115 protein-coding genes, 1 tRNA gene and 1 pseudogene (1 of these 117 cut by a window edge) are annotated in these 111,233 nt (G+C 61.4%); 55 read left to right on the top strand and 62 right to left on the bottom strand.

The window, feature by feature from the left end; translation table 11 throughout:
- The 3 genes from KBY73_RS07135 to KBY73_RS07145 all read right to left on the bottom strand — a co-directional run.
- On the bottom strand, positions 1 to 940 hold the 5' portion of the coding sequence (locus KBY73_RS07135) for a DEAD/DEAH box helicase (RefSeq protein ID WP_254936396.1). The gene continues 362 nt to the left of window position 1, outside the view; 940 of the gene's 1,302 nt are visible here — the first part of the coding sequence; its start codon is at positions 938 to 940; the stop codon falls past the left edge of the window.
- 94 nt (positions 941 to 1,034) lie between these two features.
- A complete protein-coding gene (locus KBY73_RS07140) occupies positions 1,035 to 1,382 on the bottom strand; it encodes a DUF6464 family protein (RefSeq protein WP_254936397.1) in 348 nt (115 codons plus the stop codon).
- The gene (locus KBY73_RS07145; RefSeq protein WP_254936653.1) at positions 1,379 to 2,146 is read right to left on the bottom strand and encodes a TerC family protein; all 768 of its coding nucleotides are present in this window, start codon (positions 2,144 to 2,146) and stop codon (positions 1,379 to 1,381) included. Before KBY73_RS07145 ends, KBY73_RS07140 begins: the two co-directional genes overlap by 4 nt.
- 42 nt (positions 2,147 to 2,188) lie before the next feature.
- Between KBY73_RS07145 and KBY73_RS07150 the strand changes: the two genes are divergently transcribed.
- The gene (locus KBY73_RS07150; protein ID WP_254936398.1) at positions 2,189 to 2,917 is read left to right on the top strand and encodes a hypothetical protein; all 729 of its coding nucleotides are present in this window, start codon (positions 2,189 to 2,191) and stop codon (positions 2,915 to 2,917) included.
- Here the strand turns inward: KBY73_RS07150 and KBY73_RS07155 are convergent.
- Genes KBY73_RS07155 through KBY73_RS07165 form a run of 3 tightly spaced genes read right to left on the bottom strand, consistent with a single transcriptional unit; the run spans position 2,914 to position 5,853 of the window.
- A complete protein-coding gene (locus KBY73_RS07155) occupies positions 2,914 to 4,698 on the bottom strand; it encodes a bifunctional diguanylate cyclase/phosphodiesterase (protein WP_254936399.1) in 1,785 nt (594 codons plus the stop codon). The genes KBY73_RS07150 and KBY73_RS07155 overlap by 4 nt on opposite strands.
- Positions 4,691 to 5,191 (bottom strand): PAS domain S-box protein, encoded by a 501-nt coding sequence (locus KBY73_RS07160; RefSeq protein WP_254936400.1) that lies wholly within the window; start codon positions 5,189 to 5,191, stop codon positions 4,691 to 4,693. Before KBY73_RS07160 ends, KBY73_RS07155 begins: the two co-directional genes overlap by 8 nt.
- On the bottom strand, positions 5,179 to 5,853 hold the full coding sequence (locus KBY73_RS07165; protein WP_254936401.1) for a hypothetical protein: 675 nt from the start codon (positions 5,851 to 5,853) through the stop codon (positions 5,179 to 5,181). The genes KBY73_RS07160 and KBY73_RS07165 overlap by 13 nt, the downstream gene beginning before the upstream one ends.
- A gap of 125 nt (positions 5,854 to 5,978) precedes the next feature.
- On the opposite strand from KBY73_RS07165, the gene mfd reads away from it, so the two are divergent.
- A complete protein-coding gene (gene mfd / locus KBY73_RS07170) occupies positions 5,979 to 9,551 on the top strand; it encodes a transcription-repair coupling factor (RefSeq protein WP_254936402.1) in 3,573 nt (1,190 codons plus the stop codon).
- A 99-nt stretch (positions 9,552 to 9,650) separates the two neighbouring features.
- The gene (locus KBY73_RS07175) at positions 9,651 to 9,824 is read left to right on the top strand and encodes a hypothetical protein (RefSeq protein WP_254936403.1); all 174 of its coding nucleotides are present in this window, start codon (positions 9,651 to 9,653) and stop codon (positions 9,822 to 9,824) included.
- A 36-nt stretch (positions 9,825 to 9,860) separates the two neighbouring features.
- On the opposite strand, the gene KBY73_RS07180 is transcribed toward KBY73_RS07175, so the two are convergent.
- A complete protein-coding gene (locus KBY73_RS07180; protein WP_254936404.1) occupies positions 9,861 to 10,088 on the bottom strand; it encodes a DUF6737 family protein in 228 nt (75 codons plus the stop codon).
- A gap of 77 nt (positions 10,089 to 10,165) precedes the next feature.
- Here KBY73_RS07180 and KBY73_RS07185 point away from each other — a divergent pair, with 77 nt between their 5' ends.
- Entirely contained in the window at positions 10,166 to 10,765 is a 600-nt protein-coding gene (locus KBY73_RS07185; protein ID WP_254936405.1) for a DUF3598 family protein, read from the top strand.
- On the opposite strand, the gene KBY73_RS07190 is transcribed toward KBY73_RS07185, so the two are convergent.
- The 3 genes from KBY73_RS07190 to KBY73_RS07200 form a co-directional block, all read right to left on the bottom strand.
- Complete coding sequence (locus tag KBY73_RS07190; protein WP_254936406.1) at positions 10,744 to 12,090, bottom strand: S41 family peptidase; 1,347 nt, start codon at positions 12,088 to 12,090, stop codon at positions 10,744 to 10,746. The genes KBY73_RS07185 and KBY73_RS07190 overlap by 22 nt on opposite strands.
- Positions 12,091 to 12,183: 93 nt before the next feature.
- Positions 12,184 to 13,377: a (E)-4-hydroxy-3-methylbut-2-enyl-diphosphate synthase gene (ispG, locus tag KBY73_RS07195; RefSeq protein WP_254936407.1), complete on the bottom strand. Its 1,194-nt coding sequence runs from the start codon at positions 13,375 to 13,377 to the stop codon at positions 12,184 to 12,186.
- Between the two features lie 133 nt (positions 13,378 to 13,510).
- The gene (locus KBY73_RS07200; protein ID WP_396096761.1) at positions 13,511 to 14,119 is read right to left on the bottom strand and encodes a uracil-DNA glycosylase family protein; all 609 of its coding nucleotides are present in this window, start codon (positions 14,117 to 14,119) and stop codon (positions 13,511 to 13,513) included.
- Positions 14,120 to 14,241: 122 nt separating this feature from the next.
- Here KBY73_RS07200 and KBY73_RS07205 point away from each other — a divergent pair, with 122 nt between their 5' ends.
- The 3 genes from KBY73_RS07205 (at position 14,242) to KBY73_RS07215 (ending at position 16,660) form a co-directional block, all read left to right on the top strand.
- On the top strand, positions 14,242 to 15,432 hold the full coding sequence (locus tag KBY73_RS07205) for a pyridoxal phosphate-dependent aminotransferase (RefSeq protein ID WP_254936408.1): 1,191 nt from the start codon (positions 14,242 to 14,244) through the stop codon (positions 15,430 to 15,432).
- 15 nt (positions 15,433 to 15,447) lie between these two features.
- Complete coding sequence (locus tag KBY73_RS07210) at positions 15,448 to 16,374, top strand: putative selenate ABC transporter substrate-binding protein (protein WP_254936409.1); 927 nt, start codon at positions 15,448 to 15,450, stop codon at positions 16,372 to 16,374.
- 61 nt (positions 16,375 to 16,435) lie between these two features.
- Entirely contained in the window at positions 16,436 to 16,660 is a 225-nt protein-coding gene (locus KBY73_RS07215; protein WP_254936410.1) for a hypothetical protein, read from the top strand.
- Between the two features lie 121 nt (positions 16,661 to 16,781).
- Here KBY73_RS07215 and KBY73_RS07220 read toward each other — a convergent pair whose 3' ends face one another.
- The gene (locus KBY73_RS07220; protein ID WP_254936411.1) at positions 16,782 to 18,323 is read right to left on the bottom strand and encodes an urea transporter; all 1,542 of its coding nucleotides are present in this window, start codon (positions 18,321 to 18,323) and stop codon (positions 16,782 to 16,784) included.
- A gap of 100 nt (positions 18,324 to 18,423) precedes the next feature.
- Complete coding sequence (locus tag KBY73_RS07225) at positions 18,424 to 19,911, bottom strand: arginase family protein (RefSeq protein WP_254936412.1); 1,488 nt, start codon at positions 19,909 to 19,911, stop codon at positions 18,424 to 18,426.
- Between the two features lie 132 nt (positions 19,912 to 20,043).
- On the opposite strand from KBY73_RS07225, the gene KBY73_RS07230 reads away from it, so the two are divergent.
- From KBY73_RS07230 to KBY73_RS07250, 5 genes are all read left to right on the top strand, one after another.
- Entirely contained in the window at positions 20,044 to 20,316 is a 273-nt protein-coding gene (locus KBY73_RS07230; protein ID WP_254936413.1) for a hypothetical protein, read from the top strand.
- Between the two features lie 32 nt (positions 20,317 to 20,348).
- Positions 20,349 to 21,095, top strand: a complete 747-nt coding sequence (locus KBY73_RS07235; RefSeq protein ID WP_254936414.1) for an ATP-binding cassette domain-containing protein — start codon at positions 20,349 to 20,351, stop codon at positions 21,093 to 21,095.
- Complete coding sequence (locus KBY73_RS07240; protein WP_254936415.1) at positions 21,092 to 22,678, top strand: ABC transporter permease; 1,587 nt, start codon at positions 21,092 to 21,094, stop codon at positions 22,676 to 22,678. Before KBY73_RS07235 ends, KBY73_RS07240 begins: the two co-directional genes overlap by 4 nt.
- Positions 22,635 to 23,315, top strand: coding sequence for a GDSL-type esterase/lipase family protein (locus KBY73_RS07245; RefSeq protein WP_254936416.1), 681 nt, complete (start codon positions 22,635 to 22,637; stop codon positions 23,313 to 23,315). The genes KBY73_RS07240 and KBY73_RS07245 overlap by 44 nt, the downstream gene beginning before the upstream one ends.
- Before the next feature lie 115 nt (positions 23,316 to 23,430).
- Complete coding sequence (locus tag KBY73_RS07250) at positions 23,431 to 24,369, top strand: sigma-70 family RNA polymerase sigma factor (protein ID WP_254936417.1); 939 nt, start codon at positions 23,431 to 23,433, stop codon at positions 24,367 to 24,369.
- Here the strand turns inward: KBY73_RS07250 and KBY73_RS07255 are convergent.
- The gene (locus tag KBY73_RS07255) at positions 24,327 to 25,100 is read right to left on the bottom strand and encodes a DUF92 domain-containing protein (RefSeq protein WP_254936418.1); all 774 of its coding nucleotides are present in this window, start codon (positions 25,098 to 25,100) and stop codon (positions 24,327 to 24,329) included. The genes KBY73_RS07250 and KBY73_RS07255 overlap by 43 nt on opposite strands.
- 106 nt (positions 25,101 to 25,206) lie before the next feature.
- On the opposite strand from KBY73_RS07255, the gene KBY73_RS07260 reads away from it, so the two are divergent.
- The gene (locus KBY73_RS07260) at positions 25,207 to 25,599 is read left to right on the top strand and encodes a hypothetical protein (protein ID WP_254936655.1); all 393 of its coding nucleotides are present in this window, start codon (positions 25,207 to 25,209) and stop codon (positions 25,597 to 25,599) included.
- A 1-nt stretch (position 25,600) separates the two neighbouring features.
- Here KBY73_RS07260 and KBY73_RS07265 read toward each other — a convergent pair whose 3' ends face one another.
- Together KBY73_RS07265 and KBY73_RS07270 are read right to left on the bottom strand one after the other, a co-directional pair.
- Entirely contained in the window at positions 25,601 to 26,383 is a 783-nt protein-coding gene (locus KBY73_RS07265) for a 16S rRNA (uracil(1498)-N(3))-methyltransferase (protein WP_254936419.1), read from the bottom strand.
- Positions 26,384 to 26,502: 119 nt separating this feature from the next.
- Positions 26,503 to 26,943: pseudogene (locus KBY73_RS07270) on the bottom strand (DUF3531 family protein); the annotation flags it as partial.
- Between the two features lie 61 nt (positions 26,944 to 27,004).
- On the opposite strand from KBY73_RS07270, the gene KBY73_RS07275 reads away from it, so the two are divergent.
- Both KBY73_RS07275 and hslO read left to right on the top strand, forming a co-directional pair.
- Positions 27,005 to 27,685, top strand: a complete 681-nt coding sequence (locus KBY73_RS07275; RefSeq protein ID WP_254936420.1) for an ABC transporter ATP-binding protein — start codon at positions 27,005 to 27,007, stop codon at positions 27,683 to 27,685.
- Positions 27,682 to 28,599, top strand: coding sequence for an Hsp33 family molecular chaperone HslO (hslO, locus tag KBY73_RS07280; RefSeq protein ID WP_254936421.1), 918 nt, complete (start codon positions 27,682 to 27,684; stop codon positions 28,597 to 28,599). Before KBY73_RS07275 ends, hslO begins: the two co-directional genes overlap by 4 nt.
- Before the next feature lie 102 nt (positions 28,600 to 28,701).
- Here hslO and KBY73_RS07285 read toward each other — a convergent pair whose 3' ends face one another.
- The 4 genes from KBY73_RS07285 to KBY73_RS07300 all read right to left on the bottom strand — a co-directional run bounded on the left by KBY73_RS07285 (position 28,702) and on the right by KBY73_RS07300 (position 31,195).
- Entirely contained in the window at positions 28,702 to 29,379 is a 678-nt protein-coding gene (locus KBY73_RS07285; protein ID WP_254936422.1) for a CPP1-like family protein, read from the bottom strand.
- Positions 29,380 to 29,446: 67 nt separating this feature from the next.
- Positions 29,447 to 29,686 carry a hypothetical protein gene (locus tag KBY73_RS07290; RefSeq protein WP_254936423.1) on the bottom strand — a complete coding sequence of 80 codons (240 nt, stop codon included), beginning with the start codon at positions 29,684 to 29,686 and terminating at the stop codon, positions 29,447 to 29,449.
- A 118-nt stretch (positions 29,687 to 29,804) separates the two neighbouring features.
- On the bottom strand, positions 29,805 to 30,899 hold the full coding sequence (arsB, locus tag KBY73_RS07295) for an ACR3 family arsenite efflux transporter (protein WP_315858409.1): 1,095 nt from the start codon (positions 30,897 to 30,899) through the stop codon (positions 29,805 to 29,807).
- Entirely contained in the window at positions 30,869 to 31,195 is a 327-nt protein-coding gene (locus KBY73_RS07300) for a helix-turn-helix transcriptional regulator (RefSeq protein WP_254936425.1), read from the bottom strand. The genes arsB and KBY73_RS07300 overlap by 31 nt, the downstream gene beginning before the upstream one ends.
- A gap of 78 nt (positions 31,196 to 31,273) precedes the next feature.
- Between KBY73_RS07300 and KBY73_RS07305 the strand changes: the two genes are divergently transcribed.
- Together KBY73_RS07305 and arsJ are read left to right on the top strand one after the other, a co-directional pair.
- A complete protein-coding gene (locus KBY73_RS07305) occupies positions 31,274 to 32,299 on the top strand; it encodes an ArsJ-associated glyceraldehyde-3-phosphate dehydrogenase (RefSeq protein WP_254936426.1) in 1,026 nt (341 codons plus the stop codon).
- Between the two features lie 9 nt (positions 32,300 to 32,308).
- Positions 32,309 to 33,565: an organoarsenical effux MFS transporter ArsJ gene (gene arsJ, locus KBY73_RS07310; RefSeq protein WP_254936427.1), complete on the top strand. Its 1,257-nt coding sequence runs from the start codon at positions 32,309 to 32,311 to the stop codon at positions 33,563 to 33,565.
- On the opposite strand, the gene KBY73_RS07315 is transcribed toward arsJ, so the two are convergent.
- The 8 genes from KBY73_RS07315 to KBY73_RS07350 all read right to left on the bottom strand — a co-directional run bounded on the left by KBY73_RS07315 (position 33,562) and on the right by KBY73_RS07350 (position 42,982).
- Positions 33,562 to 34,479 carry a substrate-binding domain-containing protein gene (locus tag KBY73_RS07315; protein WP_254936428.1) on the bottom strand — a complete coding sequence of 306 codons (918 nt, stop codon included), beginning with the start codon at positions 34,477 to 34,479 and terminating at the stop codon, positions 33,562 to 33,564. The two genes, arsJ and KBY73_RS07315, sit on opposite strands and share 4 nt — an antisense overlap.
- Before the next feature lie 77 nt (positions 34,480 to 34,556).
- A complete protein-coding gene (locus KBY73_RS07320; protein WP_254936429.1) occupies positions 34,557 to 35,372 on the bottom strand; it encodes a DUF4239 domain-containing protein in 816 nt (271 codons plus the stop codon).
- Between the two features lie 5 nt (positions 35,373 to 35,377).
- Positions 35,378 to 36,496 carry an ABC transporter substrate-binding protein gene (locus KBY73_RS07325; RefSeq protein WP_254936430.1) on the bottom strand — a complete coding sequence of 373 codons (1,119 nt, stop codon included), beginning with the start codon at positions 36,494 to 36,496 and terminating at the stop codon, positions 35,378 to 35,380.
- A gap of 357 nt (positions 36,497 to 36,853) precedes the next feature.
- Positions 36,854 to 37,846 carry a phosphate ABC transporter substrate-binding protein PstS gene (pstS, locus tag KBY73_RS07330; protein ID WP_254936431.1) on the bottom strand — a complete coding sequence of 331 codons (993 nt, stop codon included), beginning with the start codon at positions 37,844 to 37,846 and terminating at the stop codon, positions 36,854 to 36,856.
- A 199-nt stretch (positions 37,847 to 38,045) separates the two neighbouring features.
- Positions 38,046 to 39,626, bottom strand: coding sequence for an iron uptake porin (locus KBY73_RS07335; RefSeq protein ID WP_254936432.1), 1,581 nt, complete (start codon positions 39,624 to 39,626; stop codon positions 38,046 to 38,048).
- Between the two features lie 169 nt (positions 39,627 to 39,795).
- Complete coding sequence (locus KBY73_RS07340) at positions 39,796 to 40,776, bottom strand: CHAD domain-containing protein (protein WP_254936433.1); 981 nt, start codon at positions 40,774 to 40,776, stop codon at positions 39,796 to 39,798.
- 7 nt (positions 40,777 to 40,783) lie between these two features.
- Positions 40,784 to 41,800: a PstS family phosphate ABC transporter substrate-binding protein gene (locus KBY73_RS07345; RefSeq protein WP_254936434.1), complete on the bottom strand. Its 1,017-nt coding sequence runs from the start codon at positions 41,798 to 41,800 to the stop codon at positions 40,784 to 40,786.
- A gap of 81 nt (positions 41,801 to 41,881) precedes the next feature.
- Positions 41,882 to 42,982: a CorA family divalent cation transporter gene (locus tag KBY73_RS07350; protein ID WP_254936435.1), complete on the bottom strand. Its 1,101-nt coding sequence runs from the start codon at positions 42,980 to 42,982 to the stop codon at positions 41,882 to 41,884.
- Between the two features lie 38 nt (positions 42,983 to 43,020).
- Between KBY73_RS07350 and KBY73_RS07355 the strand changes: the two genes are divergently transcribed.
- The 3 genes from KBY73_RS07355 to KBY73_RS07365 all read left to right on the top strand — a co-directional run bounded on the left by KBY73_RS07355 (position 43,021) and on the right by KBY73_RS07365 (position 44,641).
- Positions 43,021 to 43,215 (top strand): hypothetical protein, encoded by a 195-nt coding sequence (locus KBY73_RS07355; RefSeq protein ID WP_254936436.1) that lies wholly within the window; start codon positions 43,021 to 43,023, stop codon positions 43,213 to 43,215.
- A gap of 89 nt (positions 43,216 to 43,304) precedes the next feature.
- Entirely contained in the window at positions 43,305 to 43,523 is a 219-nt protein-coding gene (locus KBY73_RS07360) for a hypothetical protein (RefSeq protein ID WP_254936437.1), read from the top strand.
- 89 nt (positions 43,524 to 43,612) lie between these two features.
- Positions 43,613 to 44,641 carry an AraC family transcriptional regulator gene (locus KBY73_RS07365; RefSeq protein WP_254936438.1) on the top strand — a complete coding sequence of 343 codons (1,029 nt, stop codon included), beginning with the start codon at positions 43,613 to 43,615 and terminating at the stop codon, positions 44,639 to 44,641.
- Here the strand turns inward: KBY73_RS07365 and KBY73_RS07370 are convergent.
- Entirely contained in the window at positions 44,630 to 45,871 is a 1,242-nt protein-coding gene (locus KBY73_RS07370; RefSeq protein WP_254936439.1) for an FAD/NAD(P)-binding oxidoreductase, read from the bottom strand. The two genes, KBY73_RS07365 and KBY73_RS07370, sit on opposite strands and share 12 nt — an antisense overlap.
- A gap of 99 nt (positions 45,872 to 45,970) precedes the next feature.
- Complete coding sequence (locus tag KBY73_RS07375) at positions 45,971 to 46,195, bottom strand: DUF3136 domain-containing protein (protein WP_254936440.1); 225 nt, start codon at positions 46,193 to 46,195, stop codon at positions 45,971 to 45,973.
- Positions 46,196 to 46,324: 129 nt separating this feature from the next.
- On the opposite strand from KBY73_RS07375, the gene pyrC reads away from it, so the two are divergent.
- Complete coding sequence (pyrC, locus tag KBY73_RS07380; protein ID WP_254936441.1) at positions 46,325 to 47,383, top strand: dihydroorotase; 1,059 nt, start codon at positions 46,325 to 46,327, stop codon at positions 47,381 to 47,383.
- Here the strand turns inward: pyrC and KBY73_RS07385 are convergent.
- Positions 47,369 to 48,982, bottom strand: coding sequence for a Na/Pi cotransporter family protein (locus KBY73_RS07385; RefSeq protein ID WP_254936442.1), 1,614 nt, complete (start codon positions 48,980 to 48,982; stop codon positions 47,369 to 47,371). The genes pyrC and KBY73_RS07385 overlap by 15 nt on opposite strands.
- A gap of 107 nt (positions 48,983 to 49,089) precedes the next feature.
- Here KBY73_RS07385 and KBY73_RS07390 point away from each other — a divergent pair, with 107 nt between their 5' ends.
- From KBY73_RS07390 to KBY73_RS07410, 5 genes are read left to right on the top strand one after another with little or no spacing between them, the layout of a single operon-like run.
- Entirely contained in the window at positions 49,090 to 50,202 is a 1,113-nt protein-coding gene (locus KBY73_RS07390) for an acetate/propionate family kinase (protein ID WP_254936443.1), read from the top strand.
- Positions 50,203 to 50,228: 26 nt separating this feature from the next.
- Positions 50,229 to 51,722: a bifunctional orotidine-5'-phosphate decarboxylase/orotate phosphoribosyltransferase gene (locus tag KBY73_RS07395; RefSeq protein ID WP_254936444.1), complete on the top strand. Its 1,494-nt coding sequence runs from the start codon at positions 50,229 to 50,231 to the stop codon at positions 51,720 to 51,722.
- A complete protein-coding gene (locus tag KBY73_RS07400; RefSeq protein ID WP_254936445.1) occupies positions 51,719 to 53,080 on the top strand; it encodes a cation:proton antiporter in 1,362 nt (453 codons plus the stop codon). The genes KBY73_RS07395 and KBY73_RS07400 overlap by 4 nt, the downstream gene beginning before the upstream one ends.
- 39 nt (positions 53,081 to 53,119) lie before the next feature.
- The gene (locus KBY73_RS07405) at positions 53,120 to 53,335 is read left to right on the top strand and encodes a DUF3136 domain-containing protein (RefSeq protein ID WP_254936446.1); all 216 of its coding nucleotides are present in this window, start codon (positions 53,120 to 53,122) and stop codon (positions 53,333 to 53,335) included.
- Positions 53,336 to 53,375: 40 nt separating this feature from the next.
- Positions 53,376 to 56,510, top strand: coding sequence for an efflux RND transporter permease subunit (locus KBY73_RS07410; protein WP_254936447.1), 3,135 nt, complete (start codon positions 53,376 to 53,378; stop codon positions 56,508 to 56,510).
- Here KBY73_RS07410 and KBY73_RS07415 read toward each other — a convergent pair.
- A complete protein-coding gene (locus KBY73_RS07415) occupies positions 56,482 to 57,198 on the bottom strand; it encodes a potassium channel family protein (RefSeq protein ID WP_254936448.1) in 717 nt (238 codons plus the stop codon). The genes KBY73_RS07410 and KBY73_RS07415 overlap by 29 nt on opposite strands.
- A gap of 161 nt (positions 57,199 to 57,359) precedes the next feature.
- Between KBY73_RS07415 and KBY73_RS07420 the strand changes: the two genes are divergently transcribed.
- Together KBY73_RS07420 and KBY73_RS07425 are read left to right on the top strand one after the other, a co-directional pair.
- Complete coding sequence (locus KBY73_RS07420; RefSeq protein ID WP_254936449.1) at positions 57,360 to 57,923, top strand: heme NO-binding domain-containing protein; 564 nt, start codon at positions 57,360 to 57,362, stop codon at positions 57,921 to 57,923.
- Complete coding sequence (locus KBY73_RS07425) at positions 57,920 to 58,918, top strand: diguanylate cyclase domain-containing protein (RefSeq protein WP_254936450.1); 999 nt, start codon at positions 57,920 to 57,922, stop codon at positions 58,916 to 58,918. Before KBY73_RS07420 ends, KBY73_RS07425 begins: the two co-directional genes overlap by 4 nt.
- Positions 58,919 to 58,963: 45 nt before the next feature.
- Here the strand turns inward: KBY73_RS07425 and bchL are convergent, their stop codons facing one another.
- The 3 genes from bchL to KBY73_RS07440 form a co-directional block, all read right to left on the bottom strand.
- The gene (gene bchL / locus KBY73_RS07430) at positions 58,964 to 59,863 is read right to left on the bottom strand and encodes a ferredoxin:protochlorophyllide reductase (ATP-dependent) iron-sulfur ATP-binding protein (protein WP_106501518.1); all 900 of its coding nucleotides are present in this window, start codon (positions 59,861 to 59,863) and stop codon (positions 58,964 to 58,966) included.
- Positions 59,864 to 60,009: 146 nt separating this feature from the next.
- The gene (locus tag KBY73_RS07435) at positions 60,010 to 61,680 is read right to left on the bottom strand and encodes a ferredoxin:protochlorophyllide reductase (ATP-dependent) subunit B (protein ID WP_254936451.1); all 1,671 of its coding nucleotides are present in this window, start codon (positions 61,678 to 61,680) and stop codon (positions 60,010 to 60,012) included.
- A 22-nt stretch (positions 61,681 to 61,702) separates the two neighbouring features.
- Entirely contained in the window at positions 61,703 to 62,965 is a 1,263-nt protein-coding gene (locus tag KBY73_RS07440; protein ID WP_254936656.1) for a ferredoxin:protochlorophyllide reductase (ATP-dependent) subunit N, read from the bottom strand.
- 183 nt (positions 62,966 to 63,148) lie between these two features.
- Here KBY73_RS07440 and KBY73_RS07445 point away from each other — a divergent pair, with 183 nt between their 5' ends.
- Entirely contained in the window at positions 63,149 to 64,282 is a 1,134-nt protein-coding gene (locus KBY73_RS07445; protein ID WP_254936452.1) for a TrkA family potassium uptake protein, read from the top strand.
- A 36-nt stretch (positions 64,283 to 64,318) separates the two neighbouring features.
- Here KBY73_RS07445 and KBY73_RS07450 read toward each other — a convergent pair whose 3' ends face one another.
- Positions 64,319 to 64,537, bottom strand: coding sequence for a CP12 domain-containing protein (locus KBY73_RS07450; protein ID WP_254936453.1), 219 nt, complete (start codon positions 64,535 to 64,537; stop codon positions 64,319 to 64,321).
- Positions 64,538 to 64,595: 58 nt separating this feature from the next.
- Here KBY73_RS07450 and KBY73_RS07455 point away from each other — a divergent pair, with 58 nt between their 5' ends.
- Positions 64,596 to 65,090 (top strand): hypothetical protein, encoded by a 495-nt coding sequence (locus KBY73_RS07455; protein WP_315858411.1) that lies wholly within the window; start codon positions 64,596 to 64,598, stop codon positions 65,088 to 65,090.
- 16 nt (positions 65,091 to 65,106) lie between these two features.
- On the opposite strand, the gene KBY73_RS07460 is transcribed toward KBY73_RS07455, so the two are convergent.
- Entirely contained in the window at positions 65,107 to 65,271 is a 165-nt protein-coding gene (locus KBY73_RS07460) for a Nif11-like leader peptide family natural product precursor (RefSeq protein WP_254936454.1), read from the bottom strand.
- Positions 65,272 to 65,479: 208 nt separating this feature from the next.
- Between KBY73_RS07460 and KBY73_RS07465 the strand changes: the two genes are divergently transcribed.
- From KBY73_RS07465 to KBY73_RS07475, 3 genes are all read left to right on the top strand, one after another.
- Positions 65,480 to 65,824: an RNA-binding protein gene (locus KBY73_RS07465; RefSeq protein ID WP_254936455.1), complete on the top strand. Its 345-nt coding sequence runs from the start codon at positions 65,480 to 65,482 to the stop codon at positions 65,822 to 65,824.
- 104 nt (positions 65,825 to 65,928) lie between these two features.
- Positions 65,929 to 66,525: a triacylglycerol lipase gene (locus KBY73_RS07470; protein WP_254936456.1), complete on the top strand. Its 597-nt coding sequence runs from the start codon at positions 65,929 to 65,931 to the stop codon at positions 66,523 to 66,525.
- A gap of 85 nt (positions 66,526 to 66,610) precedes the next feature.
- Entirely contained in the window at positions 66,611 to 66,832 is a 222-nt protein-coding gene (locus KBY73_RS07475; protein WP_254936457.1) for a hypothetical protein, read from the top strand.
- Here the strand turns inward: KBY73_RS07475 and KBY73_RS07480 are convergent.
- The 5 genes from KBY73_RS07480 to KBY73_RS07500 form a co-directional block, all read right to left on the bottom strand.
- Positions 66,829 to 67,638 (bottom strand): acyl-CoA desaturase, encoded by an 810-nt coding sequence (locus KBY73_RS07480; RefSeq protein WP_254936458.1) that lies wholly within the window; start codon positions 67,636 to 67,638, stop codon positions 66,829 to 66,831. The genes KBY73_RS07475 and KBY73_RS07480 overlap by 4 nt on opposite strands.
- A 97-nt stretch (positions 67,639 to 67,735) precedes the next feature.
- On the bottom strand, positions 67,736 to 68,008 hold the full coding sequence (locus tag KBY73_RS07485) for a cell division protein SepF (RefSeq protein WP_106501508.1): 273 nt from the start codon (positions 68,006 to 68,008) through the stop codon (positions 67,736 to 67,738).
- Positions 68,009 to 68,057: 49 nt separating this feature from the next.
- Entirely contained in the window at positions 68,058 to 69,233 is a 1,176-nt protein-coding gene (locus KBY73_RS07490) for a glycosyltransferase family 2 protein (protein ID WP_254936459.1), read from the bottom strand.
- A 24-nt stretch (positions 69,234 to 69,257) separates the two neighbouring features.
- Positions 69,258 to 69,635: a hypothetical protein gene (locus tag KBY73_RS07495; RefSeq protein ID WP_254936460.1), complete on the bottom strand. Its 378-nt coding sequence runs from the start codon at positions 69,633 to 69,635 to the stop codon at positions 69,258 to 69,260.
- Positions 69,636 to 69,863: 228 nt separating this feature from the next.
- Entirely contained in the window at positions 69,864 to 71,063 is a 1,200-nt protein-coding gene (locus KBY73_RS07500; RefSeq protein WP_254936461.1) for an NAD(P)-binding protein, read from the bottom strand.
- 58 nt (positions 71,064 to 71,121) lie between these two features.
- Between KBY73_RS07500 and KBY73_RS07505 the strand changes: the two genes are divergently transcribed.
- From KBY73_RS07505 to KBY73_RS07515, 3 genes are all read left to right on the top strand, one after another.
- On the top strand, positions 71,122 to 71,550 hold the full coding sequence (locus tag KBY73_RS07505) for a DCC1-like thiol-disulfide oxidoreductase family protein (protein WP_254936462.1): 429 nt from the start codon (positions 71,122 to 71,124) through the stop codon (positions 71,548 to 71,550).
- Between the two features lie 13 nt (positions 71,551 to 71,563).
- Positions 71,564 to 71,929: a hypothetical protein gene (locus tag KBY73_RS07510; protein WP_254936463.1), complete on the top strand. Its 366-nt coding sequence runs from the start codon at positions 71,564 to 71,566 to the stop codon at positions 71,927 to 71,929.
- Between the two features lie 95 nt (positions 71,930 to 72,024).
- Positions 72,025 to 72,165: a hypothetical protein gene (locus tag KBY73_RS07515; RefSeq protein WP_254936464.1), complete on the top strand. Its 141-nt coding sequence runs from the start codon at positions 72,025 to 72,027 to the stop codon at positions 72,163 to 72,165.
- 6 nt (positions 72,166 to 72,171) lie between these two features.
- On the opposite strand, the gene KBY73_RS07520 is transcribed toward KBY73_RS07515, so the two are convergent.
- Complete coding sequence (locus tag KBY73_RS07520) at positions 72,172 to 73,512, bottom strand: cation:proton antiporter (RefSeq protein WP_254936465.1); 1,341 nt, start codon at positions 73,510 to 73,512, stop codon at positions 72,172 to 72,174.
- Positions 73,513 to 73,593: 81 nt separating this feature from the next.
- Positions 73,594 to 73,752 (bottom strand): hypothetical protein, encoded by a 159-nt coding sequence (locus KBY73_RS07525; protein WP_254936466.1) that lies wholly within the window; start codon positions 73,750 to 73,752, stop codon positions 73,594 to 73,596.
- A 119-nt stretch (positions 73,753 to 73,871) separates the two neighbouring features.
- Here KBY73_RS07525 and KBY73_RS07530 point away from each other — a divergent pair, with 119 nt between their 5' ends.
- From KBY73_RS07530 to bioA, 3 genes are all read left to right on the top strand, one after another.
- On the top strand, positions 73,872 to 75,557 hold the full coding sequence (locus tag KBY73_RS07530) for a SulP family inorganic anion transporter (RefSeq protein WP_254936467.1): 1,686 nt from the start codon (positions 73,872 to 73,874) through the stop codon (positions 75,555 to 75,557).
- Between the two features lie 457 nt (positions 75,558 to 76,014).
- Positions 76,015 to 76,986: a sigma-70 family RNA polymerase sigma factor gene (locus tag KBY73_RS07535; protein WP_254936468.1), complete on the top strand. Its 972-nt coding sequence runs from the start codon at positions 76,015 to 76,017 to the stop codon at positions 76,984 to 76,986.
- Positions 76,987 to 76,990: 4 nt separating this feature from the next.
- Positions 76,991 to 78,259: an adenosylmethionine--8-amino-7-oxononanoate transaminase gene (bioA, locus tag KBY73_RS07540; protein WP_254936469.1), complete on the top strand. Its 1,269-nt coding sequence runs from the start codon at positions 76,991 to 76,993 to the stop codon at positions 78,257 to 78,259.
- On the opposite strand, the gene KBY73_RS07545 is transcribed toward bioA, so the two are convergent.
- The 5 genes from KBY73_RS07545 to KBY73_RS07565 are packed head-to-tail and all read right to left on the bottom strand — an operon-like array spanning position 78,256 to position 84,604.
- A complete protein-coding gene (locus tag KBY73_RS07545) occupies positions 78,256 to 79,431 on the bottom strand; it encodes a cation:proton antiporter (protein ID WP_254936470.1) in 1,176 nt (391 codons plus the stop codon). The genes bioA and KBY73_RS07545 overlap by 4 nt on opposite strands.
- Before the next feature lie 21 nt (positions 79,432 to 79,452).
- A complete protein-coding gene (locus tag KBY73_RS07550; RefSeq protein ID WP_254936471.1) occupies positions 79,453 to 79,854 on the bottom strand; it encodes a fasciclin domain-containing protein in 402 nt (133 codons plus the stop codon).
- A gap of 10 nt (positions 79,855 to 79,864) precedes the next feature.
- Complete coding sequence (locus KBY73_RS07555; protein ID WP_254936472.1) at positions 79,865 to 81,169, bottom strand: CO2 hydration protein; 1,305 nt, start codon at positions 81,167 to 81,169, stop codon at positions 79,865 to 79,867.
- Positions 81,166 to 82,686, bottom strand: coding sequence for an NADH-quinone oxidoreductase subunit M (locus tag KBY73_RS07560; protein WP_254936473.1), 1,521 nt, complete (start codon positions 82,684 to 82,686; stop codon positions 81,166 to 81,168). The genes KBY73_RS07555 and KBY73_RS07560 overlap by 4 nt, the downstream gene beginning before the upstream one ends.
- Before the next feature lie 10 nt (positions 82,687 to 82,696).
- Complete coding sequence (locus tag KBY73_RS07565; protein ID WP_254936474.1) at positions 82,697 to 84,604, bottom strand: NAD(P)H-quinone oxidoreductase subunit F; 1,908 nt, start codon at positions 84,602 to 84,604, stop codon at positions 82,697 to 82,699.
- Between KBY73_RS07565 and KBY73_RS07570 the strand changes: the two genes are divergently transcribed.
- On the top strand, positions 84,584 to 85,084 hold the full coding sequence (locus KBY73_RS07570) for a hypothetical protein (protein ID WP_254936475.1): 501 nt from the start codon (positions 84,584 to 84,586) through the stop codon (positions 85,082 to 85,084). The genes KBY73_RS07565 and KBY73_RS07570 overlap by 21 nt on opposite strands.
- 14 nt (positions 85,085 to 85,098) lie before the next feature.
- Here the strand turns inward: KBY73_RS07570 and KBY73_RS07575 are convergent, their stop codons facing one another.
- Entirely contained in the window at positions 85,099 to 85,767 is a 669-nt protein-coding gene (locus tag KBY73_RS07575) for a DedA family protein (protein WP_254936476.1), read from the bottom strand.
- A gap of 58 nt (positions 85,768 to 85,825) precedes the next feature.
- On the opposite strand from KBY73_RS07575, the gene KBY73_RS07580 reads away from it, so the two are divergent.
- The 3 genes from KBY73_RS07580 to KBY73_RS07590 all read left to right on the top strand — a co-directional run bounded on the left by KBY73_RS07580 (position 85,826) and on the right by KBY73_RS07590 (position 89,850).
- On the top strand, positions 85,826 to 87,220 hold the full coding sequence (locus KBY73_RS07580) for a potassium transporter TrkG (RefSeq protein ID WP_261349673.1): 1,395 nt from the start codon (positions 85,826 to 85,828) through the stop codon (positions 87,218 to 87,220).
- Between the two features lie 22 nt (positions 87,221 to 87,242).
- Positions 87,243 to 87,947 (top strand): TrkA family potassium uptake protein, encoded by a 705-nt coding sequence (locus KBY73_RS07585; RefSeq protein ID WP_254936478.1) that lies wholly within the window; start codon positions 87,243 to 87,245, stop codon positions 87,945 to 87,947.
- A gap of 94 nt (positions 87,948 to 88,041) precedes the next feature.
- Positions 88,042 to 89,850 carry an SLC13 family permease gene (locus KBY73_RS07590; protein WP_254936479.1) on the top strand — a complete coding sequence of 603 codons (1,809 nt, stop codon included), beginning with the start codon at positions 88,042 to 88,044 and terminating at the stop codon, positions 89,848 to 89,850.
- Positions 89,851 to 89,884: 34 nt separating this feature from the next.
- On the opposite strand, the gene KBY73_RS07595 is transcribed toward KBY73_RS07590, so the two are convergent.
- Genes KBY73_RS07595 through KBY73_RS07620 form a run of 6 tightly spaced genes read right to left on the bottom strand, consistent with a single transcriptional unit; the run spans position 89,885 to position 97,424 of the window.
- Positions 89,885 to 90,547, bottom strand: coding sequence for a DedA family protein (locus KBY73_RS07595; RefSeq protein WP_254936480.1), 663 nt, complete (start codon positions 90,545 to 90,547; stop codon positions 89,885 to 89,887).
- Complete coding sequence (locus KBY73_RS07600; RefSeq protein ID WP_254936481.1) at positions 90,547 to 93,333, bottom strand: cation-transporting P-type ATPase; 2,787 nt, start codon at positions 93,331 to 93,333, stop codon at positions 90,547 to 90,549. Before KBY73_RS07600 ends, KBY73_RS07595 begins: the two co-directional genes overlap by 1 nt.
- Before the next feature lie 39 nt (positions 93,334 to 93,372).
- Positions 93,373 to 94,119 carry an amino acid ABC transporter ATP-binding protein gene (locus tag KBY73_RS07605; RefSeq protein WP_315858412.1) on the bottom strand — a complete coding sequence of 249 codons (747 nt, stop codon included), beginning with the start codon at positions 94,117 to 94,119 and terminating at the stop codon, positions 93,373 to 93,375.
- A complete protein-coding gene (locus KBY73_RS07610) occupies positions 94,116 to 95,357 on the bottom strand; it encodes an amino acid ABC transporter permease (protein WP_254936482.1) in 1,242 nt (413 codons plus the stop codon). The genes KBY73_RS07605 and KBY73_RS07610 overlap by 4 nt, the downstream gene beginning before the upstream one ends.
- Position 95,358: 1 nt before the next feature.
- Positions 95,359 to 96,342 carry an ABC transporter permease subunit gene (locus KBY73_RS07615; RefSeq protein WP_254936483.1) on the bottom strand — a complete coding sequence of 328 codons (984 nt, stop codon included), beginning with the start codon at positions 96,340 to 96,342 and terminating at the stop codon, positions 95,359 to 95,361.
- An 11-nt stretch (positions 96,343 to 96,353) separates the two neighbouring features.
- On the bottom strand, positions 96,354 to 97,424 hold the full coding sequence (locus KBY73_RS07620; RefSeq protein ID WP_254936484.1) for an amino acid ABC transporter substrate-binding protein: 1,071 nt from the start codon (positions 97,422 to 97,424) through the stop codon (positions 96,354 to 96,356).
- Between the two features lie 69 nt (positions 97,425 to 97,493).
- Between KBY73_RS07620 and KBY73_RS07625 the strand changes: the two genes are divergently transcribed.
- On the top strand, positions 97,494 to 98,030 hold the full coding sequence (locus KBY73_RS07625; protein WP_254936485.1) for a YqhA family protein: 537 nt from the start codon (positions 97,494 to 97,496) through the stop codon (positions 98,028 to 98,030).
- 52 nt (positions 98,031 to 98,082) lie between these two features.
- On the opposite strand, the gene KBY73_RS07630 is transcribed toward KBY73_RS07625, so the two are convergent.
- On the bottom strand, positions 98,083 to 99,150 hold the full coding sequence (locus KBY73_RS07630; protein WP_254936486.1) for a calcium/sodium antiporter: 1,068 nt from the start codon (positions 99,148 to 99,150) through the stop codon (positions 98,083 to 98,085).
- Positions 99,151 to 99,264: 114 nt separating this feature from the next.
- Between KBY73_RS07630 and KBY73_RS07635 the strand changes: the two genes are divergently transcribed.
- Both KBY73_RS07635 and KBY73_RS07640 read left to right on the top strand, forming a co-directional pair.
- The gene (locus KBY73_RS07635) at positions 99,265 to 99,564 is read left to right on the top strand and encodes a Nif11-like leader peptide family natural product precursor (protein WP_254936487.1); all 300 of its coding nucleotides are present in this window, start codon (positions 99,265 to 99,267) and stop codon (positions 99,562 to 99,564) included.
- Positions 99,561 to 99,983, top strand: coding sequence for a hypothetical protein (locus KBY73_RS07640; RefSeq protein WP_254936488.1), 423 nt, complete (start codon positions 99,561 to 99,563; stop codon positions 99,981 to 99,983). Before KBY73_RS07635 ends, KBY73_RS07640 begins: the two co-directional genes overlap by 4 nt.
- A gap of 367 nt (positions 99,984 to 100,350) precedes the next feature.
- Here the strand turns inward: KBY73_RS07640 and KBY73_RS07645 are convergent, their stop codons facing one another.
- Positions 100,351 to 101,466 (bottom strand): calcium:proton antiporter, encoded by a 1,116-nt coding sequence (locus tag KBY73_RS07645; RefSeq protein WP_254936489.1) that lies wholly within the window; start codon positions 101,464 to 101,466, stop codon positions 100,351 to 100,353.
- Positions 101,467 to 101,990: 524 nt separating this feature from the next.
- On the opposite strand from KBY73_RS07645, the gene KBY73_RS07650 reads away from it, so the two are divergent.
- The 4 genes from KBY73_RS07650 to KBY73_RS07665 all read left to right on the top strand — a co-directional run bounded on the left by KBY73_RS07650 (position 101,991) and on the right by KBY73_RS07665 (position 104,768).
- Positions 101,991 to 102,164: a DUF1651 domain-containing protein gene (locus KBY73_RS07650; RefSeq protein WP_254936659.1), complete on the top strand. Its 174-nt coding sequence runs from the start codon at positions 101,991 to 101,993 to the stop codon at positions 102,162 to 102,164.
- A 47-nt stretch (positions 102,165 to 102,211) separates the two neighbouring features.
- Positions 102,212 to 102,373, top strand: a complete 162-nt coding sequence (locus tag KBY73_RS07655) for a hypothetical protein (RefSeq protein WP_254936490.1) — start codon at positions 102,212 to 102,214, stop codon at positions 102,371 to 102,373.
- Between the two features lie 283 nt (positions 102,374 to 102,656).
- Entirely contained in the window at positions 102,657 to 103,421 is a 765-nt protein-coding gene (locus tag KBY73_RS07660; RefSeq protein WP_254936491.1) for a hypothetical protein, read from the top strand.
- Positions 103,422 to 103,832: 411 nt separating this feature from the next.
- The gene (locus tag KBY73_RS07665; RefSeq protein WP_254936492.1) at positions 103,833 to 104,768 is read left to right on the top strand and encodes a hypothetical protein; all 936 of its coding nucleotides are present in this window, start codon (positions 103,833 to 103,835) and stop codon (positions 104,766 to 104,768) included.
- Between the two features lie 315 nt (positions 104,769 to 105,083).
- Here the strand turns inward: KBY73_RS07665 and KBY73_RS07670 are convergent, their stop codons facing one another.
- From KBY73_RS07670 to KBY73_RS07680, 3 genes are all read right to left on the bottom strand, one after another.
- Positions 105,084 to 105,440: a hypothetical protein gene (locus tag KBY73_RS07670; protein ID WP_254936493.1), complete on the bottom strand. Its 357-nt coding sequence runs from the start codon at positions 105,438 to 105,440 to the stop codon at positions 105,084 to 105,086.
- A 231-nt stretch (positions 105,441 to 105,671) separates the two neighbouring features.
- Positions 105,672 to 106,838, bottom strand: a complete 1,167-nt coding sequence (locus KBY73_RS07675) for an integrase (protein WP_254936494.1) — start codon at positions 106,836 to 106,838, stop codon at positions 105,672 to 105,674.
- 136 nt (positions 106,839 to 106,974) lie between these two features.
- A tRNA-Leu gene (locus tag KBY73_RS07680) sits at positions 106,975 to 107,058 on the bottom strand.
- A 41-nt stretch (positions 107,059 to 107,099) separates the two neighbouring features.
- Between KBY73_RS07680 and KBY73_RS07685 the strand changes: the two genes are divergently transcribed.
- The 5 genes from KBY73_RS07685 to KBY73_RS07705 all read left to right on the top strand — a co-directional run bounded on the left by KBY73_RS07685 (position 107,100) and on the right by KBY73_RS07705 (position 109,789).
- On the top strand, positions 107,100 to 107,357 hold the full coding sequence (locus KBY73_RS07685; protein ID WP_254936495.1) for an NAD(P)H-quinone oxidoreductase subunit L: 258 nt from the start codon (positions 107,100 to 107,102) through the stop codon (positions 107,355 to 107,357).
- Positions 107,354 to 107,695, top strand: coding sequence for a DUF3007 family protein (locus tag KBY73_RS07690; RefSeq protein ID WP_254936496.1), 342 nt, complete (start codon positions 107,354 to 107,356; stop codon positions 107,693 to 107,695). Before KBY73_RS07685 ends, KBY73_RS07690 begins: the two co-directional genes overlap by 4 nt.
- 29 nt (positions 107,696 to 107,724) lie before the next feature.
- On the top strand, positions 107,725 to 108,540 hold the full coding sequence (gene trpA / locus KBY73_RS07695; protein ID WP_254936497.1) for a tryptophan synthase subunit alpha: 816 nt from the start codon (positions 107,725 to 107,727) through the stop codon (positions 108,538 to 108,540).
- Positions 108,541 to 108,570: 30 nt separating this feature from the next.
- Positions 108,571 to 109,158 (top strand): DUF938 domain-containing protein, encoded by a 588-nt coding sequence (locus tag KBY73_RS07700; RefSeq protein WP_254936498.1) that lies wholly within the window; start codon positions 108,571 to 108,573, stop codon positions 109,156 to 109,158.
- 127 nt (positions 109,159 to 109,285) lie between these two features.
- A complete protein-coding gene (locus KBY73_RS07705) occupies positions 109,286 to 109,789 on the top strand; it encodes a hypothetical protein (protein WP_254936499.1) in 504 nt (167 codons plus the stop codon).
- On the opposite strand, the gene KBY73_RS07710 is transcribed toward KBY73_RS07705, so the two are convergent.
- A complete protein-coding gene (locus KBY73_RS07710) occupies positions 109,764 to 110,966 on the bottom strand; it encodes an aminotransferase class I/II-fold pyridoxal phosphate-dependent enzyme (protein ID WP_254936500.1) in 1,203 nt (400 codons plus the stop codon). The genes KBY73_RS07705 and KBY73_RS07710 overlap by 26 nt on opposite strands.
- A 53-nt stretch (positions 110,967 to 111,019) precedes the next feature.
- A complete protein-coding gene (locus KBY73_RS07715; RefSeq protein WP_254936501.1) occupies positions 111,020 to 111,214 on the bottom strand; it encodes a hypothetical protein in 195 nt (64 codons plus the stop codon).
- Between the last annotated feature and the right edge of the window lie 19 nt (positions 111,215 to 111,233).

Below are 111,233 nucleotides of genomic sequence, written 5' to 3' on the forward strand. Positions count from 1 at the left end.
GGGCCGCCAGGTCTGTTGCCACCAGCACCCGCAAAGAACCAGCCTTGAAGTCGGCCAGGGCTCGGGTACGAGCTCCCTGGCTTTTGTTGCCATGGATAGCCGAAGCCGACATCCCCTCGCGGGTGAGTCGCTCGGCCATGCGGTTGGCACCGTGCTTGGTGCGGGAAAACACCAGCACCTGCTGCCAGTTATTGCTGCTGATCAGGTGGCTGAGCAGATCAGCCTTGCGGTCCATGTCGCAGGGATGCAACAGGTGCTCCACCGTGGGAGCGGTGCGGTTTTCGGGAGTGGCCTGGAGCTGCACGGGGTTGTGCAGCAGACCGGTGGCGAGGCGGCGAATATCCCCGGAGAAGGTGGCTGAGAAGAGCAGGTTTTGACGCTTGGGCGGCAGCAGGGCCAGGATTTTCTGGATATCGCGGATGAAGCCCATATCCAGCATCCGGTCGGCCTCATCGAGCACCAGGATCTCGACCCGGTCGAGCCGCAGGGCTTTCTGCTGGTAGAGGTCCATCAACCGGCCCGGTGTGGCCACCAGCACGTCAGTGCCGCGCTGCAACCTGGAAATCTGAGGATTCACCTTGACCCCGCCGAACACCACGTCGCTGCGCAGTTCGAGGTAGCGGCCATAAGCCCGCACGCTTTCGCCCACCTGCGCAGCCAGCTCGCGGGTGGGGGTGAGCACTAGGGAGCGCACAATGCCGGCGCGGGCGTGGGGGCCGTGGCGCAGCCGCTCCAGCATCGGCAGGGTGAAACCGGCGGTCTTGCCCGTGCCGGTCTGGGCCGCCGCCATCACGTCATGACCCGCCAGCACCGCCGGGATGCACTGGCCCTGGATCGGTGAGGGCTTGGTGTAACCCTTTTCGGTTACCGCCTTCAAGATCGGCTCACCCAGCCCAAACGATGCAAAGTCGACCAGCTCAGGAGCATCGCTGCTGAGCACGGCAGGGTCCACCGCCGCCGGACTGGAATCGGCAATCGCGGTGCCGGATCGTGGAGAGGGCTGACGGATTGCAGGTGTTGCGTGATCCCCCACCCTAGGGACAGGCGAAGTGGCTGCAGCGCTCGCATGGGCCATCAGGAAGCACGGCACAGCGCAGCAGCGGGCTGCGGGCGTTGAAACGGCAATCGGGGTTGCCGATCACCCACTGGTTTTGCCACCAGCGGGCATCGGTGGGCTGGCGCTGGGGCTTCACCTGCAGAGCGACGCTGGCAAGTTCGTAGCGGCCATTGCGCAATTGATAGCGGTGGCGCCGCTGCAGCACTAGAAAACTGCGGCCGCCAGCCTCAAGCCAGCGGCCCGGATGGGGCACCTCAGCCAGCTCAGGCACCTCTAGCCAATCGAGCAGGCGATCGCTGCCGATCAGGCGCAGCTCCACCCTCATGGCTCTAGAGGTTTCGGCGCCAAAGGCAGGCGCACCGAAAAGCCCCAAGCAAACAAGGCAGCCACAAGCAGCAGCAGCAGCCACTCCGGAGGCACAACCTGGGGCAAGCCCAGGCGCAGCAGCAGCCGAATGCCCACCAGACCCACCGCCAGATAACCGGCCGTTTCCAGGTGCTTGTAAACCTCAAGCCAACGAATAAACAGTTCAGCGGTGAGTCGCAGTGCAATAACCCCGATCACCCCACCGGCCATCACCAGCCACAGCCGGTCACTCACCGCCACTGCTGCAGCAACGCTGTCAAGCGAAAAAGCCAGATCGGTAAGGGCCAGGGTGGCCACAATTGAGGCCAGCCCGGCGTGGTGCAGGGAGCCGGGCTGGGCTCCAGCAGAGTCGGCGCCATCTGCTGCAGCGGCATCGCCTGCCGCCACTTCGGGCTCAGACCACACCAGCAGCAGGTGGCGCCCGCACAGCCACAACAAGTAGGCCGCCGCCGCCAGTTGCAGCGGCCAGAAATTGAGCACCCAGCGGGCAGCCACGATCAAACCAAGCCGAAACACCAGGGCAAGAGCAAGGCCGAGATTAAGGGCCTGGCGCTGCCGGGCCGGATCCTCCAGGCCCCGGGCGATCGCCGCCAGGGCAATGGCGTTGTCGGCGGAGAGCACCGCTTCTAGGGCCACCAACAGGGGCAGCAACAACAGCACCTCACGCCACTGGTCTGCTTGGTTGAGCAGGGGGGTGAGGGATTGGATCGACTCCGCTTCCACGGGCTGCAGCGGGTCAAGATGGTTCCACTCTAGAAAGCTGGGTTGGAGCATCCGTTAGGCGAGCTGCAGTTCAACGTCCAGCTGCTCCATGCCGAAGCAGGCAGCCGAGTGGTGCTGGTGCAAATAAGTCGTGCTGGCCAGGTAATCGACGCGGCATTAGGCGAAGCGTCGACGGCCGAGGCAGCAGAAGACCGTGCCCGCCAACGCCTGGGTGAACACCTTCCAGTGGCCGCACCCCCCACTTCGAGCGCCCCCACGCCCGACCGGGCTATTAGTACGCCCGCCCAGGTTCAGCCCAAACCCCAAGCCGAGCGCCCAGCCGCGCCCAGCCCCCCGCCTGCTCAGGCGATCGAAGAACCACCGGCCGACCCGGAGGATTGGAGCAGCGAGTTGGCCCGACTGGATTTACAGCTGCAGCGGCTCGGCTGGAATCGCGAGCAGGAGGCCATCTATCTGGAGCGGGTATTCGGCCACCCCAACCGCAACCGCCTCACCAGCTACGGGGACCTGCTGGCCTACTTACAAGCCCTAGAGGGCTTTGCCGAGAGCAGCGACCCCGCCAGCGCACCACCCCCCTTACGGCGCAAGGAGCTGCTCAGCCAGTGTGAGGAGCTGCTTAGCCAGTTGCAGTGGGATCAGGGCCAAGGTCGCGCCTTTCTCGAGCAGCACTTTGAATTAGCCAGTCGCCAACTACTGAGCGACAACCAACTACTGCAATTCAATATGTTGCTGGAAAGCGAATGGCTCGCCCAAGCTCGCCCGCAGGTTTAGGGAACTAAAACTTTAACTGGTTGGGGAAAGGGTGCTGGGTGACCAAATAGATAGCCCTGCCCTTTGCAGCAGCCCATTGCCAGTAGAGCATCTGCCTGGGCTTCAAGCTCAACCCCTTCGGCGATCACATCCAAACCAAGATCGTGAGACAGCCTGATCATCGAAGCCACCACAACGCTGCGACGGGGATCGTTCAGCAGACCAGCGGTAAAACTACGATCGATCTTGATTGCATCAATAGGCAGTTGGGCAAGCCAGGACATACTCGAGTAACCGGTACCAAAGTCATCCAGATATATGCGACAACCCACGGCGCGCAGGGAGTGCAGCTCGCGCATTGCTGAATGGGGGCGATCTATCAACACGGATTCGGTGACCTCCACAGCCAGGCGAGAGAGATCAATCTCATAACGCTCTGCTAGGGCAATCATTCTGCCTGCAAGGCCCTCCCGACAGATTTGAAGCGGACTAACATTGATCGAAAATACAAGGTCAGGGGTTATATCATTTGCCAATTTCAGCACCGCCAAGCACCGGCGCAACACCAAATCTCCCAACGGATCAATTAGGCCCACACTCTCTGCAACTGGGATGAAGTCGATTGGCGACATCCAGCCGCCCTCGAAATCACGAATGCGGGCTAGCGCCTCAAAACCAATAGAATCGCGGCTCTTTAGATCGACGATGGGCTGAAAATCAACCCGCAGCAGATCACTATCGATTGCATGTTGCAACTGACGCTTAATCAAAATACCCCGCTTAACCTGATCATCAATCACGTTGTCGTAGATAGTGATTGAGCGCTCATCGCTAGCCTTGGCCGCATACATCGCCAGATCAGCGCGGCGCAACAACTCATCTACCGTGACTTCCGAATCATCAGTAGAGGCAATGCCCACAGCCATGGTGGGTGAAATCGAATAATCCTGGGTAGTCCAGGTCCTGGAGACCAGTGACTGCAAGCGTTCCGCCAACTGAACCGCTGCCATTGGCGTGGGAATGTCAGGGCTCAAAATCACGAATTCGTCCCCGCCCAGCCTGGCAAGCATATCCTCAGGACGCAGGGTGGATTGGAGCCGTTTCCCCACCTCAATCAACAACTCATCGCCGACTTGATGTCCGTAAAAATCGTTTACCTCCTTAAAACGATTTAGATCACAAAACAGCAGGGTGACTGAGCCGGGCTGGCGACGAAGTTGGCGCAAGGCCGCAGCCATACGGGCCCGCAAGCCGCGACGATTGGGCAAGCCAGTTACCGGGCACTTCATCACCTTGGCCGCCAGGGCCAGCTGCTTGGACTGCAGATCTATGTACTTTTGATTAGCCGACAACCATCTCTCTTCGATCTGCTGGCTTTTCTGCTGCAGCTCATCATATGATATTCGGGCACTCACATCACGAAAGGAGAACATCAACGGATTAGGCACTTCCGTGACTACGGGCCGCCATTCGATTTCTAGAGCGTGAACTGGATCTTCACTGATAATTACAGTAACAAAACCGGTCTTTAGCAATCCCCCCCGCGTCTGATCAATAGTAAGAATAGGGTCGCCAACAATATTTAGTGGCAAGATCTTGTGCAAATCTGCTCCAAGAATCTCAAGTCGAGTCTTTCCTAAAAATTCATCAAAGGAGGCGTTAGTCCACAACACTTGGCCGATCGCATTGACCAGAACGAGTCCTTCACTGATCTGGCCAAGGGCAGAATCAAGCCGCCCCAAGGTACGGCGCAACTCCAGGACCAGTCCTGTTTCGGTATTTGGGCTGGAGGCTTCAGGCATCAGTCTCCGCGCAGCCTGGCAAGGGGGTGAGGGTGGCCCCAAAAACCCAGCCAGACTCGCGCTTTTCTCCCAAGATGAAATGTTCGGACACCACCTCACTACCGTCGGCGCAGACGGTTTTTAGGCGCAACGGGTGGGCAAGAATGGTGGATTGCTCCGTGGCTTGGAAGCGGGAAAATCCCAACTGGTGAGACATCTGAAAAGCACCCGGCAAGATCAAGCTCAGGGATTGACCGCGCAACTGATCTTCAGTCCAGCCGTAGGTCTGCTCGAATGCCTGGTTAATCGAAACCACTTGCCCTAGGGAATCAGCCAAGACAAAGGGGCTATCTCCGTTCTGCAGGGATTCAATAGTGGGTTGAACCGAAGCCGCAGTGCTCTCAGGCTGTGACTGTTCGGTAGCCAAAATTTGCTCAATCTCTAGTTTTGATCTTACGGCGCCCATAGGCAAATTTTGCGCAAACGGGCCGAGCCAACCGTTTAGGTGCCGCAATGGCGGCGCACCAACTGGGCCCCCAGGTTCAAGCGGGTTTGATTGGCATAGGCCTCCCGCTCCAGTTGCCGCTCCTGCTCCGATGCCTTGCTGTAGACGGTTTCATTGAGCACAGCAGCTAGGTGATCGGGCAAGGCCGAGGGCAGACCTAGGGGGCGGGGGCGGGAACGCAGTCCCCGGTTGCTGCAGCTCTGGGCGACGTGGATGGCCTCGTGGTTGAGCACCCGGGCAAACTCGACACTGCCCTTCGCCACCACCCGGGGCTGAATGCGCAGGGTGCGGGCTGCCGGGTCCCATTCTCCCGCCGCCCCCGGCTTGCGGGGCTGGCTCAGCTCCAGACGCACCCCGGCTTTGGCCAGCACCATGAGCAGCTCACCGATCGCCAGGCGCTCGGCCCCAAAGCTGGGCGGGTTGGCGATCAGGGCCCGAAGCTCCGCCACAGACAGCTTGGGTTCGTTGGCCCGGCGGCGGTAGTGATAACGCACCGCACCACTGGGCAGGGTTTCAGCCCGCGGCAGCCACTGACGATCAGCCGTAGCCAGTTGCTGCAGCAAGGCCGCCTCCTGTTCAGGCTGCAGACCTGCCGCTTGGGCCGTTGGTCGCGCAGGCACGCTTGCCAAGCAAGCCCCCAGCAGAGCCAGCAAGCCGCCCAGCACCAACACGGCTGGCGCCTTAGCCAAGCTCTTGGTGCTGAACGGGCGAAGAAAGAGGAGCAGAAGTTGGCGGCAACCAACACCACTCTGGTGCCAGTTGCGAAGATCGGAGCCTTCTGAGATTCCCTGACCCCATGCCCCTCACCGCCCTGGTGCGCCAGCTGCAGCAGGTGCCCCTCACCGGCGAGGTATTGCTGCGGCTGCAGCGGGCCGACCGCCTGCGGCTCAGTGGGGCAGGGCGCAGTGCGCGGGCCCTGGTGAGCAGCGCCCTGGCTGGTGCTGCCGAGGCGCCCTTGCTGGTGCTGGTTCCCACCTTGGAGGAAGCGGGCCGCTGGGCAGCGCTGCTGGAGCTAATGGGGTGGAACAGCTGCCAGCTCTACCCCACCAGCGAGGGCAGCCCTTACGAGCCCTTTGACCCCACCAGCGAAATCACCTGGGGCCAGTTGCAGGTGCTCAGCGAACTGCTGGATACCCCCCGCCGCCTGGCAATCGTGGCAACGGAAAGGGCCCTGCAGCCGCACCTGCCGCCCCCTGAAACCCTGCAGGCCCAGTGCCTGAGCCTGCGCAAGGGCGACACGATCGACCTTGAACAACTCGCCACCACCCTCAGCCGGCTGGGCTACGAACGGGTGCCCACCATCGAGCAGGAGGGCAGCTGGAGCCGACGCGGCGACATCGTTGATGTGTTTCCGGTGAGTGCGGAGCTGCCCGTGCGGCTGGAGCTGTTTGGCGAAGAACTGGAGAAACTGCGGGAATTCGATCCCGCCTCCCAGCGCTCCCTAGACGCCATCGAGGTGGTGCGGCTCACACCCACCGGCTACGGCCCCCTGATCGCCGATGCCCTGCGCGAGTCGATGCCGGATGGGCTCGAGCAAATGCTCAGCCCCGAGGCCCTCGAGCAGCTGCTGGAAGGAGGCACCCCGGAGGGGATGCGGAGGCTGATGGGCCTGGCTTGGCAGCAGCCGGCCTCCCTGCTGGATTATTTGCCGCCCCACACCCTGATTGCCATCGATGAGCGGCGCCACTGCCTCTCCCATGGCCAGCAGTGGTTTGACCATGCCTGCGACCACTACGCCGATGTGGTGCAGGAGCTGGAACTAGAAGCCAGCGCAGCGCCAACCATTTTGCCGCCGCTCCTGCATCGCCCCGCGGCAGACGCCCTGGAGCAGGCGGAGGTGTTTGCCGGTTTCGATCTGGCCGAGCTGCACGAAACCGACCAGCACCCCAACAGCTTTGACCTGGCCTCCCGCTCGGTGCCGGCATACCCCAATGCCTTCGGCAAGCTGGCCGGCCTGGTGAAGGGCTTTGTGGCCGAAAAAGCCACGGTCTGGCTGCTGTCGGCCCAGCCCTCGCGGGCGGTAGCCCTGCTGGAGGAACACGACTGCGTCACTCGCTTCGTGCCCAATCCCGCCGACTTTCCGGCCATCGACCGACTGGTGGAGCAGGCCACGCCGGTGGCCCTGAAAACCAAGGGCACCGCCGAGCTCGAAGGGCTGCAGCTACCGGCCTGGCGGCTGGTGCTGGTCACCGACCGAGAGTTCTTTGGCCAGCACGCCCTGGCCGCCAGCGGCTACGTGCGCCGGCGCCGCAAGGCCGCCAGCCGCACCGTGGATCCGGGCAAGATGCAGCCGGGCGATTTCGTGGTGCATCGCAACCACGGCGTCGGCAAGTTTCTGAAGCTGGAAAAGCTGGCGATCGGCGGCGAATCCCGCGATTACCTGGTGGTGCAGTACGCCGACGGTCTATTGCGGGTTGCGGCAGACCAGCTGGGCAGCCTCGGCCGGTACCGCGCCAGCACCGATGCGCCTCCAGACCTCAACCGCATGGGTGGCACGGCCTGGGCCAAGGCCAAGGAGCGCGCCAAAAAGGCCGTGCGCAAGGTGGCGGTGGATCTGGTCAAGCTCTACGCCGAGCGCCACCAGGCACCGGGCTTCGCCTTCCCCGCCGACGGCCCCTGGCAACACGAGCTCGAAGACTCCTTCCCCTACGAGCCCACCCCCGACCAGGTGAAGGCCATCGCCGATGTGAAGCGGGATATGGAGCAGCCCCAGCCGATGGACCGGCTGGTGTGCGGCGACGTGGGCTTTGGCAAAACCGAGGTGGCGATCCGGGCGATCTTCAAGGCGGTCACGGCGGGCAAGCAGGTGGCGATGCTGGCCCCCACCACGGTGCTGGCGCAGCAGCACTGGCGCTCCCTTTCGGAGCGCTTTGCGCCCTACCCGATGAAGGTGAGCCTGCTAAACCGCTTCCGCACCACCGCCGAACGCAAAACAATCCTGGAAGGATTGGGCGAGGGCACGGTTGATGTGGTGGTGGGCACCCACCAACTGCTCTCCAAAAGCACCGGCTTCAAGCAGCTGGGTCTGCTGGTGGTGGATGAGGAGCAGCGCTTTGGCGTCAACCAGAAAGAAAAGATCAAGGCGCTGAGAAAAGACGTAGACGTGCTGACCCTTTCAGCCACGCCGATCCCCCGCACCCTCTACATGAGCCTTTCCGGCGTGCGGGAGATGAGCCTGATCACCACACCACCACCGCTGCGCCGGCCAATCAAGACCCACCTGGCCGCCCTTGACGAGGAGGCGGTGCGCAGCGCCATCCGCCAGGAGCTCGACCGCGGCGGCCAGATCTTTTACGTGGTGCCGAGGGTGGAGGGTATCGAAGACGTGGCCTCTGGCCTGCGGCTAATGATCCCGGGCCTGCGACTGCTGGTCGCCCACGGCCAGATGGCAGAAGGCGAGCTGGAGAGCGCCATGGTGGCCTTCAACGCCGGCGAGGCCGACCTGATGCTCTGCACGACGATCGTGGAGAGCGGCCTCGACATCCCGCGGGTGAACACGATCCTGATCGAGGACGCCCACAAGTTCGGCCTGGCCCAGCTGTATCAGCTGCGGGGCCGGGTGGGTCGCAGCGGTATTCAGGCCCATGCCTGGCTCTTTTATCCAGGCAATGCCTCCCTCAGCGAAGCAGCACGGCAACGGCTGCGGGCGATTCAGGAATTCGCCCAGCTGGGTTCTGGCTACCAGCTGGCCATGCGCGATATGGAGATCCGTGGCGTCGGCAACCTGCTGGGAGTGGAGCAGAGCGGCCAAATGGAAACCATCGGCTTCGACCTTTATATGGAAATGCTGCAGGAGTCGCTGGCTGAAATCCAAGGCCAGGACATCCCAGTGGTGGAAGACACCCAGATCGACCTGCCTGTGACCGCCTTCATCCCAGGCGATTGGATCACGGAAAACGACGAGAAGATCGCCGCCTACCGGGCCGCCGCCGCGTGCGGCGGCAAGGAGGAGTTGCTGGAGCTGGCCACCGGCTGGGTGGATCGCTACGGCGCCATTCCGGCGCCGGTGATCTCGCTGTTGCAGCTGATGGAGCTGAAGTTGGTGGCCAAGCGCTGTGGCTTCTCGCGCATCAAGCCAGAAAAACCCAACATCGCCCTGGAAACCCCCATGGAGGAGCCCGCCTTCCGCCTACTGCGCCAGGGCCTGCCCCAACACCTCCATGGCCGCCTGGTGTTTCAGCCCGGATCGGGCGCCACCGCCAAGGTGCTGGCCCGGGGCCTGGGGGTGCTGCCTGCTGAGAAGCAGCTCGAGGAGCTGATGGGCTGGCTCAACCAAATGGCGGAGCAGATCCCAGGCAGCGATGGCCTCACCGAAGCCCAGCGGCGCGAGCAGCTCAAGGCCCGCAACGAAGAGGTGTTGGCGGTGTAGGCGCCGTAAGCGAGCCGGTCTTGGGCCCAAGGGCCCCTTAAGCCAACCAGCTCCCGCAAAAATCCGTTACATTCATGAGAAGTTGTGTAACGACGATCCATGGGCGAAGTGATCGGGGCAAGTTCAGGCTTAGGGGGCGGGTTCAGCCTCGTTTCTGGAGTGGTGAGCCTCCTGGCGATCGGCATGTATGCACTGCTTCAACCAGGACCCGGCAACAACAACGATGACGACGATTCCGGCCCCGGCGGTGGCCTGATGCAACCGGTGGCCTGATTTCTCCTGGCGAAGAGTTTTTAAATTAAGCGAAGTTCAAAGCTTTTCAGCTTCAGCGGCCCGTAGTTCGGACTGATAAGCAGCTGGCACCACAACCAAAAAAAGCAGCCACCAAGCCAGCACCCCTATGGCTGCAGGCGCGGTGATCCACCAGCGCTGAAGTAGCAACCAGCTCCCTGCCACCACAACTGCACCGGTGAGCAAGATGCTCCAAGGCTGGCACCACCAGGGTTTCATCTCCCAAATCGACGCAGGCTGGATCATTTGGGCTGGGGGCGAATCAAGCGGCACAGCCACAAATTTTCCATATGCATACGCCATCCTCGCCGCTTACTGCCCATATGCGGCGTGAAATCTTGCTCGCCCACAACTCGGGCGATTGGCATGGCTGCTTCATTCGCTGTAATGGACATGGCCTGGAGCAGGAGCGCTTCAAAAGCCAGCTCTCAGTGCAAGACCAGGGCGGCAAAGTAGTGGCTGCGTTGACCAACGTCAGCAGTGGCCAGATGCGCTCAATGGATTTTGATGAGCCTCCGGCAGAAATGCAAATCAGCCCAGAGGGGCACTGGAGCCTGGGCCCCGATCGCATCGGTGCCTGGCCCTGGGTGAGCGAGCTCTGCTTGGTGTGGGGCGAGCGCCGCCGCCGCGCCGTGATTCGCCATGGCAGCGAACGGCTCGAATCGCTGGTGGTTGTAAGCGAAGCGCGGCCAGGGATGGAGGAACCATTACCTCCAGCGCCGCTGCAGGCCTTAGCTAGGCCGGCCCTCCCTGGCCCAGGCTTGATCTGGAGCCTGCCGGCAGCTTTAGGGATAACGCTCCAAACGGCGGATCGCCGGCAGTCTGGGGTGCCAGAAGGAGTAGCCCTGTGCTGGCAGCCCGAACCGGGTATCCACCTGGAAATTCGCAGGCGCTACGGCGCCTATGGCGCGCTGGAGCCCTGAGGAGCCACGGCCGCCGGCACATTGGCGCTGCGTGGGTTGTAAGCCTTCTCAACGCTGTTGGCATTGCGAAGCCGTTTGACCAGCGTGGTTTCCGCCACCCGGTATTGGCTGTCCTTCTTGGTACCGAGATCCTCGAGCTTGAGGCGCTGGGCCTCGAGCTCGGTCATTTTCGCCGTCACATCAGGGTCGATGCCGTGCTTGTGGATGTCCCGGCCACTGGGGGTGAGGTATTTGGCGATGGTCACGGTCATGCCGGAACCATCGGATAGCCCCCGCACCGACTGCACCAAGCCCTTGCCGAAGGTTTTCTGGCCCACCAACACCGCCCGGTTGTTGTCCTGCAGGGCGCCGGAGAGAATTTCACTGGCGCTAGCTGAACCCTCATTGACCAGTACCACCATGGGCTTAGTGGTGAGGGCACGGCCGTTGGCGCGCTTGACATCCTGGATGCCATCACGGGTTTTGGTGGACACGATCGTGCCCTCGTTTAGCCACTGGCGAGCAATCTCCACGCTTGCCATCAGCAGGCCGCCTGGGTTGCTGCGCAGATCGAGCACATAACCCTGGGCTCCCTTTTCTTCTAGGTCCTTCACCGCCTGGCGCATGTCCTTGGTGGCGGTGGCATTGAATTGCTTGAGGCGGATATAACCCACCTTGACGCCATCGGCAGTGGTGTTGATCTGGTGGTCGACGGCATGGAGCTCGATGCGCTCCCGGGTAAGGGGCAACTCCAGGGTCTGAGCCTTGCGCTTGAGGGTGAGGGTCACCGTGGTGCCAGCCTGACCACGGATCAGCTTGACGGCATCCTCGGTGCTCATGCCCTTGGTCGACTTACCATCGATCGCCACAATCACATCCTTGGGCTGAACGCCAGCCCGCGATGCGGGCGAACCTTCAATCGGTGACACCACCACCAGATTTTTTGTTTCCTTATCCAAGCTCAGCTGGATTCCCACCCCGGAAAGTTCTCCAGAGGTGTCGATCTGCATCTCTTTGAATTCCCGTGGATCGAGAAAACGGGTGTAGGGATCATCGAGGCTGCCGAGCATGCCCCGGATCGCTTCATAGGCCTCCTTAGGGCTGCCGTAACTCTTGGCGAGCACATCACGCCGCAGGGTGCGCCACTGCTCTGGCTTGTACTTGCCGTTGATATCGAGGTAGTCGCGGAAGACGATCTGCCACGTCTGGTCGATCACCTCCTTGGGGCTGTCGCTGATGCGGGAAGAGCCACCGGGAGGGGTCACCACCTCCCTGGCCACAACCGCCGTGGCCGCACAAGCACCAATACCGACCAGCACGAGCAAGCTGGTGCGGGGGCTGGCCATCAGGAAAAGCCGTTGCGGCGCGGGAAACGTCCTTTCAAGCTAGCGCCGTTATCCGGCCCCAACCGGGGCGGGTTACCGGAAGTGAGCAGGCGCTCAGGGATCAACCCAGCGACCATCCTCCTGAATAAGGGCTATCAGGGCTGCCACTCCCTCTGCCTCCGGCACCCGCCGGATCTCGTCGCGGCCCCTGTACAGAGAGATGGTGCCGGGGGTTTTACCCACATAGCCGTAGTCGGCGTCGGCCATTTCGCCCGGCCCATTAACGATGCAACCCATCACAGCGATATCGAGGCCAGTGAGATGGGCCGTGGCGTTGCGCACCTGATGCAGCACCTCCTCCAGGTTGAACAGGGTGCGGCCGCAGCTGGGGCAGGCCACATATTCCACCATCGTCTTGCGCAGCCCCAAGGCTTGCAGGATCGAGTAGCAAACAGGAATTTCCTTCTCGGGCGCTTCGGTGAGCGAGACGCGGATCGTGTCGCCCAGCCCCTCGGCCAGCAAGGGCGCAATGCCGGCGGTACTTTTAATTCGCCCGTAGTCGCCATCGCCTGCCTCGGTGACTCCCAAATGCAGGGGGTAGGGGAAGCCCTCCGCATCCATGCGGTCGGCCATCATTCGATAGGCGGCCATCATCACCGGCGCCCGCGAGGCCTTCATTGACACCACGATGTTGTGGAAGTCGAGCCGGTCGCAGATGCGGATGAATTCCATGGCGCTCTCCACCATGCCCAGGGGCGTGTCGCCATAGCTGAACAACATCCGCTCAGCCAGGGATCCATGGTTGACACCGATGCGCAGGGCCTTGTCCTGCTGCTTGAGCAATTGCACCAACGGTTCAAATGTTTCGGCAATGCGCTCACCGATGGCAGACACCTCCTCGAGGCTGAATTCGGTGCGATTTGGGTCGGGCTTGTCGAACACAAATAGACCCGGGTTGATCCGCACCTTGTCGACGTGCTGGGCCACCTCCAGGGCAATCTTCATGCCGTTGTGGTGCACGTCGGCCACCAATGGCACTGGCTGATAGGTGTCTTCCAACCGCTGGCGAATTTCTTTTACCGCCTTGGCGTGGGCCAGGGAAGGCACCGTCAGTCGCACGATTTCGCAACCGACTTCATGCAGCCGCCGGATACCGGCCGTAGCCCCTTCGATATCGAGGGTGTCCTCGTTGATCATCGACTGCACCGCCACCGGGTGATCGCTGCCGATCCAGATATCTCCCACCCGCACGCTGCGGGTCTGGCGCCGGTGAATCAAGGTGTCGTAGCGAGCCGGGGTGCCGGTCATGGCTGGGTGAAGCGGGGGGCCGGGAAGGGCAAAGCCTGTCACAAAGACAGCTCAAGCGGCGAGGATGTCAAACGCAGTAAGCAGTTCAGCAAGGCGAGCGGGATTGGCCAGAAAAGGATCGGCACCGATCCCCTCAGAGGGCCCGCAAGGATCGGCGTACCTCCTGGAAGTCCGCTGCCGTGAGCGCACGGGGCGAGCCCTGGTCCTGCGAGTTAAAGCGCAGCAGATAGGAGGGATGCAGGACCGGCATCAGGCGCCGGCCCCGCAAAATTTCGATCTCGCTGGCGCGCCACTGGCCCCGCAGGCTGGTGATGCCGCCCTTAATACCCAACACCCCCTCCAGCGCCGTGGCCCCCACCAGCAGGATCACGGCCGGATTCACTAAAGCGATCTGGCGATTTAGCCAGGGGCGGCAGGCCGCCATCTCCGTCGCCGCGGGCTTGCGGTTGCCAGGGGGGCGGCACTTCACCACATTGCACACGTAGGCGTCTCGGTTGCTGTCGATGCCAGCGGCAGCCAGCAGCTGATCGAGCAGCTGGCCGGAGCGGCCCACAAAAGGCAGGCCAGCGCTGTCTTCCTGAGCGCCGGGTCCCTCGCCGATCAGCATCAGCCGGGCGGCGGGATTGCCCCGACTCACCACCACCTGCTGCCTCTCCGCGGCCAGATCACAGCGGCGACAGGCGGCGCAATCGAGCAGCAACTGCCCTAGGGAATCGGGCGGTGCAGGGGGAATTGTCGTCACGGCAAAACCATCAACGTGTAACTAGCTGGCCATTTAGTGCCCCTTTGAACCGTACGCGGCAAATCCGTAAGGCAGGATGCCAGCCAGTGCTGATGCCGCGCGTCCTGATGCCGGACACAGGGATGACCGCCGCGCCCACCACCACTCCGGCCCTCTCTGCCCGGGCCCGGGCCCTCCAGCCCTCCCTCACCCTGGCCATTGCCGCCCGAGCCAAGGCCCTCAAGGCTGATGGTCAGGACATCTGCAGCCTCAGCGCCGGCGAACCTGATTTCGACACCCCGGCCTTCATCCGCCAGGCCGCCACCGCTGCTCTGGAGGCAGGCCACACTCGCTACGGCCCAGCCGCCGGCGAGCCTGCCCTGCGCGATGCCATAGCCGCCAAGCTCAGCAGTGAAAACGGCATACCCACCACCGCCCAACAGGTGCTGGTCACCAACGGCGGCAAGCAGGCGCTCTACAACCTGTTTCAGGTGCTGCTGGAGCCAGGCGACGAGCTGCTGCTGCCGGCGCCCTACTGGCTCAGCTATCCAGAGATCGCCAAACTCGCCGGCGCCTCGGTGACCATGCTGCCCAGCTCGGCGGCCCAGGGCTTCCGCCTCGATCCGGCCCAGCTGGAGGCAGCCATCACTCCAGCCAGCAAATTGCTTGTGCTCAACAGCCCCGGCAATCCCACCGGCATGGTGCTGAGCCTGCCAGAGCTGGAGGCGATTGCGGACGTGCTGCGCCGCCATCCCCAGGTGGCCGTGGTGTGCGATGAGATCTACGAATTCCTGCTGGCCCCCGGCCACGCCCACCACAGCTTTGCCGCCATAGCTCCAGACCTGGCCGATCGCGTCTTTACGGTCAATGGCTTCGCCAAGGGCTGGGCCATGACCGGCTGGCGCCTTGGCTGGCTGGCTGGCCCCCAGCCGGTGGTGGCCGCCGCCAGTGCCCTGCAGAGCCAGAGCACGAGCAACGTTTGCAGTTTTGCCCAGTTCGGCGCCCTGGCCGCCATCGAAGCGCCCCGCGACTGTGTACACACCATGGCGGCCCAGTTCAACGAGCGCCGCGGCCTGCTCAGCGCGGGGCTGATGGCCATCGAAGGATTGCAACTGCTACCCCCCGAGGGGGCGTTCTATGCCTTCCCCGACGTAAGCGGCTTCGGCCTCGATTCAATGACCCTGTGCAACCGGCTGCTCGATGAAGTGGGCCTGGCGGTGGTGCCAGGGGTTGCCTTCGGCGACGACCGCTGCATTCGGCTTTCCTGCGCTGCCGGGCCTGCCACGATTGAGGATGGCCTCCAGCGCCTGCAGCGCTTTCTGGCCGCCCTCTGATTCCCACCCTGTCCCATGCCCACCCGAGAACGTTGGACCGCCGCAATGGCGGGGCTTTGCCTGGCCCTGCTACCGGCGGTCCTCCCCCCAGTGCCCGCCTCTGTGCTGCCGGCGGCCGTAGCCCAGCCGGTGCTGCGCATCGGTGCTATCCCCGACCAAAACCCTGAAAAGCTGAATCGCCTTTACGGCTTGGTGGCCGATGAGCTCAGCCAGCAACTAGGTGTGAAGGTCGCCTACGTGCCCGTCACCGATTACACGGCTGCTGTGAGCGCCTTCCGCACCGGCAGTCTTGATCTGGTGTGGTTTGGCGGTCTCACCGGCGTGCAGGCCAGCCTGCAGAAACCCGGCTCCCAGATGCTTGCCCAGCGAGACATCGATGCGCAGTTTTATACCGTATTTATCGCCAATGCCCGCAGTGGTATCAAGCCGATCCAGAACCAAAAGGGGCTAGTGGCCCTCAAAGGCAAGCGCTTCACCTTCGGCTCGGAAAGCTCCACCTCCGGCCGGCTTATGCCCCAGTACTTCCTCGGCCAGGCCGGCGTCAAGTTGGCTGATTTCGCTGGCGGAGCCCCCGGCTTCAGTGGCAGCCACGACGCCACCATCGCCCTGGTGCAGAGCGGCACCTACGACGCCGGCGCCGTCAATGAGCAGGTGTGGAAGAGCAGCCTGCGCAGCGGCAAGGCCAACCGCAGCAAGGTGGTGCAGATCTGGCGCACCCCCAGCTACCCCGACTACCTCTGGCTGGGCCAGCCCAACCTCGACCAGCGCTTCGGCAAGGGCTTCAGCGCCAAGCTGCGTCAATCGATCATCAGCTGGCGATCCACGGATCCGGAGCAGAAACAGATCCTCGGCCTGTTTGGTGCCCAGCAATTCACCACGGTGAAGCCGGGCGAATACAAGCAGATCGAGCAGGTGGGGCGGCAAATCGGCAAGATCCGCTGACACAGGCGGGCATTTGGGTCCAGCAGCATTCAGAATCAGTTTTCTCCAGAGCCTCAAATCCGTGGTCTGGTTGATTGATTTGGTCTTGCTGCTGGCCGGCTTTGTGCTTTGGAGCCGAGCCAACAATGAAGGCGATGAGGCTTGGTCCCTGTTTCTGCGCAGCATCGCCTTTCTTGATCTGGCCTTCATCACCTTCGGCAACGGCCAACTGCTGATCGAGATTCCCGCCTTGGCCCTGGCCCTGGCCCTGCCATCAGCGGCCAGCCTGGAGCGGCGGCGCAGCTAAAACGTCAATGAATCCCCGCGGCCCTGACCTGATTGAGGTGTCCTTAGTGGCGCTAATCCTGGCGCTGATCGTTTACCGCCTCACCCTGGCCTGAAGGAGCACTCAGGTTGGGATGGCAGGTTCATGTAAGTAGCAGGTGGTCTACAAACTGCTGCCAGCTGAGGCCATCGGCAGAGCGGCTGAAGAGAAAGGACTCCTCCTCAGCATTAAGAGGTCGTTCGCCCACACTGGCCAGCAGGCGCCTGAGCTCGGCCGGATCAAGCCGGTCATCGCCATTGGCATCGACTGGCAGCAAATAGTTGAGCAGCCGAGCCTCGCCAAGGCGCAAGCGCTGCAGGCGAAGCATCAGCTCACCAAACTCCTCGGCATCCACCCGGCCATCTCCATCCAGGTCCATGGCCTGCAGCACACTTGCCAGCTGGGCTGCCAGCACTCCAACATCTCCGCCTTGCTGGGGATCAATCCCCAGACCCCCGAGCAGCTCCGCCGCACTGATATCGCCATTGGCGTCTTGATCGAGTCGCTGAAACAAGGCCGACATTTGTTGCCGCATCTGCGCCGGAACCCGTCCAGCCAAAAAAACGCGGCGCTGGCCGGTGATTGCCAGGTGCAAGTTTTGACGAAAATCGGCAAGCAGGGTGCGGGCCAACACAAAGCGCTGGCGATGCTCCTCCGGGGTCAAGATGGCGTGCAGCGAAACCGGAATCAGGGCCGGCAAGGCACGACGCACCAGCAGCTGAATCACCCAGGTAGCAAGCACAAAAGCGAGGGTGAGCGAAGGCCAGCCCTGAGCTGGAGTGAAGCTCCAAGCAAACTGGATCAGGCTCGCCAGAGCCGCCCCTCCCAGACCCACCGCCAAGCTGGCCCAGCTGGGGGCGTAAAAAATCCCCCCCAAGGCAATCGCCACCAGCAAGCCGTTGTATCCCCAGAGGCCCTCGGCGATCGCGCCCAAAGGGACATCGAGCAGAAGGCCGGTTGCCATGCCATCCAGGGCACCAAGTAAACCCAGTCCCGCTGCAAGGGGGCTGGCGATGGCTGTGGCAATTAGCACCAGCAAGCCACTCCAGGGGTTTGAGCAGAGAAAAACCTGACCCGCGGATCGGAGCAGCCCATGGGTGAGAGCCTGGGATGTGCTGGCCAGCTCGGACATCGGGACCGGTTCGGCCAGGGCCAATGCTGCCCCCGACGCCAGGGAAGCCACCCCCAGCAAGCCCCAGGTAACAAGAATGAACGGGAGGGTGAGTGGTGGTAGCCCCACGGAACGGTTGATTCCCCTGCCCAGCCCCTCAAGCAGCAAGGTGGTCAGCGCCCCACCAAGCAGCACCAAAGCAACCCAAATCAGGCTGGAGAGGGGGCTATCGAACTGGGCGAAATTGGCGACGGCGCAGCCCACCAGGGCGCCGTTAAAACCGTAGATGCCCTCGCTCCGCAACCCCTTCGCCAAGCGGAGGAGCCGAGCTGTGCAGTGAGAAGCTGCGGTACCCAGCAGAGCCAACAGGGCAAACCAAGGCGACTGCACCAGAAAGGCGAGCAGCAACACCAGGCCACTGAGGGGATTGTTGATGAAGATCACCTGGGCCAAGCCACGCAAACCTGCCAGCAGCGAAACCAGGCCGGGGTTCAGTCGCGCGACAGGGCCGTGCAGCTGATGCAGGGTGCCCATGGTGGGCAGCAGCTGTTGAAGCCTGGAGGGCAGGTCAACAACAGGCTCGAGCAAATCTCTAAGCAGCTCCAAAGCCGATTTCACAGACCTATCCATCGGCCTAGAGGCGGGCGTCGAGCACCTCTAACACATCCTGATAAACGCTAAGTGACACTTCAGCCAAGGTATTAAGACTATCTAGATGGGGGTTGATTTCACAGATTTCCCAGCAGCAAACCCTGGGGTCTGCCAGCAGGAACCGGGTTAACTGGCGAGCTTCATCAGCCCAAAGGCCACCAGGCACTGGCGTGCCGGTGCCCTTGCAGATAGTGGAGTCCATGCAATCCACATCGAAGCTCACATAGATCAATTCGACTTGGCTGAGATGGTCTAGGCAGCGCTGAGCTGCCTGCTCTGGCCCCAATCGCCGAACATCTTCTGTAGTAACAACAGGTATAGAGAACTGCTCAAGCGTGACATTTTCAGCAGGCTCCGTATCACGAACTGCCACATAAATTAGATCTTCAAGCATGATCGACGGCGATCCTGTGCCATTGAGACATTGGAGCTCTTGCCAAAGCAACCTGGTCGTTGAATCGGGCTCGTTGATGGCCTCAATGGTGTTGTCGTGAGCCGAGGCAATGGCCAAAGGCATGCCGTGCATGTTGCCGGAGGGCGTGGTGTATGGGGAATGGATATCGGCATGGGCATCGATCCACACCACGCCTAGGCGCCGATCGGGATGGGCCTGGCGAATGCCAGCGATGGTTGAAGCAGCCGTGGAGTGATCGCCAGCGATCACGATTGGGAACAAGCCGCGATCCAGGGTGGAGGCCACCAATACGGCCGCGTCCCGCATAACGCCGGCAATCGTCTCGATATGGCGTGCGTGGGGGGTGGCGGTGGCGGTGGCGGAGCCCAGCTCCGAGGCTCGGGCTCCAGGCCTTGTCTGACCTTTTATTTCCTCAATCAAACGGTCGCTGATTTGGCGCAGCCCCTGCTGACGGGCAGCGGCCTGCTTGAGCAAATCAATGCCAGAACCAGCTCCCGGCGTGCCAGCACCAAGGTCGCAATCGACCTCCACCAAGGCAACCCGGGAGCGGCTGGAGGCGTTTACATACTGAGCCAGGGTCTTTTTCAGTCGCTTCAGATCTGCAAGCGATAGCTCGATCACAGCATCGGCTTCGAGTAGCCGCAGAAATTCTTCAACGCTGATGCAGTTATCGCCATCTTGATCGAGGGCTGCCAGCAACCGATCTGCCTCTGGTAGATCGGCGCAGGAGGGCGCTAGGGCAGCTAGCAGCACTTCCAGCTCCTGAAAATTGAGGCTGCCGCTGCCATCACTATCTACTAATTCAAAGATCTCGCGCAGGCAGGAGGCGATAGCCAAACCTGGACGGCCTTGGGCCCAGCCGCTGAAAGCCCCCAGCCCCACCTCCCCATCGCAGCCAACCAGATCACGCAGAGCTTGGCGATCTTCAATAGCAATCACTCCAGCCATGCTGGCGAGAACATGCTCCACCTCATCCACAGATATTTTCCCATCGCCGTCTTGATCAAACAGACTAAAAAGACCGACGAATTCATCTGAACGGGAGGATATTGACACTATGAAAGGATCAAAATGATTGAACAGACTGCCAAAGCTGACTTTGGCAAATCCTGCTTTATACAGAACATAAAAGTCGATCAAGCCCTCGGCAAACGTTCCCGTTGCTACTGAAATCAGAAAGTTTCCGGTTTGCAGGGGCCTAATCTGGATTTCGATGCCGCCCAGTTCGCCATGGAGTTCAAGGGATCCCTGGACGAGCTCAAGGAGCTGGTTGCCCAACTAGGGGTGCCTTGTCAATGGCAACACAAGGGAGCTTTTGAGCTGGCCGTCTTTGAAGATGGCGTCAGCAATCTGAAGCTCAACTGGTGGCCCCGGGACGGAATCCTGCGATTGGTGGGAGATCCGGAGGTTCGCGACAGCCTGCAGGCAAAACTTCAAGAAATGCTGAGCGGCCAGGGCTAGAAGCCAAATCACCAGATGAACCGGGCCCGCATGTGACGTCCCTACTGATCCTCCAAGACATCACCGTCAAGGGCCGCAGCCAGCCTCGCCTTGATGGGGTGTCGCTTCAGGTTGATGCCGGTGAACGAATTGCCCTGCTGGGTCCCAGCGGTGCTGGCAAAAGCACCTTGCTTGCCGTGGCCAATGGCTTGCTGACCCCGCAGCAGGGCAGGGTGTTTTGGCAGGGGGAGGTACGGGCCCGCAGCGGACGGGCCCGGCGACGGCAGCAGGCCCGGATCGGCACCCTCTGGCAAGACCTGCGGCTGATCGAGGAGCTCACCGTGCAGCAAAACCTCAACGCCGCCCGGCTAGCCGTCTGGGGCTGGCCGCGGGCCCTGCTCAACCTGCTGATGCCCCTAGAGACCAAGGCCTGCACAACGATGTTGCAGCGGCTTGATCTCGATCCAGCCCTACTCAACCAGCCCGTCTCCGCCCTCTCCGGCGGCCAGCGCCAGCGGGTAGCCCTTGCCCGACTACTGCGACAGGAGCCCCAACTGCTACTAGCCGATGAACCCTTAGCCAGCCTTGATCCCCGCCTGGCCGGCGAGCTGTTAACCCTGCTGCTGGAGCTCGCAAACCCGCCTCGGGCCTTGCTGTTGAGCCTGCACCGTCCCGATTTGCTGTCTGGTTTCGATCGGGTGCTGGGGCTGCGGGCCGGGCGCCTTGTCTTTGACCAACCCATGGCCAGCCTTGAGCCAGGCCAGCTGGAGGAGCTTTACGCCGGGACCCCAGGGGCATGAGACCAGCGGCGCCGTTGTGGGTGTTGCTGCCCGCCCTAATTGTGCTGCCGCTGCTGGCATTGCTGCCAGGAATCAGCCATGGCGGTGGCTGGGAGCTGGTGGGGCAATTTTCTGCCGCAGCCCTGCGGCCCTCCCTGGATCCAATAGTGCTGGGCTCGGTGCTGGGCGGCCTAGCCGTCACAGCCGGCATGGCCCTGCTGGGCTGGGCCGGCAGCCTGGTGTTGGGTTTGGTGCTGGGAATCGCTAGTTCAAGGGTGGTGTGGCGCACCTGCTACGGCAGCGCCGCTCCAGCCAGCTGGATACGCCGCCTACTAGCCATACCGCGCTCGATTCACGAACTGCTCTGGGGGCTGCTGCTGCTGCAGGTGGTCGGGCTGCAACCAGTGGTAGCGGTAGTGGCAATCGCCATTCCCTTTGGAGCGCTGGTAGCCCGGGTGGTCAGCGACCTGCTGGATGCCCTGCCCACCGCCAGCCTGGAGGCCCTGCGCTGCGGCGGCAGCCCCGCCCCAACCGCCCTGTTCACGGCCCTGGGGCCGCCCCTGCTGCCCCAGGTGATCAGCTACAGCGGCTACCGGCTCGAATGCGCCTTGCGCAGCGCCACCCTGCTGGGAGTATTTGGCCTGGGCGGGCTGGGCACCGAGCTGCGCCTCACCCTGCAATCGCTGGCCTTCAACGAGCTCTGGAGCGGCCTGTGGGCGTTGCTGGCGGTGATGCTGCTGCTGGAAGCCCTAATGGGCTGGCTGCGGCGGCGCTGGGCCATGCCGGCACGGCTGGGGCTAAGCCAGCGTGGAGTGGGCAGTCAGGGCCAGGAAATGGTGGCTGTAGCGATGGCCATGCTCCCCGTGCTGCTGCTGGTGGCCTGGCGCCTGGAAGTGCAGCCCGCCACCCTGTTGCAGTGGCAAGGCCTACCACCGCTGGGCGCCGCCGACTGGGGAGCCGTGGCCACCCTGCCCTGGCCGAGCCTGATCGGCAACACCCTGCTGCTCACCTTGGTAGCCGCGGCCCTAGCTGTGGGGTTGGCGCCGCTGCTGCTGCTGTTTGCGACGCCCTGGCCGGCGGCGGGCGCGCTGGTGCGGGGACTGTGGGCCCTGGGCCGGCTATGGCCGCCACCACTAACGGCGCTGTTGCTGCTGTTTGTGCTCCAGCCCGGGGTGCTCACAGGCGCCCTTGCCCTGGGCTTCCACAACCTGGGCATTCTCGGACGCCTGCTCCTAGAAGCGGCCGAAACCAGTGGCGGCAACAAAGAGCAGGCCCTGCTGGCCGCAGGAGTGGCTCCGCGCCTGGCCCTGCTCTACGGCCGCTTCAGCGGCCTGGCCCGGCCCTACTTGGCCTATGGCGCCTACCGGGCTGATGTGATTTTGCGCGAATCGGTGGTAGTGGGGCTGGTGGGGGCCACGGGCCTGGGCAGCCAGCTGCTGGAAGCCCTGAGTTCGTTTGCCGGCGACCAACTGCTGGCCCTGGTGCTGGCCTATGCGCTGCTGACCTTGCTGGGGGAAGATCTCAGCGACCGCGCACGCCAGTGGCTGCTGGAGACCCCCCATGGTGATGGCCATCCCCAGGAAGCTGGTGGCACTTGGCGATAGCGGCGTTTTTGGCTGGGGTGATCCCCTTGAGGGGGGCTGGTGCGAACGGCTGCGGCGCCACTGGATGGAACTGCCGGGCGGCCCGGTGCTCTACAACCTCGGCGTGCGTGGCGATGGCCTGGAGCGACTGGCAGCCCGCCTCAGCGCTGAGGTTGGCTGCCGCGGTGAGCTACGGCGCCAGCTGCCGCAGGGGATCCTGCTCGGCATAGGCCTGAATGACACCGCCCGGGTTGGACGGCCTGATGGGCGACCCCAACTGGATGCCGAAGGCTTTTTGTTTGGCTTGCAGCAGCTTCTGCACAAGGCCAAGGAGATCGCTGCGGTGCATGTGATCGGCCTCACCCCGGTGGAGGAGAGCGCCATGCCCTACGCCGGGGTGCTCTGGTATTCCCTGGCAGACATCCGTCGCTACGAGGCCCTGCTGGAAGAGGCCTGCCTGGAGGCGAATGTGCCGTTCCTGCCCCTGCTGGAGGTGCTGCTGGCTGATTCCGACTGGCCCCTATGGCTAAGCAACGACGGCCTGCACCTCAACAGTGAGGGCCATCGCCGGGTATTCGAGCAAGTGCGCTCCTGGCCGGCCCTTCTGGGCTGGGCGGATCTGCAGCTGCGCCAAGAGCCCACCCCCTTGGGCTACTAAGCCGCACGGCGAAGTTGTTTTCTATCACCCATTCGGGTGAGAGCGCTTCACCGCCCCGGGGGAGCCAGCCGCATGGGCACCGCGGCGACGGTAAAAACACCGACGCCTCCACCCCATGGCATCTGCCTTCCCAGCTACTGCCCACTCGAAAACATCTGCCCGCCAGCGCCGCAGCGGCCAAGCCGATCCAGCCCAGGCCGAGCTGGGCCCCTCCCAGCTGCACACCCGCAACCGCAGCTGGCTTGAGGCCATGGCCGCAAGCCCCGACGCCACAACCAAGCTCTGGTGGCGCAACGCCCTAGTGGAGCACAACCTGGCCCTAGTGCGCATGGTGGCCCAGCGCCAGAGCCAGCGAACTGGTCAACCTTTTGATGAGCTCGTGTCTGCAGGCTGCCTGGGGCTGATCCGGGCCGTGGAGGCCTTCGACCTGCGCCAAACCTGCAATCTCAGCAGCTATGCGGTGCCCTATATCCGCGGCGCCATGCTCCACGACGTCCGCGACCACGGCCAGCCGCTGCATACTCCCCGGCGGCTGCGGGAGCTGCAGCAACGGGCCCGGCGGCTACAGGAACAGCGCCGCGGCCAGGGCCTGGCACCGCTTGCCGCCGCAGAGATTGCCTCAGAGCTCGGTTGCAGCACTGCCCAACTTGAGGAGGCCGGCGCAGTGCAGCGGGCCCTGCAGGTGCGCAGTCTCGATGCCCAGCTCAGCGACGATGGCGAGCAGGCGGGCACCCTGCTCGACCAGCTGGCAGCCGGCTCCGCAGCCGCAACCTGCGCCGGCGACGATCCGGGCGACGGTCCAGACGATGATTCAGGCAACAATTCAGTGGCTGGTGAAAGGGCTTTAAAGGCCCACTGGTTGCAGACCCAGCTAAGCCAGCTGGGCGGCATCGAGAAGCGGCTGCTGCTGGGTCACTGGATCGAGGGTCTGGGCTGGTGCGAGCTGGCCCTTGAGCTCAAGCTCAGCAGCCGCCAAGCCCGGCAGCGTGGCGAGGCCCTACTGGCCTGGCTTCAGAAGAACGCCATCGCCAGCAGCGCCGCGATCGCCGTCTGAAGCCCGTTCACCAGCTCGTTGCTGAGCCAGCCCAAACGCTGTTGGACGCTGGCTCCGATCAGGCTTTCGATCAAGGTGGCCGCCAGGCCCACCAGGGTCACAAGCAGCCAGGCGCCGCTGCCAGCCAGCAGCCCCAGGGCCAGCATCAGGGCTGCCATCAGCGCACTGCCCACCAGGCTGGCGGCGGTGCCCTCCAGGCTGATCGCCCCTTCAGTTCCGGGTGGCACCGGACGCAAGGTGGTGATCAGCAGCGTGTGGCGCCCCCAGCGCTTGCCGATTTCACTGCCAAATGTGTCGGCCAACTTGGCGGCGAAGCTGGCAGCAAAACCAACCAGCAGCAGCGGCGCCGCTGCCGGTGCCAGGGCGGCGGCGCCAGCCAGTAAGGCGCCGGTAGCAGCCGAACCCCAAACGTTCTCCGGCCCGCGCAAACCGCCTCGCGCCTCCGCCAATCCCCGCGCCTGCTTGGTGCGAAAGCCCAGGCGCGTTACCAGGGAGCCCAGGGCCAGATAGATCACCACCGCCAGCCAGCCCCGCAGGCCGAGGCAACCCCACAGCAAGCTGCCGAGGATGCCGGCATGCACCCAGCCAGCGGGGGTTAGCAGGGGCAGGCGCTGGGCAAGGAAGATCAGCACCGCATTGAGGGCCACTGCCAGGAGCCAGTGGCTCCAGGTCTGGGGGGCGACGAGTGCTGGGGAGAGCAGGGCTGGCACTACAAGGGCCGGGGCAGACATCAGCACAGGGCAGCAGCGGCGCCAACAAAGTGTGTTGCACAGCGCGGCAGCAGCGTCACAGGGCAGCGCAGCAACGGATAATCGCCATTACGACGCTGCTGCCGTGATGGTGTTCAACCGCAAGGCCTTCTTCTTAGACCTGGGCAGCGAAGGGGCTACACCAGCGCAGGTGGCGATCGCCGAGGCCAAGCCCGATCCCAGCGAGCCGGAAGCTAGCCAAGCGGCAACTTTCCAAGTAGGCGTTGGCTCCTCTAGTCCAGCTGCAGCGACAGCCGCAGCAAAGCCAGCGAGCCCAGCTCCAGCAGGCTCGGCACCCACCACGGCTGAAGCGATCGCTGCCGAATTGCGGGCCGCCCAGGAGGCCCTGCCCCCACCCAGCAACGCCACCTTCGCCCCCGACTGCCTCAACCCGGCCAACACCCTGCCCAGCCGCCGTCGCCTAGCCGGCGCCAACCTGGCGGGCTTTAAGGCGATGGCCTCCGGCATGTTCCGCAACTAACTCAGCTAGGCACGCCAGTCTGCTGGGCACGCCAGTGGCTGAGCAGCCCTGCTGCCGTTACTGCGGCGGTGCTGCAACGCAAGATCGTGCTGCCCAAGCTCACGGCTTGCCAGCCGTTGGTCAGGGCAAAGGCTTCCTCAACTGGAGTCCAGCCCCCCTCTGGGCCAATCGCCACAGTGAGCGGCTCGCTGGCCCCAGGCGGGCCCCCTAAGTGCTCAAGCGCCTGGGATAGCAGGGCCAGGCCGGGCCGTCTGGTGGTGCACAGCAGCCCCCGGCCTGAACCGCCGGGCGGCTGGGCCCCCAGCAGCTCGGCGGCTGACAGCAGCGGTTCTAGCTGGGGTTGCCAAAGGCGTTCACACTGCTCTACCGCCTCCCGCAGGATCGCCTCTGCTCGCTCCGGCTTCAGGGAGTCAGCGGCAACGCTGCGCTGGGCCTGCAGAGGGGTGAACCGATCCACACCAAGTTCACAGGCCATGCGCAACAACACGTCGGCATCGCGCTTTGGTAGTGCCACCGCCAACTGCAGTGGCGGCGCCGCTGGAGGCTCAAACGCCAGGGGGTAGCTGGGGGGCTGCTCCAGCAGAGCCAGATCGGCTGGACCCAACAGGGCAGTCCAGAGACTGCCTGCCCCATCCACCACCGCAAAGCGATCGCCGGGGCGCAAGCGCAGCACCCGGGTGAGGTAGTGGAGCTCCTGGCGATCCAGCTCCAGCTCAGCGCCAGCAGAGGGGCCGGCGGTCAAGCGACCGGGGGTAACTAGCAGACGGCGCAGATCCCGAGTCACGCTGCTTCTTAGTCGCGGGACTGAAGGTCTTTGTAATCTTCGCCAGCTTCACCATCACCTTCTTCGTCTTCTTCGTCTTCTTCATGACTGCCCTCGTCGTCGTCCTCAAGCTCATCGAGGCTAGGGAACAGGGCATCGGGTTGGTCCTCGATCGGCCAGTCGTCGTTGAGACCACCAATCAGCAACTCCTCAATTTCGAGCACGTCGTTGTTGAGCTGGCCCAGGGCATTGATCAACACGTCGAGGGCGAAGGCATCACTGGTGCCGAGATCCACCCAGCAACGCGCCCACTCCTCCTGATATTCCATCGGGCCCATGTTGTGCATTAGGGCTGGCAGGGCGCCGGCAGCAGCCTCGTGGCTGTAAGCCATCCAGCCCAGCTCTGCGCCCTCCTCGTGGGACTGGAGGTTTTCGGCGTTGAAGCCACCCAATTTGCCCAGGTAAAACCAACTATCAAAGGCAGTTTCCAAGTAACCGCGCTCGCCCGAACCCACCGGGTGGGGGAAACGCATCCAGATCCAGCAGTTGAAGGGGTTGAATTCGCGGAAACGCACCTCCATGGCGGATTGGCTGCAGCACAGAACTGGCTCAATCAAACACGCCCGCCGGCATGCTGGGGAGATGCTTGAACTCCGCAACGTCAGCTACCAACCGGCCACGGCGGTGGCATCGGTGCTCTGCGGCGTCAGCCTCACCCTGGCTGTGGGCCGCGCCTCCCTGGTGGCCGGTCGCAGTGGCAGTGGCAAAACCACCCTGCTGGAGGTGATCAGCGGCTTGGCCGAGCCCTCGAGCGGCCAGGTGCTGTGGGAAGGCCAGCAGCTCAATGGCCGCCAGCTGCGCTGGCTATGCGGCCTGGTGTTTCAGTTTCCGGAGCGCCATTTCCTCGGCCTCAGCGTGGGGCAGGAGCTGAAGCTCGGTCACCGCCGGCTCACAGCAGAAGAGGCCCAGGCAGCCCTGCAGCTGGTGGGTATGGAAGGCTTGTCATTGCAGCAGGCGCCGGAGCAGCTGAGCGGCGGCCAGCAGAGGCGCCTGGCCCTGGCAGTGCAGCTGCTGCGCAACCCCCGAGTGCTGCTGCTGGATGAACCCACCGCAGGCCTCGACTGGGCCGTTCGTGGCGAAATCCTGGAGCTGTTGGCGGCCCTGTCCCAGGAGCGGGCCGTGCTGGTGGTCACCCACGAGCCGGAGCTATTTCGCGGCGTGATCGATGGAGGCTGGCGGCTGGAGCAGGGTCAGCTGGAACCTCTCGGCGCGCTGCCTACGATGGTTCCAACGATGGCCACCCCCCAGGAAAACCAGCCTTGAGCGACCAACTTCTCCGGGCCACGGCCGCCGGCGGCGGCATCCGCATGGTGGCGGTCAGCACCACCCAGGCCAGCCGCACCGCCAGGGAGCGCCATCAGCTCTCTTTTCTCGCCAGTGCCCTGCTGGGCCGCGCCATGACGGCTGGGCTGCTGCTGGCCAGCTCGATGAAGGTGGCCCATGGCCGCGTCAACCTACGCATCGCCTCAGACGGCCCACTGAAGGGCCTGATGGTGGATGCGGGCCGCAACGGCACGGTGCGCGGCCATGTGGGCTACCCGGGCTTGGAGCTCGAGCTGCTGAAAGATCCAGAAGGCCTGGCCCAGTTTGACTTCAAAACCGCCTGCGGCACCGGCTATCTGCACGTGGTGCGAGATCTGGGCGAAGGCGAGACCTTCAGCTCAACGGTGGAGCTGGTGAGCGGCGGCATCGGCGAAGACCTGGCCTCATATCTGCTGCACTCCGAGCAGACACCTTCAGCGGTATTCGTCGGCGAGCAGCTCGACAACAGTGGTGTGCTTTGCAGTGGCGGCGTGCTGGTGCAGGTGATGCCAAAGGCCGCCCGCGAACCCGCCCTAGTCGCCCTTCTCGAAGAGCGCTGCCGCGAGGTGAAGCACTTCAGCCAGCGACTAGCCGAGTGCGAAGGCCAGCTACACAGCCTGCTCGAAGATATTTTTCCAGATCTCGATCCCCAGCCCCTCGAAGACGCTGAGGCCTGTACGCCGGTGCGCTTCCACTGCCCCTGCAGCCGGGAGCGCAGCGTCAGCGCCCTGAAACTGCTAGGCCAGGCCGAACTAATCTCAATTTTAGTGGAAGACGGCCATGCCGAACTTATCTGCCACTTCTGCAATGAGATCTACACTGTTGAGGCGGATGAACTTAGCGAATTAATCACAGAGTGCACTCCGGCTCCATAGACAACAAGCCGTGTTCTATAAATAGCAAGGCCTGCACTAAATATAGCAAGCCCTGAACCGATTCAACAATAAAACAATTAGCTGGTTGAGTGATCAATCAAATCAACCAATCAGCAGGGCGCCAAGCAACAACAGCAGCAGAGCCGGCAGGCTTTGAACCTGGGTCAGGCTCAATGGCAACCCGAGCGGCAAGGTGCTGGAGAGAGCACCGGCCAAAATCGCGCCCACCAGCAATCCGGCGCAGAGCAGGGCGAAGCCCCAGCCCACCGCAGCTAGGAAGCGCCGGTTACGCCACTGCAGGTTGATAACTGCCATTGCTGTAGCAAAGGCAAGCACCAGATCCGGGGGGAAGCCTGGAGCTAGCAGTAGTAGGAGCAGTAAAGCCCCAGATGTGGCCAGGGGGAACCAGAGCTCCCGTCCAGTAGCTAGAGCCATGCCAGGAAGCCTGAGCTGGGGAGCGGAAACCCTGGGCAACTGAAGCTGAGGCAAGGCCGGTACCGCAAGCTTGGGCGGCGGCGGCGCCAGTTGCTCCCGCTGGGAGGCGGACTTAGCCGCGCTACTCACGCGACCCTGCTGACGCTCTTTGAGGCGCTCCATCAAGACAGCGTCATAGGCAGCCTCGATCCGCGAGCGCGCCATGGTGTCGTCACCCACCTCGTCGAGCCGGGCCAATTTGGCCGCCTGCACCTCGTCGAAGCCAGCATCAGCAGGCACGCCCAGCCGCTCGTAGGGGCCAGAGGGGTCGGCAGCCGGTGATGGCTTGTCGGAGCGTTGAGTCATGACAAGCCGCGGAACGACATAGGGGGAATCACAAAACGTTCCATTGAGTCAGCGTATCGAGGCCTGACTAAAACAGGGGATCACTAGAGAGAAATCCAGCCTCGAGTTGCAGACGACGGCTGCAGCTTTCTGCTTCCTCAGCCCCGAGTCGCTTGCGGTGTTTAAGCAGGGGAAGCTGGGGTGGCAAGTGGCTGCCTTCCCGCATCTCAACCGTGGTCGCACCAATAGGTCCCTGGGCGGGCAGGAAACTCACGTAATCGCAGCCCCCGTCTGGGCGGGGACGCACCAGCCAAAGAGGCTTGGGCATCACTGTGATGGTTTGTTACTTACCAGTCTGGCGCGCCGGCTCCCCTGCCGTGAGCGTTGCTTGTGGTGGCCTCAAAAGCCGAGGCAGTGTGGTGAAGCCCATGACAATGGAACAGCGCTCAATTCTCATAAACCAGAGGAAACCATCCTCTCAAAGCCCGCGAGACGTAAACCAGGCCCACCAAAACAGGAACCTCGATCAGAGGGCCCACGACCCCGGCAAGGGCCTGCTGAGAAGTCACACCCCAAACACTGATACTGACGGCAATTGCCAGTTCAAAGTTGTTGCCAGAAGCAGTGAAGGCGAGCGACGAGGTGCGCTTATAATCGAGGCCACTACAGCGGCCAATAACAAAGGCCAGGCTCCACATCAGAACGAAATAAATAAACAGTGGAATGGCTATCCACAGCACCCGAAGCGGATCAGATGTAATGGCCTGACCCTGGAAGGCGAACATCACCACAATCGTGAACAGCAGGCCATAGAGAGCCCAAGGAGCGAGCCGTGGCAAAAAGGTTTTTTCATACCAGCGCACACCTTTGGTTCGCACGCCAATACGTCGAGTAAGGAAACCTGCAAGCAAAGGAACTCCCAAAAAAATCATCACCGCCTTAGCAATCTCCCAAAACGAGAAATTCACCACCTCACTATTAAGACCAAGCCAGTCAGGCAGGATCTGCAGATAAAAGCTGCCAAGCAGGGCATAGGCGAGCACCTGAATAACAGAATTAATAGCCACAAGCAACGCAGCCGCTTCCCGGTCGCCCCCAGCCAGATCAATCCATATCAACACCATCGCAATGCACGGAGCGATACCGATCAGGATCAAACCGGTGCGAAATTCGGGCTGATCAGGCAAAAACAACCAAGCCAGGCAGAACATCAGCAAGGGACCCAAACCCCAAACCAAGCCGAGCGCCAGTCCCAGCAGTTTGCGGTCGCTGGCCACCCGCGCGAGCTCCCCGTAGCGAACCTTGGCCAGCACCGGATACAGCATCATCAATAGACCCAGCGCAATCGGCAGCGAGGTATGGCCTACCTGCACGGTGCCAAGCAGCGACTGAAGACCAGGCAACAGGCGACCAAGCAATAGGCCGCTCGCCATCGCCAAAAGGATCCAAAACGGCAAAAGCCGATCAAGTAGAGAAAGTCGAGCCAAAACGGGCTCTTGAGCAGGGGAGGTCATCGGCAACAGGGGGCAGGAGTAGAGCATTTGGCAGCCAAATCCCCTAGCCAGCCGCGCAACTGCTCAATCGCATCGGTGCGCAGGCTGTAGTAAACCCAGCGGCCCTCATCTCGGGCCTCAATCAAACCAGCCTCTCTCAACACCTTGAGATGGAAAGAGAGCTTCGATTGGGCTAGGCCCAGCTCACTGGTGAGCTCACAAACGCAGCGCTCACCTGCCCCCAAGGCTTCAAGCACCTGGAGCCTGAGGGGATCGGCCATGGCCTTAAGCAGGGCCCGAGCCTTGGTGGGCTCAAGCGCCACAGGGTGATCTAGAACACTCATACACCAATTTTAGTTGATGAATCAACTCATATTGATTTAGGGTCTCGCAATCCATGCCGCCATTGTCGGCTCTGATCCATGAAAATCGGCATAAACGGCTTTGGCCGCATCGGCCGCCTGGTGTTTAGGGCCCTGTGGGGCCGTCCCGGCATTGAGCTGGTTCACGTCAACGACTGCGGCGGTGATGCTCAAACCGCAGCGCACCTGCTCGCCTTCGACTCCGTTCATGGCCGCTGGCAACAGGCGGTGCAAGGAAATACGCGGGGCTTCTTCGTGGGGAGCCAGGCTGTGAGCTACACGCGGGAGAGCGATCCGACCGCAGTGCCCTGGAGGGAAGCCGGCGTGGAGATGGTGCTGGAGTGCAGCGGCAAGTTCAAAACACCGGAAACACTCCAGCCCTATTTCGACCAAGTGGGCCTCAAACGCGTGGTGGTGGCCTGCCCAGTGAAGGGTGAAATCGCAGGGGCAGAGGCTCTCAACGTTGTCTTCGGTATCAACCACCAGCTTTACGACCCAGGCCAGCACCGCTTACTGACCGCCGCCTCCTGCACAACCAACTGCCTGGCGCCGGTGGTGAAGGTGATTCACGAGAGCTTTGGCATCAAGCACGGCTCAATCACCACCCTGCACGACGTCACCAACACCCAGGTAGTGGTGGATGGCTTCAAAAGCGACCTGCGCCGGGCCCGCTCCTGCATGCAAAGCCTGATCCCCACCACCACGGGGTCAGCCAAGGCGATTGGAATGATCTTTCCAGAGCTGCAAGGAAAACTAAACGGCCATGCGGTGAGGGTACCGCTGCTGAATGCCTCCCTCACCGATGCAGTATTTGAACTAATGCGCGAGGTGACAGTAGAGGAGGTAAACAGCGCCTTTGAAGCCGCTGCCAACGGACCACTGCGCGGCCTTCTTGGCTACGAAACCAGGCCGCTGGTCTCAGTTGATTATGTAAATGATGATCGCAGCGCCATCATCGATGCCGCCTCGACCATGGTGGTAAACGGCACCCAGCTAAAGGTATACGCGTGGTATGACAATGAGTGGGGCTACAGCTCTCGCATGGCCGATCTGGTGAGCCATGTGGCCCTGATCGACGAGCGCTGAACCTGAGCCATGAGCCGCGCCCTTTCAGCCCTGCAGCAATACATGATCGTGACGGCCAATTACTGGGCCTTCACGCTCACCGATGGTGCCCTGCGCATGCTCGTGGTATTCCACTTCCACGAGCTTGGCTACAGCACCCTTGAGATCGCCTTTCTATTTCTTTTTTATGAGTTTTTCGGCATCATCACCAACCTCTATGGTGGCTGGTTGGGAGCGCGCTTTGGTCTGCGGCTAACTCTCTGGAGCGGCACCTTGATGCAGGTAGCGGCGCTGCTAATGCTGATCCCAGTAGCTGAAGACTGGCCAAAATGGTGGAGCGTGGCTTACGTGATGGTGGCCCAGGCGATCAGCGGCATAGCCAAGGATCTCAACAAAATGAGTGCCAAGAGCGCCATTAAAACCGTAGTGCCCGAAACTCCGGAAGACCACAGCAAGGGAGAAGGTCAACTTTTTAAGTGGGTAGCTATTCTCACAGGCTCCAAAAATGCCCTCAAGGGAGTGGGCTTTTTTCTCGGCGGGGTGTTGCTCACCACAATCGGCTTTAACGCCGCGGTTGCAGCGATGGCTGCTGGTTTGTTTTTAGCCTTTCTGGTGACCCTAGTGCTGCCGGCAGATATCGGCAGGATGAAACAGAAACCAAGCTTTACGGCGCTGTTTTCCAAGAGCCGGGGCATCAACGTGTTGTCGCTGGCACGCTTCTTCCTATTTGGTGCTCGCGACGTTTGGTTTGTGGTGGCTCTACCGGTATTTCTGCAGAGCGCCCTGGGGTGGCGCTTCTGGGAGGTGGGCGGTTTCATGGGCCTGTGGGTAATCTGCTACGGAATCGTGCAGGGATCGGCACCGGCCCTGCGCCGATCCTGGGGAAGGTGCGCCCCTCCAGGAGTAGCAGCAGTGCGGTTTTGGAGTGCGGTACTCACGGCTATTCCAGCCCTGATTGCAATTGCCATGTGGCGGGAGGTTGGCCAGCCTGGGGTAGCAGTAGTGGTGGGATTGGCAGTATTTGGAGTGGTGTTTGCGATGAATTCATCAATTCACAGCTACATGATCCTCGCCTACACCGAAGCGGAGGATGTGAGCCTCAACGTGGGCTTCTATTACATGGCCAATGCCGCCGGCCGACTGCTGGGCACCGTGCTATCAGGAGCCCTATTTCTGCTGGGCGGCCTGCAGGCTTGCCTGTGGAGCTCGGCAGTACTTGTTGCTCTAGCGGCCTTGGTGAGCACTCGCTTGCCAACCCCGCCGCGGCAGCTTCAAGAAACTACCTAACGCTGAATGCTACCAAGCTGACCGAAGGATTTTTGCCTCAAGTCGGCAGGCAAGCGCACATAACCCAATAACTCAGAATCATCCTGGCCCGCTCCACTGAGAATATACGTAAGGCTTGTTTTAATAGCCGGCAGGTTGGCTGCCAAACCTTTTCTCGGCACAAGCATCCAACTAAGATAAACAATTGGATAACCATTGGATGGATCGGAGCTAGAGCCTAACAATCTATTGTCAAGAGCAATGCCTGACAGAGAAAGACCTGCAGCCTTTATATCCGGACGAACAAACTCGCCCTTGCGATTTTGAAGGGCTGCCGACTGCAAAGGTGAGCGTAAGAATGGTGATTCAAGGAAGCCAATGCTGCCAGGAGTAGCTTCTAAGGCATTCGCCATGGCATCTGCTCCCTGCACTGCAGCACCAGAGGGCCAGGAAACAAGCCGTCCCGACCCTGGGCCGTTACGCCATATTGGACTTACAGCAGCTAGGGAAGCCGTGAAATGGGCGGTAGCAGCTGAGGCATCACCCCGATAAAGAAGAGTAATCGGCTGATCTGGGCAACCCAACTCAGAAAAATTGCGAATCTTGCCAAGGAATAACTCGACGAGCAGATTCCGAGTCAATTTCAACTGACAATTCGGTTGGTTGTAGGCAACCGCAATAGCAATCCCAGTGACAGGAAATGCCAAGACCTCCGTGGGCAAGGCCTTTAACTCTTGCACCGACGGAGATTTATCAATGCCGGCAAACTGATTCCGCCCGGCAGCAAGACTAGATAAATCAGGAGCAAGGTTATTCGATTGCAACTCTACATTTACTCCCTTACGGACCGCAAGCTGATTGAACCAGCGATAGTAAGCATTAGCAGTCTCGACACTAGTTGTTCCCTCCAAGGAAACTGCCGCACTTTCATCCAAGTCTGCGCTAGTAGAACTAACGCAGCCGCAAGTCAAGGCAGCAAGGCAGACGGCAAAAACACGAATAATTATCATTGTCAAAGACTCCGAGCCAAAACGGCTTCCAGCGTGGCTGTGATATTGATCAAACCACTGGCAATCGGGTTTGAATATACAAACAACATAACAGCCGGCACGGGAGCAGATAACAACAAAATGATAGCCACCCAAAGAGTTGTCCAAGCACCACTCTGCACCAGAAAAGACAACAAGGCGAGCGCAAGATACATCACACCGATTGCGAGCACTAGCCTCACTGGAAAGGCTTGGGGCGCAGCGAGGGAAAGGCGACGTTCGCGAGCATCAATAAGATCAAAACCGAAATCACTTGCCTTACGGAAATAATTCACCGATTCAGGCGTTACCTCAATCGATTTAGAAGGTGAGGCATCCCGGGTAGAAAGGAAATCCCTGAGGCGGTCAATAGACTCTTGAGTTACTTCACTACGAGTACCATTACGCATCGTCAGCGCTTCATCCCGTGCGATTGACTCGCCATAATCATAAAGAAGCCTTCTTCCCTCAATACGCTGATCAGCCGGGAGAACAGACATAACGGCACCAAGCTTATTAATAGTTACCACTTCCTGCGTGAGCGCACTACGCAAATTTGTATACTGGAAAATTACATTAGACAACAAAAAAGCGGTAGTCAACGTATAAAGCGAGCCCATGGGACTTAGCAATGCTGCTTGAATCTGAATACTGCCACGCGCCTTAACCCAGCGGGCCAAAAGCAAGGCCACGAAGGTTAGAAAGACAAATCCAAGGTAAAGTATCAGAACTCCAGTATTGAGCAGGATATCATCGAGAACTCTGTTGGCTACCATTGCAAAAGCAGGAGTAAAATACATAACAATCAATGGATAAAGGCGCCGTCGCGGCCCACTAAAAATGTGAGTTCAACGAAGTCACTGCCTTGATGCTGTTTGGCACTAAAACGAAGCGGAAAGCCTCCCAAATCGACTGGACCCATGGTCTCCATGGCTGTTAGAAAACGCTCACGGGTGAGATTGGGCCCTGCGGCCTGAAGTGCACGAACGAGCATTGTGGCGGAGATATAACCCTCAAGGCTTGAAAAGCCGTAAGGTGCATCACTTCGATTACGGCGAATTGTATTTTGATAATCCCGCACAACAGGAACCCGAGGGTTCCAAGGGAATGGCACCACCTGGCTAACGCCCACACCATGCCGAAATTCAGGAGGGAGTGCCTGTGCAAGTGCATTACTTCCTACAAACGACACATTCATTACCTGGGCCTTATTACCTTGGCGGCGCAGATTCGTAATGAAACTAGCTACGGTGCCATAGGACGAAACCATAAGTACCGCGTCGGGACGCGCCAGCGCAACCCGTCGAGCTGACTCAAACGTGTCTGCAGAGTTACGTTCAACCGTAACAGCCACCACGGGCTGTAGGCGCCGAACCGCAAGGGCTTTGCGGGCTCCCTCTAAACCATCGCGACCAAAGGCATCATTTTGATAGACCACCGCAATGGAGCGGCGCCCGTAGCGGAGCAGATACCGAACTGTGGCCTCAATTTCTTGATGATAACTGGCCCGAATATTGAACACCAAGGGTTTAACCGGTTGGCGGATCAACTGGGCCCCAGTGAGCGGAGCCACTAACGGAACTCGGTATTGATTAATCAGTGGTAACGAGGCTTTAACCGTAGCCGTACCTACATAACCAAACAAACCAAAAACCTTGTCGGAGCGTATGAAGCGCTCCGTGTTGCGCTTGGCCAGCTCGGGCTCGTAGCGGTCATCGCGATACACCATCACAATCTGTCGCCCATGAACTCCCCCCTGGGCGTTCACCTGATCAAATACCTGGTGGGCACCTTCGCGAAACTCACTGCCAAGCTGGCCCGCCGGCCCACTAAAAGCAGCCGACTGCCCAACCAATATAGACCGGGAGCTAACTCCCACCTCGGCCCGCGAGGGAGTTGGCAGCGTCGCAACAGCAACAAGCATGCCGGCAAGAGCTACGCTAACTGAGGGCCTAGTCAAGAGGCAAATGCTAAGCAAGAGAGAAGGGGACCTCAATAGACCCTAGATTAAGCCTATTGATCAGATCCGGAGAATCTCGACTTCAACTGCCAATCTTGGCGACGGCTGCCTTGGCAGGCTTCAGCACATCACCCTTGAGGGGTACGTAGCAGAGAGCTCAGCTGCTACCTTGTGATCCTTGCGTGAAAGGGCCCAAAGTAAGAACTTACGCACGTCTAATACCTGGCACCTGCAGGCTTGAAATCGTCCCATAAAGCAAGACAAAAAAAGGCCCCTTGCGGGGCCTTAGCTTTCAATACGTTCGCAGTAGAAAGGCTGCGATCACCGACCAATTTGACCGACGGCCTTCTTAGACGCGGAGAGAATACTGCCTTTAAGTGGCACGAAGTCGAGGCTGGAGGCCTGACCCTGGGCTTTCGGGCTCAGCAGAAACAACATCGCCTCACGGATCGCCGGAGCCTTGTCACCGTTACCGGTGCGATAGGCCAAGATCCAGGTGAGAGTCGAAATCGGATAGCTGTTTGCACCGGATGGATTTGGCTCTTCCCCAGCCAGCATTGAATCTAGCTTAATGTTATTCAGTGCAGCAGCGCCGCTCTCTTCTGTGGGCATGACGAACTTGCCGGCCTTGTTTTGCAGGGCAGCAGCTCTGATAGCACCTTTAACGTAACTCTGGTTGAGGTAGCCGATTGCACCGGGGGTGTTCTGAATCACACCAGAAACGCCTTCGTTGCCCTTACCGCCAACGCCTACAGGCCACTTGACACTCTTGCCTTCACCCACCTTGCTCTTCCACTCGGAAGAAAAGGCCGAGAGGCTGTTAGTGAACGCAAAGGTGGTACCGGAACCATCGGAACGGTGCGCCACAGTAATCTTGCCCTTACCACACTTGAGCTGATCCCAAGTGTTGATCTTGCCGAGGAAAATGTCGACGGCTTGCTGCTGAGTGAGCTTAAGGTTCTTGCAGTCTGCCTTGTTAAAGGCGATAGCAATGGTGCCCCCCACAGCGGGGAACTGAATCACCCCACGCTTTACCTTAGCAGCCTCCTTGTCTTTGATTGGTTCGTCGGTGGCGCCGAATTCAACAGTACCGGCTACGAATTGACGCACGCCCGAGCCGGAACCAACCGACTGGTAGTTGACACGCACCTTGTTGGCCACACCAGCGAAAGCGCGCTGATAGAAAGCTGCAGGGAAGGTTGCCCCGGCGCCATTGATAGTGGCCTGGGCAAGCGCAGGAATCATTGCTGAAGTTGCGCCAGCACCGATAGCTGCAACGGTACCGACAATCAGGGCCTTCTTGGCGAAGGTCATGGAAAAAGACTTTTAGGGTCAACCCATTAATAGCAAGACGCATAGCTAGCAGTCTTTATCGCCCGGTTAAGGGGGGTTCAAGATTGGCGCAAATTAGCTTTGCAAGCAATAAAAAGCCCCCCATTGCTGGGGGGCTGAAGGTGTGTGAGTTGTAGCTACGAGAAAGCGGTGAGGAGTGTCTGGATAAACGCCAGTTGGATCAGAAGCGGAAAGTGGTTTGAATCACGCCGCCATAAGTACCTTCGCCAGCATTACCGTCGTTATAGTTTTTAGTGATCCAGAAGACGGCCGGGGTGACGGAGATATTGTCAGAGACACGGAAGCGGTAGAACAACTCATACATGTAGCCAGGGGTTTGATCAACACCATTATCGGAGCTGCTGGTCACGTAGAGGGGTGAACCCACTGCGAAGCCTGCGCTGTTGCCCTTGGCAAACACATCCTTCCACTGGAGGCCAACCATCCAAGACCAGATGTCCGCTGATGGCTGGGTATCTCCGCTGGTGTAGTTGGTGTAGCTAAAGCCACCGGAGATCGAGGGAAGCCACTTAGCATCCATCGGTTCCCAGAAACCAGCGAGCGAAACGCTGTTGCTATCCTGACCAGCACCCACTGTCCGGAAGAAGTCACTGGAAGGGCTGTTGGGATCCCTCAGGCGTGCATTTTCGGAGCCGTAGCGATAAGCCACTGCTGCCCCCCAGTTCTGGCCTTTAACACCCAACTGGGCCAGAATGTTCTGTGCACCTTCTGACTCAAAGGCACCAATTTGGGAGTTTGCGAAGCCGTCTCCTTCGCCACCATCTTGGGAAACCCAGTTGACATCAAAGGAAACAAAGGGGTTGCCTTTCTTGACCTTTTGCTTCCAAGATAAGCCTGCAGCAGCACCTGTGGCTTTGTTGTAGGTACCCGTTGCACCGGCCAGGTTAAAGAAGTCGAGGATATCAGACTTATAAGCAGTTGGCAGGAAGGTAAGCATCTCGGTGTTACGGGCGAGTGCGCCGACCGTAAGCTTCACTTCATTGCCTACTGGGAAAGTATAGAAGAGTCGATCGATGGAAACAGCATTTCCCCCATCAACAGCATTTTCCTCAGCCTTATCCAGCTTGAACACGTTGCCGCTGCTGCCGAAAGGATCATCGAGGAAGTTGCCACTACGCAGGCGGGTCCTCAGCAAGTCCTTACCAGTGAAGCTGGTATCGAAGCTGAGACGGACGTCGTAGTTGAAGGTGGTTTTGGTTGAACCGTCACCGTCGTAGTTGGGAGATCCGCCAATAATCATGCTCACTTCACCACGCAGCTTGGTAGTGGTGGAGAACTGTTGAGCCTCCAAGACCCCTACCTTCTTCTCAAGGCCATCGACGCGGCCGCGAAGAGTGGCAAGTTCAGCTTTGAACTCTTCCATCAGGCGCTGCAGTTCGTCGGTCACTTCAGTGACGCGATCGAGACAGGCGTTAAGCAGGGCAGCCGCTTCGTAGCGGGTCATGGCCTGGCCGCCTTTGTAGGTGCCGTTGGGGTAGCCGGCAACGCAGCCGTACTTCTCAACCAGGTTGCTCAGAGCCTGGTAAGCCCAGTCGGTGGGCTGGACGTCGGAAAACTGGGTGACGCTGGTGACTTGGTTCTTGGATTCCCAAGCGCGGAAGCGATCAACGTCTTGCTGTTGCATGTACTCGTTGACGGCAGCAGCACCGTTCAACGAAGCCAGCTCTTGAGCAGAAGCGGCCATGGGGGCCATCATGCCAGTGCCAGCCAAAGCCAGCAGCAGCTTTTTAGAAAGATTCATCGGGTCCTCACACCGATAGGAAAGACTTCACAAAGGAAGTCGAGGGCAAGTTATCTACGAAGCAAGGCCAAAACGAGCAACTAGGCGACATAGCCAATGTGCTCCTGGACACATTTGACTGAATTGCTGCTGAATTGCTGCTGAATTGCGGCTCAGTGCCCGCTTCCCATCAACCAATTCCCAGGACGCGCCTTAAGCCAACACTCAGCCAAGAACGCGGCCCAGCGGGCCGCGGCTCCGCCAGTAGGGCAAACCGCAGGCGGCGGCGCTGCCGGTGGGGCAACAACTCATCCACCAGCTCGCGCCACTGCAGCCAGCAATGGCGTTGATGTTGCACCAGCAGCCACTCCAGTTGGGGCAAGGTGTCTTCAAACCGTCCTGGCACCTGGTCGTGGATGGCGCTTTGCAGCACCTGCAGATCATTCCACTCCCCCAGCAGCTCCTGGCCCAGCTTGAAGCGGCTAATCCAGGGTTCCGTGGCGGCACCCTGCAAGGGAGCAAGATTCTCCAGCAGATAACGCACCTGCTTGAGCTGGCGGCGCAGCTCATGCAACTGCTCGGTTTCAGCAGAATTCTTTTGAACCGAATCCTTGCTGATCTGCCAACCCGGGTGCAGAAACAGACCCGAAACTGCGGGGCCCTGCCACTCCACCACCCACTGTGAAATCGGTTGCTCACCAAGCGACGTGAAAGCGGGCTCCTTCAACCAACGCTGTAGCTGACCCAACCCCTCTAGGTAGGAGCGGCTTTGCAACACCTCCACCACATGGCCGTGGGCTAGCTGACGCTCGCGGCGCAACTGCCTGAGCACTGGGCGCAGGGCCTTCACCTCCGCTGCCGGCAATTGGGGCAGGAAGCCATCTTCGAGGCGTTCGCGTAAAACATCTAGATCCCGGGCCATCCCCAAACGGCGCACCCATTTGGCAAGGCGCTGATCATTAACAGCAGCTGGCAGCTGCAGGGCCGGCTCAAACTGAACCAATGTCGTGCGCAGCCGACGCATTACTACCCGCATCTGATGCAGCGGCTCGCTGCCCTCGCCTGATGCCACTGGTGTCTGCAGTTGGACCAGCTTGGCGACCTGTTTCTGCAGCAGTTCCCGCGCAAAGGCACCACTTGCTAAACCGCGGCAGCGATCCATCAACACCATGCGGAACTCAACGGAATTCTGGTTTTTTGATGCTATCTAAGCTGCGCTGCAGAGCTTGGCCGGTGGTAAGACCCACCGGTAAATCGCCGCCAAAAGCCGTGCCGAGCACATGGCGGTAGAGCTTGCTTTCCACCAAGCGGTAGGTGCTGGAGGGCATGGGGATATATCCCGCCTGCTTGACCAGCTTCAAACCATTTTGGATTGTGTAAGCAACAAATTTTCGCAGCTCAGGCTGGCTAAGCAATGCCTGATCGTTGACGTAAATAAAGAGAGGCCTGGATAGGGGCACATAACTCTCCTTCTGAACCGACTGAGGTGACGGATATGCAGGACCCTTACTACCCACAACGCTGAGGGCCTTTAAACGCTTGCTGTTGGCTTGAAAATAGGCATAGCCAAAGTAGCCGAGAGCATCAGGGTTACCAGCTACACAGGTAACCAGATCGTTGTCGTTTTCGCTTGTAAAAACATCAGCGCGCGAATTTTTATCATTGCCGTTTATAGCCTTATTAAAATAGTCGAATGTGCCGGAATCCTTGCCAGGGCCGCAAAGCCGAATCGGGCGATCAGGCCAATCCAGGTTCACCTGGCTCCAGCGAGTCACCTTGCCGGCAGCCGCCTGGCTCCAGAGGCGGGAGAGCTCGCGGGTGGTGATGCGGGTGGCCCAGGTGTTTTTAGGGTTGACCACCACCGTGATTGCATCAAAACCAATCGGCAGCTCAAGGAAGCGCACCCCTTTGGCGGCGCAAGCCTTGAGCTCCTTGGCGCTTATGGGGCGGGAAGCATTAGCCAGGTAAAGCTGCCCGCTGCAGAACTGACGGAAGCCGGCAGAGGTGCCCGTTTCCTTGAGCTCAAAGCGCACCTGGCCATTGGCACCGGCTTTTTGATAAGCCTGGATAGATGCCTGCATCACCGGAAACACTGTGCTGGAACCGCCGATGCGCAGCGGAGCAGGAGTCGCCGCCTGGGCAACTTCCAAGGGCAACAGCGACAGGAGAGCCAGATGGAGCCAGGAAAAGCGCAAGGCAGGGCGCATAACGGTCACAACCACAACAGAAGTCTGGGTGATTCCAGGGCTTAGAGGGGTTAAGGCCAGGTTGTGGCTTCAGCGCGGTGCCGTCCAATCCGCAAACCAACCACGGCGCCACAGCCAGTAGGTCTGGATTACGCCCACGATTGACATCAACAGCAGACAGTAGAAGTAGCCAAGATGCCAACGCAGCTCAGGCATGTTGGTGAAGTTCATGCCATAGATCCCGGCGATGAAGGTGAGCGGCGCGAAGATGCTGGTGAGGATGGTGAGGGTTTTCATCACCTGGTTCATCCTGTTGCCCACACTGGCCGAATAGGCCTGGGTGATGGCATCACATTGATGGCGCAACAACTCACAGTTTTCAAACAGCAACTCCACCAGATCGGCCATCTCCTGAAAGCCAACTAGGGCATCGGCGCCGAGTAGCTGCTGCCTTTGGCGCAGCAGCACCCGGATCTGGTGGCGCAGGGGCCAGACCTGGTTGCGAATCGTGCGCAGGTTGCTGCGATGCACAAAAGCCCGGGCCAATAACTTCGGCTTAGGGTCCCGTAAGGCAGCTTCTTCCAAATCGTCGAGGCGATTGGCGATCTGCTCAAGCATGGGGAAAAGGGCATCGAGCAACTCATCCACCAGGAAGTGGAGAATGTCATCGAGGTCGCGATGTTCCACCGCACCGACCCTGGATTCCAGCCAGGCGGTGAGCTCCGGAAACGACTCCCCCGCCGGAGCCTCCTCAAAGGTGACCAGCAGGTTGGGCAGTAGTAGCAGACCCACCTGGGAACTGAGCAGGTGCAATGGATCACGCGCAAAGCTGAGCCGGTGCAGCACCACGATCACGGCTTCCCCGAGCCCATCAACCCGCGAACGCTGAGGCACCTCCAGTAGGGGAGGCAGCAACATGCGAGGCACTTGGACTATGTCGAGCATGGCCTCAACTACCCTTGGATCGCCCAGGCCCATCACCCTCAGCCAGATGGGATAGCCGAGCGCTTGCAGAGGCAAAAGTTCGGCAGGGTTGTGCAGGGATATCAGCCGGGGGCCGTCTGGCTCAAACAAAACGGCGCTGAAGCAACTGCGGTGCCGCCCTCCAGAGACGTAGAGGTGGACCGGCAAATTGGCAGGCCGCTCCTCCAGCAGGTGGGAATTCAGAGCACCAGGGGTGGGGCGCAGCACGTTGGGGTCAGATCAGGAGCCTGCCAGCGGATCAAGAGTTGGCCACCGGCAACGATGCTGGCCTGGATCAGCAGACACATCACTACCTGAAGCCACCTACCACCCGTGGACTGATCCATGAGAGCGCAGATCGGATGATTTGGCATGTTGCGGCCGCCGACCTGATGCCGCCGGTGCTCCTGACGACACCGAAGCGCCCTTCAACACTCCTTAATCAGATCCTTCTAAATTGAGATGAGTTCATCAGACTCCAGTGTCCAGTGCGGGGCCCCGGCCCACCCCATCCGATCCGAGAGCCGAGGCCAACGGCCTGATCTCGCCCATGGAGCCCCATTCCACCTACCGGGGCTCTGATTGGACTCCCCAGCGTTTGATGTTTCACCAAAACCTCGAATCATTTGCCGAGAGGGTCGGACTGGTGGTGGGCCTGCAAAGCAATGGCAAGGTGAGTCAGGAGGAGGCCTACGCCGAAATCCGCCGCATCTGGAAGGATCTCAAGGACAGCAAGGACACCCTGCTAAACCTCCCGAAGCAGAGCTGAGCACTAAATCACTAAGCATTAATACTGCTTCCCAGGTGCTGGCACCGCAGCCGGGTTTCATTAGGGTCTGAGCATTGATCTGGTCTGGCTTGGATCCTGTCTCCCAGTTCCCCCTGGTGTTCCACGACCAGCAAGCGGTGGTGGATTTGGATCCCCAGGCCCTAGCTACCAAGCTGGCCCAGCACTTTCCTGTAGAGGATTTTGCCCCTCGCAACCCCTTGCTTAACCCGTTTCGGCACCGGGCCAGCACAGCCGTGGCTGGAGACCTCACTCTCACATCTGGATATACAAGTCCTATTCATGGCTGCATCGGTGATAACCCCGGCATAGCCGCAATCAACATCTGCTACCGGGGGGAGTCTTCCTACGAAGTGGATGGAAACACCTTCCACATTCACGCTGAAGCACCCCTCTACTTCAACCCTGGTTTCTCTTACAACTACACCACTGGGCACTACAACGGTCTAGTGCTGCACGTAGACCTACAGCGATTGCAGGACACGGCCGCTGCCATCGGCGGCATGGGGTTATCCGGTCGACGCTTTGCCCCCGATCTGCAGCGTCCCCAGGTGCTCTCAATGACCGAGGGCCGGCAGGCCACACTGCTGATCACCATGCGCCGGGCCTTTGCCCTGCTGGATGCGCCGGAGCTGCAAGCCCATGGCGATCTGGCGGCGCTGCAGATCGACGACCTCATCTATCGCATCCTGGCCCTGGCCCTCTGCCCTCAACTAGAAAGGCAGGACTTGCAGGGCCGCCGGAAGGACGAGGGGCTTTGCAGGGAACTGATCTTCGAAGAACTGCTGGAGTGGATTGGGGCGAATCTGCAATCACCAATCAACCTCACGCAGCTGGAGCAGCGCAGTGGCTATTCGAGACGCAACCTGCAGCTCGCCTTCAGCCAACGCTTCGGTTGCGGACCAATCCAATGGATCCGCCGCCAGCGCCTTGGCCTGGCCCGGCAGCACCTGCTCAACCCCTCGCCGAGCGACAGCGTTGCCGGCATCTCCTCAAGACTGGGCTTCAGCAACCTCTCCGCCTTCAGCCGCGACTTCCACAACACCTACGGCATTCGCCCCTCAGAGATGTTGCGTGAAGGGCGACGGCTACACGGCTGAGCCCTTCAGCCCGGGGATAAAACGCCGCTCGTGCTGGGCACCGGTGAGCATGCGATTCCAATAAAGCCCAGGCAACAGCTTGCGCTTGATCCACCACATGCTCCAGCGCTCCTTAGTGGGGTCGAGCGGGAAGGAGGGGACCGGCTGCTGCTCATAGTTGAACTCAGCCATGATCGCCTTGCCATAGCCGGTGATCAGGGGGCAGCAGCTATAGCCGTCGTAGGCCGCCGCTAAGGGCTGGCCATCGAGCAGGGCAAGCAGGTTGGCCACCAGCACCGGCGCCTGGCCACGCACCGCCGCGGCCGTCTTGGAGTTCGGCATGCCACTGACATCGCCGAGCGAAAACACATTGGCGTAGCGGGTGTGCTGCAGGCTGAACTTGTCGACCTCGACGAAGCCGCTCGCCGCTGCCAGCGGGCTATCTGCCACCACCTGGGGGGCAGCCATCGGCGGCGTCACGTGCAGCATCCCGTAACCGATCACTTCTTCGCGGCTGGTGTCTCCCTCACTCACCTTGAACACCGCCTCCCGACTCTGGGGACGCACCTCCGTAAGCACGTGGTTGTAGCGGGCATCAATACCCTTGCGCTTCACCACCTCCCGTAGCGGTGCGGCATATACGGGCACTCCGAAGATGCCAGGCGTGGCGGTGGCATAGATCACCTTTGCCGCTAGTCGCTTCTTGGCAACAACATCGGCAGCCAGATAGGCGATCTTCTGGGGCGCCCCCGGACACTTGATCGGCATCGGCGCACAAGTAAACACGGCGTTGCCGTCGGCCCCCTGGCCGCCCTTGAAGGCCTGGAGAGTGTCCCAGGTGTAGGCGGCGTGGTGCTGGCTGTAGTTGCTGCACACCCCGCCCTGGCCAAGGGCCTCGGGCAGGCCCTTGATCTTGTCCCAGCAGAGCTGCAGGCCGGTGGCCACCACCAGCACGTCGTAGCTGAGGCTCTGGCCGCTGGCTGTGCTCACCAGGTTGCGATCCGGATCGAAACCAGCCACCGCATCCCGGATCCAGGTCACCCCCGCTGGGATGAGATCTGCCTCAGAGCGGCGAGTCTCCTCAAGGCTGAACACACCTGCACCCACCAGGGTCCAGCCCGGTTGGTAGTAGTGATCGCTGGAGGGCTCGAAAATCGTTACCGCAAGTGCCGGACGGGCCCGTTTCAGCTGGGCGGCGGCGGTGATGCCGGCGGCGCCGCCGCCGACAATCAAAATTTGGTGATGGGCCATAAAAAGGGCCGCTGGTGGAGCAGCGGCTGGATGCCATTCCCCCGCTTTAGACGGGAAGCGTCAAGTCGACAAGCACGAAGGGTTCACACCGCCAAGGATTCACACCGATTCGGTTACCTCGCGTTTGAGCAGGGCGTAGAGATAGTCGGGTGCCTTGTAACGGGTGGGTAGGCAGGAGTGGAGCAGGCTGAGTCGGTCCCAGGCCACGGTGCGCTTGATCGCCTCCAAACTGCGCCCTTCCCGGATCAGTAGCCGTAGGGCCTTGCAGCAGCCGGAGTAACCAGCTTCCAATTCTCCGATCGTGGGTTTGGGGGCAACGGTCATGCTGGGAAAGTTCGGAAGGAAGCCCGCCGACGAACTCGATACAACGCTAAACAGAGGGTTGTGTGCCCGCGGCAACAATGCCGTCCAGACACGAATCCTTACCAGTTCCACCACCACCGATCCCGCGCCATGCCAAGCCAGCAGCTGAGCCTGCGTCAACCCGATGACTGGCATGTGCATCTGCGGGATGGCTCCATGCTCCAAGCCGTCGCCCTGGCTACGGCCCGCCAGTTCGCCCGGGCGATCGTGATGCCAAACCTGAGCCCGCCTGTCACTACTGCTGCGGCAGCCGAGGCCTATCGCCGCCGCATCCGCGAAGCCTTGCCCGACGGCAGTCGCTTCGAACCACTGCTGACGGCGTACCTCACCGATGCCATTGATCCCGCCGAAATCGAACGGGGCTTCCGCCAGGGGGCCTGGGTGGCCTGCAAGCTCTACCCAGCCCATGCCACCACCAATTCAGCCGCTGGCGTCAGCTCAATCGAGGCGATCACGCCCGTGCTCGACACCCTCGAGCGCATCGGCATGCCCTTGCTGATCCACGGCGAAGTAACCAGCGCCGATATCGACATTTTTGACCGGGAGGCGGTATTCATCGAGCGCCACCTGGAGCCCCTACTGGGGCGCCACCCCGGCCTGAAGGTGGTGCTTGAGCACATCACCACCAGTGATGCGGTTGATTTTGTGCGTAGCGGGCCGGGCAACCTGGCGGCCACGATCACGCCCCACCACCTGCACATCAACCGCAACGCCATGTTTGCCGGCGGCCTGCGGCCCGACCTCTACTGCCTGCCGGTGGCCAAGCGGGAACTGCACCGGATCGCCCTGCGGGGCGCCGCCACCTCCGGCAACCCGAAGTTCTTCCTGGGCACCGATTCCGCACCCCATGCCCGCACTGCCAAGGAAGCGGCCTGCGGCTGCGCTGGCATCTTCAATGCCCCATTTGCGCTGGAGAGCTACGCGGCGGTATTTGAGCAGGAGAACGCCCTGGAGAGGCTGGAGGCCTTCGCCTCAGAGTTTGGGCCCCGGTTTTACGGGCTACCGCTCAACGAGACCAAGGTCACCCTGGAGCGGCAGCCCCTGGAGGTACCCAGCCGGCTCCACCTCAATGATGCGGCCGGCACCGCCGTCGAACTGGTGCCCTTCCATGCTGGAGAAACCCTGCCCTGGCGGCTAGTGCAGCCCTGAGCCACCGAGGTGGTAGCAGGCCCGCCCCAGGTGCTGGCTCACCCGCTGCAGCCAGCGAATCGCCTCCAGCCGGGCCGTACCGGCATCGACATTCAGCTCGCCCCTGGCCACCACTGCCAGCACCTCCTGGCGGTATGGCCCGACACGGCGATGTAACTCCTGGGCACAGGCGCTGACCAGGGCGCTGGCTTGAGCCCAGTGGCCCTGCTGCACCAGCACGGGCAGCTGCTCAAGGGTGGCCAGGAGCTTCTGGCGCTCGCTAGCCAAACTCGGGCTTGTGGCTGCGGTGCGCAGGCGGTCCTGCTCCTCTTCACAACGCTCATGTAGGCGCTGAAGATGATCAAGACCATGCAGCAGGTGGAGCAGGGCCTCCCTTACCGCTTCATCGCTGCCCGGATGCGGCCCCGGCGCCAAGTGGATCTGATCGAGATAAAGCTGGAGTCGATCTAAATCGGCCTGCAGCACAGCCAGCCGCTGAGCGCCTGAGGCGGGCCTGCCGTTGCCCCTAGCCAGCCCATCGCTCAGCAACTGGAGCATTTCCAGCAGACACGCCTGCAGGGACTGGCGGGCCAGGCCGATGGCAGCAGCGGGCTCGGCCGGCGGCGTGTCAGCCAGATCATCGATCAGGCGTCCCTCCCCCGGCCGCACCACCCGCCGGATCAGGGCGGCAAATGGCGCGGTGAACGGCAGCACAAGCAGCACACCAAGCAGGTTGAAACCGGTGTGGAAAGCGGTGAGAGCAAATTCAGGGTCCTGCTGGCTCAGGGCTGGCCAACCCAGCCGTAGCAGCGCCAGGTAGGCCGGCAGCAGCAGGAAGGCCCCGATCGCGGTGAGGAGGTTGAAGATCACATGAGCCGCCGCGGTGCGGCGGGCGCTGAGGCTGGCGCCAAGCGAGGCCATCACGGCGGTGACGGTAGTTCCCACATCCATGCCGATCACCAGGGCACAGGCCTGGGGCAGGCCAATAACCCCGCTCGCCAAGGCCGCCAGGGTGGTGGCCACCCCCGCCCCCGAAGATTGGGTGATCACCGTGCTGAGCAGACCAAGCAGCAGCAACTGCAGCCGCCCCCCCGGCAGGGAAGCATCAAAGCGGGCCGGATCAAGCAGCAACCCCTGACCAGCCAGCGCCTCCTGCAGCGCGTCAATACCCAAAAACAGCAGCGCTAGCCCAGCCAAGGCCTGGCCCAGCAGCGCCTGGCGGCCGCGGCCCAGCAGCCGCAGGCCGGCCCCCACCAGCAGCAGCGGCAGCATCACCCCGGCCAGCTCAAACTTGATGCCGAAAAGGGCCACCAGCCAGCCCAGGCCCGTGCTGCCCACGTTGGCGCCGAAGATGATGCCCAGGGACGACTGGAAGCTGAGCAGCCCAGCGCTGACAAAACCCACCGTGGCCACGGTGGTGGCGGTTGAAGATTGCACTAGTGCCGTACCGATCGCCCCAGCGGCGGCACCGCTCCAGGGGGATCGGGTGAAGCGCAGCAGGGCCTGACGCAGGCTGTTGCCCGCCAGGCTGCGCAAGGCCTCCGTCATCAAGCCCATCCCCAGCAAAAACAGTCCCAGACCGCCGGCAGCGTTGAACAGGGAACTGCCGGAGAGCGTCATGGGGGTGTCATGGGCGCCAGCGGCTACTTGAGCCAGGGACTGGCATCTATGGCGGCTCTAACGCAGACTTGCCAGGCTATGCCCAATCCAGGCCTGCACCCGATCGCATGACCCACGCCCTGGTGGTGAACACGGGCAGCTCCAGCGTCAAGCTGGCCCTCTGCGATGCGAGCGGCCGACGGCTCTGGCAGGAGCAGCGCAGCTGGGGTCTTCCCCAAGCGGATTCGGGCAGCCAGCAACTGGCTGAACTGCTGGAGCAGTGGCTCTCCCCCCTGCTCGCGGCCCTTGAGCCCCTACCCCAGCTTGTAATTCACCGGATCGTGCACGGTGGTGCCCACTTCAGCGCTCCCACCCTGCTGAGCTCGCAGGTGCTGGCGGAGCTGGCAAACCTGGTGCCCCTGGCCCCGCTGCACAACGGCCCAGCGCTGGAGGCAATCAACTGGCTGCAAGGCCAACTCGAGGGTCAACTGGAGGGCAGCGCCATCCAGCAGTGGGCCTGCTTCGACACCGCCTTCCACGCCAGCCTCAGCGAAGCTGCCTCCACCTACGCCATACCGGCGCCTTGGCGCCAGCAGGGCCTGCGCCGCTTCGGCTTCCATGGCCTAAACCACCAGCACGTGGGCGAAACGGTGGCAGCCCGAGAGCCAGACATACGCCGCCTGATCAGCTGCCAGCTCGGCGCCGGCTGCTCCCTCTGCGCGATCGAAATCGATCCCCAGGGCCAGCCGCGCAGCGTCGACACCACGATGGGCTTCACGCCGCTCGAGGGACTGGTGATGGCCAGCCGCAGCGGCAGCGTGGATCCAGGGCTGCTGCTGCACCTGCTGCGCCAGGGCATTGGCGTCTCCGAACTGGATACGGCCCTTAACCGCCAGAGCGGCCTGCTGGGTCTATCCGAGCACAGCGGAGACATGCGGGAGCTGCGCCTCCAGGCTGGCGAGGGCCACCGGGGCGCCCAGCTGGCAATCGCGGTGTTCCGCCACCGGCTACTGCAAGGGATTGGGGCCATGGCAGCCAGCCTCGGAGGAGTGGAGGCCATCGCCCTCAGCGGCGGTATCGGCGAACACGACGACGCCCTCGCCACCGAACTGGAGCAGGCCCTGGCCTGGTTGCCCGGGCTGCGCTGGCTGCGGGTGGCCGCCGATGAGGAAGGGTTGATGGTGCGGCTGATTGCAAAGAGCTGTGTCACCAGCCGGCGGACAGGCCAACGGCTGGCTTAACAACGAGCCCAAACAGCCTGCGGGCGATGGGCTTCTTCGTCAAACTCACCGATGCCATCGCCGACCGCCAGTCGCTGCTGGTTACCGGGCTTGATCCCAACCCGGAGATGTTGCAGAGCTGGGCAGCGAGGCGGGGCCTAGCGGGCCGCTCCTTCCTCAGCCAGGCCCGCCATTGGATCAAGGCGGTGATCGAGGCCACAGCGCCCCATGTGTGCGCCTACAAGCCCAGCCTTGGTTTTTATCAGGCCCTTGGGCCGGTGGGACTGGAGCTGCTGCTGGAGGTGCGCGACCTGGTGCCCCGCGATCTCCCCCTGATCATCGACGCCAAACACGGCGACCTCAACTCCTCCTCTGCCCTGGCCCACTACCTGTTCAAAGATCTGGGCGCCGATGCGGTGACCCTCTCCCCCCTGGCTGGCCAGGACATCGCTGCCCCCTTCCTGCTCTATCCAGACAAGGCCGTGGTGATGACCTGCCACAGCTCAAACCAGGCGGCGCGCCAGATCCAGCACTACCCGAATGAGGAGACACCTCTCTACCTGCAGATTGTGCGCGAGACCCAGCTGTGGGCCACCCCGGACCAGCTGTTGCTGGAGGTGGGAACCAGTGATCCGCTAATCCTGGCGCGGGTGCGGGCCGAAGCGCCCGAGCGCTTCTTGATCCTGCGCAGCCTCTGGGGGGAAGAGGAAAAGCTCGACGCCATGCTGCAGGCCGGCCTGGGGGCCGCCGCCGATGGGCTGCTGCTGCCCCTACCTCAAAACCTGCTGGTAGAAGACGACATGGCCAGTCGAGCCGAGGCGCTCAAACAGCAGATCACGGCAAAGCGGCACCAGTGGCTGGAAAATCACGACAAAGGCAACGCTGATACCTGTGCCCTGTGGCTACCTGAGAAGCAACCAAGCGCCGACCCGCTCGAGAGCCTGATTGTTGATCTGTTCGACATCGGCTGCCTGCTATTCGGCGATTACGTACAAGCCTCGGGCGCGGTCTTCAATTACTACGTCGATCTGCGCCAGATCATCTCCGACCCAAACCTGTTCCACCGAGTGCTCCACGCCTATGCCGGCAAGCTGCAGGGCCTCGAATTTGACCGCATCGCCGGCATCCCCTACGGCTCCTTGCCCACCGCCACTGGGCTTTCACTGCAACTGCACAAGCCGCTGATCTATCCCCGCAAGGAGGTAAAGGCCCATGGCGCCCGGCGCCTGATCGAGGGCGACTTTGAGGAGGGCGACCGGGTGGTGGTGGTAGACGACATCTTGATCACAGGCGGCAGCGTCCTAGAGGGCATCGGCAAGCTGGAGAGCTCGGGCCTGACGGTGCAGGACGTGGTGGTGTTCATCGACCATGGCGGCGACCATGACCGCCGCGCCCGGGAGCGTCTGGCGGCGGCGGGCTACAGCTGCCATTCCGTGCTGGACATCGCCCAGATCACCGCTGTGCTGCAGCGGGCCAGCCGGCTCAGCGATGCCCAGGCCGCGAGCCTCGGCTCAGCCCATGCCAACTCAGCCCAGCCGTGATCGCGACCCTCTTTGCCCAGGCACCCCTCTTTGCTCAGGCACCAGGTCTTAATGGAGTGCCCTTGGAGGGCCAGCTGCTGTTTATCGGCCTGCTGTTTCTAGGCACCTTGGCGATCAGCCGGTTCTCTGTCCAGATCGGAATCCCGGCGATTCTCGGGGTGCTGCTGCTGGGCCTAGCTATCAACATCAAAAGTCTCAACGTCTCCCACGAACAGGCCGAAAGCCTGCATGTATTCGCCCTGGCCCTGCTGCTTTTTTATGCGGGGCTGAAAACGGATATCAAAACTATCCGGGGCTTTTTGGAATATGGCCTGGCCCTTGCGGTAGGCGGTGTCGCGATTGCCACGGGTCTGCTGGCCGGCCTGATCTGGCTGCTTTCTTCCGCTGGTGGAAACCAACTGGCACCAGGACTCAGCAACGCCATGCCCCTGGGGGCCGCCCTACTGATTGCCGCCTGCCTGGGCTCCACCGATGCCGGAGCCACCATCAACGTGCTGAGCTCGGTGCGGCACCTGGTGCCAGAACGGCTCAAGCACCTGCTCGAATTCGAATCCTCGGTCAATGACCCAACGGCCCTGCTGCTATTCGGGTTGATCGTGGGGCTGTTCAGCACCTCCAGCGCCGGCGCCAACCTCGAGCAAGCAGCACCTGTAGTAGTGATGCTCAACGGCCTGCGCAGCTTCGTACAACAGGTAGGCGGCGGCCTAGTCATAGGAGCACTGTTTGGCTATGTGGCCAAATTCGTAATCAATGAACTGGCCCACGACAAATCCCAGCTACTAATTGTGGCCATGTCCATTGCCTTTGTAGACTATGGCTGTAGCTACTTTCTAGGCGGTTCCGGATTAATTTCGGTCTACATCACTGGAGTGATGATGACCAACATGATCTACCGCCAAGCCGATATCAACCATGAATCGATTCAGGAGGTGCTGCTGCCCTTCAACACCATGGCTGAGATCTGTATCTTTTTACTATTTGGTCTGCTGGTGAATCCAAGCAGCCTGGTTCCCGCCCTGCCTGTGGGCTTGATAACCGCGGCGGTGTTGATGCTGGTGGTGAGACCAATCAGCGTCTTGATGTTCCAACCCCTCTCCCCCTTCCGCTGGAAAGACAGCGTGCTGATTTCTTGGTGTGGCCTAAGGGGGGCAGTGCCTTTGGCCCTCTCTTACAGCGCGGTCGATCAGATCAACCACCTACGCGGTGTTGACCCAGGCTCCGTCATTGCCCTAGCCCACAACGCCCAAAGCATCGTATTCGTTGTGGTGCTGATCAACCTGCTAGCCCAAGGCCTCACCCTGCCGCGGCTCTGCCGCCGGCTCAACCTGATCTCAGCGCCACCTGAAGCCGTAGGGTGATTGGTGCGTCTTTGCAACTCCTGGACGCCCACCCGTGCGATGAGCAGCAGTCAGGGACTCACCATCGGGGAACTCGAAGCCAATTATTCGCTTTATTGCAAGGCCCTGAGGCTGCTTCTAAAGGAGGGAAAAACCGTAGCCGCCATTCAGCGCACCGTCTGCTGGAGCCGTTTGGAGCAACTGCATATCTGCTTGCCTAGTCGCTATAAATCGCCTGACTATCTCTGCGTTGTGCTGAAGCGCGATCTCGGCTGATCATTCATCCCGGCCCGAGCAGCCCAACGCAAAGGCTCCCATGAAATCGATCTCAGATCCCTTTCTGCGCCGGCCCGTGCTCACCCTGGTGGTGAGTCTGCTGGTGCTGTTGACAGGGCTGGTGTGTTTACCGCTGCTGCAGGTGGAAAACCTGCCGCCGATTGCTCCCAGCCGAGTCACGGTGCGGGCCACCTACCCAGGTGCCGGCCCAGAGGTGGTGGAGCAGGGGGTCACCGCCCTGCTGGAGCAACAGCTCAACGGCCTCGAGCGGCTCGACAGCATCCGCTCCACCAGCTCAGCCAACGGCAGCTCCATCACCCTGGGATTCGAGGGCGGCGACCCCGAGCTCAACCAGATCAACACCCAGAACGAAGTGGCGGTGGTGACTCGCCAGCTGCCAGCACCGGTGGCGCGCTTCGGGGTGCAGGTGCGGCGCAGCTCCGACGACCTGCTGATGATTCTCAGCTTCAGTGCCGATCCCAAGCTCTATGGCGAAACCTTTTTGAGCGGCTGGCTCGACCAGGTGGTGAAAGAGAAGCTGCAGCGGGTGCCTGGGGTGGGCAACGTCACCCTTGCAGGTGGAAATAGCCTGGCCTTCAGGCTCTGGCTCAACCCGGCTCATCTCGAGGAGCGCGGCCTCACCATTACCGATGTGCGCACGGCCCTGCAACAGCAAAACGTGCTGGCTGCCTTGGGTCAAATGGGTGAAGCCCCCAGCCCCAACGGCCAGGAGCTCACCCTGCCGCTGCGCATGGAGGGGCGCCTGCGCAGTCCGGCGGAATTTGAGCAGCTGGTGGTGGCCCGCAGCGCTAATGGAGGCGTCACCCTGCTGCGGGATGTGGGCCGAGTGAGCCTGGGCAGCGAGAGCTACGACACGATCGCCACCAACCTGCAAGGCAGACCAGCGGTAGCCGTGCTGATCAACCAGCGCGACGGCAGCAACGCCATCGCCGTTAGCAAAGCTGTGAATGCAGCCCTCGATGAGCTTGCACCCCAATTTCCGCCCGGGGTGGATCAGCAGTTGATTGTTGATGAGGCCGACTTTGTGCGCGGCAGCATCCAGGGCACCCTCGACAGCCTGCGCGATGCGGTGTTGCTGGTGTTCTTGGTGCTACTTCTTGGCCTTGGCAACAGCCGCCTGGCCCTGATTACAGCTACCGCAGTGCCAGTGGCCTTGATCGGCTCGTTGAGCGTGCTGAAGCTTGCCGGCCAATCGCTCAACACCCTCACCCTGTTTGGCTTGGTGCTGGCCTCTGGGCTGGTGGTGGACGACGCCATCGTGGTGAGCGAGGACATTGGCCGCCGGCTGGAGGCTGGCAAGCCGCCCCTACAAGCCGCCCGCGAAGCCATGGCCGAGCTGGGCGGGGCCGTGGTAGCCACCTCCCTAGCCCTGGTGGTGGTGTTCATCCCGGTGCTGGGCCTGGGGGGCAGCTTGGGCCGGCTGTACGCGCCGATCGCAATCACGATCAGCGGCGCCATCGCCTTCTCCACCCTGAATGCCCTGAGCTTCACGCCGGTAGCCGGCAGCCGACTACTAAACCCCGAGCGCCGCGAACCGGCCTGGTTGCTGCGTTGGATCGACCCGCCGCGGCGCTGGCTCGAGGGACTGGAGGTGCCCTACGAGCGCTGGCTGGCTTGGACTATGAAGCGGCGGCGGCTGGTGATGTCCCTGCTGCTGGCTGGCCTAATGATCACGGGATTCGCCCTGCAAGCCCTGCCCAAGGCCTTCATTCCCCAGGAGGACAACGGTCAGCTGCGGGGAGTTGTGATTCTGGCTGATGGCCTCGGATTGCAGCAGACCCAACGGGTGCTGGAGCAGGTGCGCCAGGTGGTGGCCGACGAGCCGCTGATCACTCGAGCCACCTTCTATGCAGGGCGCTCCTTTGGGGACAGCAGCCCTAATAAGGGCATCTTCTACCTGCGTTTGGCGCCGATCGAGCAGCGCCGTAGCGCCGAGGCAGCTACTCGGGCCGTGGGACAGAGACTCAATGGCGAGTTGCGCCGCCGCATCACCGGTGCAGTGGTACAGCTCAGCGAGGCCCCCTCTGTGCGCGGTTTTAGTGCTGAAGGCGGGCTCGAGCTCGAACTGCTGGACAACAGCAACGGGCAACTCAGCCTCTCTGACTTCGAGCAGCAAGCCCAGGCCTTCATCCGCGCCGCCCAAGCCACCAATCGCTTTGAACGGGTTTCAACCCGCTTTACCGCCGGTGCCCCCCTGGTGCAGCTTGTGCCAGATCGGCTGCAGATGGCCTCCCTTGGGGTGGATCTCAGCACCGTGGTGGACACCCTCGGAGCCAGCTTCGGCAGTGACTACGTCAATGACAGCTTTGAGAGTGACCAGGTGCGCAAGGTAATCGTGCAGCTTGACGGCGCCTCGCGCCGCAGCGCCGATGACGTGCTCGCTCTGCAGGTGAAAACCCGTGACGGCCAGCTGATCCCCCTGGCCCAATTGGTGCGAGTCGAACAAGAAACAGGTCCTACCTCGATCAATCACACCCGGCTGGTGCGTTCGATCAGCATCCGGGCCCTGCCCCGCCCTGGCGTAAGCAGTGGCCAAGCCATGGCCAGCCTGATGGAAGTGCAGCGGCAGCTCGGCGGCAGTACCGAATTGGAATGGGCCGGCCTGGCTCGGGAAGAGTCACGCGCCGGTGGCGGAAACCTGCGGGTGTTTGCCCTAGCGATCCTGGTGATGGTTTTGGTGCTAGCAGCCCTCTACGACAACTTTGCCGACCCCTTGATCATCCTGGTGACCGTGCCCCTAGCCATGCTGGGGGCCATCGGCGGCCTGATGCTGCGGGGCCTGCCCCTGGACGTTTATGGACAGATGGGCTTGCTGGTGCTGGTGAGCCTGGCCGCCAAGAATGGCATCTTGATCGTGGAGTTTGCCAACCAGCGCATGGCCGAAGGACTGGATCTAGACACGGCGATCCGAGGCGCCGCCATCGCCCGCCTACGGCCGATCCTGCTTACGGCCATTTCCTCACTGGCGGGCTTCGTGCCCCTGCTGCTGGCCAGCGGCTTCGGTTCAGGTAGCCGGGTGAGTATCGGCACGGTGGTGTTTTCAGGGCTACTTGTAGCCACCGTCCTCAGCCTGTTCGCGGTGCCGGTGGTTTACCGGATCGTCAAGGGCTGGGAGTTGGGCAACCCTAAGGCTGCTGGCTTTCCTGCACCGTAAGACGGCTGATCAACACCCCCATCACTGCGGCCACATAAAACGTGCCCGCTATGGCGATGGCCACGCTCACCATCTGGGCTTGGGGGCTCTCGGGAATCACGTCGCCGTAGCCCATCGTGGTGAGGCTGACGAAGGCAAAGTAATTGAGTCGCACAAAATTGAGGCCCCACACCGGGCTGCTCTGGCCCATATCCTGCGCCGACAAGTTCACGTTGCTGAAGCTGGCCGGATCAATCGTCTCCAGGGCACAACAGAGCAAGCCTGCTGCCAAGCCGAGCATCAGATAGCCCGCCAGCGCCCCCCGCAACACCACATCCGACACCCGTCGCTCCTGGGCCAGGCCCCTGATTAGGCGGATAGCACTCCAACCGCTGAATAAGGCCCACAGCGCAATCACCGGGATACCGGTGCTGCGCAGCTCCAGCGGAGTGAAATACCAGAGCAGACCAACAGCAATGGCCGCAACTCCCAGCCCCTTGAATAACCGCCGCGGGAGTATTCCGAACTGCAGGCTGCCAGTGGGATTACCCAGGCCCCGGATCATCACAATAGCCATCAGTAGATAGCCCAAGGAGGAAAGACGATTCCAAGGTTGGGGCAGGGTGAAGGTGATCAGCACCAACAGACAGACGATCAGCAGCTGGCCGTAGCTCTGCTGGCGTGGGGGCTGAGCAAGGGGCTTGGGCATGTCCAGGGAGGGCATGGTGGTGGCGACGCGAGAATGGATCAGCGGCAGATCGGGCTCCCGCCTTTGCGCCTGTCACAACTCCCCACTAGTTTTCAGGCTTCAAAAACCTATTTCCCTAGTAACACTACTAGCATCGACCAACAAAAGAATCGCCCCTCTACGTGTACGGCCTGGTAAATCAAGCAATCCAGGACATGATATGTGTGAACCACGGCCAGGAGGCCTGGACCAACGTGCGCCTACGCGCGGAGGTCGCGGTGGACCACTTTGAAGGCATGGAGCCCTATCCCGACGACCTCACCCACCGGCTGGTGATGGCTGCGAGCGTCGAACTGGGTGAATCCCCCCATGCGCTGCTGCGCGCCTTTGGCGAGTTCTGGGTGACGTACACCGCAGCCCAGGGCTATGGCCCGCTGATGGAGATGGCCGGCTCCAACCTGCCAGAGTTTCTACGCAACCTCGACGACCTCCACGCCCGGGTGGGGGTGAATTTCCCCCAGCTGGTGCCGCCCAGCTTCGACACCGAGGAGCCCGAGGAGGGCACCATGCATCTCCATTACCACTCCCAACGCCAGGGCTTGGCGCCGATGGTGATCGGCCTGGTGGAGGGCCTGGGCGATCGCTTTGCAACGCCAGTGCAGGTGGAGCAGCTGGCCTGGCGCAGCGAGGGGGCCGACCACGACGTGTTTGCCGTGCGCTATGAGGATCAGGCTGATCAGCCATGACCTTGGCACCATCGGCGGAGCGTTTCCCCGAGCTGTTTCCGTTCCACCTGGCGGTGGATGCCGACCTGGTGATCCGCCAGCTCGGACCAGCCCTGCTGCGACTGCTAGGCAACCAGGTATGTGGAGCACCCCTGAGCCAACACGTGCAGTGGCTGCGGCCCCGGCTCAGCGAGCCCAGTCTGGCTGGGCTGCACCAACGCGGCTCGAAGCTCACGGTGCTGCAGTTGCTGGATCTGCCGCTACAGCTCAAGGGGCAGGTGCTGGTGGATGGCCAGCATGCGTTTTTTCTTGGCACCCCCGTGGTGCACAAGATGGCGCAGCTCAACGCGCTCGGCATCCGCCTCAGCGACATGGCCCACCACGACGGCCTAGCCGATTCCCTTGTGATGCTCCAGACCAAGGAAATGACCATTGCCGATCTGGTGCAGCGGCGCACCCAGGATCTGGAGCGACTGGCCACCCAGGATGCCCTCACCGGCGTGGGCAACCGGCTGCTGTTTAATCGCGAGTTGCCGGCCGATCTGGACGAGCACCGGCAGACCGGACAGCCCATGGCCCTGCTGCTGCTCGATGTCGACCTCTTCAAGCGATTCAATGATGCCCACGGCCATCTGGCCGGGGATGCCTGTCTCAGGGCCGTGGCCCAACGCCTGGTCGACCTGGCCGGCCGCGGTGGCGATCGCGTATTTCGCTACGGAGGCGAGGAGTTTGCGATCCTGCTGCCACAAACGGGCATCCAAGGAGCCCGGCTGCTGGCCGAGCGGATTGTGCACGGATTCGCCTCCTCCCCCCTGCAACCTGAAGACTCTGACCAGCGCCACTTGATCACGGTGAGCGTTGGCTTGGCTTGCTTTGACCCCAGTGAGCCGCAGGGCCAGCAAAGCCCGGCAGACCAGGAGACCAGCCAAATGGCCACCAACTTGATCTCCCGCGCCGATAAGGCCCTCTATCAGGCCAAAGATGCCGGCCGAAGCCGCTTCGTGAGCCTGGTCTGAGGCGGCTCAGACCAGATCTTCAGTCGAAGCTGTCAGTTGAGAGAATCAGTCGAAGCCGAGCAGGTCGAAAATCTCCCGATCCTTAAGGGATTCGGCCTCCAAGGGCTCGACGTCGTCGAGCATCCGCTGGGCCAGGTTCAAATATTCCTGCTGAACAGCATCCACTTCCGGTGTGCTTTCCATCTCGAAGATGGTGCACTTCTTGAGGCGGGATTTACGAATCGCGTCCACGGTCTTGAAATGGGCCATGGTGCGCAGCCCCGTGCGGGCATTGAACTTGTCGATTTCGTCGGTCTCCTCAGAGCGGTTGGCGATCACACCACCGAGACGCACCTTGTAGTTCTTGGCCTTGGCATTAATGGCCTGCATGATCCGGTTCATCGCGAAGATCGAATCGAAATCATTGGCAGTAACAATCAGGCAGTAGTGGGCGTGCTGAAGCGGTGCAGCAAAGCCACCACACACCACATCTCCCAACACATCAAAGATCACCACATCGGTTTCTTCGAGCAGGTGGTGCTCCTTGAGCAATTTCACCGTCTGACCTGTGACATAGCCACCGCATCCAGTACCCGCCGGCGGACCACCAGACTCCACACACATCACGCCGTTGTAACCCTCAAACACAAAGTCTTCGGGCCGCAACTCCTCTGTATGAAAGTCCACCGTTTCGAGAATATCGATCACGGTGGGCACCATCCTCTTGGTGAGGGTGAAAGTACTGTCGTGCTTGGGATCGCAACCGATCTGCAGCACCCGCTTGCCCAGCTTCGAAAAGGCCGCCGAAAGGTTTGAAGAGGTAGTCGATTTACCGATCCCACCTTTGCCATAAACCGCCAGCACTAAGGCACCTTCCTCGATAGCCATGGTGGGATCAAGGTGTACCTGCACACTGCCCTCGCCATCAGGCTTGGAAGTAGCTGGAGGATTGAGTGTTGTGGTCATTGAAGTTGGGGAAACAGGAAAGATCGGAACTGAAACTCTTAGCTAAATAATTTAGGACCGTAAGGCTTAGTCCTTGACTTTTGGAATCAGTGAAGGAGCGTCAGGGTCACCCCCGCAGCGCGGGCCTGCTATTGCCATCCAACCCATCATGGAGCGAAATGGGCCTTGGCCTCATAAAGGGCTTCGCTGTCGATCAGAGCTAGGCCCTGCTCGCGGGCGTAGGCCTCCGTGTTTTTACGCACCTTGCCCCGCACAAAGAAGGGGATCTTGGCCAGCTCAGCTTCACCATCCGGGCTCCAAACGATCACCCCATCACCGGGAATGCTGGCTGGCGCAGTGTCATTAGCTTGGGGAGCAGCAGTTGCTGTAGCAGTGACCGTGGCCGTGACCGTGGCCGTGGCCGTAGAGGTGGGGTGCTTGGCGGGGGCACTGGCACCCTCTAGGTGGCTGAGGTGCCCATCCACGAATTCAAAATCGTGGCGGAACATGCCGATCAGGTGCTCCTCCAGACCCATCATCAGCGGGTGCACCCAGCTGTCGAAGATCACATTTGCCCCCTCCCAGCCCATCTGGGGCGAAGTGCGCGCTGGCACATCCTGAACGTGCAGCGGCGAGCTGATCACGGCACAGGGGATGCCGAGGCGCTTGGCGCTGTGGCGCTCCATCTGGGTGCCAAGCACCAGCTCCGGGGCCGCCTCCGCCATCGCCGCCTCCACGGCCAGGTAGTCGTCTGAGATCAACGCCTCCAGCCCCAGCTCCTGGGCGGCCGCCCGCACCTCCCGTGCCTGCTCGCGGCTGTAGCTCCCCAGGCCGACCACCTTGAAGCCCAGCTCGCGGCTAGCGATGCGGGCTGCAGCGATGGCGTGGGTGGCATCGCCAAAAATGAATACCCGCTTACCAGTGAGGTAGGTGGAGTCCACCGAACGCGAATACCAAGGCAGCCGCGAGCGCCGTTCAGCAGCGCAGGTGCCGTCGGCTGCGGTTTCAAGCTCAGCGGGCAGCTCCACACCCAGCACCCCGTGCAGCTCCCGCAAAAAGGCGGCCGTAGCGCCGATACCGATCGGCACTGTCTTCACCGTCTGCATGCCGAAGCTGCGCTCCAGCCAGCTGCATACCGGACCCGCTAACTCGGGGTAGAGGCTCACGTTGGCATCAGCCGTGGGGATACGCATGAGGTCGGCCGGGCGAGCCCCCAAGGGCGCCACCACCGCCACATCAATGCCGTAGCCAGCCAGCAACTGGCTGATCTCGCGCACATCGTCGCGGCAGCGGAAACCCAGCAGGCTGGGTCCCAGCAGATTCACCCGCGGCCGCCGGCCCTCGGCACGCCAGCGAGTCGGATCGGGCTTGGGCTCGCCGGGCGGCGGCACCTGGGCCTTGAGCAGGCCTCGCACCAGTTGATAAAGGGTTTCAGCGCCGCCCCAGTTCTCCTTCTTGGAGTAGGCCGGCAGTTCCAGGCTCACCACCGGGATGCCGCCCAGGTCCATGGTCGCCGCCAGGGAGCCAGGTTGGTCCTGGATCAGTTCGGCCGTGCAGCTCTCGCCCACCAGCAGCGCCTCGGGCTGGAAGCGCTCCACGGCTGCAGCGATCGAACTCTTCACCAGCTCGGCGGTGTCGCCACCCAGGTCGCGGGCCTGGAAGGTGGTGTAGGTAACGGGCGGGCGCCGGTCGCGCCGTTCAATCATCGTGAACAGCAGATCGGCATAGGTGTCGCCCTGGGGGGCGTGCAGCACGTAGTGCACCCCCTCCATCGAGGCGGCTATGCGCATGGCACCCACGTGGGGGGGCCCTTCGTAGGTCCAGAGGGTGAGTTCCATGGCTGATTAATGAGACGGGTGGTCAGGAAAAGGAGAGTGCGGCGCGGCGGCGCAGGGAGCGGGCAAACAATTCGGCCAGATCGCCGGCCTGGTCGCAACCATGGATGGGGCTGAATACCAGCTCAATCGACCACTTGGTGGCGATTCCCTCCGCCTCCAGGGGATTGGCCAGGCCAAGGCCACACACCACAAGGTCTGGCCGCTCGGCGCGGACCCGCTCCAGCTGGCGTTCCACGTCTTGCCCCTCGGTAATACGGGAGCCAGGTGGCAACAGGGCCAGCTCCGCATCGAGCAGCTGGCGATCGAGATAGGGAGTGCCCACCTCCACCAGCTCCATGCCGCACTCGCGCTGCAGGAACCTCGCCAAGGAGAGCTCCAGCTGGGAATCGGGCAGCAGAAAAAGCCGCTTACCGGCCAGTAGCTCCCGATGGGGAGCGATGGCACGCTGTCCCCGCTCCACCAGCGGATCGAGCACCTCGGCCACCAGGGCCGGGGCCACCCCGAAGGCAGCGGCGCCCGCAGCCATCCAGGCCCGACTGCCCTCCACACCAAACGGATAGGGAGCCGTAAGCAGCTGGCCGCCGCGGCTCACTAGGGCCCTTGCCGTAGCCGAGAGGAAGGGCTGGGCCAGCAGCACCCGGGTGCCAGGCCCAATCGGGGGCAACTCGGTGGAGCGCCGCGGCGGCAAGCTCGTGACCACCGGAATACCCAGGCGACCAAAAAGCTGCACCAGCCTGTCTTCCACCGCATCGGCCAAGGTGCCGACGATCAACAGCTGGTCGACCTCGCTGCTGGGCATCAGGGGAACCATCGCCAGCAGGGCTTGGTCTTCTCCCTGGGTGAAGGTGGTTTCGATGCCGCTGCCGCTGTAGTTCAGCACCATCACCCGGCCAGCCAGCTGGGTATTGAGCCGCTCGGCAGCCTTAGCCAGATCCAGCTTGATCACCTCGCTGGGGCAGGAGCCCACCAGAAATAAGGTGCGGATTTCGGGGCGCCGCTCCAGCAGATCCTTCACCAGCCGGTCGAGCTCATCATTGGCATCGGCTAGGCCGGCCAGATCACGCTCCCCCAGAATCGCAGTGCCGAAGCGGGGTTCGGCAAAGATCATCACGCCGGCGGCGCTCTGAACCAGGTGGGCGCAGGTGCGGGAGCCCACCACTAGAAAAAAGGCATCCGGCATGCGCCGGTGCAGCCAGACAATCGAGGTGAGTCCGCAGAACACCTCCCGCTGACCGCTCTCCTTAAGGAGCTGTAGGGGCGGCTGCTCCGCCAAACCAGTTGTCATGTCACCAATCACCGAAGACGCGCCCATCCAGGCGACCCCTGCGGAAAGAACCTTTAAGGGTTAACGGAGCTGGCAGGCCAACTGTCGACAACGACTACAAATGTTCGGGATCAGCCCACAGGCCGTAACTAATTGCAGCCGATAATCTTGGATGCGTGATCTGGAGCACCGGGTCCAGGTCCCATGCCCAAGCCTTTCTGGTCAATCGTCCCCAGACGACCACCCTCTCGGCGAGCACGCAAGCCCTGGCGAGCTCCCCTGTCGCTGGCCATGCTGGTGAACGCTGGCGCCATCGGCTATCACCTCAGTGAGGGGTGGGACTGGGGAGATTCCTATTGGATGGTGCTGATCACCCTCAGCACCCTGGGATTCAGCGACGGTCACACCCAGGTCCTGAGCGCCGGTGGGCGGGTGGTCACCACCCTGCTGATCCTGGGCGGGCTGGTGGTGGTGCAGATCAGTATCCAAGGGGTGCTGGGCCTGTCTGAATCCGGTTACTTCCGGCGCCTGCGCGAGCGCCGATTCCGCAGTTGGCTTTCCACCATGCATAACCATGTGATCCTTTGCGGCTATGGCCGCATCGGCCGCGAGATCGCCGAACAACTTGCCAGGGAAAACGTTCCCCTGCTGGTGGTGGAGATGGACGCGGAGCGCCGTGAGGCAGCAGAAGAGCGGGGGCTGGCCGTGCTGATGGCCGATGCCACCCTCGACGAAACTCTGCTGGATGCCGGCATCCACCGCTGCCGTGCCCTGGTGGCGGCCCTACCCAACAACGCATCCAACCTCTACGTGGTGCTGAGCGCCCGGGGTATGGCGCCCAACTGCCGGCTCATAGCCCGTTCCGATAGTGAGGAAGCGGAACGCAAGCTGCGCCTAGCCGGCGCCGATCAAGTGGTGAGCCCGTACGTCAGTGGGGGGCGCACCATGGCCGCCACCGCCCTGCGGCCCTTGGCGGTGACCTTCATGGATCTTTTGGCGGGCTCTGGCTGCGAGGTGGAGGAATTTCTGCTGAGTAGCGACCCAGCTGACCTTGGCAGCCTCAATGGGGCATCCCTGGCGGAGCTCCAGCTCGGCTCGCGCTCTGGTGCCCTAGTGCTGGCGATCGTGCCGCCCCAGCCAGCCAGGAGTGATGTCCCAAGGCAGTACCGGGGATCCCAGTACTCCCAAGAGCGGCCAGAGTTGCTGGCCAATCCCGGAAGCGACACTCGCCTGGCTCCAGGCCAAATGCTTGTTGTGATGGGCAGTCAGGAGCAGCTGGACCGATTCACCCGGCTGCTTGGCACCGCCCTTAAAAGTGTGGACGTGATGTCTACCTGACTGTGATGATTAAAGAACGAACAACTAAGCCAGGGCTCAATCGTCGTAGACGAGGCAATTGACATCCGATGGGTTGAGATCACAGAACACCTCAAACGGTGTTGGAGCCTCGGTTTCCTCCGGATGGCGCAACTGAAAATCCTGCAGCTCCTTGATCTGCTGCTCGATCTTGCGGGCAACGGCCTGATCTCCCCGCTCCGTGGCCTCCGCCAGTGCTGAGTGATAGGTCACCAACTGGTCAGCAATGCTCGACATGGCGCTGGCTCCCTGAAAAGGAGTTGTGAGCGAACGGCAGAAAATTTAGTCCCGGCAAATGCCGGTAGGGCTGCCCGATCCGCCAACGGCAACAGAAGACCAAATACGTGTCAGTTTCCACACCGAAGCCGCGCCCCTCGCCATGGTGTGGCGGATCACAGAGATTTCCATGGCTGACGCTCCATACCTGGTGGCCCTAGCCCTAGTCGAACTCGATGGCAAGCGGGCCCTGCCCCTAACCGGCAAGTCCCAGCGGGAAGACAGCGGCGGCGACCCCGGCGAAGCAGGCCGCACCCTGGCCCTGGAGCTGCTGCTGAGGCTGTGGCAGCGCAGTGACGAGGGGCCCCTGCGGCGCGCCGCTGCTGAAGACAGCCTGTTGCTATTGGAGATGCCGCTCGAGGTGATGAGCGAGCGGTTGCCATTGATCAAGGCCGACTGGATCGCCGGTGGCACAACTGAAGATTTGCTAGCCAGCCTGAAGCAACTGGCCCAGCGGGGCTGGCGGATCGGCATCGTCAAATACCAGCCCGCCACCCTCACGCCCTGGCCCTAATCAGGCTCAACTGTGCTCAGGGACGCTGGGCGCGGGACCAGGAAGCAGGAGAAAAGGTATGGCCCTGCTCCAGGGCAATCGCCACGACCGCATCGACACTGCCGGCGGCATCAACCCGGGCCTTTAGGGCCATATCGGCATCAACCTTAACCATGAAGGCGGTGAGTTGGGCTTTCGACATGGTGTTGCAAGGCATGGAACACCCCATCCCTAGCCAGGGTTTGATGATTTGGCATCAAACCGCTGGTCAAAGCAGATCCCGATAGGGGCAGTTTTGACGAAAGCGTTAGGCGGCCCTGTATGGTGAAAAGTGATTCAAAGATTTCTCTGTAGCGAGCTAACCACTTTCTGTTGGGCCGTCGAAGGATCAATTCATAGTTTCTGAGTTCATGACCATTTACGTCGGCAATCTTTCCTTCGATGCAGAAGCGGAAGATGTCCAGCATCTGTTCAGCCAGTACGGACAGGTGAGCAAGTGCAGCCTCCCCCTCGACCGCGACACTGGCCGCAAGCGCGGTTTCGCTTTTGTCGAGATGGCCAATGAGGCCGAAGAGACCAAGGCAATTGAAGACCTCCAGGACGTCGAGTGGATGGGTCGCGCCATCCGCGTCAACAAAGCTGAGCCCCGCGGCAGCGGTGGCGGTGGCGGCGGTGGTGGCGGCGGTCGCCGCGACTTCGGCGGTGGCGGTGGCTACAACGGTGGTGGCTACGGCGGTGGCGGCAGCCGCTACTGAGCCCCGCTCTCAAATCTGATTTCCGGATCACTCCGCCGATCCATTGGCCGTCCCTACGGGGGCGGCTTTTTGATGGCAACCAACCAGCTTCCTAGCCTGAGCCCATGGCAAGCGCTCCCCCCTTGGTGCTGGTGCATGGTCTGTGGGACACGCCACGCCTGTTTGATCGCCTCAAAAGCCGGCTGGATGGGCGGCGATCTCCACTGCTTATCCCCTACCTACCCAATCGCCTCGGTGCCACTCCGATCCTGGAGCTAGCTCACCGGCTGGGCAGCCAAATCGAAGCAACCTTTGGTACCCAAACCCAAATCGACCTGCTGGGCTTCTCAATGGGCGGCGTGATCGGCCGTACCTGGATCCAACTTCAGGGCGGCCGATCCCGCACCCGCCGCTTCATCAGCGTCGGCAGCCCCCAGCAGGGCACTCTCACGGCTCAGCCCTGGCCAAGCTGGCTGCTGGCTGGTATTGCCGACATGAAGTGGGGCAGCCCGCTGCTGCACCAGCTCAACACAAATCTCGAAGGGCTAGACGGCGTGGAGTGCTGCAGCTTCTACTGCGCTGCCGACCTGATGGTGCTGCCTGGTTGGCGCGCCGTATTACCGCTGGGCCCGCGGCAGCCCTTGCCCGTGCGCACCCACCGGCAGCTACTGCAACATCCCGCGGCGCTGGAGCCACTGGTTGCCGAATTGCTGCGCCCCTGAACTGGCTTACAACCACCCAACCTTCAATTTCTCTGAAACTCTGAAGGCTGACGCGCTTTTCAGCAATTGGATCCAGAATCCAGGCATGGTTGATCCCATCGCTTCGGGTCGTTATCGCGTACGCGCTGCCGTAGAGCGCGAACAAAGCGTGCCGCTGCAAGTGCAAGCAGCTCGCTTCAACACCAGAGATGACGCAGAGACCTTCGCCCATTTGGTAGCCCACGATCGGCTCCAGAATGTGGTTGTCGAAAAGCTGGCGCCAGGAGGTTGCTGGCTGCAGTTGAGCCTTGTGGCCTGCGCTTTTTAGCTCTCAGCACCGCGAGCAAGCAGGGCGTGATTACTGGGGATCCTTAGATCCCAGGCCCAGCCGCAACGCTCGAGCAGACGGATAAAGCGGTAGGTGGGATCTGGCAATAAACGCACTCGCCCTTGCTTCAGGGTGATGCCTTGACGCACCGAAGCTTGGAAAGCGTGGTGAAGATTGTGCCAGCCTTCTCCCAAGGTGATCAAGGCCACAAACAGGTTGTTGCGGCTGGCATCTCCGGTGGCAAAGGGTTGATCGCCTTGCAGGTGGGCCAGGGAATTAACGCTGGCTACCCCGTGATAAAGAACTGTTGTGCTTAGGCAAAAGGCCGCCAGCCAAGGCAGCCCGCCCAGCTGCCAAGACAGGCCGGCAAGCAGCAGCACGGGCACAAAATGAAGCCTATCGATCAGGCGCAGTACCGGATCGGCCTCCACATCGGCCGGCAGGGTTGTGGGGAAAAAACTTGAAGACAACAACCAGCCAACCTGGGAGCGCCACAGGCCTCGCCATCCCGCTGAAGGAGCAAGGGGCGTGTGGGGGTCGGCGCAAGTGTCGACGTGGCGGTGATGGGTTTGGTGGTGGGCCTTCCACCAGCTAGGGCCCATTTGACCTGCCGAAGCACCCACAAAGGCACCGATCCAGGCAACGGGCCGGGGCGCCTTATAGCTGGAGTGGGTAATTAGGCGGTGATAGATGGCCGTGGTTGCCAGCATGCGCACCAAGTAGAGCCCCAAAGCCCAAAGGGCTGCACCGAGGCTGAGACCGGTCCAAAAGAGCAGCAGGCAGCCAAGGTGGGCAGCAATCGTCAAGACGGGCCCGAGGGAGTACAGAAAGCGACGTAGACGGGGCACTCAGCCCACTCCCGGAATGGGTTCGAGCCTAGGAGGCAGAGCGCTGCAGCCTGAATCACGGCGGTGCGGGATCCCGCCGCAAGGCCACCATCTCTGGGACGAAAACGAAGGTGAGCTCGTCGAGGCATTCGGCCTGTCCGTCGATAGCGCTGACACCACCAGCAACAAAATCGATCAACCGCTGGGCCTCGCTGCGCTCCATCGCCCCGGCGTGGACCAGCACGGTCTTGCGCTCGCGCAGGTGGTGCACGATCCACTGGGCCTCCTCGAAGCGGGTGGGGTGAAACACAACCACTTCGGGCATCCATTCGTTGAATGGGCTGGGCATGCCTGGGGAAACCCCGCTGGCGGTGGGCACTCAACGTATGGGGCTATTGCTACATGTGCAAGGAGCGGCCCCGCCAGGTCCAGCCCCGGCCGCTGATGGTCTTGATCACCGAGACCGGGGCCATGGCGCCGATCAACAGCCCGCCCAGACCCGCCAACCACCACCAGTTGAGGGGAGTGCCGAAATGGCGACGACTCCAGAGCCGGATCGCCAATTGCAGCGCGATGGCCAGCAGAGCCGCCAGAGCCGGCAACCAGGACAGGGGTAGGGGCGATCGCCAGGCCAATAGAAGGGCTGGGGGCAGCAACAACCAGGGAACGGCGTAGAGCTGCACCACCACCGCACCAGCCGCCAAGGCCTTCGCCACATCACCATCGAGGCCCAGCAGCCAGTTTTTGGTCCAGCCTTCCCAGAGAGAGGCCAAGTCCCGGTACATGCGCAGGGTCAACCAGTCGAGCCCCAGCAGATAGCGCAGGCGGAATCCCTGGCCCTTGATCGCCCGAGCCAGGGCGAGATCCTCCACCACCTCGCCGGCCACGGCAGCGTGGCCACCAATAGCTCTGTAGGCCTGGCTGCGTAACAGCAGAAACGGACCCGCTGCAAAGGCGAGGGGATCGCAGGGATCATTAGCGCGCTCAATTGGAAAACCCAGGCCCAGCAAGCTGGCGATGATCGGCTGCACAAGCCACTCGGCCAGGCAGCCACAGGTGAGCCGCGGCGCCAGGGTGAGCAAATCTGCCCCGTGGGCAATGGCGTCTGTCAAGGCGGCCCGCAGCGCTCCCGGAGCGACGCGCACATCCGCATCGATGAAGATCAACCAGTCGCTTTCGAGCTCACTGCTGGCGCGAAAACAGGCCCAGTTTTTACCCACCCAGCGCTCCGCCGGCGGACGGGCACCCGCCGAAAGCAGACCAAAGCGTGGATCGCCTACGCCCGCCTCCAGGGCTAAGGCCGCAGTGGTGTCGCTTGAGTCGTCATCGACCACCAGCAGTGCCCAGTGCTCACAGGGCGCCTCGCTGGCGAGAATTGCCCGCACGCAGTCGCTGATGTTGTCCGCTTCGTTGTAGGCCGGCACCACCACGGTGCAGGAAGTAGGGGCAAGGAAGCTTCCTGATGGAGCTGGTTGAAGAGCTGGAGCTGCACTGAAGCTGCGTTCCAATAGGGCCAGCATCACCGCCAGACCAAGGCAGGAAATCAGCCCCCAGCCACTGGCCAGCGCGATCAAAATAGATGCGGAAGGTCCCAGGATTCAGCCGCTCCGCTGGCGCAGCAAGCGATCAGCCTCGGCGCGGCGACAAACCCGACGAAAGGGTGCAAGGCCAATGCCGAACAATTCCTCAAACAGCTGATTGGCGGCCATCACCGAAGCCAGGCCACAGCGATGCACCTGCTGCTCAAGGGGCATTTGCGGTTGGGCTGCAATGCCCTCAAACAGCCGACTAAGCCGAATGTGCTGGAGCGTCTGAAACGGTGTCTTGCCGCGGCAGTGGTCAAAGCAGAGATCGAGCCACTCAGCGCTTACACCGATCGAATAAGCCACCACCTCCAGCTCGATCTGCTCGGAAAAATGATGGGCGAAGTAATGGGCAGCCCGCTTCACTACTTCAAGTTGCTGGGCAGGAAACACGGGAAGGCTGCGGCAGCGACGCGGCGGACCGTGAACAGCACTGCTGAGTGCCGTTTGTGGTGAGAGTGGCCGCATCGCACTTCAGGAGGTGATCGCGTGTAAGACATCCAAGACGTCTCACCTTCCAACTGATAGCCCCACCGCAGCAGTGGCTGCAATCGCAATCAACACCGTTTGGGCGATCTGTAGCAAGGCTGCACCTATCGCAATGATCGACAGCACGCAGCTTTAGACAAGTGCACAAAGTTCGTGGGCAAGCTGTTCGCCACTGCGCAGTGCACCCTCAATCCGCCCAAATCCCACCCCGGCGATGAAGTCACCGCAGAACCCCACCCGGCTGCTTGGGCAGCAACTGAGTTCGGAGGGCAGTCCAGGAGCCAGGGGAAAAGCGGCACCCCAGCGCATCAGCTGGCGATCAGCCGTAGCTAGGTCTAGGCCAGGCAACCAGGGGGCCATCACCTGCTCAAGCGCAGTAGTGAGGGCAGCGATCACCGTATCTTCGCGGCCCTCATCGGGGGGCAGCTGAAGCATGCGGGCCACGGCGGAATGGGTGCCATAGACATCAAGGTGATCGGCGGCAAAGGAGTGGCTGGAATGGGCCACCACAGCGCAGCGACCGTCGGACAAGGGCTGGACGGTGATCCGCTGCAGCCCCCAGCGCTGCTGGGCTGCAGCATCGAAATGGAGCAAGCTGAAAGGAAGACTGGCCCAAGGTCCTGCCGCGGCTGCCTCAAGCAGCACCAGCAGATTGCTACGAGCCTCAGTGCGGATGCCGGCGATCACAGTGAGGGCATGCTCCAGCCGGAGGTCGCCCAGCCGTTCTGCGGCCTGCTTGAGGGGAACCTCCTCCCAGCCAAAGATCTGCCGGCTGCGCGGATGGGCCAACAAGGTGCTGCTCAGCACAAGCCAATGGGCCTGCCCCAGCAACTCCCCCTCCCGATCCAGCAGCTGCCAGAGCCCGTCCTGCCAAATGAGATGGCGCACCAGGGTGCCGTAGTGAGGCTGCCACGCTTCGCCAGCCTCGCCAGCCAGGCTCAACAGTCCTTTGCAGAGATGATCCATGCCACCCCGACCCCGGTAAAGCTGGCCAAGCCCTAGGGCATCAGCCTGACCTGGCCGCAGGGTCGCTTCCCCCTGGAGCTGGGCGATCAAACCAGGCCACGGCTCAATCCAGCCTCCTGCCAGCAGGGGCTGCAACAACAGCGGCTCCGTTGCGCCGGTGATGTTGAGCAGGGGCGCCCCGTGATCGATGCGCAGCCCATGATCCTGGCGGGAGCGCCGGGTGCTGGCCCGTCCGCCCGGGCCTCGCCCCGTCTCCCAAAGGCTGAGGGCTCCGGTGTAACCCAAGCGGCGCAGCTGGGCAACGAAAGCGCAGCCCGATACACCGGCCCCGATCACGGCGATGGATTCAGGGCCCGAACTGGGCATACACAACAACTAAACCGCTAGGCCTTCAGGATGACAGCGATCTCAAAGGCTGCAGCCGATGATTGGCCTCCCGGCACTTGAGCATCCGGTACTGGTGTTTGACGGCGGCTGTCCCTTCTGCCGCCATTTCGCTGAGCTGGCGGAACTCCGCAGTGGCATCCCGAACTTGGCGATCCGCGATGGCCGCAGCGATCACGAACTGCGACGGCAGCTGCGGCAGCAGGGCTGGGACCTGAGCCGGGGTGCCGTGGTGTTGGCAGAGGGCCGGGTGCTGCATGGAGCCGAGGCGATTCAGTGGATTTGCAGCCGGCTGGAGCCCAGCGCCACCCTGCTGCAGCTGCTTGGCCCGCTCCTCGCCACACCGGGGAGAGCAAGACGCCTCTACCCGCTGCTGCTGCTGGCCCGGCGCCTCGCCCTGGCTGTGCGGGGATTACCTCTGGATCCGGACCAACCAGCTGGGCAGGCTGCAACAGGTAGCGTGAATTGATAAGGGAGTGGCTGTGGCGCGGTTTTTAGTAGTGCTCAAACCCGGCGTGCCTGTGGAGGCCGTCACCATGCTGGAGGCCCTCCAGCCCGTACTAGAGGGGCTTAGAGCGGAGATCGAGCACCGCACTCCAGCCCACCTCAGCGCCATGATCCGCGGTGGCGGTGAAAGCCAGCGGATGCAGCTATTTGCCGATGTGCAATCAAAAGCAGATGGCAAGGTGCTGGAGCTGGTGCTTCTGAGTCGCGAAGCCATGGGAACCACCGCACCCCACACCCGCGAGGTTTTCGAGCTGCTGCTGGAGTTGATTCAGCGGCATGTGCCATCTATGCCTCTCACCTTCCGCTCCGACAGGGACGGCCCACTGCCAATCGGAACCTGAGCCGATCAAGGCCTGCCCGGCCATCCCGAAAATTTAATAAAGGCTTAGGATTTGCGAGTAAGTCCTGGATTTGCTCCGTGAACGAGAACCACCCCGTGCTTCTCTCGCTTGACGCCGAGCTGGACCAGCTGCGCAGCGCCTACATCCAACAGCCCAACGAGCAGACCCGCTACCAGCTGGTGCGCCTCGAACAGCTCATCCACCAGTGGGCACCAGGTCGCTCCAGCAACGGCTGAGCTTGATTAGCTGGCCGACTGAGCATCCTCAACAGTGGGCGGAATCACCAGCCGCAGCAGGATCGGAGCCAGAAAGGTGGTGCCAATCACCATCAACAAAATTGCTGCTTCCAGCGCCGGCGTGAGAATGCCGGCCTGGCTGCCGAGCCCCAGGAAAATCAGGCCCACTTCGCCACGGGGCATCATTCCCAGCCCAACCACCAAACGATTGGTGGGTTCCTTACTGAAGTAGCTCCAGCCGGCAGCCACCTTGCCAGCCATGGCTACTACCAGCAGGAAAGCGGCCACGATCAGGCCCTCTCGGTTGGCGGGATCGAAAGGGTTGAGCACCGAGAGATCCAGGCCGGTGCCGATCAGCACAAAAAATACGGTGGCAAACAGGGCCACCAAGGGCTTCACCGCCGCATCGATGTCGTGGGTGTGCTTGGAGGCGCTGAGGATCAATCCAGCGGCAAAAGCACCCAAGGCCGCCTCTAACCCAATCGCCTGGGCGGCAAAGCAACAAACGGTGAGCACCAGAAAGCTTGCCACTGCTACGTCGCCGGGAGCTTTGAGCTGATCCACCACCCAGTCGAAGGCGGGAGCGGCCTTACGGCTCAGCACCAAGGCCACCGCCACAAACGCCACCGCCGCCAGACACAGCTTCAGCACCGGGCCAACACTGAAGGCACCACCACCAACGATCGCCACCACAACCGCCAAGATCACAATGCCGATGATGTCGTCGAGCACGGCGGCACCGATGACGATCTGGCCCTCGCGGCGCTTCAGCCATTTCAGTTCGCCGAAAACACTGGCGGTAATACCGATGGATGTGGCCGTCATGGCGGCCCCGGCAAACACAGCTGGAATCAACGGCACATGAAATATGAAGTAAAGACCAGCCGTACCGAGGGCAAAGGGCAGCACCACCCCAGCCACGGCCACAGTGGAGGCTTGAACGCCCACAGCCACCAGCTCGTCAAGCTCGCTCTCCAGACCAGTAAGAAAAAGCAGAGCGAACAGACCTAACTGGGATACGGCCTGCAGGTTCGGGAATGTTTCCCTGTAGACCTCTCGTGCCGCGTCCGGGCTGATCTGGGCCAAGGAGGCAAGCAGACCGGCGACTCCGGCACTGAGCTGGGCCTGGGTTTCTGGCGGCACGATCAGATGCAGTCCCGAAACACCGATCAGCACCCCAGCCACTAGCTCACCGAGGATCGTGGGCAACTGCAAGCGCACCATCACTTCCGCGATGGCCCTCGCAGCTAGGAAGATCACCACAAAGCGGCCCACCTGAATCAGGGTTTCCGCCACCTCAAGCTGGTGGGAACTGAACTCCAGTAACACCGGAGAGATCGGCAACATCGGCAATGGGCAGGATTGCAGATTTATAGGGACGGTGACATTGGGTTTGGGGTGGCAAAGCCAATCAGACCCGGGAGGTTCTTAGCGGTCAGCAGGGGCATCGATCAGGCCCCGATCCCTGAGTTCCTGCTGAAAGGCCCGCCCAAGCTGAGCTTCGCCGCTGTGACGTGACACCTGGCTAAGTAACAGCACAGTGCGCAGGCTCAACCAGCCGAGGCCGACAAGCAGGAGCAAGGTCATGGAGGCAAACCGTGGACCGAAGCAATCCTGGGCAGAACAGAAAGCAGCTGGGTCGGATGACAATCACCCAACTTCCAACGGCACTCCCTATGGTTCTGCGCCAACCCACGCCTGTAGCGATGACAACCGCTTCGGCGCCACCCCGGCGCCCGTCCCTGCTGAATCACATCAGCACCAACAACATCAAAGGGGACCTCTTCGGAGGTGTCACCGCTGCGGTGATCGCCCTGCCCATGGCCCTCGCCTTCGGTGTGGCCTCGGGTGCAGGTGCAGCCGCCGGCCTCTGGGGCGCTGTGCTGGTGGGCCTGTTTGCTGCCCTGTTCGGCGGTACGCCCTCCCTGATCTCCGAGCCCACGGGGCCGATGACGGTGGTGATGACCGCCGTAATCGCGAGTTTGACCGCTGCTGATCCGGAAAACGGCCTGGCCATGGCCTTCACCGTGGTGATGCTGGCCGGCGTGTTCCAGATCGTCTTCGGCTTCCTGAAGCTGGGGCGTTATGTCACCCAGATGCCCTACACGGTGATCTCGGGCTTCATGAGCGGCATCGGGCTCATTTTGATCATCCTGCAGCTGGGTCCTTTCCTCGGCCAGGCCATCCCCAAGGGCGGCGTGATGGGCACCCTCAGCGCCCTACCACAGCTGCTTCAGAACGCCCGCCAGCCGGAAGTGGTTCTGGCGGTGATCACACTTGCCATCCTCTGGTTCACTCCGGCGGCGATCAAGAAAATCGCCCCACCCCAGCTGATTGCCCTGATAGCCGGCACGGTGCTCTCTCTCACCCTGCTCAGCGGTGGCGCTGGTGGCGAGGAAATTCGCCGCATCGGCGAAATCGCCTCTGGCTTCCCCCAACTGCGCATGCCCTATTTCGAGCTGGGGCAAGCGAGCAAAATGCTGATCGATGCTGCCGTGCTGGGCATGCTCGGCTGCATTGATGCCTTACTGACAGCCGTCGTGGCTGACAGCATCACCCGCACAGAGCACGATTCCAACAAGGAATTGATCGGCCAGGGTTTAGGCAACATCGCTTCTGGCCTGTTCGGTGGCATCGCCGGTGCCGGCGCCACCATGGGCACCGTGGTCAACATTCAAGCCGGCGGCCGCAGTGCCCTCTCAGGCATCAGCCGGGCCGTAATCCTGATGGTGGTGATCCTCGCCTTCACTGGCGTAGCTGCCCAGATCCCCCAGGCAGTGCTGGCCGGTATCGCCCTCAAGGTGGGTGTCGACATCGTCGACTGGGGCTTCCTCAAGCGAGCCCACCGCATCTCGATCAGCGGCGCTCTGATCATGTATCTGGTGATCGCCCTGACCGTGCTGGTCGATCTGATCGCCGCTGTGGGCATCGGCGTGTTCATCGCCAACATCCTCACCATCGACAAGATGAGCGCCCTGCAGAGCAAGAGCGTCAAGTCGATCAGCACCGGCGACGGTGACCTGATGCTGCCCGACGACGAGAAGGCTCTGCTCGACCAAGGCAAAGGCAAGGTGCTGCTCTTCCAGCTCAACGGCGCCATGATCTTTGGTGTGGCCAAGGCCATCGGACGTGAACACAACGCCATCGGCGACGTGACTGCCGTGGTCTTCGATCTCACCGAGGTATCTCACCTGGGCGTTACTGCAGCGCTGGCTGTGGAGAACGCAGTTGAGGAAGCGATAGAGAAAGGGCGTGAGGTGTTTGTAGTGGGCGCCAACGGCACAACTCAGCGCCGATTGGAAAAGCTCGGCCTCTACAAGAAGCTGACCCCTGATCGCACAAACCTGAGCCGTCGCGACGCTCTCCAGCGATCTGTCGCAGCCATCGGCTGACGCCCCAATCCAACCCCCCAGGGCTCGGCAAAACCGGGCCCTTTTTTTGTCTTTAGTGACGCCACAAGAATCTGCTCAACGACAAACGATCCTCTCCACCATCCACGGATATGAACGACAATCGGCTTCTGTGACTTTTGTCGCCTTGGAAGTGCCGTAGAACCTGACTGCCTGCCCATGACTGCCGTAGCCCAAACTTCATGGCGCTGCCAGCAGGAAGCGAAAGCAAATCCAAACTTCTGGCAGGCTTTGACGTCATTGTGGCTGGTCTTGCCGCCGCCTATTAGCCAATGAAGCAAGCAAGACATGATCCGCAAAGCAACTGCAGAAATACAACCATGGATTAGGATCCCTGATCACAGAGATTGCACATGCTAGTTGATAAATCAACTCCCAAATACCCAGGCCTAAAAAATACCCACTAACGTTTTCTTACACCCCCGCAGACGCCCAACCGATGCCTGCGCCACAGAAGCGCCCCAAGGGTGACTGCGACGCACTAAGCCAGCACATGCGCGCCATTGGTCGCATAGCCATACTCACCGCTGAGGAGGAAATCAGCCTGGCCAGGCTTGTCCAAAGCGGCTGTAAAGCCACTGACATAGCTCAGGAGATGAAGCTGCGAGCAGGCGGTGCGGCTCCCAGTCCCACCGCTTGGGCCAAGGAAACAGGCATGACGGTGCGCGAGTTGCAGATCTGCCTTAGGCAGGCCAACAAAGCGCGCAGCCGCATGGTGCTAGCCAACATTCGGTTGGTGATAACAATGTCTCGCCGCTACCGGCACACCCCTGTCGATCTAGAAGATCTGATCCAGGAGGGCACTATCGGCCTAATCAGGGCCGTGGAGCGGTTTGACCCCAGCCGGGGCTACCGCTTTTCCACCTACGCCACCTGGTGGATCCGCCACGGGATCACCAGTGCCCTATTGGCCAAGGGACGCACCATCCGCCTACCGGCCACGATGGTGGATCAGCTTTGTCGGCTGCGCCAGACCCAGCAATCCCTGAGCCAGCAGCTGGGGCGGGACCCCAATCTGGAGGAGCTGGCGGCCGCCACAGGGCTTAAGCCACTGGACATCCGCGAGGTGTTGTTCCGGGCCCAAGAACCCCTGAGCCTCGATGGGCACCAAACCTCTCAATCTGAGTGGAGCTTGCTTGAAAGCCTGGCCTGCGAGGTCAGCAAGCCCCTGGAGCATGTTGATGCCACCTTGATGCAAGAAGATATCCATCAGCTGCTCGATGAACTTCCCAAACAGGAAGCCGAGTTGCTGCGCTTGCGCTATGGAATCGCAGCTGGGGAACCTTTGAGCCTGAGCGCCACGGCCCGGCAGATGGGCATCACCCGTGATACGGCCCGAGGTTTAGAACGAAGGGCCAATGCAACAATCCGGCGACTTTCGGTGCGCTTCATTGATCACCTTCAAGCCTGAGCCCATGACCTGGCACCCCCATCTCTGGCATCCCACCACCCAGGTGGCCACCAGCCCGGCGCCCCTGAGGGTGCAGTCGGCACGCGGCAGTGAGCTGGAGCTAGACGATGGCAGAAGGCTGATCGACGCCATCAGCAGCTGGTGGGTGACGCTGCATGGTCACGCCGAGCCGGCCATTGCGGCGGCGGTTGCGCGCCAAGCCCAGCAGCTGGAGCAGGTGATCTTCGCCAACTTCAGCCACGAACCCGCCGAGCAGCTGGCCACTCGGCTCAGCGCCCTCACTGGGCTGCAGCGCCTGTTTTTCTCCGACAACGGCTCCACCGCCGTGGAGGTAGCCCTCAAGATCGCCTGGCAGTGGTGGCGCAATCAGAACAGCGAGCGCCGCCAGTTAATCGCCTTTGAGGGGGCTTATCACGGCGACACCGTGGGCACCATGGCCCTAGGCGATCGCTCCCTATTCACCGCCGCCTACGAGCCCCTGCTTTTTGACGTGGCCAGGGTCGCCTGGCCCCACAGCCACTGGGGCGACGACAGCGTTGAGCCGCGGGAACAGCAGGCCCTTGGCCAGCTTGAGCTGGCCCTGGAGACACCCACAGCAGCGGTGATTTTTGAGCCCCTCATACAGGGGGCCAGTGGCATGCGCGTCGTGCGTCCAGCGTTCCTGCGGGCAGTGGCGGAAAGGGTCCAGGGTGCTGGTGCGCTGCTGGTTGCCGATGAAGTCTTCACCGGTTTCGGCCGCACCGGAGCCCTGTTCGCCTGCCAGAAAGCCGGTATCCAGCCCGACCTGATGGCCCTCTCCAAAGGGCTCACGGGTGGTTTTCTGCCCATGGGCGCAACGATGGCCAGCGAACGGCTCTACCAGGGCTTCATCAGCGAGAAGCCCAGCGATACCTTTTTCCATGGCCACAGCTTCACGGCCAACCCCTTGGGCTGTGCCGCCGCCCTGGCCAGCCTAGATTTACTGCAGCAAAACCCTGAGCGCTTTGAGGGCTTTGAGCAACGGCACACCCCCCTGCTGGAGCAGCTGAGTCGCCAGCCCCGGGTGCTGCGCCCCCGCGGCCTAGGCACCATGGCCGCCTTCGAGCTCGACGCCGGTGAAAACAGCTACCTCAACCCGATCGGCAAACAGATCCAGCGTCAGTGTCTGGAACACGGGGTCTACCTGCGCCCCCTCGGCAACGTGGTGTATCTGCTGCCGCCCCTAGGCAGCAGCGATGAGCAGCTGCAGCAGTGCTATCAAGCTCTAGAGCAGGCCATAGTTGCTTTGGGCTAAGGCGACGCCATAGCTGCCAAACGGCGGCCCAGCAACAGCAGTCCAAGCACCGTGGTGCAGCTCACCATCAGCACCAGGGCCGAAAACTGCGCCGGAGTGATCACGCCACTGGCCAGGGCCGTTGAGGCAAACACCAAGCCCGGCAGGCCCCGCGGAATCAAGCCAAACACCACCACCCAGCGATCGATGCCAGCGGCTTGATCCTGGCGGCTGATGCCCAGGGCACAGATCAACTTGCAACTAATCGCCAGCAGCAGCAGGCTCAGGGCCAGGGCCCAGGCAGCGGGCTGCAGCAAGGTGCCGGCCTGGATGCGCATGCCCACCCCTAGGAAATAGAGGGGTAGGAACACCTCCGACAGCAGAGCCAGGTTGCCCAATAGCTCGCGGGCCTCGGTGCTCCCTTCCCCCATGGGCGCCAGGCGATTGAACAGCACCCCACCCCAGAGCGCCCCCAGCAGGCTGGTCACCCCGGTGACCTCACCGATCCAGCTGCAGCCAATCAACAGCAGCAACATTCCAAGCGGCCCCGGCTGCCAGGGCCCGTGGCTCCGCAACCACCAGCTCGACAGCGGCACGCTCAGCAGGGCCAGGGCTGGGCCGAGCAGCACCAGCCAACCCGACCCGGCCGTAGCCGCGCCACCGCCCAGGCGGGTGCCCGCCAACAGCAGAGAGCAGGTGAGCAGGCCGATCGCGGGCAGATCGTCGAGCACCGACACCCCCACCAGCAGGCGACCGGAGGGGGTTTTCAAGGCGCCGAGCTGGCCGAGGGCCCGCAGGGTCACCCCGGTGCCGGTGGCGCTGAGCACGGCCACAAAGAGCAGGGTGGTGGCAGTCGAGAGGCCAAAGGCCTGCTGCAGCGGCCACCAGGCCAGCAGCGGCGTCAGCGCCGACAGCAACACCGTGCGCAGCACTGCCGCCGGCCGGGAGCCCAACAAGCCTCCGCGCACCTCCAGACCCACCTGAAAAAACAGGGTGAGCACCCCCAGCTCCAGCAGACCGGAGAGGGAGCGGATCTGCTCAAAAGGCAGCACCGTGTTGCCCAGAGCAAAGCCCACTCCCAGCTCCAGCACGATCGCCGGCACCGCCCAACGGGCGAGCCGGGTGGCCGTCAACCGGGCCAGCAGGGCCCCCACCAACAACAGCAGCAGGGTGGTGAGCAGGGAGGAACCCAAACGGGTAGTGGCGAAAGTGGATCAGCCCGGCAGGATCACGCGATCAATCGCGTGCACAATGCCGTTGTCGCAGGCAATGTCTGCGGTTACCACTGTGGCGTTTTTCACCTCAAAGGGCTCGCTGCGGCGGATTGGGATCGGCGCCCCCTCTAAAGACGGCCACTCGGACTGGGCCACCAGGTCCTCGCGGGTGTAGGCACCAGCCAGGACGTGGTACTTAAGGATTCGAGCCAACTGGGGTGGGTTGTCTACCAACGTTTGCACCGTGCCCGCAGGCAGTGCCGCAAAGGCATCGTCCACCGGGGCAAACACCGTGAAAGGGCCCGGGCCCTCCAGGGCGCCTCGCAGGCCGGCGGCATCAACGGCCGCCAGCAGGGTGTTAAAGCCGCCGGCGGCGAGGGCGGATTCCAGAATCGTGGCCATGGCAGCTCTCCTAGCGGTAATCCTTGGTTTGAATGTCGGCAAGGCGCGCCTCGGGCCGCAGGAAGCGATCCATCTGGGCCTCAAAGAAGCGGCGGTTGGCCGCAAGATGCTCCGGGTTGGTGTCGTCGAGGGGATAGAACAAGGCACAGCGCAACGCCTGGATCACTGCCGAAGTCACGTTGTACATCGAGCGCTGGAAGGTGATGCCCAGCTGGATCAGTTGATCTTCTTCGCCGCGGCGATGCTGCTTATAAAGCTCCTGCAGATAGGGGGGCAGGAAATGCAGCATGTCCTGCATCAGCAGGGTGGGTGGAATGCCGGCGGATCCCACCGGAAACACATCGGCATAGAGAATGCCGTAGTGGAAGTCGGCTTGATCGGCCGGCACCTGATTGGCTTGGGCGTTGTAGCTCTTGGTGCCACGGAAAGGTGAGGTGCGGTAGAACACCGCCTCCACATAGGGCAACGCCGCCTCATAGAGCCAGGTGAAGCCCTCGCTCTTAGGAATGATCTCGAAGCACTCGCCCCGAATGAACACGTGGTGGTAGATGGGTCGGCCCGCCACAGCGAAGATGCCGTTGACGAGGAAGTCCATGGCGTCGGGCACCCCCTTAAAGCCACCCTCGTCGTAGATATCGCTCATCTCAAAGAACACCGGTGCCATCACCTCCCAAAACAGGCCGAGGTTGGCGGTATAGGAAAGCTGCTTCACCTGCTCCAGGAGCATGTCCGGGAACAGCTTGTAGAGGCCAAGCATCAGCGGATTGCCGCGGAAGTAGGCCTTGATGGCGCGGTCGGCGTTGGCCTTGTAGGCATCGCTCGCGAGGTAGTCGTTGAAGCGACCACCCATGCCTTGGTGCCAGAGCATGGCCTGCATGCAGGCCTCGGCGAACTCCATGTTCACCCGGTCATGCCAAAGGTGATGCAGCAGCTTGGGCATGGCCCGGGTTTCACCCTTGGCCATGAACTCCAGTAGCTCCGGATGGGCCTTTTCACCGCCTCGCCAGATACGCAGCTTCGATTGATCGCCGGCGTAGCTGTTGGGGAGATCTAGATACTCCTGGGAGATGAAGTACTTGAAGGCCGGCAACGGATTAAGAAATACCTGCTCGGCGATGTAGAGAAGGTCGCGCCAATAAAAGTCCATCGGCACGGCGTAGGCCTTGTAGATGCCGATGATCTGCTGGAGGTTCTCCGGCGTATCCGGCAGCATCGATCCACCGGCCTCGAGCCGATGGATCACCTCGGCGAAGCGGTGGGTGGAGGGGGGGATCAGGGCCGTCTTGGTACCCGCTGCAGCAGTGGAGGTGGTCATGCGGGCAGGGTCGACGACGGAGAACGGGGTGCCATGGCCAGGGTTTGCACCACCGGATCGCTGTGGCGCAGCGCGATAGCGGCCGTGCTGGCCTCACTCCAGGAGGTGAGACTGACCGGCCAGATGCCGGCGAGCACCACCAGAGTGGTTAAAACCACGGCCGGCAGCCGTTCAGCCAGTCGGGTGCTCTGCCAGTCAGCGCGGTTGTTATCGAGCCGGCCGAAGCCCACCCGATTGAACAGCCGCACCGCGTAGACCGCAGTAAAACCCGAGGCCACTATGCAGATCAGGGTGGCCCGGGGGAACACGGTCCAGCTGCCCTCGAACACCAGCAGTTCTGCCGGGAAGCCCGCCAGGCCAGGGATGCCGGCGGCGGCCATCAGGGCAAGCAGCATTAGACCCATGGTGAAGGGCAGGCCGCGGATGGGGTTCATCAGGCCCGAGAGCTCGGCGATCACGGTGGTGCCGGTCTTGCGCTGGATCAGCCCCACGCAGTCAAACAGCAGGGCCACGATCAGTCCATGGGCCAGCACCTGGGCCATGGCTCCCTGCAGGCTCATCGGCGTGGCTGCAGCCAGGGCCAGCACCAGCAGGCCCATATGGCCCAGGGAGCTGTAGGCCATCAGTCGGCGGATGTCGGTGGCGGCAACCGCATTGAGGGCGCCGTACACCGCGCTTACGGCACCGGCGGCGGCGATCCAAGGCGAAAAAGCACTCCAGGCGTCGGGCAGCAGGCCCACACCAAAGCGCAGCAGGCCGTAGGCCCCCAGCTTCGACACCACACCCCCCAGCAGCATCACCACCGGCGGCGGCGCTTCTGCATAGCTGATCGGCTGCCAGCCATGCAGGGGCACCACCGGCAGCTTGATGCCGAAACCGAGCACCAGCAGGGCCAATACCCAGCGCTGGGCCGAGGCCGGCAGGGGCGTGGCGGCAAGGGCCTCAAAGCTGAAGCTCACGGCGGTGTCGGCGCCGGCAGCGCCCTGGCCAAACCAGCCGAAGGCCAGCACGCCGCCCAGCAGACTGAGGCCCGACACCGCGCCAAAGAGCAGGAAGCGCACGGCGGCTCCAGCACGGCGCTCGCCGCCCCAGATAGCCAGCAGCAGGGTGGTGGGGATCAGCACCAGCTCGAAGGCCAACACAAATAACAGGGCGTTGCGGGCTAGGAACGCCCCCACCGCCCCCAGGTTGGTGGCCAGCATCAGGGCGTAATAGAGGCGAGGGCGGGCTTGGTCTGCGGGGGAGGCCAGCACCGCCATGGCGGTGATCAGGCCCGTGAGCAGCACCAGCGGCAGCGACAGCCCATCGAGGCCGAGATCCAGGCCCAAACCAAGCCGGGGCAGCCATTCGAGGCTCAGGGCAGGGGGCGGCTGGCGCCAGGCCAGCAGGCCGACCACCAACTGGGCCAGAGCGGCGCCGGCGGCCAGCCCGCGCACCAGCCCGGAGCGCCCAGGCGGCAGCAGCGGCAGCAGCAGGCCCACCAGTAGAGGAAGCAGGAGCAACAGCAGCAGAGTCATGGCGGCGGCCTCAGGGCAGAGCGATGGACACGGGCGGCAGATCAACGGCAATCAGCCAGGCCGCCATCAGCAACACCCCGAGCACCAAAGTGAGGGCGTAGGCCTGGGAGCGACCGGAGGTCGTGAGGCTGAGGCGCCGGGCTCCCTCCAGGGCCACGGCACCGGTGCCGCCGCTGAAGCCATCCACCAGGCGACTGTCACTCCAGGCTCCGAAGCGGGCCAGGGCCAGCACCAGGGCCACCACGGTGCGGTGGTAGAAGCGCTCGGTCTGCATGTCGTGGGCGAGCCAATCCTGCAGGCCTCCGAGGAAGGCCGGCAGCTGGGCCAGGCCGTGGGGACGCAGGTAAAAGGCGGCCGAGAGGCTTCCGCCCACCAGGGTGGAGGCGATCAGGGGCCAGGCCAGAGGTCCCCAACCGGCAAGGGGGGTGAGGGAATAGACCCCATTGGCCACCAGGAGCATGGGGAGATGCAGCACCATGCCCACCAGCACCATGGTGGGCAGCACCATCAGCCAGAGCACCTCCGGAGAACGGGTGGTGAAGGGGGTGGGTCGACCTCCCCAGATCTGGCCGAACACCCGGATCAGGCCGGCGCTGATCAGGGCGTTGGTGACCAGCACCACGCCCCCCAGCAGCACGGGATGGCCACTCGCCGCCGTGAGGGCAAGCAATTCCCGCAGGGCCGCGAAGCTGGCGAACGGAGGCAAGCCCATCAGGCCTCCCGCGCCGGCGAGGAAGGCGATGCCGATCAGGGGCCGCTTGCTCCAGAGCCCCCCCAATTGGGTGAGGTCCTGGGTCACATTGCTGATCACGATTGTGCCGATCGCCATCAGGATCAGGGCCATCGGCAGCGGATACACCAGCAGCAGGTGGTCGGCCACGGCGGTGCCACCCAGGCCCACGGCCACGAAGAGCAGCCCCAGCCAGCTACTCACCAGAAAGGAGAGGGCCCGCTTCACATCCACCTGGGCCAGGGCGATCAGCGAGGCCACCACGGCGGTGGAGCCACCCACCACCACGAGCACCGCCTGCACAAAGGGACTGAGCTCCAGCAGGGGCTCCAACCGCAGCAGCACCCAAGCGCCGCCCACTACCACCACCGAATTGCGCAGCACGGTGGAAGGCAGGGGGCTCTCCATCGCCTCATCGAGCCAGAGATGCAGGGGGATCTGGGCGCACTTGCCCATGGGGCCAGCAATCAGGGCCAGCAGGATCAGCTGGAAGCCCATGGGCAAGGGCGTGCCGTTGTTGGTGAGGTCGGCGGCCCAACCCTGCAGACCATGGAAATTCCAGGTGCCGGTCATCGGCAACAGGGCGATCACCCCGGCCAGGAGAATCAGGTCGCCAATCCGCTTAGTGAGGAAGGCATCGCGGGCCCCCTTCACCACCAGGGGCTGGTTGTACCAGGTGCCCACAATCAGGTAGGTGCCCAGGGTGAGTAACTCAAGGATCACGTAGCTGAAGAACACCGAATCGGTGAGTACCAGGGCGCAGAGGCCAGCCTCGAAGAAGCTCAGGGAGCCGAAGAAGCGGGGCCAGCCCCAGTCCATTTCCAGGTAGCCGATCGCATAGATCTGCACCAGCAGGTGCAGGCCCGTGATCACCGCCATGGCGATCAGGGCCGGCTCGGTCACCAACCCGTCAAAACCCACCCGCAGGCCGGCGGTGTCAAGCCAGGTCCAGCCGAAGCTGATCGGCCGATAGAGGGCCTCTGCTCCGGCACGGGCGTTGGTGTGCAGAGCGGTAAGCGCCACCAGGCTGTGGCCGAAGGCCACAGCCACCATCAATAGATTCAGGTAACCGCAGGGCCGAGGGCCGGTGCGGGAGATCAACCCCGGGGACCAGGCCAGCGAGGCCACGGCCGCCAGCAGGGGGTAGGCAGGAATCAGCCAGGCCGCTTGAAGCAGAAAGACGGTCATTGTGTCAACCAGGCAACAAAAATCTCAACATTTCATACATTGAAAAACCGTGGAAATGCCTTCGGGTTGGTGACGATAGAAACAGCTGAAACGGCTTGGGGCGGCAAAAGTAGGGCAAAGCCAATCGGCGTCAGTAGAAGTGCTTATCAAGCGTCGAGACCGATTGGATTCCCTCTCAGCTCCATACTTCTCCACTCTGTAAAAACTTCTCGAATGTGTAAAAACCATGGCCTGCCCAAAATGCAGCTGCCGCCTACTCACCAAGGGGGGCGCTCTAAGCAGATGCTGATCTACAGCGGTTGCAGCCACCCACGCGACCTTTCCTTTGATCAACTGGCCTTCCAGTGGAGCCAGCTATCCACATTGATGTTTGTGTTGATGGTGGCTAGAGGGGCTGTGTTTCACACCCTGGTTTCAGACATAGTCAGCTCCATGTCCACACCATTAGATAGGGAATCTCAAATAGAAAAGATCAACTAGCCGGGTCAACCGGGTTATTGGCCATCACTGCCAGCGGCCCGGCTGCGTAGCTGCCACAGCCTCAGCAGCGCAAGCACTCCGCAGACGAGGGCAATCTCCAAAACCAGCTTGATCCCTTCGGCCCAGGGGGCCAGCAGAGCCTCGAACTGGCCGTAGGCCTGGCCCATCTCCCTCCCCGCCAGGGTGAGCAAAGCGGTCCAGATCAGGCTGCCCGCAGTGGTCCAGGCAAGAAACTTCGCCTGGGGCATCAATTCAATGCCAGCCGGCACGGACACCAGGGTCCGCACCCCTGGGATCAGTCGTCCCCAGAACACCACCGCCGAGCCATGGCGGTTGAACCAGCGGCGGCTTTTGGCCAGGTCATCTGGCTGGATGCCAAGCCAGCGGCCCCGGCCAGCCAGCCAGCCAGCGATTCGCTCTTCATTGATCCAGCGGCCCATGCCGTACCAAAACCAGGCACCCAGCACGGTGCCCACCAGTCCGGCCGCCACCGTGGGAAGTAATTGCAGCCGGCCCGCATGCACCAGATAGCCCGCGTAGGGCATCAAAACTTCTGAGGGAATGGGCGGGATGAGATTTTCCAGCAGCATCACCAAAGCAACCGCTCCGTAACCGAGCAGGGGGCTGGTCTCCACCGCGGCGCTGATCAGGTCTGGCAGCCCGTCGATCAACTGCTGAATCAAAGGGAAAATCCAGGCACAGAACTGTGATTAGGTTAGGCACCACAAACGCAACATCAGCCTGACCAGCACACCCTGGACCGCTCTTAAGACGTGGCGCCAACGCCTCACGGTGCCCCAGTTCACGCTGGTCACCGGCGCCCTTGTGATCGCCATCGGCACATTGGTGCTGGCCAGCCCGCTTTGTTCCAGCGACGACGTGGGGCTATGGCAAGCACTGTTCACCGTGACCTCGGCAATCACGGTGACTGGTCTTTCGATCATCGATGTGAGCCGCGATCTGACTGCCTTCGGCCAGGTGACGTTGGCGGGGCTGATCGTCACCGGCGGCCTGGGGCTGATGGCGATCACCACCTTTTTGCAGGGCTTCGTGCAGGGAAATTCGGGTCTGCGCCACAGGCTTGATAGGGGCCGCGCCCTCGACGAATTTGGCGTGGGGGGCATCGGCCCCACCTTCAACAGCATCCTGATCACGGGCTTCTGTGTGATGGGAATCGGCACGGTGGTGCTTTACGGCTTCGGCTTCACCGACATCGCCAACCCGATTGAGCGCTTCTGGGCTTCTCTTTTTCATTGCATTAGCGCTTACAACAACGCTGGCTTCGGCCTCTGGGGCGACAACCTGGTGCGCTACCGAGACAACCCGGTGGTGAATGGAGTCATCGCCTCGATGATCGTGGTGGGCGGCATCGGCTGGCGGGTGATCAACGATCTGTGGAGCAACCGCTCCCGGCTGCAACGGCTGCGCCGCCTCAGCCTGCATACCCGGCTGGTGCTGCGCAGCACGGCCTTATTAATCGTGTTTGGGGCCCTGGGCCTCCTGTTCACCGAACAATTCGCCTCCGGTGGGATAATCGAAAATCTGCAGTGGTGGCAGCGGATCCAGGTCACCCTGTTTCAGTCGATCACGGCGCGCACGGCAGGCTTCAACACCGTGCCGCTGTCGATCCAGACCTTTTCAGACGCCGGGCTGCTGCTGCTGATCGTGCTGATGTTTATCGGCGCCAGCCCAGGCGGCACCGGCGGTGGCATCAAAACCACCACCTTCGCCACCCTGATGGGAGCTACCCGCTCCACCCTGCAGGGGCGCGAGGAGGTGGTGATCCATCGGCGCCAGATCCCTGACACCGTGGTGCTTCGGGCAGTGGGGGTAACCCTAGCTTCAGCAATTTTTGTGATCTTGATGGCCCTGCTGCTGGGCCTCGGACCAACAGCCTCCGGAGAATCCACCCGCACCAGCTTCAACTTCCTGGAAAAGCTGTTCACCTGCATGTCGGCCTTCGGCACCGTGGGCCTGGATATGGGCGTGACCGCCCAACTCAACCGCTGGGGCCAGCTGGTGCTGATGGTGGGGATGTTTGTAGGCAGACTGGGCATCCTGCTACTGCTCTCGGCGATCTACGGCAGCCGGCCCCAACCCCGCGTGGGCTACCCCCGCGAAGAGATCTACATCTGAATCCCCTGAACAGGTTGACTCCATGACGAACTGGTGGCATTGGAATCCGTCTGAAGGCGCCATTAAAGGTGGCTTTGCTGTGATCGGGGTGGGGCGATTTGGCTCCGCCGTGTGTAGCGAATTGGTAAAAGCGGGAGCAGAAGTATTGGCCATCGACGCCAGCCAGCGGGCCATAGATGAGCTGCGTCAAATCGACCCCGCCATCGAGGCCCGGGTGGTGGACTGTACCGACGAAGAAGCCCTACGGGCCGCAGGCGTTCTCGACATGACCACCGTGGTGGTGGCGATGAGCGAGCCGATCGAAGCCAGTGTGACGGCCACTTTGATTGTTAAAGACAGCCCCGGCAGCAAGGTGAAGCAGGTGATCGCCCGGGCCACCAGTGATCTGCACATGAAAATGCTGCAGCGGGTGGGCGCCGATCGGGTGGTTTTTCCTTCAAAGATGCAGGGCCACCGCCTAGGGATGGAACTGGTGCGGCCCAACCTGCTGGAGAAGCTGCGCCTCGACGACCGCAACAGCATCGAGGAGATCCGAGTGCCCCAGGCGTTCATCGGCCAGTCGCTGCGGGAGATCAATCTGCGCAAGAACTTCAACGTCAGCGTGCTGGCCGCCGGGCCTGACAACCAGCTGACCGTGAACCCCCCCGCCTCCCACGTCCTCGATGCGGGCGAGCTGCTGGTGGTGATGGGCGCCAGTGAAGACCTGGCCAAACTGCCTGGCAGCTGAGGCAGGCCAACGCGGGGCCAAACCAGCCCCCACCTAAACCTCGTATCCCGATCAGGGAACCGTAGTTTAAGATCTCTATGCCCGAGGGATATCTGTGACCGACCTTCTGCAGGCCTCACTACAGCCCGGCGCCCTGATCACCCTGACGGTGCTGGTCCTCTCAATCGTGCTGTTCGTGTGGGGAGTGATCCCGCCAGAAGTCACGGGCCTGCTGGCGGTAGGCCTGCTGATGGCCACTGGGGTACTCAAGCCGGGAGAAGCCCTCGAGGGCTTCGGCAGCCCGGCCCTGATCACGGTGATGGCCCTGTTCGCCTTGTCAGCGGGGCTGTTTCGTTCCGGTGCCCTCGATCGCCTGCGGGGCTTGATCGGCTCCGATGCGGTGCGAAGCCCCAAACGCATGATTGTGTTGTTATCGGCAGTGGTGGGGCCGGTATCGGCCTTTGTGCCCAACACCCCAATTGTGGCCTCGCTGCTGCCGGTAGTTGAGGGCTGGTGCCACCGCCGCCGCATATCTCCCTCCAAGGTGCTGCTGCCCCTTTCGTTTGCCACGGTGCTGGGTGGCACCCTCACCCTGCTGGGCAGCTCGGTGAATCTGCTGGCCAGCGAAGTCAGCGAAAAGCTCGGCTATGGCGCCTTCGGCCTGTTCAGCTTCACAAAAATCGGCATCGGCGTCTGGCTCGTGGGCAGCCTGGTGATGGCCCTGCTATCAGATCGCTTGCTGCCAGATCGCGGCAGCGATGACGACGACCTAGCCCGCGATATAACCAGCAGTGGCTATCTCACCGAGGTGATGATTCCAGCCAGCTCGGAATTAATCGGCCAGTCTTTGCATGGCAGCCGTCTGCAACGACGCTTCGATGTCGATGTGCTCGAACTGCATCGGGGCCCAGAACGTTTCACCCCACCCCTGGCCGACCGCCCCCTGCAGCAGGGCGACCGGCTGCTGCTGCGCTGCACCCGGGCCGATCTACTGCGCCTGCAGCAGGAGCAAATGGTGGTGCTTGCTCCGACCCCCGACAGCCCAGACACCGCAGATACCCTTTCTGGCAGCCAGCGTATGGTGGAGGTGTTGCTGCCTTCCGGATCGAGCCTGGCTGGTGGCTGCCTGCGCGACCTGCGTTTCCGCCAGCGATACAACGCCACAGTGCTAGCCCTGCGCCGCGGAAACTCTGTGCTTAGGGAGCGCCTTGGCAAGGCGGTGCTGCGAGAGGGCGATGTGCTGCTGCTGCAGGGGCCTAAGGATGCCATTCGCGGTCTTCAAGCCAACAACGATCTAGTGGTGCTGGAACAGCTAGAAGACGACCTGCCCACGGTGAGCCGCAAGCGCCTGGCCCTAGTCATTGCCGTGCTGGCAATCCTGCTGCCGAGTTTGGGGCTAATTCCGCTTGTGGCCTCAGTACTGCTTGGCACCGTGGCGATGGTGGCCACAGGCTGCCTGCGCAGCGGTGAGCTGCAGCGCTCAATCCGACTAGATGTAATCCTGCTGCTGGGATCCCTGGGCAGCTTCAGCGTGGCCCTTGAGAAAACAGGCCTGGCCGAAGCTATGGCCAAGGGACTGCTCAGCGGCCTAGATGACTGGCCCATCTACTGGGCCATCGCGGCCGTGTTCTTGTTCACCACCCTGCTAACCGAGGTGATGAGCAATGCCGCCACAGTCGCCATGCTGATTCCGATCGCCGGCAAACTGGCCATAGGCCTTGGCATTGCGCCAATGGCGCTGATCTTTACCGTGCTGTTTGGGGCCAGCCAAAGCTTTTTAAGCCCGGTTGGCTATCAAACCAACTTGATGGTATTTGGCCCTGGCCGCTATCGCTTTTTAGATGTGGCCCGCTACGGCTTCCCCCTCACCATGGTGATGACCCTGCTGGTACCCCTATTGGTTTGCCGCCAATTTGGGATCTAGGCGAAACCAGAGCCAACACTTATTTCAGCAACTACTAGCGCCAGTGGAATTTCTTGCCAATCCACCTCAAAAACAGCCACAACAATCCGCCAACTGCCGCAACCAAAAGTATCCCAACTAGAACGCTGGTAAATGGTTTAAGGGCGGCTGCAACACCTGCGTAGCCAGCCCCCAGCGTTTGACCGGCAACCGTGAGCAGCAATATCCAAATCAGGCTGCCTGCCGTAGTCCAAATCAGAAACAAAGGCTGGGGCATCAACTCGATGCCAGCCGGTAATGACACCAGCGTGCGGACCCCGGGGATAATCCTCCCCCAAAACACCACCGCTACTCCATGGCGATTAAACCAACGGCGGCTGCGGGCCAGGTCCGCAGGCCTCAAGCCAAACCAGCGGCCATGGTTTGCCAGCCACTGCTCCAGATGCTCCTCGTTGATTAATCGGCCGATTCCATACCAAAACCAAGCGCCAAGCACGGTGCCCAACAGGCCAGACAGCACTACAGGAAACAGCTGCAGCCTTCCCTGCTGGATCAGAAAACCGGCTAGCGGCATCACCACCTCAGAGGGAATAGGTGGCACCAGGTTTTCCAGCAACATCACCAGGGCAATTGCCCCATAACCCAGCAGCGGATTGGCATCCACCGCCGCCAAGAGAAGCTGGGGAAGCTTCTCCATCAAGGCGGACAGATCAGCCATCAATTCATTACTGCCGGGGTATTAGCCCTGCGGCGGCCAAACCACTGCCGCAGAATTTTTTCGGCCTCGAGGTAGGTGAAGAAAACCAGGCTCACCCCTACACACACCATTAGATCTCCAAAGGCCAAGGGCACGGTGCCGAAGAAACGAGACAACCAGGGTACATATAGAAGCAGCAATTGCAGGCCACTAGTAAACACCACTGCCCAGAGCAGCCAGGGATTACTGAAGGGATTCACTTGCAACAAGGGGCGATCACTGCGAGCGGAGAGGGCATGACCCATCTGGGCCAGGCACAAGGTGGTGAATACCATGGTTTTCCAGGGGCCATCAACCCCCTGGATGCGGTAACTCCACACCATCAAAGCAATCACCATTAAGCCGAACACCACACCAACTCGCACGATGTAGCGGCCAATTCCTCTAGCAAAGATCGATTCACCTGGCCGAGCCGGGTCCCGGTCCATCAGGCCCGCCTCCGCCGGTTCAAGGGCCAGGGCTAGGGCAGGCACCCCATCTGTGACCAGATTCATCCAGAGGATCTGCAACGGAGTCAAGGGCACGCCAAAGAGACCAACCAGGGGAGCTGCCGCAATCGTGACCAACTCGCCGACATTGCTACCGAGAATGTATTTAACGAAGCGGCGAATATTCGCGTACACCAGTCTCCCCTCCTCCACCGCACTAACAATCGTGGCGAAGTTGTCATCCAGCAGCACCATGTCGGATGCCTCCTTACTCACCTCCGTGCCAGTAATGCCCATGGCCACGCCGATATGGGCTTGCTTAAGGGCAGGGGCGTCATTGACCCCATCTCCCGTCATCGCCACCACCTGGCCATTGGCCTGCAGGGCCTTAACGATGCGCAGCTTCTGCTCAGGCGGCACCCGGGCATAGACACTGCAGCGAGCTACTACCGCGCGCAGCTCCTCTTCACTACAAGCTTCCAGCTCCCGGCCCAGCACCACCTCAGCATCAAGGGTGGTGAGCCCAATCCCAGCGCCGATGGCCCTGGCGGTGAGAGGGTGATCGCCGGTGATCATCACGGGCCGAATGCCAGCTCCGCGGCAGATCGCCACCGCCTCAGCAACCTCAGGCCTGGCCGGATCAAGTTGGGCCATCAGGCCAAGCAACACCAAACCCGATAGGTCTTGCTCTGGACTGGGATGGTGTGGGGCGCAGGCAAAGGCCAGCACCCGCAAGCCTGAAGCTGCCAGATCGCGAGCCTGATCGAGCCACCACTGGCGCTGATCGGCTCTGAGATCTATCACCCCGGAACCATCCAGCCAGCGGCTGCAGCTAGCCAGGATCACTTCTGGGGCACCTTTGCTGATCATCAACTGATGGGAGCCTTCTGCCGCTGCCCCGAGGGGAGCCTGGAGGCTGCCGTCAGGATCGTCCACCCAAACAGCCATCAACTGACGCTCTGAGCTGAAAGGAATCTCAGCCTTGCGGGCGTAGCGCCGCCTGAGCTCAAAATCGTCGTAACCAGCCTTACCAGCCACCACGGCCAAGGCGCCTTCGGTGGGGTCGCCAAGCACCTCCCAGAGCCCATCTGCGCCTTGACGCAACTCGGCATCACTGCAGAGCACGCCCGCCTGCAGCAGCAGATTCTGCAAACCAGGATGGGCACCGGCCAAGGCACCCTCAGGGGTTGCAAGGGGCACCGACGTGAATTCTCCTGTTGGTTCGTAGCCTTGGCCACCCACCGCCACCGATTGGTTACCGAAGCGCAGCTCCTGAACTACCTGACGATTTTGGGTGAGGGTGCCGGTTTTATCGGAGCAGATCACGGTGACAGACCCCAAGGCCTCCACCGCCGGCAAGCGCCGGATCAGGGCCGCACGCTGCACCATGCGCTGGGTGCCGATCGCCAGGGTGACGGTGATCACCGCCGGCAAGCCCTCGGGCACGATCGCTACCGCCATCGACAGGGAAACTTCGAGCAGGTTGAGCGGGTCTTGACCCAGCAACAGCCCAAGGCCCACAACTACTGCTACTAAGGCCAGGGAGGTGCCAACCAACACCTTGGCCAGACCATCGAGCCGCTCCTGCAGGGGGGTGCTCTCGCCGCCAGCGGTGTTGATCAGGGTGGCTATCTGCCCCAGCTCAGTCGCCATGCCGGTAGAGGTCACTACCGCCACACCGCGACCCCGCACCACCTCGGTGCCCTGGAACAGGCAGTTCTGGCGCTCCAGCACCGGCGTGCCTGGCTCCAGCACCAGATCGGCCCGCTTAAACACGGCCTCCGATTCACCAGTGAGGGCGGCTTCGCGTACGCCCAGATCGGCCGTCTCCAGCAGGCGTCCATCAGCCGGCACCCGATCGCCGGCCTCGAGGCGAATCAGGTCGCCCGGCACCAGCTCCTCACTCGACAACCTTTGCCACTGGCCGTCGCGGCGCACCTGCACCTGGGGTTGGGCCAAATCGCGCAGAGCCAGCAGCGCCTTCTGGGCTCGGCTCTCCTGCAGGTAGCCCAGCAACCCGTTAAGACCAACGATCAGCACGATGGCGATCGCATCCTTAGGAAACTTCTGCTCCACATAGGCCACGCCGGCGGAAACCGCCGCAACCGCCAGCAACATGATCAACATCACGTTGCTGAACTGGTCCCAGAGGATCTGCCAGTTGCTGCGACCCGCTGCAAGTTCAAGCCGGTTGGGGCCAGCAGCGGCCAGCCGCCGGCTTACCTCAGCCGTGGTCAGCCCAGCATCCCCACACTGCAGCTCCTGCAGGCAGGATTGCCCATCGATGGCATGCCAGCTCTGGGGCATGGGAGTTGTCATGAAAGCAGGCGCAGTTGGGGTGGAATACCTAGGGAGAACTCAGCTGATCTGGCTGAGAAACTGCTTGCTGCGCTCATGCTGCGGGTTAGTAAAAAACTGCTGCGGCGGCGCCACCTCCACCACCTCGCCATCTGCCATAAGCACCACCCGGCTGGCCACCTGGCGCGCAAAGCGCACCTCATGGCTTACCACCACCATGGTCATGCCATCGCGGGCTAGCTCCTGCATCACCGCCAGCACCTCCTGCACCATCTCGGGATCTAGGGCGCTGGTGGGCTCGTCAAACAGCATGATCCGGGGCTCCATGCAAAGCGAGCGGGCAATCGCCACCCGCTGCTGCTGGCCGCCGGAGAGCTGGCCTGGAAACTTGTGGGCTTGTTCGGCGATCCCAACTCGCTCCAACAACTCCAGCGCTTGGCGCTCCACCTCAGCTTTAGGGCGTTTGCGCACTTTCACCGGCGCCAAGGTGAGGTTGTCGAGCACCGAGAGGTGGGGAAACAAATTGAACTGCTGGAACACCATGCCCACCTCCCGGCGGATCGCATCGATGCGGCGCAAATCGTCGCTGATTTCAATGCCATCCACCACGATTGAGCCCTTCTGAAAATCCTCCATGGCATTGAAGGTGCGCAGAAAAGTGCTCTTTCCCGAGCCCGAAGGACCCATGATCACCACCACCTCGCCTTGGTGCACGTATAGATCAACACCACGTAGGGCATGGAAGCCGTTGGGATACCACTTCTCGACCCCACGGGCTTCGATCATCAGGGCGGGTGAGCTGGTCATGCCTGGGGCGCAGAGGGGGAATGGGGGTTAAGGCGAGTTTCTAAGGCGCGACTGCCCAGCCCAAGGGCCGCGCAACAACTCCAAAACAAAATGGCGAGCACTAAATACACCTCCGCGTTCTTACCAAGAAACATTGGGTTTGCCATCACCGTACGGGCGGTGCCGAGTAGGTCAAGCAGGCCGATCAAGGAGAGCAAGGTGGTGTCTTGCAGCAGGGAGATGAATTGGCCCACCGTGGCTGGCAGGGCAACTCGAATGGCCTGGGGCAGCACCACATGCACCAGAGCAAGTGGCACCGGCAGGCCCAGGGAGCGAGCCGCCTCCATCTGACCCGCAGGCACTGCTACCAAACCTGATCGCACCGCCTCAGCCACATAGGCAGCAGCAAAGAAGGTGAGCACCCAGGCAGCCCGCCAAACCCGATCGGGAGCCAGCCCCCCTGGCAGCAGGAAGCCGAGGATGTTTTGCCCCAGAAACAACAAGGTGATCAGCGGTGCCCCGCGGATGAACTCGATGTAAATCACCGAGCCCCAGCGCAGCAGCGGCAGCTCGCTGCGGCGACCAAGGGCGAGCAGCACCCCCAGGGGAAAGCAGAGCAGGATGGCAAAGGTGGCCATCAACACCGTGAGCAGCAAGCCACCCCACTCGGAAGGCGGCACCTGCACCAGCCCCAGGCCACCACTAATCAGCACCATGCCCACCAGGTAAAGCAAGGGCCAAAGCAGGGGAATCAGCCGGCGGCAAGCCTGGGGAATGGCTTGCCCATAGCGCCCAGAGGCCCAGCGGGCGAGAAGCAGTAGGGCAGCGATCCCCCACCAACGCACCTGGATGGCAAGGGTTAGTTGGAGCGCCATAGGCCGCCAGAGGGCTAGGGCCGCCAAGATTGCGGCGGCCCAGCGGTCATTGCGGGGCCAAAGAGGCTGAACAGCCCCGGAACCTGGAAAAGCCCTCAACAGACCCCAACTCAGCCCAGTTGCGAGGGCCAGCAAGGTAGTGAGCAGCCATAGGCGCCACTGCTGCTCAACTGGATAGCGACCTACAGCAAACAGGGTGCTGTTGGCACTGAGCACGGCCCATTGGGCCTGGAATAGCGCCCAGCGGAAAAAGCCCAAGCCCGCTGCCAGCAGGGCGGCCAAAAGGGCGATTGAAATCAAGCCATCGAGTCGGCTGCCAAAGAGCTCCTTTTGCAATCTGCGCAAGGGATTGGCTCGCACCACCAGAGGAGCTGTACTTGCCATTTCAGCGTTCTCTCAGCTGCACAAGGCCACTTAGCCCATTCATCAGGGCAGAAATCACAAGGTCGATCACTAAATAAGAACCCAATAAAATCAACATCACCTCAATGGCACGGCCGGTTTGATTGAGCGTGGTTTCAGCCACCGAATAAAGGTCGGTGAAGCCGCAGGCCACTGCCAGCGATGAACTCTTGGCAAGCGAAATGTATTGGCTGTTGAGACCTGGCACAATCACGCGCAAGGCTTGGGGCAAAACGATCCGCCGCAGGGTCAGCAGGGGCGAAAAGCCCAGCGAGGTGGCTGCCTCCCACTGCCCCTTAGGCACCGAGGCAATACCGCCGCGCACCACCTCGGCGATAAAGGCTCCCGAATAGATCACTAGACCACTCAGCAAGGCTGCAAATTCCACTGAAATCCTCAATGGCGCTTGCCACACCCCGTTCTCAAGCAGGGGCAACTGCCATTGCAACGCCGAATCAAACCAACTGAGATAGAGGCCAGATTTAGCCAGCACCACCCCGGGCATCTGCAGGGCTGCTGCGCCGTTAGGGAGAGACAGAAAAACCACGAAGTACCAAAACACCAATTGCAACAACAGGGGAATGTTTCGAATCAGCTCAACGTAGATGCGGGACAGGAGACGCAGCAGTCCGTTGGAACTGAAAGAAGCAGTACCAACTGCAACCCCTAGCAAGGTGGCACCGAACAAGCCAAATAAAACCACCCTTAAGGTGTTCATCAAGCCAGCCATCAATGCACGCCAATAGGGCATTGATGCATCGAATGGAATCACCGTTTCGGAGATTTCAAATCCAGAGGGATTACCAAGCCAACTCCAGGTAAGTAGCAATCCGGCATTGGTGAGGTTGCGCACCAAATTACCGAGCAAAAAAGCTACCAACACCAGCACAACAAGCCCAACAACCGCCTGGAGCAGCCAAGGAATCAGTCGGCGGTTGCGCCACCAAGGCGTGACTCCAGAACTCATCGCAGACCGGTTCAACGGAACGGGGGCGAGTAAATCAGCCCGCCTTGAGTCCAGAGACGATTCATGCCTCGATCTAATTTGAGTTTAGAATCTCGACCAAGATTACGTTCAAATATCTCACCATAATTACCAACAGCTCTTATGGCCTGAACCACAAAATCAGCAGGCAATCCAAGTTGACGACCATACTCTCCCTCCACCCCGAGGAATCTGCGTAGCTCAGCCTGATTTGGATTTGCCTTGGCTTCAGCAAGCTTCGCCTCAAGATTGGCCTGAGTAATCCCCAGCTCCTCGGCTTGCATCAGGCCATATACGATCCATCGCACTGCATCAGCCCAAGCCGGATCGGCATTGATGGTGGAGGGCGTGAGCGGCTCCTTGCTCATCACCACCGGCAACAAGCTATGGAGCGCCGGCTGGGGAAGGATGCTGCGGTAGGCCGCCATCTGGGAGCGATCGGTGCTCACAGCCGCACATCGGCCGCTGAAATAGGCCGTCCACATCTGGTCGAGGGTCTGGAACTTCAGCGGGGTATAGGCAATGCCCTCTTCCCGCATCCGGTCGGCCAGGTTGAGCTCGCTGGTCGTGCCGCTTGGAACACAAACAGGCTTGCCGGCCAGATCCTTGAGCTCGCGGATACCACTAGCCGAGGGCGCCATCACACCTTGGCCGTCGTAAAAAGTAGTTGGGGCAAAGCTCAGCCCATTGCCCCCGGGCGCATCCCTGCTGAGGGTCATGGTGGTGTTACGGGCAAGCAAATCCACCTCACCACTGGAGAGGGCGGCAAAGCGCTCGCTGGGATTTAGATCTCGGAACTGCACCTTCTCGCCATCGCCCAACATCGCAGCGGCAACGGCCCGGCAAGTATCCACGTCGAGCCCGGCGTAGCGGCCGTCTGAGTCCACGTAGCCAAAGCCAGGCAGCTTTCCATCGGTACCGCAGAGCAGGCTGCCCCGGGCCTTGATAGTGGCCATCTTCTGGCTTTGAACACCACCGCCGTCTCCTGCGCAGGCCACCAGGGCCAAGGACGCGATCAGGAGTATGACGGCATTGAACCGGCGAAGCAGGACCATCAGGACCATGGATAATTCCGATCTCGGCCCAGTGTTACATCAAGGTTAGTGTGGCGCCCTAATGTTTTCATCAGAACCATGGCTCACCGTCAACATCGCCTTGAGTGGATATTTGAGCGTTGGCTGTGGCGCTTCCGGCTGATCGCGATTGTGCCGGTGGTGATGAGCCTGCTCAGTGCTGCAGCCGCTTACCTTGCCGGCACCCTGGAGGTGCTTGGTGCCCTGAAAATTCTGATCGATGGCTCTAGCGACTCAAGTTACACAATCGCCATGCAGCTGGGCAGATTGGTGGGCGGAGTAGACCTTTACCTGATCGGCATCGCCCTGATGATCTTTGGCTACGGGGTGTATGAGCTGCTGATCTCCAACATCGAAGCGGCGCACCTGGACGGGAAAGACGGAGGTAGCGGCCTGCTCGACATTCGCAGCCTAGATGACCTCAAGGAAAAGCTGGTTAAGGTGATCGTAGTGGCATTAATCGTATCCGCCTTCAAGGCAATGTTGATCTTCCCAATCAATAGCACCACCAACTTGCTGGTATTCAGCGGCAGTGTATTTCTGTTAGCCCTGAGCGCCTGGCTGGTGGCTGGCGGCAAAAAGCTCCCCCACTCCTAGGTGAAGGGAAAAGGCCTCAAGAGGGCTGGCTCAGCACTGCTGGCTAGGTGGCTCAAGCGAAGCGATTCCGGCGCCAGCTAAGGGTTTGCCACACGAGAAACACAAACACCAGCGGCAGGATCGCCACTAGGGCTACAAACCTGAACTCATCAACTGCTGATGTGACCGTATTTGTAAGCACCTGCTCCACCAGATACAAGCCGTAGAGACCTACCAAGATTCCCCCCTCGAGGCGGGTGATCACACCATGGGTCCAGAAAATCGGCAAGCAAGCCAGGGTGGTTAGCACCATGATTGGAAAATCTCGGCTCACCATCACCGGATCAACCGCCAGGCCCTGGGCACCGGAAGCCACACCGCATACCCCAAGGATCACCAGCTGGTTGAGCAGGTTGCTGCCCACCACGTTGCCGATTGCCAGGTCTGCCTTGCCGCGGTAGGCCGCCACAAGTGAAGTAACCAATTCCGGCATCGAGGTGCCGGCGGAAACAATCGTGAGGCCAATAACTGTTTGGCTGACGCCCAAGCCCACGGCCGCTGCGGTGGCCCCCTTGACCAAAATCTGGGATCCCACCACGAGCAACACAAGCCCGCCCGCCAATTTGGCTCCTGCTACAACCGGTGTAGCCCGATCGTTTTCGTCAATATCATCAGCCTCATCAGGATTCTCACCGGCAGTGCGCATCTCCCAAACGACGTTGATCACCGTGCCAACCAGCAGGGCCAGTCCGGCCTGCCAGGTGATCCGGCCACCAGAGGCCATGCCCCACACAGCCATCGACACGCCAAGCAGCAGTGGCACATCACGGCGTATCAGCCGGCTTTTGACTCGCAGCGGCACCACCAGGGCGCTGAGCCCAAGCACCACCAGCACGTTGAAAATATTGCTACCCACAACGTTGCTGACAGCAATAGCATCGTTGCCTTGAATCGTGGAGATCAAGCTCACAAACAGCTCTGGCGCGCTGGTGCCGAGAGACACCACCGTGAGCCCGATCACGATCTGGGGAATGCCAAACAACAGGGCCACGGCCGTGGACCCACCCACAAACAACTCGCCGCCACCAAACAGCAGCAGGATGCCAACGATGATTTCGATGGCGCTGGGCAACAGGGGCATCGGTGAAGGGCTGCCAAAGAAGCGATATAGGGATTCTGTACGGTCGCCCTCCGTCAGGGGTCAACCTGGGTGCTCCGACCTACGCTTTGGCTTGATTTCGGGCAGACATTACGAGTGATTGATCCGGACGCCAAAACCACAGCAGCTGGCTCCGGTCAGCCCGACGAGCTCGAAAGCCTCTTTACCTTCCTGGGCCAGATTCAGCAGGATGGTGCCCTGCGCGACCAGCTCAACGAAGTGATAACCGCTCCCGATGTGGTGGCCATAGCCGCCGATCAGGGCTTCAGCTTCCAGGCCTCCACCTTGCTGGGACTGTTCGAGCGCTGCAATGAAGCGCCTCTGGCGCGCCAGGGGCTGATGGACGAAAAGTTGATTCGTGTCTATCTGCAGCGGCAGCGCCTGCAGGCCCCATGACCACAACTAAACTCCTAGCCCTGCTTGATCTCTGGCAGCAGCAGATCAGGTCCTGGGCCCAGAACGGCGAACTTGTGAGCGCCGCTGTGCATGCCCTGGGGCTAGGTCAGGAGCCTTTGGCTCTGACAGCTTTGGCTAAGGCCCTGGCCCAGGGCGATTTCAGCGGTCTGCCAAAGGTGGAGTTGATGGCAGACGACGAATTGCCAGGGGCTCGCAGCCATTTTTCAGAAAGCAGCCAAACGGTATTTCTCAACACCAACTGGCTGGCTGGTTCTGACCAAGACGCCGCACTGCGTGAGTTGACGGTGCGCTGGGGCGAGCATCTAGATGTGCTTTTAAACACCTCCGACACCCCTGGAGACGAGGGCAGACACTTTGCGGCCCTGCTCAGCGCTGGCCTAGCAACTCCTCCCAAGTGAGCGGTTGGGAGGTGGGACGTCCTTGGGGACGGGAGTGCAGCGGGCAGCTGGGATAGCTGGTGCGGCTAGAGCGGGATGGGGACGGGGAAACAAGAAACATGGAAAAGTGAATCGATATGGATCTCGCACCGAAAGATTGCCATTCCCGCAAAGGGAATTCACACGGAGCAATCGCTAAGCAGAACAATCAAACTGGACTGAGCTGACTTGGCCTACAGATCTGAATTAGCAGACTGATCGGCCTTCCCCAGGAAGCGCAGGGGATGCATGGTGCTTGTTCTGGCCTGCGCAAGCTCTTAGAGCTAGCCGGCTTCTGCCAGACCCCTCAACCATAGCCCGAGAGCAGGTAGCCGTTCGCTTGAGCGATTCAAATGATGGGTTTGAGCAACAAAGCACCCACGAACAGGGCCGTATAGATGCTGAGCAGCAGCAAACCCTGGTACCAGGTCAGGGAATCCCCTTCCGTCACCCAGTGCACTGCAAAGGCAGTGGCCCCAAGGCAAGCAAGGGCCTGGGGCGGGAAGGTGAGGTGCAGGAAACGCCCCATCAGTGGTCCGAGCAGCACCAAAACGGGCAATACGAACAACATCAACTGGACGCTGGATTCGACGGTGCTGGCCATCGCCAGGGCCATCCGACCTCGACTGGCCGCCCGAAAGGCGACCAGAGCTTCTGGGATTGCCGAAAACAACGGCAACAACAACATGCCCACAAATAGGGGGGTGACCGCACTGCCTTTGACCAGATCCTCGAGCCCAGCCACCAGGTGCTCCGAAACCCCGGCAATGGCCAGGGCCACCAAAACCAGTACCCCCACAATTGCCAGCAGGGACCCCTTGGACTCGCTGGTAGCACTGGCTTCAGTCAGCTCCCTCTCAACAGCAAAGAGCCCCCGATGGGTTCCCAGTTGATATAGGTAGGAAAGCAGATAAGCCAGCATCACTATCACCGCCACGATCAGTGAGTAGACGGCAAATAGATCAAATACGTTGCTGCCCTCGGTGATCGGGTGCATCGAGTCCCAGAAAAATATCGAGGGGACCGACATCAAAATCACGCTGATCAACAACTGGCGGGTGCTAAGGCCACGACTGTGGCGATTGAGATCCACCACCAACTCACGCCGGCCAGCCACGATCGTGCTGATTCCGAGCACCAACAGGCTGTTGGTGATCACGGCACCGGCAATGCTCAACACCACTAGGTCGTACAGGCCGCTTTTCAAGGCCGTCAGGGCGATCACCAGCTCAAGCAAATTGCCCAGGGTGACGTTCAGCAGCCCTCCCAACCGCTCACCAACGCGGTGCACAAGGTGATCGACCAGCTCAGCTGTGATCTGGGCCAGAGGGATCAGGGCCAGACCGCAAAGCAAGAAATAGGGAAGCTTGAAAGGACCCGCCGCCTCAGGCGGCACCACAATCGCCACAGCGCTCAACAGCAGCAGCAGCTTCCAGCGACCACTCAAAACCTCTCTAATTACCACGAGGCAAGTCCAACCAAAATCAATGGGGGCAGGGGGACTTGAACCCCCACAACGTTGCCGTCTGCGGATTTTAAGTCCGCAGTTGTGTCAATGGTAGCAGTCATTTTGAGATTGGGTTGCCTAACAGTTTGCCTAGCAAGCGTTCAAAAAGTCCAATGGAGACCACGTGAGCCCTGGATGACTTAACCGCAGCTGGGGCATGCGTGCTCCAGACCATCAAAATGGTGATTGCCAAGAAAAAGCCAAGCGACGCGTGCATACACAATGGAAAACTTATCGTTACCTCCTCAAATGGCTGATCACGAAGGACGCAAGCTCAGCGTTCGGGAGATGATCAATGCTCACCTGTTCCCGCTCCTGGCCTTGGTCGCCACAGCGAGCTCAGTCTCGATTGCCCTGTCGCTTGGCCCAATTGCTGGCCAGTCCCACCGGTGGAACAAGTGCTACGACGCTGGGCTGGCATGGCTGGAGCGAACCAGTCCCAGCATCAAGGGCGGTGACCGCACGGCCATTGCGGCCAACTTCTGCAATGGAGGGCTGCCCAACAAACCTGCGCGGTAGAGCAGGTTGCAACGGCTAGCCGCGCTGGGCCTAGCGCACCACCGCTACTCAAGACTCGTAGTCACATGCGCCGTAACGACGCGAGGGAGCTATGGCTGAGGCTCAAGGCCCTGGGTTGGAAGCAGGTGAACCCCTAGCGGGGCGCCGACTTAGTTACCTGAGCACGACGAGTGACAGATGTGCCATGAGCAGCTACCTAATCCGACGCCACGACGCGGTCTATGCAGTGGTTGAACGCTATAACGCCGACATGTACTGCTCAGACGACCGTGAGTACTACAGGATCGCGGTCGTGAGCGAGGAGCTCCCTGACTCCCCCTACCCCAGCTATTCGCCGGCGGGCTGATGTCGCGCGAATGGCGCGAGGACCCCAACGGCTTCCTCTACGTGCTGAGCGACGGCGACGGCGATTGTCAGCTGCTTTCTGGCCCTGCCTGGCACGGCACTGCGCGGCGTGCTCCTGGTGCTGAGGGATCAGGAGATGCTGATTCCCACGAACAAGAGACCTGCGAGCGAGATATGTATCTTTCGGTTAAGAAATTGCATGACGCTTGGCCTGGTAGACAATACGAGTTCAGCCTTGTTAAAGATACAAAGATTCCGCAGGCCCTTGGCGGCAGAGTCTGTCAGTGCGCCGCCGTAAGTTCCCCAAAATTGTTCAGCATTGGACTAACATCATGGGCAAGATCTTTACGCTAGATAGACGCAATCAGGCGTTGCTGCTTGGCACCGAGGGCGATGACATCGTTCAGGGGAGTACCGAGTTCCCACCCGTTTGGAATGGAAAAAGGGGAGCGATCCGCCTGCTGAGAGGCGACGACGTCATCAGCAGCAGAAGTTTTGTGCAGATCAATGGAGTGATTGAGCTAGGCGGCGGACGTGACGTGATCACGGGCCTAGGCGAAAACCTCCCCCCTGGCCAGAGCGCCATCTACCTGCTCGCGGTCGACAATTTCAATGGCAATGTCACGATGGGTCGCGGCCGAGACGCGATCCTTGTGCAGAGCGGAAGTCTGTGGGTCGGTGAAGGTAGTGGCCTGGATATGGGAGAAGGAAATGATCGTATAGAAGCAGACGCAATGGTTGTGCTTGGAGGATCGGCTTCTACCGGGGATGGGAATGACAGGATTGATATTGGAGATGGACGACTTAGTGCTGATTTGGGAAGTGTTTCCTTTGGCTCCGGAGATGATGTTCTCATTGCCCGTGGAGGCATGCGTCTCTCTGAGGGAGGTGGAATCTCTATGGGATCCGGTAATGATCTCATTGATGCGAGGAATGGAATCGAAAACTCTTTTTATAGTGGCGGTACCAGTCTCGGATCAGGTGATGATAAAATAATCGGGTCGCTGCGTTTCCGGATCCGCCCGAAACCATTGAGCCTGGTCGCTTGATTGGAGGCAGGGGTAAAGACACGATCGTTCTGACTACGGGTGTCTACGAGATCACAGCCGATCAGATCAGCACAAGCGAGGCTTTCCTGTCCGTTGCCGGCATCAACTACCTAGAGGGAATCAACGGAGGTCGATTCGCTTATGCACCTGGCATCCTCGCGGTCAGCGATCAGGGAGTCGCCACCTTTGCTGCAGCTCTGAAGGTGTGCTGTGTCGGGCGTTTTTTGACAGCGGTTTCTAGGCCGCCTAATCAGGACTTAGAGGCGAACAGTGGCCTAGGTCTATCCGAGTGATTGTCTAGGCCTATGGGGTTCGCCTGGCTAAAGCTGTGGGAAATGTCTAGTGTTTGTTCATGGGGGTAGCCCTTGCTGGACAAGGGCTTTATCGGTGTCTTCTACTGCGGAGGTCGCTATGGCTACTGTCTTCAACCTAGAAACGAGGAACTCCGGACTACTACTCGGTACCGGTGGTGATGATCTGGTTCAGGGCAGCGCATCAACGCCTGAGCTTGTCAATGGCCGTAATGGTGTGATCCGACTGCAAAAAGGTTCGGACACGATTCGCTTCGGTTCTTTTCGAAATCCTGGTGTTGTGCAACTGGGCAGAGGTCAGGACCTAATCACAGGCCTCGACACCCTGCGCTCGGGGAGAGTCAGCCGCGAGGGGGATGGCCAAGGTGGAATCTGGATGGGACAGGGAGCGGATCTACTCGGCTCGGCTTCCGAGAGGCTGAACATTGATTCCGTTGGTCTTCTGGATCTCGGCGCCGGGAATGATCAGGTCTACGCGACAGATCTGACTATGGGGTGGGCGCCCATCGTGATGGGTGCTGGTGATGATCTACTTGATGTGGCCGGTGAGATCGTGATCCGCTTTGCCAGTGGAATCCTTGGGGACGCTGGTGATGATCGCATCATTGCCGGTAGCGGACTAGTTCTTGACCCAGATGCGGGCATCAATCTGGGTGCAGGCAATGACCTCATAGATGCCTCTGCCGGTTTTCAGGGCCTGTGGGGGTCGGGCAACGTGCGCCTGGGGCCCGGAGATGATGTGTTTCGGGGATTCCTGGCACCTAGAAGCGATTTCCCTGATTCGGTGGTGAGCCCCTGGGGCACCCTACAGGGCGGCAAGGGCAAGGATGTTCATGTTCTGCCGCCCGGCACCTATGAAGTCGTCAAGGAAAAGTCTGATTTCTACCCCAGTCTATTTTCCCTCAGAGATGTTCAATCTGAACTGGAGATGGGGGTGTCAGGAATAAATGCCCTGGCAGGTTTAAACGGCGGCCGAGCAGCCATTGCGGAAGGACTCTTTGAGGTCTCCGCGGATGGCATTGGAGCATTCGCATAACAAGGGCTGGGGAAACATGAATATAAAATCTTGCGTGCCAATCAGCGGACCAGAGACCAAGGCGGCAGCATGATCCAAAATACCGGCGAGCTTTTTACAGCCCACTCCGTCCACTTAGCGAAAGGCAATATATTCGCCCAGCATGACTATAATTCAAACAAACCGCTTAAGACACAATATTTAGCATGACAATTATTTCGAGCCAGCCGATCGACAACTAAAATAAAACTATGTGGAGAATACGCCTAATAACACCCTGGAGAATTGAGCGAACATAAGCTGCGCAAGGGCCAGAACGCCCGCCCACAAATACCTTCAACCAAAAATATCACGCGGGTCAAAAATAGATCCACTTGCAAATTTCGTGGAGCCATAAAAAAGCTTGAAGCGACCAGTATCTTCATCGGCCACAAATCTTCCAAACGCAATATCAGGAATATTGCCTCCGGTGACGAAACGTGTCTTCGCGGAAAAGCCACCAATAACTATGTCAGTCACATCAGGTCTACCATTTCCATTGGAGTCGACAGCGAAAATAGCCTTGGCCCGTCGGCCGCTGACGTCCTGGTAAGCGTAGAAGCCTTCTATTGCTTTTCCTTCAAACGAGATTACCAGATCTCCGCTAAAGGAATTTGTCTTCCAGCTACCCGTGATTCGATCGGCTTTAGACATATAATTTAAATATTTTACTCTTCTTAGCATAGAAGCAGTCGACCGTCAACCATATGCCTTGCTCTGCAGGAAATAGCTTAACGAGGTGGAAGGCCAACTTTCTCAACTTAAAATCACCGCATGCATTGCGCGCCCAGATCAACAACGGAAATTTTCAAACTGAGTGTTTCCGCGTTGATCCCACCTCGTCTGGGCAGGCAGTACGTTACTTGATCCACATGGAGCGCTACGTCAAGCAGCTTCGCTGAGCAGTTGAGCATGTAGAGCTTCCATCCCAGAGGCATCGAACCACTTCTGGTAGTCCCGGTTGTGTACCTGCAGGGAGTGCCCCATCGACTTGGCCGCAAGCGATGGGTTTATCTTGGGTGAATAGATCGTCCTTAAGGCAAAAGCATGTCTGACGTCATACGGCTTAAAACCTGCCTGCGCTTTGCGAAAATAGATACTCATCTCTGCCCCAACTACCTTGTTGCTGCGGTCGTAATCAAAAACTGGTAATCGCTTAGTTGTCAGATCCCAACGATCAATCCACTGGCTCGGCAACGGAAAGCATGTGCGAGAACCAGTCTTGCCATCACTGATTGCCAGCAGCTTGGAGCTAAGTACTTCGGAGTAGAGCAAAGCTTCATGGGGCCTGGCTCCATACACAGCACAGATACCCACTGGCCACTGCCAATCTGTCGGAAGCGAATCGATGAATGCCACCAGCGCCTCATCGGTCGGTACATTCATCGGGGCTGTATCGGTGGTTGGGCTGTATCCCTTCCCCATCGTCCGAAGCTTTTGCTGTACCTCCGCTGAGAACCCGATAGCGGTAGCAAGTGTTGCAGCGGCCTGACTGCAGCGTCTCCTGGTTCTTGTACAAGGTGAAGTTGCCTCCACCAGGCTGATCAGGTGTTCTGGTTGCAAGTCTGGGATCAACAGCAGAGGCTTCAGGGGAGCGGCGTAGTCGACTGCCCAAGTGGTGTCAGCGCTAACACTTCGTTTGCGTTTCTGGTGCCAGCAAAGTTCGGTCTGGCGTAGAGCATCGACACCTGTGAAAAGCGGCCTGGCTGGATCCAGGTGATGTCGATAATCAGATTGAACATTGTCCCATGAGCGCCAATCAAATGGTTCTTTGGTTCGTTTCGCCTTCTCGATGCAGGCTCCCAGCCGCTCCGCCTTCTTGACTGCATCTGATGCCTGATCCGGATAGCGCAGTCCAGTGCTGATTCGGCGCTGCTTCCAAGGACTGGTTAACGGCTCTGAAGGCTTGGGAGGGAGGGTTGCCCTCAGCCGAAACAGGCCCTGGTGGAGGTCGAGGGAAACCTGATAGCCCCGATCACGAAGCGCACGGTTCTGGCTTTCAACCCAGCCTTCCTGCTTACGGATACCCTCTCCCTTGGCCGCCTTTGCCACCTGAGGTCAATTGCCTAAACCGTTGCCTAATTTTGGCATTTTTTGTAGGCAAAGGAGCATTGCTTGCCTACCGACTACGGAGCTTTGCTGCTGCTGAATCCTTGAAATCCAATGCAATGCAGTGGATTTGACTCGATGGGGGCAGGGGGACTTGAACCCCCACAACGTTGCCGTCTGCGGATTTTAAGTCCGCTGCGTCTACCAATTCCGCCATGCCCCCTGCTTGGTCATCCTAAATTGGTGGCAACACGAAGGTTTGCCGTGCAGCTGCCCGGGTTTCTTCAATCCGCTTCGCCTGATCTGCTGCTGGTACTGGTGGCCTATGCCGTGATCGGAGGCGCCTACCTAGTGGCAGTGCCCCTGCTGCTCTACGCCTGGATGATCAAGCGTTGGACAGTGATGGGCAAGCTTGAGCGCTTCGGGGTTTACGGACTGGTGTTTCTGTTTTTCCCTGGTCTGATTTTGTTTGCACCCTTCATCAACCTGCGCATGGCAGGCCAGGGCAACGTGCTCTCATGACCAACGGACGGGCTCTGCTGCTTGCCCTGGGGGTTTTTGGCTTGGGCGGTGGCGGTTATTGGCTTTTTCAGGCCGGGGGCTTTGAGGGCTTTTCTGCTGGTATCGCCGCCTCAGCGCTGCTGATGGTGCTGGTACTCGCCTGGACGGGCAGCTACCTATTTCGGGTGGTCACAGGCAAAATGACTTTTATCCAGCAGCGGCGTCAATACCGCGAGGCCTACGACGCCTTCACCACTGAAGCCCTGCAACGCAAGTTTGACGCCCTCAGCCCCGAAGAGCAGGAGCGTCTACTGCGCGAAACGGGCCAGCTGCCAGATGCTCCCCAGGGAGAGGCATAGGCTCACTGGCCGAAGCCCTACTCGCTGCTGTGTCTGCCGCCCCCACCCAAATCCAGCAGCGTTTCAGCTCCCTTCGCCAACGCGGACGCTGTGCCCTGATGCCGTTTTTGATGGCGGGCGATCCGGATCTGGCCCACACCCGGGCCAGCCTGCTGGCCCTCCAGGCCAATGGCGCCGACCTGGTGGAGCTAGGCATTCCCTACAGCGATCCCTTGGCCGATGGACCGGTGATTCAGGCCGCTGCCAGCCGAGCCCTGAAGGCTCGCACCACTCCAGCAGGGGTGTTGGAGATGCTCAGCTCCCTCAAGGGTGAACTGACCATGCCGGTGGTGCTGTTCACCTACAGCAACCCCTTGCTCAACCGCGGCATGGAGGCCTTCTGTGCCGCCGCCGCCGCCGCCGGAGCCGCCGGCTTGGTGGTGCCCGACCTACCCCTTGAAGAGGCCGAGAAACTCTCAGCAATCGCAGCAGCTGCCGGTCTCGATCTGGTGCTGCTAGTGGCGCCCACCACGCCAGCCGAGCGCATGGGAAGAATCCATCAGGCCAGCCGCGGCTTCACTTACCTAGTGAGCGTCACCGGCGTGACCGGGGTGCGCACAAACCTTGAGTCCCGGGTGGGCGATCTGGTGGGCCAGCTCAAGATCCTGGGAGATACGCCAATCGCCGTGGGCTTTGGCATTTCCGGCCCCGAGCAAGCCCGTCAGGTGCGCGACTGGGGCGCCGATGGAGCAATTGTGGGCAGTGCCCTAGTGAAAGTGATGGCGGCCGCCCATGGCCAGCAGGGCGACGTTGCCGCCGCGGCCGGGCGCTTCTGCGCCGAGTTGCGGGCCGGGCTCGACGCTTAAGCCCCAATCAGGCTGCAGGGATTTCCCCTCATGCTGTTTTCCCCCGCCTGCGAGCGCAACAAAGGGCCGATCCTGGCTGTGCTTAAAGAGTGTCTGCCTGCCCACGCCCAAGTACTGGAGATCGGCTCGGGCAGCGGCCAGCACGCAGCGTTCTTCTGCGAGCAAATCGCAGGCCTCAGCTGGCAGGCCAGTGAACGCCAAGAGAGCCTCCTTGATCTGCAGGCCCAGCTGGAGGCCCTGAGCCCCGCGCTGCCAGCAGCCATCGCCCTGGATGTCACGGACGTTGGGCAGTGGCCACGCCAGGGCTTCGATGCTGTTTTCAGCGCCAACACCTGCCACATCATGTCGGCAGCGGCCTTACCGCATCTGCTAGCCGGAGCCTCGCGGGTGTTGCGGCCGAGCGGGCTGCTGCTGCTCTACGGCCCCTTCCACGACGGCGGCGTTCACACTGCCGCCAGCAACGCCGCCTTCGACCAGCACCTGCGCAGCCTCGATCCAGCCATGGGGGTGCGTGATGCCATTGAGCTGGTGCAGCAAGCCCAAAATCTCGGTCTCGAGCGCCTAGCCGATCTGCCCCTGCCAGCCAACAATCGAATGCTGGTGCTCGAGCGTCGATGAACGAGGCAACCAACGAGACAACCAAGCTATTCAGCGCGGTAGCCGCGGCCTACGCCCGCCACCGGATCACCTACCCCGCTGCCTTCTTAGATGCCTTCCTGGGCCACCTGATCAGCAACCCCCTGGAGTGGGACTGCGGCTGCGGCTGCGGCCTGGACAACGCCAGCGTCGACGGGTGCTGGTGGCGGCCGCAGTGCACTGGTTTGCCGGCGACGCGTTCAACACCGAAGTGCGGCGGGTGTGCAAATCGGGGGCTGTGGTGGCCTGGATTGGCTACCTGCCGTTGCGCTTGGCGGATCAACGGCTCCAGTCATCACTGGACGCGTTCCACAGCGTCACCCTGGCCCCCTGGTGGCCCGCCGAGCGCCGCTGGGTGGAGCAGAGCTACGCCGGTTTGGCCTTCCCAGCTGAGGAGTGGCAGTTTCCGGCTGGGCTATGGATCGAACGCCACTGGACCCTGACCGAACTGATCGCCCATATCGGCACCTGGTCGGCGGTGCAGCGCAGCCGTGAGGCCGGTAGTGATCCACTCCCCAACCTTCAGGCTGAGCTGGAGCCCCTATGGCCCGAGATGGGTCAGGCTGCACTGCTGGTGCGCTGGCCCTTCATGGGTCGCTGGGGCCAGCTGTAGCAAGCAGGCGGCGCAGGCCGCTGAATAGCCGATCGAGGGCCTCAGCCAGATCCGCAGCGTCGAGCAGGCCGTAGCTGAGCCGCAACACTGGGCCAGCGTCGCTGGAATCCAGCCCGAAGCTGCCGCCACTCAGCGTCGCCACCCGGTGCTCGAGCACCAGCCGCCGCATCAGCGTGTCCGCAGCGAAGGGCAACGGCGCTGCAACTTGCAGCAGGCCGTAAAAGGCCCCATCGGGCTGGGCCAGCAAACGCACCGGCAAGCCCTGGTCCTGCTGCTCTGCCACGGCAGCCAGCAGCTGCAGGCGCAGCTCCGCCAGGGCTGCGATCCGGGGCGCGCACCAAGCCGGCCCAGCAGCCAAGGCGGCCCGGGCGGCGTGCTGGGTGAGTCGGGGCGGACAGATCAGCACCGTGTCCTGCACCTTCAACAAGGGAGGCAGCAGCGCCTGCGGTACTGCCGTATAGCCCAACCGCCAGCCCGCCAGGCCATAGGCCTTAGACAGCGAATGCAGCGAAACGGTGTGGGCGGCGCTGCCGGGCAGCGAACCGGCGCTCCAGTGGGGCTCCTCGCCGTAAACGAACTGCTCGTAGGCCTCATCGCTGATGTGAAAGAGGCCGTGCAACGCACAGAGCTGGTTGATCGCCGCCAACACCTGGGCCGGAATCACCACGCCGCTGGGGTTATTTGGCGACACGGTGACGATGGCCCGGGTGCGCGGGGTGATTGCCGCCGCCAGTCGCTCGGGATCGGGTATCAGGCCGGCCTGCACCGGTACCGGCACGGCACCGGCCAGCTGCACCGCCATCACGTGGTTGAAATAAAAGGGCACAGGCAGGATCACCTCGCTGGGTTCCCCAGGGGGACCCGCTGCGATCACTTGAGCTACCGCGTTGAAAGCCATGTTGCTGCCGGCTGTGACCAGCAGCTCAGCCCCTGTGAGATCAAGGTCGTTTTGGTTGGTGAGCTTGGCTGTGATCGCCGCCAGCAGCTCTGGATCACCCCGGAGTGGGCCGTAACGGTGCAGCGCTGGCCCCCCGGCAGCCAGAGCCTCGGCCACGGCAAGGGCTACCCCCGGTGGCGGATCCCAGCCCACCATTCCCTGGGCCAGCGACAGAGTTCCTGGGGTCTGGTGCACCAGGGCAGCCAGCTCAGGAATGATTGGGCTGAGTACCTTCGCCAACCTCTGGCTTGGGCCTAGTAGGGGGTAAGCAGTAGAGCTCACAGCCCTAAGGCTCAAAGGTTGTATTTGGCAGTTGACTGCTTAACGCAGGCGGCCTTGGCCTGGTCCAAGCTTTGACCTTTGCCGTAGCCGTCGGCAATGCAGCCACAGGTCTCGCTGACCATTCCAGCAGGGGGTGTTTTACCTGCCTTCTTGAAGTCATCCTGCATGGCGCTGGAGCACTTGCCGACAATGATTTGCTTCACCATGTTGGCGTGGGCAGGAGCC

The sequence above is a fragment of the Cyanobium sp. Tous-M-B4 genome (assembly GCF_024345395.1).
In the GTDB taxonomy this organism is placed as follows: domain Bacteria; phylum Cyanobacteriota; class Cyanobacteriia; order PCC-6307; family Cyanobiaceae; genus Cyanobium_A.

Excerpts from the sequence above, each read along its gene's own strand:
- KBY73_RS07275 (WP_254936420.1), top strand. The coding sequence starts at position 27,005 with ATGCTTGAACTCCGCAACGTCAGCTACCAACCGGCCACGGCGGTGGCA.
- KBY73_RS07520 (WP_254936465.1), bottom strand. The coding sequence starts at position 73,512 with ATGTTGCCGATCTCTCCGGTGTTACTGGAGTTCAGTTCCCACCAGCTT.
- KBY73_RS07320 (WP_254936429.1), bottom strand. The coding sequence starts at position 35,372 with ATGTATTTTACTCCTGCTTTTGCAATGGTAGCCAACAGAGTTCTCGAT.
- KBY73_RS07140 (WP_254936397.1), bottom strand. The coding sequence starts at position 1,382 with ATGAGGGTGGAGCTGCGCCTGATCGGCAGCGATCGCCTGCTCGATTGG.
- KBY73_RS07410 (WP_254936447.1), top strand. The coding sequence starts at position 53,376 with ATGAAATCGATCTCAGATCCCTTTCTGCGCCGGCCCGTGCTCACCCTG.
- KBY73_RS07665 (WP_254936492.1), top strand. The coding sequence starts at position 103,833 with ATGGCTACTGTCTTCAACCTAGAAACGAGGAACTCCGGACTACTACTC.
- KBY73_RS07475 (WP_254936457.1), top strand. The coding sequence starts at position 66,611 with ATGGTTGATCCCATCGCTTCGGGTCGTTATCGCGTACGCGCTGCCGTA.
- KBY73_RS07335 (WP_254936432.1), bottom strand. The coding sequence starts at position 39,626 with ATGAATCTTTCTAAAAAGCTGCTGCTGGCTTTGGCTGGCACTGGCATG.
- KBY73_RS07620 (WP_254936484.1), bottom strand. The coding sequence starts at position 97,424 with ATGGTCCTGATGGTCCTGCTTCGCCGGTTCAATGCCGTCATACTCCTG.
- KBY73_RS07245 (WP_254936416.1), top strand. The coding sequence starts at position 22,635 with ATGGTGATGGCCATCCCCAGGAAGCTGGTGGCACTTGGCGATAGCGGC.
- KBY73_RS07300 (WP_254936425.1), bottom strand. The coding sequence starts at position 31,195 with ATGAGTGTTCTAGATCACCCTGTGGCGCTTGAGCCCACCAAGGCTCGG.
- KBY73_RS07700 (WP_254936498.1), top strand. The coding sequence starts at position 108,571 with ATGCTGTTTTCCCCCGCCTGCGAGCGCAACAAAGGGCCGATCCTGGCT.
- KBY73_RS07610 (WP_254936482.1), bottom strand. The coding sequence starts at position 95,357 with ATGGCAAGTACAGCTCCTCTGGTGGTGCGAGCCAATCCCTTGCGCAGA.
- KBY73_RS07305 (WP_254936426.1), top strand. The coding sequence starts at position 31,274 with ATGAAAATCGGCATAAACGGCTTTGGCCGCATCGGCCGCCTGGTGTTT.
- KBY73_RS07220 (WP_254936411.1), bottom strand. The coding sequence starts at position 18,323 with ATGGGCACCCTGCATCAGCTGCACGGCCCTGTCGCGCGACTGAACCCC.
- KBY73_RS07360 (WP_254936437.1), top strand. The coding sequence starts at position 43,305 with ATGGAGCCCCATTCCACCTACCGGGGCTCTGATTGGACTCCCCAGCGT.
- KBY73_RS07385 (WP_254936442.1), bottom strand. The coding sequence starts at position 48,982 with ATGACGCTCTCCGGCAGTTCCCTGTTCAACGCTGCCGGCGGTCTGGGA.
- KBY73_RS07175 (WP_254936403.1), top strand. The coding sequence starts at position 9,651 with ATGGGCGAAGTGATCGGGGCAAGTTCAGGCTTAGGGGGCGGGTTCAGC.
- KBY73_RS07440 (WP_254936656.1), bottom strand. The coding sequence starts at position 62,965 with ATGACAACTGGTTTGGCGGAGCAGCCGCCCCTACAGCTCCTTAAGGAG.
- KBY73_RS07240 (WP_254936415.1), top strand. The coding sequence starts at position 21,092 with ATGAGACCAGCGGCGCCGTTGTGGGTGTTGCTGCCCGCCCTAATTGTG.
- KBY73_RS07530 (WP_254936467.1), top strand. The coding sequence starts at position 73,872 with ATGACAACCGCTTCGGCGCCACCCCGGCGCCCGTCCCTGCTGAATCAC.
- KBY73_RS07450 (WP_254936453.1), bottom strand. The coding sequence starts at position 64,537 with ATGTCGAGCATTGCTGACCAGTTGGTGACCTATCACTCAGCACTGGCG.
- KBY73_RS07690 (WP_254936496.1), top strand. The coding sequence starts at position 107,354 with ATGACCAACGGACGGGCTCTGCTGCTTGCCCTGGGGGTTTTTGGCTTG.
- pstS (WP_254936431.1), bottom strand. The coding sequence starts at position 37,846 with ATGACCTTCGCCAAGAAGGCCCTGATTGTCGGTACCGTTGCAGCTATC.
- KBY73_RS07285 (WP_254936422.1), bottom strand. The coding sequence starts at position 29,379 with ATGACTCAACGCTCCGACAAGCCATCACCGGCTGCCGACCCCTCTGGC.
- KBY73_RS07375 (WP_254936440.1), bottom strand. The coding sequence starts at position 46,195 with ATGACCGTTGCCCCCAAACCCACGATCGGAGAATTGGAAGCTGGTTAC.
- KBY73_RS07390 (WP_254936443.1), top strand. The coding sequence starts at position 49,090 with ATGACCCACGCCCTGGTGGTGAACACGGGCAGCTCCAGCGTCAAGCTG.
- KBY73_RS07505 (WP_254936462.1), top strand. The coding sequence starts at position 71,122 with ATGATTGGCCTCCCGGCACTTGAGCATCCGGTACTGGTGTTTGACGGC.
- KBY73_RS07290 (WP_254936423.1), bottom strand. The coding sequence starts at position 29,686 with ATGCCCAAGCCTCTTTGGCTGGTGCGTCCCCGCCCAGACGGGGGCTGC.
- KBY73_RS07370 (WP_254936439.1), bottom strand. The coding sequence starts at position 45,871 with ATGGCCCATCACCAAATTTTGATTGTCGGCGGCGGCGCCGCCGGCATC.
- KBY73_RS07600 (WP_254936481.1), bottom strand. The coding sequence starts at position 93,333 with ATGACAACTCCCATGCCCCAGAGCTGGCATGCCATCGATGGGCAATCC.
- mfd (WP_254936402.1), top strand. The coding sequence starts at position 5,979 with ATGCCCCTCACCGCCCTGGTGCGCCAGCTGCAGCAGGTGCCCCTCACC.
- KBY73_RS07460 (WP_254936454.1), bottom strand. The coding sequence starts at position 65,271 with ATGTCGAAAGCCCAACTCACCGCCTTCATGGTTAAGGTTGATGCCGAT.
- KBY73_RS07455 (WP_315858411.1), top strand. The coding sequence starts at position 64,596 with ATGCCGGTAGGGCTGCCCGATCCGCCAACGGCAACAGAAGACCAAATA.
- KBY73_RS07640 (WP_254936488.1), top strand. The coding sequence starts at position 99,561 with ATGACCACAACTAAACTCCTAGCCCTGCTTGATCTCTGGCAGCAGCAG.
- KBY73_RS07560 (WP_254936473.1), bottom strand. The coding sequence starts at position 82,686 with ATGACTCTGCTGCTGTTGCTCCTGCTTCCTCTACTGGTGGGCCTGCTG.
- KBY73_RS07250 (WP_254936417.1), top strand. The coding sequence starts at position 23,431 with ATGGCATCTGCCTTCCCAGCTACTGCCCACTCGAAAACATCTGCCCGC.
- ispG (WP_254936407.1), bottom strand. The coding sequence starts at position 13,377 with ATGACCGGCACCCCGGCTCGCTACGACACCTTGATTCACCGGCGCCAG.
- KBY73_RS07415 (WP_254936448.1), bottom strand. The coding sequence starts at position 57,198 with ATGCCCAAGCCCCTTGCTCAGCCCCCACGCCAGCAGAGCTACGGCCAG.
- KBY73_RS07425 (WP_254936450.1), top strand. The coding sequence starts at position 57,920 with ATGACCTTGGCACCATCGGCGGAGCGTTTCCCCGAGCTGTTTCCGTTC.
- KBY73_RS07535 (WP_254936468.1), top strand. The coding sequence starts at position 76,015 with ATGCCTGCGCCACAGAAGCGCCCCAAGGGTGACTGCGACGCACTAAGC.
- KBY73_RS07670 (WP_254936493.1), bottom strand. The coding sequence starts at position 105,440 with ATGTCTAAAGCCGATCGAATCACGGGTAGCTGGAAGACAAATTCCTTT.
- KBY73_RS07255 (WP_254936418.1), bottom strand. The coding sequence starts at position 25,100 with ATGTCTGCCCCGGCCCTTGTAGTGCCAGCCCTGCTCTCCCCAGCACTC.
- KBY73_RS07525 (WP_254936466.1), bottom strand. The coding sequence starts at position 73,752 with ATGACCTTGCTCCTGCTTGTCGGCCTCGGCTGGTTGAGCCTGCGCACT.
- KBY73_RS07585 (WP_254936478.1), top strand. The coding sequence starts at position 87,243 with ATGACGAACTGGTGGCATTGGAATCCGTCTGAAGGCGCCATTAAAGGT.
- KBY73_RS07595 (WP_254936480.1), bottom strand. The coding sequence starts at position 90,547 with ATGGCTGATCTGTCCGCCTTGATGGAGAAGCTTCCCCAGCTTCTCTTG.
- KBY73_RS07615 (WP_254936483.1), bottom strand. The coding sequence starts at position 96,342 with ATGAGTTCTGGAGTCACGCCTTGGTGGCGCAACCGCCGACTGATTCCT.
- bchL (WP_106501518.1), bottom strand. The coding sequence starts at position 59,863 with ATGACCACAACACTCAATCCTCCAGCTACTTCCAAGCCTGATGGCGAG.
- KBY73_RS07325 (WP_254936430.1), bottom strand. The coding sequence starts at position 36,496 with ATGCTTGTTGCTGTTGCGACGCTGCCAACTCCCTCGCGGGCCGAGGTG.
- arsB (WP_315858409.1), bottom strand. The coding sequence starts at position 30,899 with ATGCTCTACTCCTGCCCCCTGTTGCCGATGACCTCCCCTGCTCAAGAG.
- KBY73_RS07405 (WP_254936446.1), top strand. The coding sequence starts at position 53,120 with ATGAGCAGCAGTCAGGGACTCACCATCGGGGAACTCGAAGCCAATTAT.
- KBY73_RS07555 (WP_254936472.1), bottom strand. The coding sequence starts at position 81,169 with ATGACCACCTCCACTGCTGCAGCGGGTACCAAGACGGCCCTGATCCCC.
- KBY73_RS07565 (WP_254936474.1), bottom strand. The coding sequence starts at position 84,604 with ATGACCGTCTTTCTGCTTCAAGCGGCCTGGCTGATTCCTGCCTACCCC.
- KBY73_RS07715 (WP_254936501.1), bottom strand. The coding sequence starts at position 111,214 with ATGGTGAAGCAAATCATTGTCGGCAAGTGCTCCAGCGCCATGCAGGAT.
- bioA (WP_254936469.1), top strand. The coding sequence starts at position 76,991 with ATGACCTGGCACCCCCATCTCTGGCATCCCACCACCCAGGTGGCCACC.
- KBY73_RS07470 (WP_254936456.1), top strand. The coding sequence starts at position 65,929 with ATGGCAAGCGCTCCCCCCTTGGTGCTGGTGCATGGTCTGTGGGACACG.
- KBY73_RS07605 (WP_315858412.1), bottom strand. The coding sequence starts at position 94,119 with ATGACCAGCTCACCCGCCCTGATGATCGAAGCCCGTGGGGTCGAGAAG.
- KBY73_RS07435 (WP_254936451.1), bottom strand. The coding sequence starts at position 61,680 with ATGGAACTCACCCTCTGGACCTACGAAGGGCCCCCCCACGTGGGTGCC.
- KBY73_RS07485 (WP_106501508.1), bottom strand. The coding sequence starts at position 68,008 with ATGCCCAGCCCATTCAACGAATGGATGCCCGAAGTGGTTGTGTTTCAC.
- KBY73_RS07190 (WP_254936406.1), bottom strand. The coding sequence starts at position 12,090 with ATGGCCAGCCCCCGCACCAGCTTGCTCGTGCTGGTCGGTATTGGTGCT.
- KBY73_RS07445 (WP_254936452.1), top strand. The coding sequence starts at position 63,149 with ATGCCCAAGCCTTTCTGGTCAATCGTCCCCAGACGACCACCCTCTCGG.
- KBY73_RS07500 (WP_254936461.1), bottom strand. The coding sequence starts at position 71,063 with ATGCCCAGTTCGGGCCCTGAATCCATCGCCGTGATCGGGGCCGGTGTA.
- pyrC (WP_254936441.1), top strand. The coding sequence starts at position 46,325 with ATGCCAAGCCAGCAGCTGAGCCTGCGTCAACCCGATGACTGGCATGTG.
- KBY73_RS07185 (WP_254936405.1), top strand. The coding sequence starts at position 10,166 with ATGCGGCGTGAAATCTTGCTCGCCCACAACTCGGGCGATTGGCATGGC.
- KBY73_RS07550 (WP_254936471.1), bottom strand. The coding sequence starts at position 79,854 with ATGGCCACGATTCTGGAATCCGCCCTCGCCGCCGGCGGCTTTAACACC.
- KBY73_RS07630 (WP_254936486.1), bottom strand. The coding sequence starts at position 99,150 with ATGCCCCTGTTGCCCAGCGCCATCGAAATCATCGTTGGCATCCTGCTG.
- KBY73_RS07655 (WP_254936490.1), top strand. The coding sequence starts at position 102,212 with ATGAGCAGCTACCTAATCCGACGCCACGACGCGGTCTATGCAGTGGTT.
- arsJ (WP_254936427.1), top strand. The coding sequence starts at position 32,309 with ATGAGCCGCGCCCTTTCAGCCCTGCAGCAATACATGATCGTGACGGCC.
- KBY73_RS07180 (WP_254936404.1), bottom strand. The coding sequence starts at position 10,088 with ATGATCCAGCCTGCGTCGATTTGGGAGATGAAACCCTGGTGGTGCCAG.
- KBY73_RS07210 (WP_254936409.1), top strand. The coding sequence starts at position 15,448 with ATGCCCACCCGAGAACGTTGGACCGCCGCAATGGCGGGGCTTTGCCTG.
- KBY73_RS07395 (WP_254936444.1), top strand. The coding sequence starts at position 50,229 with ATGGGCTTCTTCGTCAAACTCACCGATGCCATCGCCGACCGCCAGTCG.
- KBY73_RS07155 (WP_254936399.1), bottom strand. The coding sequence starts at position 4,698 with ATGCCTGAAGCCTCCAGCCCAAATACCGAAACAGGACTGGTCCTGGAG.
- KBY73_RS07260 (WP_254936655.1), top strand. The coding sequence starts at position 25,207 with ATGGTGTTCAACCGCAAGGCCTTCTTCTTAGACCTGGGCAGCGAAGGG.
- KBY73_RS07340 (WP_254936433.1), bottom strand. The coding sequence starts at position 40,776 with ATGGTGTTGATGGATCGCTGCCGCGGTTTAGCAAGTGGTGCCTTTGCG.
- KBY73_RS07465 (WP_254936455.1), top strand. The coding sequence starts at position 65,480 with ATGACCATTTACGTCGGCAATCTTTCCTTCGATGCAGAAGCGGAAGAT.
- KBY73_RS07205 (WP_254936408.1), top strand. The coding sequence starts at position 14,242 with ATGACCGCCGCGCCCACCACCACTCCGGCCCTCTCTGCCCGGGCCCGG.
- KBY73_RS07625 (WP_254936485.1), top strand. The coding sequence starts at position 97,494 with ATGGCTCACCGTCAACATCGCCTTGAGTGGATATTTGAGCGTTGGCTG.